At 72.6% G+C, this 113,721-nt stretch carries 99 protein-coding genes, 2 pseudogenes and 2 riboswitches (1 of these 103 only partly in view); of the genes and pseudogenes, 64 read left to right on the top strand and 37 right to left on the bottom strand.

The genetic code is table 11. The features are described 5' to 3' along the window. From cydC to ACLQ22_RS28725, 7 genes are all read right to left on the bottom strand, one after another. On the bottom strand, window positions 1-1,037 hold the 5' portion of the coding sequence (gene cydC, locus ACLQ22_RS28755) for a thiol reductant ABC exporter subunit CydC (RefSeq protein WP_425695058.1). It extends 808 nt beyond the left edge of the window; the window shows 1,037 of its 1,845 coding nt (coding positions 1-1,037); the start codon lies at window positions 1,035-1,037; its stop codon lies off the left edge, out of view. Next, window positions 1,037-2,758, bottom strand: a complete 1,722-nt coding sequence (locus ACLQ22_RS28750) for an ABC transporter ATP-binding protein/permease (RefSeq protein WP_425695057.1) — start codon at window positions 2,756-2,758, stop codon at window positions 1,037-1,039. The genes cydC and ACLQ22_RS28750 overlap by 1 nt, the downstream gene beginning before the upstream one ends. Further along, entirely contained in the window at window positions 2,755-3,552 is a 798-nt protein-coding gene (locus ACLQ22_RS28745; RefSeq protein ID WP_425695056.1) for an ABC transporter ATP-binding protein, read from the bottom strand. Before ACLQ22_RS28745 ends, ACLQ22_RS28750 begins: the two co-directional genes overlap by 4 nt. Beyond that, complete coding sequence (locus tag ACLQ22_RS28740; RefSeq protein ID WP_425695055.1) at window positions 3,549-4,523, bottom strand: FecCD family ABC transporter permease; 975 nt, start codon at window positions 4,521-4,523, stop codon at window positions 3,549-3,551. Before ACLQ22_RS28740 ends, ACLQ22_RS28745 begins: the two co-directional genes overlap by 4 nt. Beyond that, window positions 4,520-5,494 carry a FecCD family ABC transporter permease gene (locus tag ACLQ22_RS28735; protein WP_425695054.1) on the bottom strand — a complete coding sequence of 325 codons (975 nt, stop codon included), beginning with the start codon at window positions 5,492-5,494 and terminating at the stop codon, window positions 4,520-4,522. The genes ACLQ22_RS28740 and ACLQ22_RS28735 overlap by 4 nt, the downstream gene beginning before the upstream one ends. Continuing rightward, the gene (locus ACLQ22_RS28730; RefSeq protein ID WP_425695053.1) at window positions 5,491-6,474 is read right to left on the bottom strand and encodes an ABC transporter substrate-binding protein; all 984 of its coding nucleotides are present in this window, start codon (window positions 6,472-6,474) and stop codon (window positions 5,491-5,493) included. Before ACLQ22_RS28730 ends, ACLQ22_RS28735 begins: the two co-directional genes overlap by 4 nt. 254 nt (window positions 6,475-6,728) lie before the next feature. Next, complete coding sequence (locus ACLQ22_RS28725) at window positions 6,729-7,991, bottom strand: Gfo/Idh/MocA family protein (protein WP_425695052.1); 1,263 nt, start codon at window positions 7,989-7,991, stop codon at window positions 6,729-6,731. Window positions 7,992-8,140: 149 nt separating this feature from the next. On the opposite strand from ACLQ22_RS28725, the gene ACLQ22_RS28720 reads away from it, so the two are divergent. From ACLQ22_RS28720 to ACLQ22_RS28690, 7 genes are all read left to right on the top strand, one after another. Further along, a complete protein-coding gene (locus ACLQ22_RS28720) occupies window positions 8,141-9,382 on the top strand; it encodes an ABC transporter substrate-binding protein (protein ID WP_425695051.1) in 1,242 nt (413 codons plus the stop codon). Between the two features lie 62 nt (window positions 9,383-9,444). Beyond that, window positions 9,445-10,350 carry a carbohydrate ABC transporter permease gene (locus tag ACLQ22_RS28715; RefSeq protein ID WP_425695050.1) on the top strand — a complete coding sequence of 302 codons (906 nt, stop codon included), beginning with the start codon at window positions 9,445-9,447 and terminating at the stop codon, window positions 10,348-10,350. Next, a complete protein-coding gene (locus ACLQ22_RS28710; protein WP_425695049.1) occupies window positions 10,347-11,249 on the top strand; it encodes a carbohydrate ABC transporter permease in 903 nt (300 codons plus the stop codon). The genes ACLQ22_RS28715 and ACLQ22_RS28710 overlap by 4 nt, the downstream gene beginning before the upstream one ends. Next, window positions 11,246-12,250, top strand: coding sequence for a hydroxyacid dehydrogenase (locus ACLQ22_RS28705; RefSeq protein ID WP_425695048.1), 1,005 nt, complete (start codon window positions 11,246-11,248; stop codon window positions 12,248-12,250). Before ACLQ22_RS28710 ends, ACLQ22_RS28705 begins: the two co-directional genes overlap by 4 nt. A 56-nt stretch (window positions 12,251-12,306) precedes the next feature. After that, window positions 12,307-13,188: a Gfo/Idh/MocA family protein gene (locus tag ACLQ22_RS28700; RefSeq protein WP_425695047.1), complete on the top strand. Its 882-nt coding sequence runs from the start codon at window positions 12,307-12,309 to the stop codon at window positions 13,186-13,188. A gap of 95 nt (window positions 13,189-13,283) precedes the next feature. Beyond that, window positions 13,284-14,300 (top strand): NAD-dependent epimerase/dehydratase family protein, encoded by a 1,017-nt coding sequence (locus tag ACLQ22_RS28695; protein WP_425695046.1) that lies wholly within the window; start codon window positions 13,284-13,286, stop codon window positions 14,298-14,300. 8 nt (window positions 14,301-14,308) lie between these two features. Beyond that, a complete protein-coding gene (locus tag ACLQ22_RS28690) occupies window positions 14,309-15,364 on the top strand; it encodes a dihydrodipicolinate synthase family protein (protein WP_425695045.1) in 1,056 nt (351 codons plus the stop codon). Window positions 15,365-15,497: 133 nt separating this feature from the next. On the opposite strand, the gene ACLQ22_RS28685 is transcribed toward ACLQ22_RS28690, so the two are convergent. After that, complete coding sequence (locus ACLQ22_RS28685; RefSeq protein WP_357875960.1) at window positions 15,498-16,718, bottom strand: hypothetical protein; 1,221 nt, start codon at window positions 16,716-16,718, stop codon at window positions 15,498-15,500. A gap of 81 nt (window positions 16,719-16,799) precedes the next feature. Between ACLQ22_RS28685 and ACLQ22_RS28680 the strand changes: the two genes are divergently transcribed. The 4 genes from ACLQ22_RS28680 to ACLQ22_RS28665 are packed head-to-tail and all read left to right on the top strand — an operon-like array spanning window position 16,800 to window position 20,330. Further along, window positions 16,800-17,972 (top strand): DegT/DnrJ/EryC1/StrS family aminotransferase, encoded by a 1,173-nt coding sequence (locus tag ACLQ22_RS28680; RefSeq protein WP_425695044.1) that lies wholly within the window; start codon window positions 16,800-16,802, stop codon window positions 17,970-17,972. Then, window positions 17,969-18,865 carry a dihydrodipicolinate synthase family protein gene (locus ACLQ22_RS28675; protein ID WP_425695043.1) on the top strand — a complete coding sequence of 299 codons (897 nt, stop codon included), beginning with the start codon at window positions 17,969-17,971 and terminating at the stop codon, window positions 18,863-18,865. Before ACLQ22_RS28680 ends, ACLQ22_RS28675 begins: the two co-directional genes overlap by 4 nt. Beyond that, complete coding sequence (locus ACLQ22_RS28670) at window positions 18,862-19,602, top strand: amidohydrolase family protein (RefSeq protein WP_425695042.1); 741 nt, start codon at window positions 18,862-18,864, stop codon at window positions 19,600-19,602. The genes ACLQ22_RS28675 and ACLQ22_RS28670 overlap by 4 nt, the downstream gene beginning before the upstream one ends. Continuing rightward, on the top strand, window positions 19,599-20,330 hold the full coding sequence (locus ACLQ22_RS28665) for an amidohydrolase family protein (protein ID WP_425695041.1): 732 nt from the start codon (window positions 19,599-19,601) through the stop codon (window positions 20,328-20,330). The genes ACLQ22_RS28670 and ACLQ22_RS28665 overlap by 4 nt, the downstream gene beginning before the upstream one ends. A gap of 38 nt (window positions 20,331-20,368) precedes the next feature. Here ACLQ22_RS28665 and ACLQ22_RS28660 read toward each other — a convergent pair whose 3' ends face one another. The 3 genes from ACLQ22_RS28660 to ACLQ22_RS28650 form a co-directional block, all read right to left on the bottom strand. Further along, on the bottom strand, window positions 20,369-21,439 hold the full coding sequence (locus tag ACLQ22_RS28660) for a CapA family protein (protein WP_425695040.1): 1,071 nt from the start codon (window positions 21,437-21,439) through the stop codon (window positions 20,369-20,371). A 283-nt stretch (window positions 21,440-21,722) separates the two neighbouring features. After that, window positions 21,723-23,543, bottom strand: a complete 1,821-nt coding sequence (locus ACLQ22_RS28655) for a hypothetical protein (protein ID WP_425695039.1) — start codon at window positions 23,541-23,543, stop codon at window positions 21,723-21,725. 398 nt (window positions 23,544-23,941) lie between these two features. Further along, window positions 23,942-27,583 (bottom strand): S8 family serine peptidase, encoded by a 3,642-nt coding sequence (locus tag ACLQ22_RS28650; RefSeq protein WP_425695038.1) that lies wholly within the window; start codon window positions 27,581-27,583, stop codon window positions 23,942-23,944. 354 nt (window positions 27,584-27,937) lie between these two features. On the opposite strand from ACLQ22_RS28650, the gene ACLQ22_RS28645 reads away from it, so the two are divergent. Beyond that, the gene (locus ACLQ22_RS28645; RefSeq protein WP_425695037.1) at window positions 27,938-28,891 is read left to right on the top strand and encodes a helix-turn-helix domain-containing protein; all 954 of its coding nucleotides are present in this window, start codon (window positions 27,938-27,940) and stop codon (window positions 28,889-28,891) included. 687 nt (window positions 28,892-29,578) lie between these two features. Here ACLQ22_RS28645 and ACLQ22_RS28640 read toward each other — a convergent pair. After that, on the bottom strand, window positions 29,579-30,220 hold the full coding sequence (locus ACLQ22_RS28640) for a hypothetical protein (protein ID WP_425695036.1): 642 nt from the start codon (window positions 30,218-30,220) through the stop codon (window positions 29,579-29,581). A gap of 419 nt (window positions 30,221-30,639) precedes the next feature. On the opposite strand from ACLQ22_RS28640, the gene ACLQ22_RS28635 reads away from it, so the two are divergent. Next, window positions 30,640-31,149 carry a hypothetical protein gene (locus ACLQ22_RS28635; RefSeq protein WP_425695035.1) on the top strand — a complete coding sequence of 170 codons (510 nt, stop codon included), beginning with the start codon at window positions 30,640-30,642 and terminating at the stop codon, window positions 31,147-31,149. Window positions 31,150-31,274: 125 nt separating this feature from the next. Here the strand turns inward: ACLQ22_RS28635 and ACLQ22_RS28630 are convergent, their stop codons facing one another. From ACLQ22_RS28630 to ACLQ22_RS28620, 3 genes and pseudogenes are all read right to left on the bottom strand, one after another. Beyond that, window positions 31,275-31,877 (bottom strand): hypothetical protein, encoded by a 603-nt coding sequence (locus ACLQ22_RS28630; protein WP_425695034.1) that lies wholly within the window; start codon window positions 31,875-31,877, stop codon window positions 31,275-31,277. 216 nt (window positions 31,878-32,093) lie between these two features. Beyond that, window positions 32,094-32,369 (bottom strand): annotated as a pseudogene (locus ACLQ22_RS28625) (hypothetical protein); the annotation flags it as partial. A gap of 156 nt (window positions 32,370-32,525) precedes the next feature. Further along, window positions 32,526-33,284, bottom strand: coding sequence for an SDR family NAD(P)-dependent oxidoreductase (locus ACLQ22_RS28620; protein ID WP_425695033.1), 759 nt, complete (start codon window positions 33,282-33,284; stop codon window positions 32,526-32,528). A 56-nt stretch (window positions 33,285-33,340) separates the two neighbouring features. Between ACLQ22_RS28620 and ACLQ22_RS28615 the strand changes: the two genes are divergently transcribed. Together ACLQ22_RS28615 and ACLQ22_RS28610 are read left to right on the top strand one after the other, a co-directional pair. Continuing rightward, window positions 33,341-33,937 (top strand): TetR/AcrR family transcriptional regulator, encoded by a 597-nt coding sequence (locus tag ACLQ22_RS28615; RefSeq protein WP_425695032.1) that lies wholly within the window; start codon window positions 33,341-33,343, stop codon window positions 33,935-33,937. Window positions 33,938-34,027: 90 nt separating this feature from the next. Next, window positions 34,028-34,477 carry a hypothetical protein gene (locus tag ACLQ22_RS28610; protein WP_425695031.1) on the top strand — a complete coding sequence of 150 codons (450 nt, stop codon included), beginning with the start codon at window positions 34,028-34,030 and terminating at the stop codon, window positions 34,475-34,477. Between the two features lie 36 nt (window positions 34,478-34,513). Here ACLQ22_RS28610 and ACLQ22_RS28605 read toward each other — a convergent pair whose 3' ends face one another. Further along, a complete protein-coding gene (locus ACLQ22_RS28605; RefSeq protein WP_425695071.1) occupies window positions 34,514-35,296 on the bottom strand; it encodes a TioE family transcriptional regulator in 783 nt (260 codons plus the stop codon). A gap of 55 nt (window positions 35,297-35,351) precedes the next feature. On the opposite strand from ACLQ22_RS28605, the gene ACLQ22_RS28600 reads away from it, so the two are divergent. After that, window positions 35,352-36,584 carry an erythromycin esterase family protein gene (locus ACLQ22_RS28600; protein WP_425695030.1) on the top strand — a complete coding sequence of 411 codons (1,233 nt, stop codon included), beginning with the start codon at window positions 35,352-35,354 and terminating at the stop codon, window positions 36,582-36,584. Window positions 36,585-36,599: 15 nt separating this feature from the next. On the opposite strand, the gene ACLQ22_RS28595 is transcribed toward ACLQ22_RS28600, so the two are convergent. From ACLQ22_RS28595 to ACLQ22_RS28570, 6 genes are all read right to left on the bottom strand, one after another. Continuing rightward, the gene (locus tag ACLQ22_RS28595; RefSeq protein WP_425695029.1) at window positions 36,600-37,115 is read right to left on the bottom strand and encodes a hypothetical protein; all 516 of its coding nucleotides are present in this window, start codon (window positions 37,113-37,115) and stop codon (window positions 36,600-36,602) included. A 93-nt stretch (window positions 37,116-37,208) separates the two neighbouring features. Then, on the bottom strand, window positions 37,209-37,334 hold the full coding sequence (locus tag ACLQ22_RS28590; protein ID WP_425695028.1) for a hypothetical protein: 126 nt from the start codon (window positions 37,332-37,334) through the stop codon (window positions 37,209-37,211). 98 nt (window positions 37,335-37,432) lie between these two features. Beyond that, window positions 37,433-38,761 carry an extracellular catalytic domain type 1 short-chain-length polyhydroxyalkanoate depolymerase gene (locus ACLQ22_RS28585; RefSeq protein WP_425695027.1) on the bottom strand — a complete coding sequence of 443 codons (1,329 nt, stop codon included), beginning with the start codon at window positions 38,759-38,761 and terminating at the stop codon, window positions 37,433-37,435. Window positions 38,762-38,921: 160 nt separating this feature from the next. Next, on the bottom strand, window positions 38,922-39,818 hold the full coding sequence (locus tag ACLQ22_RS28580; RefSeq protein WP_425695026.1) for a GNAT family N-acetyltransferase: 897 nt from the start codon (window positions 39,816-39,818) through the stop codon (window positions 38,922-38,924). 165 nt (window positions 39,819-39,983) lie between these two features. After that, window positions 39,984-41,348, bottom strand: a complete 1,365-nt coding sequence (locus ACLQ22_RS28575) for an endo-1,4-beta-xylanase (protein ID WP_425695025.1) — start codon at window positions 41,346-41,348, stop codon at window positions 39,984-39,986. A 644-nt stretch (window positions 41,349-41,992) separates the two neighbouring features. Continuing rightward, window positions 41,993-42,433 carry a hemerythrin domain-containing protein gene (locus tag ACLQ22_RS28570; protein WP_425695070.1) on the bottom strand — a complete coding sequence of 147 codons (441 nt, stop codon included), beginning with the start codon at window positions 42,431-42,433 and terminating at the stop codon, window positions 41,993-41,995. Window positions 42,434-42,771: 338 nt separating this feature from the next. Here ACLQ22_RS28570 and ACLQ22_RS28565 point away from each other — a divergent pair, with 338 nt between their 5' ends. The 6 genes from ACLQ22_RS28565 to ACLQ22_RS28540 all read left to right on the top strand — a co-directional run bounded on the left by ACLQ22_RS28565 (window position 42,772) and on the right by ACLQ22_RS28540 (window position 47,041). After that, on the top strand, window positions 42,772-42,978 hold the full coding sequence (locus ACLQ22_RS28565) for a hypothetical protein (RefSeq protein ID WP_121398103.1): 207 nt from the start codon (window positions 42,772-42,774) through the stop codon (window positions 42,976-42,978). 146 nt (window positions 42,979-43,124) lie between these two features. Beyond that, window positions 43,125-43,889: a rod shape-determining protein gene (locus tag ACLQ22_RS28560; RefSeq protein ID WP_121398104.1), complete on the top strand. Its 765-nt coding sequence runs from the start codon at window positions 43,125-43,127 to the stop codon at window positions 43,887-43,889. Between the two features lie 102 nt (window positions 43,890-43,991). Then, window positions 43,992-44,258 carry a potassium transporter TrkA gene (locus ACLQ22_RS28555; RefSeq protein ID WP_121398105.1) on the top strand — a complete coding sequence of 89 codons (267 nt, stop codon included), beginning with the start codon at window positions 43,992-43,994 and terminating at the stop codon, window positions 44,256-44,258. A gap of 29 nt (window positions 44,259-44,287) precedes the next feature. Then, window positions 44,288-45,505, top strand: coding sequence for a D-arabinono-1,4-lactone oxidase (locus ACLQ22_RS28550; protein ID WP_425695024.1), 1,218 nt, complete (start codon window positions 44,288-44,290; stop codon window positions 45,503-45,505). Continuing rightward, window positions 45,505-45,879, top strand: coding sequence for a sensory rhodopsin transducer (locus tag ACLQ22_RS28545; protein WP_425695023.1), 375 nt, complete (start codon window positions 45,505-45,507; stop codon window positions 45,877-45,879). The genes ACLQ22_RS28550 and ACLQ22_RS28545 overlap by 1 nt, the downstream gene beginning before the upstream one ends. Window positions 45,880-45,913: 34 nt before the next feature. Next, on the top strand, window positions 45,914-47,041 hold the full coding sequence (locus tag ACLQ22_RS28540) for an FUSC family protein (RefSeq protein ID WP_425695022.1): 1,128 nt from the start codon (window positions 45,914-45,916) through the stop codon (window positions 47,039-47,041). Between the two features lie 11 nt (window positions 47,042-47,052). Here ACLQ22_RS28540 and ACLQ22_RS28535 read toward each other — a convergent pair whose 3' ends face one another. After that, the gene (locus ACLQ22_RS28535; protein WP_425695069.1) at window positions 47,053-48,168 is read right to left on the bottom strand and encodes a DUF4185 domain-containing protein; all 1,116 of its coding nucleotides are present in this window, start codon (window positions 48,166-48,168) and stop codon (window positions 47,053-47,055) included. Window positions 48,169-48,443: 275 nt separating this feature from the next. Between ACLQ22_RS28535 and ACLQ22_RS28530 the strand changes: the two genes are divergently transcribed. The 3 genes from ACLQ22_RS28530 (at window position 48,444) to ACLQ22_RS28520 (ending at window position 52,162) form a co-directional block, all read left to right on the top strand. Beyond that, window positions 48,444-50,390, top strand: a complete 1,947-nt coding sequence (locus ACLQ22_RS28530; protein WP_425695021.1) for a SpoIIE family protein phosphatase — start codon at window positions 48,444-48,446, stop codon at window positions 50,388-50,390. Between the two features lie 132 nt (window positions 50,391-50,522). Next, the gene (locus ACLQ22_RS28525; RefSeq protein WP_425695068.1) at window positions 50,523-50,864 is read left to right on the top strand and encodes a YciI family protein; all 342 of its coding nucleotides are present in this window, start codon (window positions 50,523-50,525) and stop codon (window positions 50,862-50,864) included. A gap of 5 nt (window positions 50,865-50,869) precedes the next feature. Further along, window positions 50,870-52,162 (top strand): RNA polymerase sigma factor, encoded by a 1,293-nt coding sequence (locus tag ACLQ22_RS28520; protein WP_425695020.1) that lies wholly within the window; start codon window positions 50,870-50,872, stop codon window positions 52,160-52,162. 112 nt (window positions 52,163-52,274) lie between these two features. On the opposite strand, the gene ACLQ22_RS28515 is transcribed toward ACLQ22_RS28520, so the two are convergent. Then, a complete protein-coding gene (locus tag ACLQ22_RS28515; protein WP_425695019.1) occupies window positions 52,275-53,174 on the bottom strand; it encodes a MaoC/PaaZ C-terminal domain-containing protein in 900 nt (299 codons plus the stop codon). A gap of 170 nt (window positions 53,175-53,344) precedes the next feature. On the opposite strand from ACLQ22_RS28515, the gene ACLQ22_RS28510 reads away from it, so the two are divergent. From ACLQ22_RS28510 to ACLQ22_RS28475, 8 genes are read left to right on the top strand one after another with little or no spacing between them, the layout of a single operon-like run. Next, a complete protein-coding gene (locus ACLQ22_RS28510; RefSeq protein WP_425695067.1) occupies window positions 53,345-54,304 on the top strand; it encodes an ABC transporter substrate-binding protein in 960 nt (319 codons plus the stop codon). After that, the gene (locus ACLQ22_RS28505; RefSeq protein ID WP_425695018.1) at window positions 54,301-55,194 is read left to right on the top strand and encodes an ABC transporter ATP-binding protein; all 894 of its coding nucleotides are present in this window, start codon (window positions 54,301-54,303) and stop codon (window positions 55,192-55,194) included. The genes ACLQ22_RS28510 and ACLQ22_RS28505 overlap by 4 nt, the downstream gene beginning before the upstream one ends. Then, window positions 55,191-56,018 (top strand): ABC transporter permease, encoded by an 828-nt coding sequence (locus ACLQ22_RS28500; RefSeq protein WP_121398114.1) that lies wholly within the window; start codon window positions 55,191-55,193, stop codon window positions 56,016-56,018. The genes ACLQ22_RS28505 and ACLQ22_RS28500 overlap by 4 nt, the downstream gene beginning before the upstream one ends. A 49-nt stretch (window positions 56,019-56,067) precedes the next feature. Next, on the top strand, window positions 56,068-58,077 hold the full coding sequence (locus tag ACLQ22_RS28495) for a hydantoinase/oxoprolinase family protein (protein WP_425695017.1): 2,010 nt from the start codon (window positions 56,068-56,070) through the stop codon (window positions 58,075-58,077). Between the two features lie 3 nt (window positions 58,078-58,080). Continuing rightward, entirely contained in the window at window positions 58,081-59,658 is a 1,578-nt protein-coding gene (locus ACLQ22_RS28490; RefSeq protein ID WP_425695016.1) for a class I adenylate-forming enzyme family protein, read from the top strand. Then, on the top strand, window positions 59,658-61,016 hold the full coding sequence (gene purB, locus ACLQ22_RS28485; RefSeq protein ID WP_425695015.1) for an adenylosuccinate lyase: 1,359 nt from the start codon (window positions 59,658-59,660) through the stop codon (window positions 61,014-61,016). Before ACLQ22_RS28490 ends, purB begins: the two co-directional genes overlap by 1 nt. Further along, the gene (locus ACLQ22_RS28480) at window positions 61,013-61,774 is read left to right on the top strand and encodes an enoyl-CoA hydratase/isomerase family protein (protein ID WP_425695014.1); all 762 of its coding nucleotides are present in this window, start codon (window positions 61,013-61,015) and stop codon (window positions 61,772-61,774) included. Before purB ends, ACLQ22_RS28480 begins: the two co-directional genes overlap by 4 nt. Then, on the top strand, window positions 61,771-63,393 hold the full coding sequence (locus tag ACLQ22_RS28475; RefSeq protein ID WP_425695013.1) for a thiamine pyrophosphate-binding protein: 1,623 nt from the start codon (window positions 61,771-61,773) through the stop codon (window positions 63,391-63,393). The genes ACLQ22_RS28480 and ACLQ22_RS28475 overlap by 4 nt, the downstream gene beginning before the upstream one ends. A 133-nt stretch (window positions 63,394-63,526) precedes the next feature. Here the strand turns inward: ACLQ22_RS28475 and ACLQ22_RS28470 are convergent, their stop codons facing one another. Next, entirely contained in the window at window positions 63,527-64,351 is an 825-nt protein-coding gene (locus ACLQ22_RS28470; RefSeq protein ID WP_416608163.1) for an IclR family transcriptional regulator, read from the bottom strand. 151 nt (window positions 64,352-64,502) lie between these two features. Between ACLQ22_RS28470 and ACLQ22_RS28465 the strand changes: the two genes are divergently transcribed. From ACLQ22_RS28465 to ACLQ22_RS28410, 12 genes and pseudogenes are all read left to right on the top strand, one after another. Further along, the gene (locus tag ACLQ22_RS28465) at window positions 64,503-66,521 is read left to right on the top strand and encodes a hydantoinase B/oxoprolinase family protein (RefSeq protein WP_425695012.1); all 2,019 of its coding nucleotides are present in this window, start codon (window positions 64,503-64,505) and stop codon (window positions 66,519-66,521) included. Beyond that, the gene (locus ACLQ22_RS28460) at window positions 66,518-67,501 is read left to right on the top strand and encodes a tRNA U-34 5-methylaminomethyl-2-thiouridine biosynthesis protein (protein WP_425695011.1); all 984 of its coding nucleotides are present in this window, start codon (window positions 66,518-66,520) and stop codon (window positions 67,499-67,501) included. The genes ACLQ22_RS28465 and ACLQ22_RS28460 overlap by 4 nt, the downstream gene beginning before the upstream one ends. Beyond that, complete coding sequence (locus ACLQ22_RS28455) at window positions 67,494-68,333, top strand: 2-amino-5-chlorophenol 1,6-dioxygenase subunit alpha (protein WP_425695010.1); 840 nt, start codon at window positions 67,494-67,496, stop codon at window positions 68,331-68,333. Before ACLQ22_RS28460 ends, ACLQ22_RS28455 begins: the two co-directional genes overlap by 8 nt. Window positions 68,334-68,368: 35 nt before the next feature. Continuing rightward, a complete protein-coding gene (locus tag ACLQ22_RS28450) occupies window positions 68,369-68,659 on the top strand; it encodes a BMC domain-containing protein (RefSeq protein WP_089000518.1) in 291 nt (96 codons plus the stop codon). Between the two features lie 23 nt (window positions 68,660-68,682). Further along, on the top strand, window positions 68,683-69,021 hold the full coding sequence (locus ACLQ22_RS28445) for a BMC domain-containing protein (protein WP_089000517.1): 339 nt from the start codon (window positions 68,683-68,685) through the stop codon (window positions 69,019-69,021). After that, entirely contained in the window at window positions 69,008-69,271 is a 264-nt protein-coding gene (locus ACLQ22_RS28440) for a EutN/CcmL family microcompartment protein (protein ID WP_334605301.1), read from the top strand. Before ACLQ22_RS28445 ends, ACLQ22_RS28440 begins: the two co-directional genes overlap by 14 nt. A 20-nt stretch (window positions 69,272-69,291) precedes the next feature. After that, a complete protein-coding gene (locus ACLQ22_RS28435) occupies window positions 69,292-70,803 on the top strand; it encodes a 2-hydroxymuconic semialdehyde dehydrogenase (RefSeq protein ID WP_425695009.1) in 1,512 nt (503 codons plus the stop codon). Between the two features lie 108 nt (window positions 70,804-70,911). Continuing rightward, window positions 70,912-71,706 (top strand): 2-keto-4-pentenoate hydratase, encoded by a 795-nt coding sequence (locus ACLQ22_RS28430; protein WP_425695008.1) that lies wholly within the window; start codon window positions 70,912-70,914, stop codon window positions 71,704-71,706. Window positions 71,707-71,749: 43 nt separating this feature from the next. Continuing rightward, window positions 71,750-72,664: pseudogene (locus ACLQ22_RS28425) on the top strand (acetaldehyde dehydrogenase (acetylating)); the annotation flags it as partial. An 80-nt stretch (window positions 72,665-72,744) separates the two neighbouring features. Continuing rightward, window positions 72,745-73,815: a 4-hydroxy-2-oxovalerate aldolase gene (gene dmpG / locus ACLQ22_RS28420; protein ID WP_425695007.1), complete on the top strand. Its 1,071-nt coding sequence runs from the start codon at window positions 72,745-72,747 to the stop codon at window positions 73,813-73,815. A gap of 55 nt (window positions 73,816-73,870) precedes the next feature. Next, complete coding sequence (locus tag ACLQ22_RS28415) at window positions 73,871-74,644, top strand: 2-keto-4-pentenoate hydratase (RefSeq protein ID WP_425695006.1); 774 nt, start codon at window positions 73,871-73,873, stop codon at window positions 74,642-74,644. Further along, a complete protein-coding gene (locus tag ACLQ22_RS28410; protein ID WP_425695005.1) occupies window positions 74,641-75,054 on the top strand; it encodes a RidA family protein in 414 nt (137 codons plus the stop codon). Before ACLQ22_RS28415 ends, ACLQ22_RS28410 begins: the two co-directional genes overlap by 4 nt. Window positions 75,055-75,094: 40 nt before the next feature. On the opposite strand, the gene ACLQ22_RS28405 is transcribed toward ACLQ22_RS28410, so the two are convergent. The 6 genes from ACLQ22_RS28405 to ACLQ22_RS28380 all read right to left on the bottom strand — a co-directional run bounded on the left by ACLQ22_RS28405 (window position 75,095) and on the right by ACLQ22_RS28380 (window position 80,536). Further along, window positions 75,095-76,918, bottom strand: coding sequence for a DNA/RNA helicase domain-containing protein (locus ACLQ22_RS28405; RefSeq protein WP_425695004.1), 1,824 nt, complete (start codon window positions 76,916-76,918; stop codon window positions 75,095-75,097). 218 nt (window positions 76,919-77,136) lie between these two features. After that, the gene (locus ACLQ22_RS28400; protein ID WP_425695003.1) at window positions 77,137-77,478 is read right to left on the bottom strand and encodes a nucleotide pyrophosphohydrolase; all 342 of its coding nucleotides are present in this window, start codon (window positions 77,476-77,478) and stop codon (window positions 77,137-77,139) included. A gap of 136 nt (window positions 77,479-77,614) precedes the next feature. Then, window positions 77,615-78,379, bottom strand: a complete 765-nt coding sequence (locus ACLQ22_RS28395) for a DUF4352 domain-containing protein (RefSeq protein WP_425695002.1) — start codon at window positions 78,377-78,379, stop codon at window positions 77,615-77,617. A 394-nt stretch (window positions 78,380-78,773) separates the two neighbouring features. After that, a complete protein-coding gene (locus ACLQ22_RS28390) occupies window positions 78,774-79,526 on the bottom strand; it encodes a formylglycine-generating enzyme family protein (RefSeq protein ID WP_425695001.1) in 753 nt (250 codons plus the stop codon). 161 nt (window positions 79,527-79,687) lie between these two features. Then, the gene (locus tag ACLQ22_RS28385) at window positions 79,688-79,927 is read right to left on the bottom strand and encodes an SUKH-3 domain-containing protein (protein WP_425695000.1); all 240 of its coding nucleotides are present in this window, start codon (window positions 79,925-79,927) and stop codon (window positions 79,688-79,690) included. Window positions 79,928-80,077: 150 nt separating this feature from the next. Beyond that, window positions 80,078-80,536, bottom strand: coding sequence for a SitI3 family protein (locus ACLQ22_RS28380; protein ID WP_425694999.1), 459 nt, complete (start codon window positions 80,534-80,536; stop codon window positions 80,078-80,080). A 209-nt stretch (window positions 80,537-80,745) separates the two neighbouring features. On the opposite strand from ACLQ22_RS28380, the gene ACLQ22_RS28375 reads away from it, so the two are divergent. The 4 genes from ACLQ22_RS28375 to ACLQ22_RS28360 all read left to right on the top strand — a co-directional run bounded on the left by ACLQ22_RS28375 (window position 80,746) and on the right by ACLQ22_RS28360 (window position 85,518). Then, window positions 80,746-81,711, top strand: coding sequence for a carbohydrate ABC transporter permease (locus tag ACLQ22_RS28375; protein ID WP_416613066.1), 966 nt, complete (start codon window positions 80,746-80,748; stop codon window positions 81,709-81,711). After that, a complete protein-coding gene (locus tag ACLQ22_RS28370; RefSeq protein WP_151454906.1) occupies window positions 81,708-82,538 on the top strand; it encodes a carbohydrate ABC transporter permease in 831 nt (276 codons plus the stop codon). The genes ACLQ22_RS28375 and ACLQ22_RS28370 overlap by 4 nt, the downstream gene beginning before the upstream one ends. 20 nt (window positions 82,539-82,558) lie before the next feature. Beyond that, window positions 82,559-83,968, top strand: coding sequence for an ABC transporter substrate-binding protein (locus tag ACLQ22_RS28365; RefSeq protein WP_425694998.1), 1,410 nt, complete (start codon window positions 82,559-82,561; stop codon window positions 83,966-83,968). Between the two features lie 239 nt (window positions 83,969-84,207). Continuing rightward, window positions 84,208-85,518 (top strand): PQQ-binding-like beta-propeller repeat protein, encoded by a 1,311-nt coding sequence (locus ACLQ22_RS28360; protein WP_425694997.1) that lies wholly within the window; start codon window positions 84,208-84,210, stop codon window positions 85,516-85,518. Between the two features lie 82 nt (window positions 85,519-85,600). Here ACLQ22_RS28360 and ACLQ22_RS28355 read toward each other — a convergent pair whose 3' ends face one another. The 4 genes from ACLQ22_RS28355 to ACLQ22_RS28340 form a co-directional block, all read right to left on the bottom strand. Continuing rightward, the gene (locus ACLQ22_RS28355; RefSeq protein WP_425694996.1) at window positions 85,601-86,194 is read right to left on the bottom strand and encodes a hypothetical protein; all 594 of its coding nucleotides are present in this window, start codon (window positions 86,192-86,194) and stop codon (window positions 85,601-85,603) included. A 152-nt stretch (window positions 86,195-86,346) separates the two neighbouring features. After that, a complete protein-coding gene (locus ACLQ22_RS28350; RefSeq protein ID WP_425694995.1) occupies window positions 86,347-87,384 on the bottom strand; it encodes a hypothetical protein in 1,038 nt (345 codons plus the stop codon). 269 nt (window positions 87,385-87,653) lie between these two features. After that, window positions 87,654-93,116, bottom strand: coding sequence for a carboxyl transferase domain-containing protein (locus ACLQ22_RS28345; RefSeq protein WP_425694994.1), 5,463 nt, complete (start codon window positions 93,114-93,116; stop codon window positions 87,654-87,656). 276 nt (window positions 93,117-93,392) lie between these two features. Continuing rightward, window positions 93,393-93,773 carry an MmcQ/YjbR family DNA-binding protein gene (locus tag ACLQ22_RS28340; RefSeq protein ID WP_425694993.1) on the bottom strand — a complete coding sequence of 127 codons (381 nt, stop codon included), beginning with the start codon at window positions 93,771-93,773 and terminating at the stop codon, window positions 93,393-93,395. A 481-nt stretch (window positions 93,774-94,254) separates the two neighbouring features. Here ACLQ22_RS28340 and ACLQ22_RS28335 point away from each other — a divergent pair, with 481 nt between their 5' ends. Beyond that, window positions 94,255-95,478 (top strand): multidrug effflux MFS transporter, encoded by a 1,224-nt coding sequence (locus ACLQ22_RS28335; protein WP_425695066.1) that lies wholly within the window; start codon window positions 94,255-94,257, stop codon window positions 95,476-95,478. A gap of 110 nt (window positions 95,479-95,588) precedes the next feature. On the opposite strand, the gene ACLQ22_RS28330 is transcribed toward ACLQ22_RS28335, so the two are convergent. After that, complete coding sequence (locus tag ACLQ22_RS28330; RefSeq protein WP_425694992.1) at window positions 95,589-96,119, bottom strand: SRPBCC family protein; 531 nt, start codon at window positions 96,117-96,119, stop codon at window positions 95,589-95,591. A gap of 272 nt (window positions 96,120-96,391) precedes the next feature. Here ACLQ22_RS28330 and ACLQ22_RS28325 point away from each other — a divergent pair, with 272 nt between their 5' ends. The 9 genes from ACLQ22_RS28325 (at window position 96,392) to ACLQ22_RS28285 (ending at window position 106,309) form a co-directional block, all read left to right on the top strand. Beyond that, window positions 96,392-97,717 (top strand): flavin monoamine oxidase family protein, encoded by a 1,326-nt coding sequence (locus ACLQ22_RS28325; RefSeq protein WP_425694991.1) that lies wholly within the window; start codon window positions 96,392-96,394, stop codon window positions 97,715-97,717. Between the two features lie 204 nt (window positions 97,718-97,921). Further along, window positions 97,922-98,629 (top strand): GntR family transcriptional regulator, encoded by a 708-nt coding sequence (locus ACLQ22_RS28320; RefSeq protein ID WP_425694990.1) that lies wholly within the window; start codon window positions 97,922-97,924, stop codon window positions 98,627-98,629. A 157-nt stretch (window positions 98,630-98,786) separates the two neighbouring features. Beyond that, window positions 98,787-99,680 carry a dihydrodipicolinate synthase family protein gene (locus ACLQ22_RS28315; protein WP_425694989.1) on the top strand — a complete coding sequence of 298 codons (894 nt, stop codon included), beginning with the start codon at window positions 98,787-98,789 and terminating at the stop codon, window positions 99,678-99,680. After that, entirely contained in the window at window positions 99,680-100,681 is a 1,002-nt protein-coding gene (locus ACLQ22_RS28310; RefSeq protein ID WP_425694988.1) for a proline racemase family protein, read from the top strand. Before ACLQ22_RS28315 ends, ACLQ22_RS28310 begins: the two co-directional genes overlap by 1 nt. Then, complete coding sequence (locus ACLQ22_RS28305) at window positions 100,678-102,084, top strand: aldehyde dehydrogenase family protein (RefSeq protein ID WP_425694987.1); 1,407 nt, start codon at window positions 100,678-100,680, stop codon at window positions 102,082-102,084. Before ACLQ22_RS28310 ends, ACLQ22_RS28305 begins: the two co-directional genes overlap by 4 nt. A gap of 35 nt (window positions 102,085-102,119) precedes the next feature. Continuing rightward, window positions 102,120-103,535: an aminopeptidase P family protein gene (locus ACLQ22_RS28300; protein ID WP_425694986.1), complete on the top strand. Its 1,416-nt coding sequence runs from the start codon at window positions 102,120-102,122 to the stop codon at window positions 103,533-103,535. Beyond that, the gene (locus ACLQ22_RS28295; RefSeq protein WP_425694985.1) at window positions 103,532-104,680 is read left to right on the top strand and encodes an NAD(P)/FAD-dependent oxidoreductase; all 1,149 of its coding nucleotides are present in this window, start codon (window positions 103,532-103,534) and stop codon (window positions 104,678-104,680) included. Before ACLQ22_RS28300 ends, ACLQ22_RS28295 begins: the two co-directional genes overlap by 4 nt. Beyond that, window positions 104,667-104,918: a (2Fe-2S)-binding protein gene (locus ACLQ22_RS28290; RefSeq protein WP_425694984.1), complete on the top strand. Its 252-nt coding sequence runs from the start codon at window positions 104,667-104,669 to the stop codon at window positions 104,916-104,918. Before ACLQ22_RS28295 ends, ACLQ22_RS28290 begins: the two co-directional genes overlap by 14 nt. Beyond that, on the top strand, window positions 104,915-106,309 hold the full coding sequence (locus tag ACLQ22_RS28285) for an NAD(P)/FAD-dependent oxidoreductase (protein WP_425694983.1): 1,395 nt from the start codon (window positions 104,915-104,917) through the stop codon (window positions 106,307-106,309). Before ACLQ22_RS28290 ends, ACLQ22_RS28285 begins: the two co-directional genes overlap by 4 nt. 135 nt (window positions 106,310-106,444) lie before the next feature. On the opposite strand, the gene ACLQ22_RS28280 is transcribed toward ACLQ22_RS28285, so the two are convergent. Further along, complete coding sequence (locus tag ACLQ22_RS28280) at window positions 106,445-108,991, bottom strand: collagenase (RefSeq protein ID WP_425694982.1); 2,547 nt, start codon at window positions 108,989-108,991, stop codon at window positions 106,445-106,447. A gap of 259 nt (window positions 108,992-109,250) precedes the next feature. Continuing rightward, a riboswitch (glycine riboswitch) is annotated at window positions 109,251-109,343 on the top strand. A gap of 5 nt (window positions 109,344-109,348) precedes the next feature. Then, window positions 109,349-109,429: riboswitch (glycine riboswitch) on the top strand. Between the two features lie 52 nt (window positions 109,430-109,481). On the opposite strand from ACLQ22_RS28280, the gene gcvT reads away from it, so the two are divergent. The 5 genes from gcvT to ACLQ22_RS28255 form a co-directional block, all read left to right on the top strand. Continuing rightward, entirely contained in the window at window positions 109,482-110,609 is a 1,128-nt protein-coding gene (gene gcvT, locus ACLQ22_RS28275; protein WP_425694981.1) for a glycine cleavage system aminomethyltransferase GcvT, read from the top strand. Window positions 110,610-110,642: 33 nt separating this feature from the next. After that, the gene (gcvH, locus tag ACLQ22_RS28270; RefSeq protein WP_425694980.1) at window positions 110,643-111,035 is read left to right on the top strand and encodes a glycine cleavage system protein GcvH; all 393 of its coding nucleotides are present in this window, start codon (window positions 110,643-110,645) and stop codon (window positions 111,033-111,035) included. Next, on the top strand, window positions 111,032-112,306 hold the full coding sequence (gene glyA, locus ACLQ22_RS28265) for a serine hydroxymethyltransferase (RefSeq protein WP_425694979.1): 1,275 nt from the start codon (window positions 111,032-111,034) through the stop codon (window positions 112,304-112,306). The genes gcvH and glyA overlap by 4 nt, the downstream gene beginning before the upstream one ends. 105 nt (window positions 112,307-112,411) lie before the next feature. After that, entirely contained in the window at window positions 112,412-113,347 is a 936-nt protein-coding gene (locus ACLQ22_RS28260) for a proline dehydrogenase family protein (RefSeq protein ID WP_425694978.1), read from the top strand. A 43-nt stretch (window positions 113,348-113,390) separates the two neighbouring features. Then, window positions 113,391-113,721, top strand: a 331-nt coding sequence (locus ACLQ22_RS28255; protein ID WP_425694977.1) for a serine dehydratase beta chain, incomplete at its 3' end; no start/stop codon positions are given.

The following is a 113,721-nucleotide window of genomic DNA, read 5'->3' as shown; positions in this document are numbered from 1 at the left end:
GTGACCGGTGCCGGGGCGCGCAGCAAGGTGTCGATGCGGTCACCTGCGGCGCGGAGGACGCCGGCCTGTTTGAGTAGCAGCGCGACCTGGGCCGCCGGGCCGAGCACGGTTCCGGCGAGGACCACCGCGACCGGTGCGAGTGCGGGGTCCAGACGGCCCGTACCCACACCGTCGGCCACGACCAGCAGCCCGCCGACGCCGGCCACGGCCAGCAGCGCGTCGATGAGCGCCGTCTCCAGGCCCGCCCGGGCGGCGTTGGCCCGCTGCGCCCGGCCGAGCTGCCGGGTCCGCGCGGCCAGGTGGGCGCGCTGCCGGTCCATCGCCCCGAAGACGGTCAGCTCCCGCAGGCCCTGCACGGTGTCGACGATGTCAGCCGTCATGCTGGCGGTCGCCGCCCGGACGCGCGTGCCGTGCCGGTCGGCGTGGCGACGCAGCAGCCACGGCACCACCGTGATCAGGCTGGCCAGCGGCAGCACCACGGCGGGCAACCACGGGTCGATCGACGCGGCGAGCAGCGTGCCGGCGGTCAGGACGACGGTGGCGGTCAGCAGCTGCGCGATCGTGTGCGCGAAGAGCCATTCCAGGGTCTCCACGTCGGACAGCGCGACGGTGGTGAGGTCACCGGAGCGCTTGCCGGCCAGTCCGCCGGGTGCGATCCGGGTGATCGCGTCGTAGACCCGCAGTCGCAGGTCGGCCAGGACCCGGTAGGCCAGGTCGTGCGAGACGAGCATCTCCCACCAGGTGGCCGCGGCGATGACCGCCACCAGCCCGCCGAGCACCGCGGCGACCACGTCGACCGGTGTGGGGTCCCCGGTGACCGCCCGTCCGAGCAGCCACGCGCCGAGGACCGCCGCGCCGGCGGTGGCGAGCTGTCCGACGAGGTTCGCCGCCAGGGTCGCCCAGAAGGCCTCGGAGTGCCCCGCGATCGCGGGCAGCAGCCGCCGCAGCGCGCCGGGCTGCCGGCCGCCGGGTCCGGGCTGCGCGGCACGGCCGGTCGACAGGCCGGCCGGGTCGGATGCGAGGTCCGTCGTGACCATCAGGGCACCTCCTGCGCGGTGACGAGCTCTGTGTAGGCGGGGGTGGTGCGCAGCAGGTCGTCGTGGCTGCCGGTAGCGGTGATCCGGCCGTCGCGCATCAGCGCGATCCGGTCGGCGTGCCGGACGCTGGCGAGCCGATGGGCGATGACCAGGCAGGTGCGCCCGCGTGTGGCGTCGGCCAGCGCCGTCACGATCTCGGCTTCCTGTCGTCTGTCCAGGTGGGAGGTGGCCTCGTCGAGGACGAGCACCGGGGTGTCGGCAAGCAGCGCGCGGGCGATGGCCAGTCGCTGCCGCTGCCCGCCGGAGAAGGTGGTGCCGCGCTCGCCCACGGCTGTCGCGTACCCGTCGGGCAGGGCCGTGATGAAGTCGTGTGCGCCGGCGGCGCGGGCCGCGGCCCGCAGGTCGGCGTCGGTGGCGTCCGGGCGGGCCAGGCGCAGGTTCTCCGCCACCGTGCCATGGAACAGGTATGTCTCCTGCGCGACCACGGTCACCGTCCGGCGCAGCGCGTCCCGCGTGAGGTCGCGCAGGTCGACGCCGTCCACGGTGATCCGGCCGGTGTGCGGGTCGAGGTGCCGCAGCAGCAGGCTGGCCAGGGTCGACTTGCCCGCGCCGGACGGGCCGACCACCGCGACGGTCTCGCCGGGGGACAGCCGCAGCGTCACGTCCCGCACCGCCGGCGACTCCCGGTCGGGGTAGCGGTAGCTGACCGCCTCGACGGCGACCGCCGGACCCTCGGCGAAGCGGGGGGCGACGCGGCCGGTGTGTGTCACCGGGGCCGGCGCGGTGAGCAGGTCGGTGAGGCCGTCGACGGCGGTGATGCCGAGGTAGCCGGCGTGCCAGTGCGCGCCCAGGTCGCGCACCGGCCGGAAGCACTCCACCGAGACCAGCAGCACCAGGAACGCGGTGCTCACGTCGGCCCGGCCGCCGCTCGCGGCCACGGCGGCGGCGACGGTCGCCGCGGCGAGCCCGGCCTGGATGAGCAGGGCGCTGATCCCGCTCTCGATCAACGACAGCCGCAGCTGCGTCATGGTGGTGGCGTGCAGGTCGTGGTTGCGCGCCTCGATGCGGTCGCGCATTCGGCCGACCGCGCCGAAGGCCCGCAGGGTCGCGGCGCCCTGGAGGGTGTCGAGGAAGTCGGCGGCGAGCGCGGTGAAGGCCGCCCACCGTCCCCGGCCCCGCCGCAGGAGGGTGGCGTCCCACACCCGTGGGACGGTCAGCACCAGCAGCACGGCGGTGCCGAGCAGCGTCGCGGCGACGGGCGCGACGGTGGCCAGCCACCCCACCAGCGCCGTCGGGACGGCCACCGTGACGAGCACCTGCGGGACGTAGCGGCTGTAGTAGGCGTCGAGCCCTTCCACGCCGTCGACCAGCGTGGCCTGGGTGCGCCCGGTGCGCGCCCCGGTCAGCCAGGCCGGGCCCAGCTCGGCCAGCCGCGCCACCAACCGGTCGCGCAGCCGGGCCCGGATCCGGGCGCCCGCCGTGGCGGTCGCGGCCTCCCGCCAGTACAGCAGCAGGGCCCGGGTCACGATCACCGCGAGCACTCCGGCCAACAGCGGGGGAGTGGCGTCGAGGTCACGGCGCGACACCGCCGCCAGCGCCGCGGCGAGCAGCAGGGCCTGACCGACGTACGCGGCCGAGACCGCCACGCCGAGCGCCGCGCACCCGGCCACCGGTCCGGCGACGGCGCCGCCGAGCCGCACCAACTCCCGATGGACGATCACGCCGCCTCCAGCGGGGTGTCCGCCAGCGCCCGGACGGTGCCGGTGTGCGCGTCGGTGACCACCCGGCCGCGTACGCCGAACACCGTGGCGAGCAGCTCCGGGGTGACCACCTCGGTGGGCGGCCCGTCGGCGGCGACCCTGCCCTCGGCCAGCGCCACGACCCGGTCGGTGAACCGGGCGGCGTGGTCCAGTTCGTGCAGCACAGCCACCACGGTCAGGCCCCGCTCGGCGTGTAGGCGGCGCACCAGCGACAGCACCTCCAACTGGTGCCGTACGTCGAGGAAGGTGGTTGGCTCGTCCAGCAGCAGCACCGGGGTCTGCTGCGCGAGCGCGAGCGCGAGGCGGACCCGCTGGCGTTCCCCGCCGCTGAGCGTGTCCACCTCCCGCGCGGCGAGCCCCGCCACGTCCGCCGCGTCGAGTGCGGCGACCGATTCGGCGTCCTCCGGGCGCCACAGCATTCCCAACGGTCCCCGGTGCGGGTAGCGGCCCTGCGCGACGAGTTGCCGCACGGTCATCCCCGGCATCGGCGGTAGCTGTTGGTGCAGCACGGCCACCTGCCGCGCCACGTCCCGCCGGCGCATCGCGTGTGCCGGACGGCCGCGCAGCAGGACCCGCCCGCTCTGCGGCGGGTCGATGCCGGCGAGCAGCCGCAGCAGGGTCGACTTGCCGCAGCCGTTGCGGCCCACGAGCGCCACGCACTCACCGGGACGGATGACCAGGGACACCCCGTCGAGCACCGGCCGGTCCCGGTACCGGTACCGGACCTCCTCCGCCGCGAACACCGGTTGCGTCATGACACCTCCACGTGAGACGACCTGCGCGCCACGACGACCAGGGCCACCGCCCCGAGCAGCGCGGTCACCGCGCCCGCCGGCACGCCCAGCCGCTGTGCGGCCGATCCGGACTGCACCATCACCGTCAACACCTGCGCGAGCGCGTCCGCACCCGCGACCGCGCTCGCCCCGACCAGCGCGCCGGCCGGCAACGCCCGGCGCAGGTCTGCCCCGCACATCGCCCGGGCCACGTGTGGCACGACCAGCCCGACGAAGGCCAGCGCGCCGGCCAGCGCGACGGCCCCGGCAGCCAGCGCCACGGCCAACGCCAGGCCGATCGCGCGGGCCGTGCGGGGCGGCACACCGAGCGCGACGGCGTGCCCGTCACCGGCGGCCAGCACGCCCAGCGGGGCCGAGCACAGCCAGGCCAGCACCAGCGACGCGACCAGCCACGGCCAAGCGGTCTGCACGTGCGCCCAGACCCGGCCGTCGGTCGAGCCGACGAGCCAGCGCATCGCGTTGCCGAACCGACCCGGCTGGTACGCCAGCAACAGCGTGGTGACCCCGGCCAGCGCTGCCGACCCGAGCAACCCGTACGCCGCCACCTCCGTCGTCGAGCCGTGCCGCGCCAGCAGCCACATCAGCGCGCCACCGAGGGTGCCGCCGGCCAGCGCGGCGAAGAGCGCGCCGGAGGCCGAGTCCGCGGGCACCAGCCCGATCTGGATGCCGGTGAGCACGCCGAGCACCGCGCCCGGGCTCACCCCCGTCAGCTCCGGCGCGGCCAGCGGGTTGCGCAGCACGGCCTGCAACAGCAGCCCGGCCGCACCCAGCCCGGCACCGGCGAGCAGCGCGGTTACCAGGCGAGGCAGCCGCAGCTCGACGAGTATCCGCTGCTCCAGGGGGTCCAGCTGCGGCCAGTCCACGCCATTGCCCACGGCCAGTTCCGCGACGGCCGCCGCGAGCAGCGCCCCGACCGCCCACCACCACCTCACGACGTGCTCCGTCGCGCCAGCATGAGCAACCCGGCGACGATGCCGACGGCCGCCGTCCACGCGCCGAGCGGAGTCTCCGCCGGAGCGAAGACGTGTCGAGCGGCGAGGTCGGCGACCGTGGTGAACAGCGCGCCGATCGCCGCCGCCCAGGGCAGCAGGAGGCGCGCGTCGGCGGCCGGGCGCAGCCGGCGGGCAGCGTGGGGCGCGACGAATCCGATCCACGCGATCGGTCCGCACGGTCCCACCACCACGGCGACCAGGACGGCGGCGAGCCCCAGCACGGCGATCCGAGCCCGGCCCACGTGCAGCCCGACGGCCGCCGCCGCCTTGTCACCGAGGCGCAACACCCCGAGCGCGGGCAACGCCAGCACAGCCAGCGGCACGCACGCCAGCAACCACGGCAGCGTCAGCCGGGCGTGGTCCCAGGTGATGCCCGTGAGGCTGCCGACCAGGTACCGGAACAGCGTGTCGTACTGCAGCCGGTCGGCAGCCGCCAGCACGGCCAGCAGTACCGCCTGCAACGCGGTGGAGACCGCCGCGCCGATCAGCAGCACCGCGCCCGGGCCGCGACCCGTGCCGGCAGCAGCCAGACACACCGCACCCCCACACACCGCCCCGACCAGCGCCACCACCGGCTGTAGCGCCACCGGTACCGGCAGCGCCCAGACCACCGTCACCGCCGCTGCCAGGGCACCGCCGGTGGACACCCCCATCAGTTCCGGCACGGCCAGCGGATTGCGCAGTGCCGCCTGCATCAGCAGTCCCGCCGCCCCGACCGCCGCGCCGCCCAGGAGGGCGAGCAGCAGCCGTGGCATCCGCAGCTCCCACAGCACCACCCGCGCGACGTCCGCCTCTGCGGGCAGGCTCACGCCCAGGGTCAACCCGACCACCACGGCGAGGGCAGCCACCAGCGTCAACGCCGCCGACCAGCGCAGCACCGGCCGGGGCACGGCGACGCCGAGCGCCGTCATGCGGTCGCCTTGGCGACCGCCTCGTCGAGAATCAACCCCAACGCGCGGGTGCCCCGGCCCGAGGCCCACAGCTCCGCCGGCACCTCGTGCGCCCGGCCCTCCCGCACTGCCGTGATCCGCTTCCACACGGGGTTGGCGGCGTACTGGGCCGACACCGTCCTGGCGTCCGGGCCGAAGGTGAACGACTGGATGAACACGATGTCCGGGTCACGCGCGAGGATCTCCTCCACGTTGTACGCCTGCGCGGTGTCGAAGCCGCCGCCCTTGCTCGGCCACGGGTAGTCGAACACCTGCGACAGCAGGTGGCCGAGCAGGTCGTCGGAGGTGTTGACCCCGATCGACGTGCCGCCGTACATCGCCAGCGCGGTCGTCTTGTTCAGCCCACGCTCGGTCGAGGTGGCGCGGGCGGCGGCGAGCCGGTCGCGGAACGCGCGCTCGGCCAGCACCTGCTGGGCGCCGCGGTCGGTGAGCGCCGCCACGTCGCGCAGGTAGCGCACCGAGTCCTCGTACGTCTTCACCTCGACCAGCCACAGCGGCGCGAACTTCTCGATCGCCGGGCGAAGCTGGTCGTGCGCTCCAGCGAGACCCATGACGAGGTCCGGCTTCGTGGCGGCGATCGCCGCCACGTCCTCGTTGCCGAACATGCCCGGCAGGGTGGGCACTGCCTTGCCGGCCTCCCCGAGGTAGTCGGGACGGGCGACGAGCTTCGGTGTCGTGGTCGCCGCCGGCGTCAGACCCAGTTCCACCAGCGCGTCGTCGCACAGCCCGGTCAGGCAGACGATCCGGTCCGGCTTCGACTTCAGGCTCACCGTCTGCCCTCGTGCGTCGGTCAGGCTCAACCTGTGGGTCACCGCCTCCACCGGCGGCGCGGAGGGCGCGACGGCGGCAGCGGGCTGCGACGGTGCGGAGGAGCCACCGCAGCCGGTCAGCGTGACACCAGCGGCGAGCAGGGCGGACAGGGCGAGACGTAGTCGTGTCACAACCATGAACTTTCGTTGGGAAGCAGAGGCAATCCGGTAACGATAACGGTTGTCATAAGCGATTACGTCGTGGGGTGGGGGAGCAGGAGGAGCCGGGCGCCGCTGCCCTCGCCGGCTGGTCCCTCCTGCTCCAGCGGGCGGTGGCTCGACGAACTGCGATCGCGCTGCCCTCCCGGACCCCGGCCCGATACGTCGCACCGTCGGCTGACCGGACGCCGACGGGACGGGACAGCCGGAGCAGGGGAGCGACCGGGTCAGCGTGAGATGGGCTCGAGTGCCACCGGGACGCCGCCCGCGAGCCGGCTGCGTTCCGCGGCAAACGCCATGCGGTGGCTGTCCAGGGACTCCCGCGGGCCTGAGCGCACCCGCGACCGGTCGCCGGTGGCCACCGCCTCGACGAAGGCCGCCATCAGTGCCATGTCGCCTCCGCCGTGGCCGGAGCCGGCGTCCGCCCCGCCGCCCCGGGTGTCCGTGGTGACGCTGTTGCCGGTCACGAAGTCGGTCACGGTGACCTGCTCGCCGTCGCCCTCCAGGTAGCCGTGGGTACCCATGATCCGGGTTCGGCGGTGCCCGCCGGGGGTGAAGGCGCTCATGGTGAGGGTGGCGGTCGCGCCGCCGGCGAACGACACGGTGACGCTCTGGTGGTCGGCGACGTCGTTGCCGCCGGCGTAGACGCACCGCCCGTAGGGCCCGTCGCGCAGCGCGGCGTCCACGCCGTCGCCGGTCAGGTCGCGGGTCACCACCGACAGCGGCCACTCGTGCCGGGCGGGGTCGGCGAGGCAGGCGCGGTAGAAGCGGGCGGCCGAGTAGGGACAGGTCGACTCGACCCGGCAGTCGAGGCAGCGGTCGGCGGCGCCGGCCGGTCGGTTGCCGGGGTGGAAGTGGTGCAGCGCGCCGACGCTGCTGACCTGTGCCGGGGTGTCGTCGACGATGTAGCGGAGCCAGTCCAGGTCGTGGCAGCACTTGGCGAGCAGGCTGCTGGAGGAGTCGTCGGCGCGGCGCCAGTTGCCGCGGACGTAGGAGTGGGCGAAGTGCCACCAGCCGACCGGCTCCAAGTGTTCCACGCCGATTATCCGGCCCAGCGTCCCAGCGTCGACGTGCCGCTTCACCGCGTCGGTGTAGCGGGTGTAGCGCAGCACGTGGCAGACGGCGAGCAGCACGCCGGTGCGCTCGGCCGCTGCGGCGACCGCCTCGCACTCGGCCTCGGTCGGCGCGATCGGCTTCTCCAGCAGGATGTGGTAGCCGAGGTCGGCGAGGCGGGCGGCCGGTTCCGCGTGTTCCCGGTCGGGGGTGGCGAGGACGACGGCGTCGGCCAGTCGGGGGTGCGCGCTGAGGGCCCGCCAGGATTCGAACGAGGCGGACGCCGCGATGCCGTGGGCATCGGCGAGCGCGGCCCGGTGGGCGGGCCGGGGGTCGGCGACTGCGACGATGTGGGCCCGCTCAGGATGGCGCAGTGCGTATCCGGCGTAGGTGCTGCCGCGGTTGCCGGCGCCGACGACGGCGAGGGTGACGGTCATCGGAGTCCTTCGCTATTACGGTTCTGGATCGATCTGTCCAGGCATTCGCACGAACAGTAACGATGTGACCTCGGTACATACGGGCTCTAGTATCGGCCCGGACCGTAAGTTAATGTACTGCGAACTTGACTCCCCCGGAAGGATGCGAGATGCGTGTTCGGAAGAGCCTTTCGGCCGTGGCGGTGGCGCTCGTCGCCGCGCTCGCGGCCACGGGCTGTGGCGGTTCCGGCTCCGGTGACTCCGGCAAGGCGACCGTGACAATGTGGAAATATCCGGTGATCTTCGAAGAGGCGAAGCACCGCGCGCACTGGGACGAGACCATCAAGGCGTTCCAGGCGGCCAACCCCGACATCGAGGTCAAGGTCGAGATCTTCCCCTGGGCCAACCGCGACCAGGCGCTCGCCACCGCGATCGCGGGCAACAAGGGGCCGGACGTCGTCTACCTGATCCCCGACCAGCTGCCGAAGTACGCCCGCAACATCGAGCCCGTCGACAAGTACCTCGACGAGGCGACCAGGAGCGACTACCACGAGAACGTGGTGCAGTCGGTGAGCATCGACGGCAAGATGATGGGCGCCCCGATCCTCACCAGCGCCTCCACGCCAATCTGCAACAAGAAGGTCTTCGCGGCCGTCGGCGAGACGACCTACCCGACCAGCTGGAACGACCTGCTCACCCTGGCCCCGAAGTTCAAGGCCAAGGGCTACGACGTCGCCGCGTACGCCGGTGACGCCAAGCAGACCCTGAACCAGACCTTCTACCCGCTGCTCTGGCAGGCCGGCGGCGACGTGTTCAGCCCGGACGGCAAGTCGGTCGCCTTCAACAGCGACGCCGGCAAGAAGGCGCTGAACTTCCTCAAGCAGCTCGTCGACGGCGGCTACGTCGACAAGTCCCTTGTCACCGCCGTCCCGCCGATCGAGCAGACCCGCATCGCGCAGAACAAGGTCGGCTGCGTGTGGAGCGTGCCGGTGACCGAGATCGAGAAGTTCTGGGGCAAGGACAACATCCAGGTCGTCCCGCACTTCACCGAGACCAAGCAGATCGGCTACGGCACCGTCGGCTCGCTGTCGATGCTGAAGACCTCCAAGAACAAGGAGGCGGCCGGCAAGTGGCTCGCCTTCGCCACCAACGCCGAGAACACCAAGAAGTACGACCTGGCCTCCGGCTTCTTCTCCCCGCGCAAGTCCACCGGCCCGCTGTACACCGGCGACCCGGTTCTCGGTGAGCAGGAGAAGCAGGTGGGCGCCAGCACGGTCGGCCCGCTGCACGAGAAGGCCCGCGACGTCCAGGGCGTCCTTTCCCCGGAGATCCAGGCCGCCCTGCTCGGCAAGAAGTCGGTGGAGCAGGCGCTCGACGACGCGGCGAAGGCCGCCACCCCGCTGCTCGGATAGCGCCGGCGCGGCTCGCGGTGGGCCCACCCCGCCCACCGCGGGTCGCCGAGAAAGGTTGTCAGATGGTTGCACTACCGGGGAGCCGCCGCCAGCGCGTACGCGTGCGCCGCCCCTCCGCCCGCGAGGCCGGCACGGCGCTGCTGTTCGTCCTGCCGTTTCTGCTGCTCTTCGCCGTGTTCCGGTTCGGGCCCGCGATCGCCGGGGTGATCCTTGGCTTCACCGACTACACGATCGGTGGCGAAACCGGCTTCGTCGGGCTGGAGAACTTCCGTCGGCTCGTCGACGACCCCACGTTCTGGTCGGCGCTGCGCGTGACGGTCCTGTTCACCGTGCTGTCCGTGCCTCTGTCGATGCTGGCTTCCCTCGGCATGGCGCTGCTGACCCGCCGTGCGTTCCGCGGCGCGAAGCTCTTCCGGTCCATCTTCTTCCTGCCGGTGGTGACCAGCCTGGTCCTCGCCGGTGTGGTCTTCACCTGGGTCTTCGCCGAGAACGGGCCGTGGTCGCGGGCCATGGGCGCGGTCGGCCTGCCGGCCGGCTCCTGGCTCGCCGACAGCGCGCTGGTGGTCCCCGCGCTGGTCCTGGTCTCCGTCTGGTCCCGCTTCGGCTACGGCATGCTCATCCTGCTCGCCCGGATGCAGGACATCCCGGCGGAGCTGGAGGAGGCGGCGCTGACCGACGGCGCGTCGGCGTGGCAGCGCTTCCGGTACGTGACGCTGCCCCAACTGCGGCCCGCACTGTTCTTCGTCGCCATCATCGAGACCACGGTGTCGTTCCAGGTCTTCGACATGATCTATGTGATGACCGCCGGCGGCCCCGTGCGGTCCAGCTACAGCCTCGTCTACCTGCTCTACGACCAAGGCTTCAAGTACTTCGACCTGGGCTACGCCAGCGCCGTCGGGGTCGCCCTGTTCGTGCTGACGATCATCGTGGCGCTGATCCAGCGGCTGACCCTCGGGAGGGAAGAATGACGGACACGATCACGCCACCAGCCACCGTCATGCCTGTCCCGCCGGCGCCGCCCACGCGCGCCCGGCGACCGTACCGGCCCGGCAGGCCCGGCAAGGGCTGGATGATCGGCCGTACCGCCCTGCTGGTGGTCGGCGCGGCGATCACCCTGTTCCCCTTCTATGCGATGGTCGTGCTGTCGTTGAAACCGACCGGGCCGGTCACGTTCCCGGACAGCCTGCTGCCCTGGCCGTTCTCCACCGAGGCGTACGACCAGGTGATCGGTGCCAAGAGCGTGCTGCGCTGGATGTGGAACACCGTCGTCTACTCGGTGGTGTCGGTGGTCGGCGTGCTGCTGTTCGCCTCGATGGCCGGTTACGCCTTCGCCAAGAAGCGGTTCCCGGGCAAGGAGACCATGTTCTGGTCGTTCCTGGCGATGCTGATGGTGCCGTACCACGTCACGATGATCCCGACGTTCATCATCATCTCCGAGCTCAACGGCGTGGACACGTACTGGGGCATGATCGTGCCGACCCTGGCCAACGCCCAGGCGGTGTTCCTGATGCGGCAGTTCATCGCCTCGCTGCCCGACTCGCTGTTCGAGGCGGCCCGCCTCGACGGCTGCTCCGAGTGGCGGGTGTACGTCTCGATCGTGCTGCCGCTGATCAAGCCGATCCTCGCCACGCTCGGCGTCTTCGTCTTCCTGTGGCACTGGAACGATTTCCTGTGGCCCCTCATCGTCGGGCAGAGCCTGGACATGCGTACCCTCACCACCGGCATCGCCTCGCTGCAGCAGGAGAACGTGGCGTTGAACATGCTCCTCGCCGGGTCGGTCGTCGCGTTCGTGCCGATCTTCATGGCGTACCTGATCGGACAGCGCCACTTCCAGGAGGGCGTCGCCACCACGGGTATCAAAGGGTGAGCGTCATCGCGGTGGCGGCCTCGCCGGAGGTCCGCGAGCTGTTCTTCGACGCCGAAGGCTGGGCGGCGCTGCGCCGACTGGGGGAGGTGCGGCTGCCGGCCGACGACGCCGACGTCGGCGACAAGCGCGCCCTGGCCCGGCTGCTGGGCGACGCCGACGTCGTCGTCACCGGCTGGGGCACCGCCCCGCTGACCGCCGAGGTGCTCGCCGCCGCGCCCCGGCTGCGGCTGCTCGCGCACACCGGGGCCAGCGTCAAACCGTTCGTCACCCCCGCCAGCTTCGCCCGGGGCGTCCGCGTCACCCAGGCCGGCGAGGCGATGGCGTACGCGGTGGGGGAGCAGGCGCTGGCGCTGACCCTCGCCCTGCTGCACCAGCTGCACCGCTTCGATCACGCCCTGCGGACCGGGGTGGACTGGGGGGCCGCGAAGGTGGCGCCGCCCCGGCGGGAGCTGCGCGGGGCGACGGTCGGGGTGGTCGGGGCGTCCCGCACCGGCCGGGCGTACCTCGGCCTGGTGCGGGCGCTCGGGGCGCGGGTGCTGGTCGCCGACCCGTACCTGTCCGACGCCGACGCCGGAGTGCTCGGCGTCGAGCGGGTCGACCTGGACCACCTGCTCGCCCGCAGCCTCGTGGTGTCCCTGCATGCGCCGGTGCTGCCGGAGACCGTCAAGATGATCGGGGGGCGCGAGCTGGCCCTGATGCCCGACGGCGCGCTGCTGGTCAACACCGCCCGCTCGGCGCTGGTCGACGAGACCGCGCTGCTGGCCGTGCTGCGCTCAGGGCGGATCGACGCCGCGCTGGACGTCTTCGACGCCGAGCCGCTGCCGATGGACCATCCGTTCCGGCGGCTGCCGAACGTGCTGCTGACCCCGCACGAGGCGGCGGGGACGGTCGAGTCGCGGCGGCGGGCCGCCGACATCGTCATCGCCGAGATCGACCGGTTCCTACGCGGGGAGCAGCTGCGCCATGAGGTGCGACCGGAGCACCTCGATCGCACGGGCTGAGCAGGGCTGACCTGCCCCTGGCGCGGCGGCAGCCCGGATGAGTAGCCTCTGCGCTCATGCGCATCGCCCTCGCCGGACTGGCCACCAGTCACCCCTACACCGACGCCCGCACCCTGCGCGACGACGCGGAGCTCGTGGTGTGGGAGCCCGACCCGCAGCGGCTGGCGCGGTTCCGGGCCGAGCAGCCGGACGCGGCGGTCGCGCCGGACCTCGCGGCGCTGCTGGCGACCGGCCCGGACGGCGTGGTCCTCACCGTCCCCACCTCGGACGTGCCGGAGGCGTTGTCGCAGGTGCTGGAGCGCAAGCTGCCGTGCTTCGTCAACAAGCCGGCCGCCGCGACCGTCGGGCAGCTCGACCGCTTGGAACGCGTCGTGGCGCGGGCCCCGGAGCTGGTGCTCTCCTCCTCGGTGCTGCGCTTCGCGCCGGAGTTCGTCGCGTTCGACGTGCCGCGCGAGGAGGTGCTGTCGGTGCGCGCCACGGTCCGGCACGACGTCGGGCTCTGGGCCACCGGCTACAACCCGTGGCAGGACGACCCGGCGGTCGGCGGGGGCACCTTGGTCATGATGGGTCTGCACGGGGTGGAGCTGCTGGTCGCGCTGCTCGGGCCAGCGGTGCGGCTGGTCGGGGCCGCCGGCACCGTGCGCCGGCACCGGGGCCTGCGCTCCGAGGACACCGGGCTGCTGGCCGTGCAGTGGAACGACGGGGTGCCCGGCACGGTGGAGGTGCTCGGGGTCAGCGAGGGCGAGGCGTACGAGGTCACCGTGCACACCGCCGCGGGGGAGCGCCGGGTGGTGCTGCGCGGCGGGGCCGACGAGCTGGGCTACCGGGCCACCATCGACGCGTTCGTGGGTATGGTCCGGGGCGCGCCGAGCCCGGTGCCGTGGGCGCAGACCCGGGCCGTCCTGGACGTTCTCACCTCGGCGCGCGCCGTGGCCTGACCCCCGCCGACCCGATCCATGCGTCGGGTGCCTTGACGCCCCTCCGACCGGAGGTTTACGGTCATGACCGTTACTTCGGAAGGGGCGTGGCTGGCATGCGTACGGTGGCGGAACTGGAGGAGCGGCTCTCGCGCCCGCGGGACGTCCTGGTGGACGACCTGCGCAAGCTCGACGGGGACATCCTGATCCTCGGGGCGGGCGGCAAGCTGGGGCCCAGCCTCGTCCGGCTGGCGCTGCGCGGCGTCGCGGCGGCGGGCACCGACGCCCGGGTGATCGCGGTGTCCCGCTTCTCCGAGGCGGGGCTCGCCGACGCGCTGCGCGACGAGGGCGCAGTAGTGGTCGAGGCCGACGTCACCGACGACGCCGCCCTCGCCGCGCTGCCCGACGCGGCGAACGTGGTCTTCCTGGTCGGGGCGAAGTTCGGCACCTCCGGCCGGGAACACGCCACCTGGGCCACCAACACCTACCTGCCCGGGCGGGTCGCGCAGCGCTTCGCCGGCTCGCGCCTCGTGGCCCTGAGCACCGGCAACGTCTACCCGCTGGTCCCGGTGACCTCCGGCGGCTGCGTCGAGCAGACCCCGGTCCAGCCGGTCGGCGAGTACGCCATGTCCTGCCTGGGCCGCGAGCGCATCCTCACCCACTTCGCGCTGCGCGACGACACCCCGCTGGCCCTGATCCGGCTCAACTACGCCGTCGAGATGCGCTACGGCGTCCTCGTCGACATTGCCCGTACCCTGCACGCCGGCGAGCCCGTGGACCTCACCATGGGCCACGCCAACATCGTCTGGCAGGGCTACGCCAACGAGGTAACCCTGCGCGCCCTGCACCACACGCGGACACCGCCGTTCGTGTTGAACCTGACCGGGCCGGAGCTGGTCTCGGTCCGTCAGGTCGCCACCGCGCTCGCCGCCCGGCTGGGCCGTGAGCCGGTCTTCACCGGCACCGAGGCGCCGACCGCGCTGCTGTCCAACGCCCAGCTCTGCCACCGGCTCTTCGGCTACCCCGACGTGCCGGTCGCCGACCTGATCGACCTGACGGCGGACTGGGTCGCCAACGGCCAACCCCTGCTCGGCAAGCCGACCGGATTCCAGCGCCGCGACGGCAACTTCTAGGAGAGACCGTGTTGACCGCATCGAGCACCCGACAGACCTCGGCCCTGGCCCGGTTCCGGCGCGGCTGCGTCATCCCGGCGCACCCGCTCGCCCTGGACGCCGACCGCCAGCTCGACGAGCGCCGGCAGCGGGCTCTGACCCGCTACTACCTGGCCTCCGGCGCGGGAGGCATCGCCGTCGGCGTGCACACCACCCAGTTCGCCATCCACGACCCGAAGGTCGGCCTGCTCGCCCCGGTGCTGGAGCTGGCCGCCGAGACCGCGGCCGGCTCGGACGCCATCCTGGTCGCCGGCGCGTGCGGGGACACCGCCCAGGCGGTCGCCGAGGCCGAGCTGGCCGCCTCGCTCGGCTACCACATGGTGCTGCTGCCGCCGTACGCGCCGCTGGACGAGGACGCCCTCGTCCAGCGGGCCCGGGCGGTCGGCGAGGTGCTGCCGGTGATCGGCTTCTACCTGCAGCCGGCCGTCGGCGGCCGGGAGTTGTCCCGGGGCTTCTGGGCCCGACTGGCCGCCCTCGAATCGGTGGTCGGGATCAAGGTGGCGCCCTTCGACCGCTACCGCACCCTCGACGTGCTGCACGGCGTGTGCGCGGTCGGCCGCAACGGCGACCTGGCCCTCTACACCGGCAACGACGACCACATCCTCGCCGACCTCGTGGCCCCGCACCGGGTCATGGTGGACGGCCGGGCCGTCGAGGTCGAGTTCGTCGGTGGGCTGCTCGGCCAGTGGGCGGTCTGGGCGAACACCGCGGTGACGCTGCTCGACGACGCCCGCCGGGCCCGGGCCGGCGACGACGCCGCGCTGCGCCGGCTGCTCACCCTCGACGGTCACCTGACCGACGCCAACGCCGCCATCTTCGACGCCGCCAACGGCTACCACGGCTGCATTCCCGGCATCCACGAGGTGCTGCGCCGGCAGGGCCTGCTGGCCGGCCGGTGGTGCCTGGATCCGGCCGAGGAGCTGTCGCCGGGGCAGATGGCCGAGCTGGACCGGGTGCACCGGGCGTACCCGCACCTGCGCGACGACGACTTCGTCGCCGAGCACCTCGACACCTGGCTGTCCTGACCGCGTCCGACGCGGTCAGCCGGTCGGGCGTCCTCGCCGCCGCCCTCGTGGCCGCCCGCCTGGGACAGGGGCGGGCGGCACTGTCAGAGGGTGAGTCAGACCGGCCGGGTGACCCGCTCCCACATCATCACTGTCATAGGGTCAGGCGGTAGAGCGTCAGCGGGCGGCCGCTGGTGCCGGAGGCGAGGTTGCCGGTCCGCTCGGCCAGGCCGGCCAGCTCGAGGCGGTGCAGCATGCGCCGGGCGGTGCGCTGCTGCACCCGCAGCTGGTCGGCGACCTCCCGGCTGGTCAGCGGCTCGTCGCCGACCGCCGTGCGCACCTCGCGCAACCGCAGCAGGGTCGGCACGGACAGGCCGACCCGTTGGGCGATGACCGCCAGGTTCACCTCCGCCGGCGGCGGGGTCGGCGTGGTGGACTCCAGCACGATGTCGGTCTCGCCGCGCAGCGACAGCACGGCCGTGGTGGGGCCCACCCGGCGGGCGCGGCTCAGGGCGCGGCGCGCCAGGTTCTCCGCCTCGGCGGCGCTGCGTCCCAGCCCGAACCCGATCTGGACGGTCTCGTGCCGGTCGGCCAGGCGGCGCAGCATCGGCAGCGCGGTGAAGCCGCCGGTGGCGTCGTGCAGCGGCCCTCGGGTGGTGACGATGAGGTACGTGTCGGGGGCGAAGCGCGCGACGGTGCCGCCGAGCCCGGCCACCTCCTTGAGCAGCCCGTCGTCGCCGTCGGACAGGTTCGCCAGCCCGAGCGCGATCTGGGCGTCCTCCTGGGCCTGGCTGCCGACCTGCAGCAGGAGCTGGCGCAGCGCGGTGCGTACCGAGTGGTTCGACGGGGCGAGGCGGAACGCCGGCATCTCGTGGCGCAGCGTCTCGTAGACCGAGCTGAGGCAGGTGACGGCGACGTCCGCGCCGGCCTTGCGCTGGCGGCGGTGGAAGGCGATCACGTCGTCCGAGCTCAAGCCGCTGCGGTAGGGCAGCGACCGGACCCGGTCCACCGGCAGGTCGGCCTCGCCGAAGGTGCCGGCGAGGTCGGCGCCGGTGACGGTGTCGATCGACATGCGGGTGACGTCGCGGCCGTCGCGCAGCAGCCGCACGGCGGCCTGGAGCAGGGTCGCGCCGGTGTAGTCGACGAAGACCGCTGGCCGGTTCAGCAGGTTCGCCTCCCGGGCGAGGGTGTACGGCACGACGCCGGTGAACAGCCACGCCTCGACCTGGCCGGCGTGTGCCTCCACGATCGCCGGTGCCTGCGACTCGTGGTCGTAGTGCAGCCGCCTGGCGGTGACGCCGGGCTGCTCCTCGCAGGTGGCGGCCACGTCGTCGACCAGGTCGTGCGGACCGACGACCCCGATCTCAATGGTCACCGCTGCCTCCTGTCAGGGTTGCATTGTTCGCAGCACAAGATTACGGTCAGGCCCGGTATTACTGTAGCCCTGGGAGGGTGCGTGTCGTTCCCCAGCATGGCCGATGCCGGCGGCCGGACGATCGGCGCGGAGGAATTGGCCGCTGTCAGCCGGGTGCTCCAGTCGGGCATGCTCAGCGCGGTCTGGGGCACCGAGGTCCGCGCTCTCGAGCGCGAGATGGCCGAGCTCCACGGAGCGTCGCACGCCGTGGCCGCCAGCTCGGGGACCGCTGCCCTGCACCTGGCCGTCGCGGCCGTCGCGCCGAACCCGGGCGACGAGATCATCACGTCTCCGATCAGCGACTTCGGCACGGTCGCGCCCATTCTTGCGCAGAACGCCGTTCCTGTGTTCGCCGACGTCGATCCGTACACCGGCAACCTCGACCCGGCGGCGGTCGCCGCCGCGATCGGGCCGCGCACCCGGGCGATCCTCGGGGTGCACCTGTTCGGCGCGGCCGCCGACCTGCGCACGGTCGCCGACTTCGCCGGCGTGCCGCTGATCGAGGACTGCGCCCAGGCATGGCTCACCCGCTACCCGGACGGAACCCTCGCCGGCACGGCCGGCGTGATCGGCTGCTTCAGCCTGCAGCAGTGGAAGCACATCACCTGCGGCGACGGCGGCCTGACCGTGACCGACGACGCCGTGCTGGCCCGCCGGATGCGGCTCTTCGCCGACAAGGGGTGGCCGCGTGACGAGGCGCGCCGGCACGTCGGCCTCGGCCTGAACTACCGGATGACCGAGCTGGCCGGCGCCGTCGCCCGCGCCCAACTGGCGAAGCTGCCCGGCGTGCTGGCCGACCGGCGGCGCACCGCCCGGCGGCTGGCCGCCGCGCTGGCCGACCTGCCCGGCGTGCACCTGCCGGCGGACCTCGACGCGCACGCCTGGTGGCTCTTCCCCATCGTGCTCGACCCACCGCTGACCAACCGCGAGGTGGCCGGCACGCTCGCCGCCGCCGGCATCCCCGCCCGCGCCGGCTACCTCGACCAGCCGCTGCACTGCGCCCCGGCGCTGACCGAGGCCCCCGTCTACGGCACCTCCCGCTTCCCGCTCACCGTGCCGCCGGCCGACCGGCTGCCGGCGTACGGGCCCGGCGCGTTCCCGGTCGCCGAGCGGCTCATCGCGCAGACCCTGCTGGTGATCGACTGGAACGAGCGGTACACCGACGCGCACGTCGACGAGATCGCCCGGGCCGTCCGCACGGCGGTGGCCTTGTGATCGCGCCGGCCGCCGCGGCCCTGCGCGACCGGCTGCGCTGGCGGCTGGTCGCCGCCACGGCCACCCCGATGGACGCCGACCAGGTCGTCGACGCCGCGGTGCTCGACCGGTACCTGCGTGGCCTGGTCGCCGACGGTGCGGACGCCCTCGCCGTGTGCGCCCACACCGGCCGCGGCCCCTTCCTCGACCCGGCGACCCGCGACCTGGTCGTGCGCCACGCCGTCGACACCGGTGTGCCGGTGGTCGTCGGGGTGGGCGGCCGGCCGGGGGAGCGCACCGACGAGGTCGCCGCGCAGGCCGCCCGGGCGGCCGACCTCGGCGCGGCCGGTGTCCTGGTCTTCCCCGTCGACGGCGACGCGGTCGCCCACCACGACGCCGTCTGGCAGGCCGCCGGCCTGCCAATGCTCGCCTTCGACCTCTACACCCGGCCGTACGCCCCGGCGCGGCTGGCCGCCCTGCTGGAGCACCCCGGCGTCGCCGGGGTGAAGGTGGCCCGGCTGCACGACGCGCTCGCCTGCCAGGCCGCCCTGGCCGCCGCGCACCGGGCCGACCGGCTGGCCGTCACCGGCGAGGACCGGATGTTCGGGCCGTCGCTGATGTGGGGCGCGCAGGCAGCCCTGGTCGGCCTCGCCGCCGCCGCCGTGCCGATCACCGCCGCCGTGCTGCGGGCGTACGCCGACGGCAAGCACCACGACTTCGTCGCCGCCTCCGCCCGGCTAGACCGGCTCGCCGAGGTCACCTTCACCGACCCGATGGAGGGGTACGTGCTCCGCATGCTCCAGATCGCCGCCGACGAGGGACGGATCCCCGCCACCCACGCCGTCGACCCGTACGCCCCGGCGCTGCCGGACGGCGACCGGGACCGCGTGCTCGCGGTGGCGAGGCAGCGGTGAGCGACAACCCGTTCGTCGCGGCCGACCTGCCGCCGGTCACCTTCGACGTCGACGTCCTCGTCGGCCGGTACGCCGACCGGCCGGGCCCCACCGGCGATCCCCGAGACGTCGCGGCCACCCTCGGCGCGAACGGCATCGCACGGGCGGCCGTGGCCAGCCTCCGCGCGGCGCTGTTCGACGTGTTCAGCGGCAACGACGAGGCCGCCGCCCTGGCCGGGCCCACCGTGCTGCCGGTCGGCGCGCTCGACCTGCGCGATCCACTCGGCGCGGAGCGGGAGGTCGTCCGGCTCGCCGAGCGCGGCTTCCGGGCGGTGCGGCTCTTCCCCGACGAGCAGCGCGTCGAGCCGGACTTCCCCTCCGTGCGGCACGTCGCCCGCCGGGCCACCGAGGCCGGCCTGGTCATCCTGACCGGCGGGGACGTCCGCCGGTTCTGGCGGCCGCTGCGCGGCGCGACCGTGGTCTTCCTGGACACGCACTTCTACCACCTGGGCGACTTCGTGGTGGCGGCCCGCGACGAGCCCGGCTTCCACACCTCCACCCGGCTGCTCAACTCGCCCGACGCGCTGGAGACCGTCGCGGCCCACGTCGGCGTCGGGCGGCTGCTCTACGGCTCCCGCACCCCGTTCTACGAGCCGGCCGTGCCGCGTCTGCGGCTCGCCCGCGGCGGCCTCGGGCCGGACGAGGTGGCCGCCGTGGCGGGCGGCAACGCCCGCCGGATCCTGGAGGGCCAGGAATGATCATCGACGTGCACGCCCACTGGGGACCCTGGTTCTTCAGCATGGACGTCGGGGCGGTCGCCACCAACCTCGCGGTGATGGACCGCTACGGCATCGACCTCGCCGTCGTCTCCGCCACCGAGGCGGTCATCTACGACGTCGCCGCCGGCAACCGGGCGATGGCCCGGGTCCTGGAGACCAGCGAACGCCTGCTCGGGTACCTGACGATCAACCCGCGCCGCCTCGACGACGCCGAACGGGACCTGCGCGAACTGCTCCCCACCGGCCGGTTCGTCGGAGTGAAGATCCACACCGACTACACCGCCTCCCCGGCGGAGTCCCCGCAGACCCGCGCGGCGCTGGAACTGGTCGCCGCGCACGACCTGCCCGCCCTTGTGCACACCTGGGACGCGACGCCGCTCGACCTGGCTCAGGCCGTCGCGGACATCCCGGGGCTGCGCGCCATCGCCGGGCACATGGGCGCGAACGGCTGGCGGCATGCCATCGAGGCGGCCAACTCGGTCGACCGGCTCTGGCTGGAGCCGTGCTTCTCGCACACCGAGGCGGGCCGGTTCGCCGCCGTGGCCGCGGCAGTGGACCCGGGGCGGCTGCTCTTCGGCACCGACGCCACGCTCATCGACCCGGCTGCGGCCTTCGGGGCGGTGCTCGCCGCCGACCTCGACCCGGAACTGGCCGCGCGGGTCGCCTGGCGCAACGCGGCCGAGCTGTTCCGCCTCGATGTGTCCTGACCCCACCCGTCCCTGGCCGTTCGGTGCTCGCGCCTGAACTATCCCGTGGGGGAGGGGGCGAGCCCGGTGCAGCCGCGCAGATCCGCGTACTCCCGGAGGATCCGGGCCGCGTCCGCACCGCCCGCGAGCTCGGGCTGGCCGGTGCGCCGGGAGATCAACGCCGGCACCAGCTCCGTCTCCACTATCGTCGCGCCGCGCAGGGTCACCCGCAGCACGCCCGTGTCGTTGCGGTACGCGTCGTCACGCCACCACAGGAAGTTGCCCAGTCCGTACTGGACGAAGGTCCTGCCGATCCAGCCGTCACCGAGCAGCAGGTGGGCGTGGGTGCCGACCACGATGTCGGCGCCCGCCCGGGCCATCTCGCCGGCGAACGCGCGCGCCTCGCTGGGCGGGCACGCGTCGCCCTCCGTGCCCCAGTGGACGTATGCGACGACCACGTCGGCCCGCTGCCGCGCGGCGCGCACCGCAGCGACCGCGCGGGGTAGGTCTCTCGTCATAGCGATGCCGGCCCTGCTCTCCGTGGCCTTCCATTCGGACCACAGCTCGTCGACCTGGCTGAAGGCGAGGAACGCGATCCTCGTAGCGCCGACCCGGGTGATCCACGGCGCGTACGCCGCCGCCGCGTCGGCACCCGCTCCGACGGCCGGCACCCCGGCGGCCTCCGCCGCGGCCAGGGTGTCGGCGAGTCCCTCACGTCCGTAGTCCAGCGTGTGGTTGTTCGCGATCGACACGACATCGACGCCGGCCGCCTTCACCGCGTCGTAGGTGCTCGCCGGTGCCCGGAACAGGAACTGCTTGGGCTCCGGGCTGCCGCCCGTGGTGACCGCGGTCTCCAGGTTGACCATCGCGAGGTCCGCGCCGGACAGCGCCGACGAAATCCTCCCGAACGCGGTCGCCGGGTCCTTCAGCAAGCCGGCCGTTCGGCCGGCGAAGTGCACGTCACCCGCGAAGGCCAGCGTGATCTCGGCGGGCACGGCCTGCGACGGGGTGGCCGCCACGCTGGCGGAGCGGCCGGGCGCACCGGCCGGCGATTTTGGCCCGGCCGTGCATGCGGCCAGCGCCAGGGTCAGGGTCGCCGCCAGCGCGACGAGGGATCGTGCCCACCTCATCCCCGGCAGCGTACGGCGTATCGCCTGGTCCCGGGCCTGTTCCGCCGGGTTGGTCGGCCGCCGTCGTCCCGGGCCGGCGCCCCGACCACCGCGCCGCGCGGCCGCAAGCCCCGCCGCACCTAGCCCCGCCGCCGGCCATCGCTCCGTCGGCGGAGCCTCCCGTGGTCGATCTCTGCGTGGACGGCCTGTCGCCGCCACTGGTGCAGCGGCTTCTCCGTCCACGCGCCGAGCGGGACCAGTTCGGGTGATCCGGGCCGGTCCCGCCGTTCATCGGCGTGCCGGTCTATTTTCCGGGCAGCGGGAAGAGGGCCAGGTCCATGCCGTGCATGCCCCAGGTCGCCTTGCCGTTCGGGGTGAAGTGGAACGACGGGTTGTTGTACCAGCCGCGCGGCACGTTGTCGTACAGCGTGGTCACCTCGCCGCCCGGCACGGTTGGCAGCTCGCTGATGTCGTTGGTCCAGTGGACCCAGGAGAACACCCGGCCGTCGACCCCGTTGAACTGGCCGTACCCGCCGAGGTCGCCCTCCATCACGATGGTGCGGGTGTGCAGGTCGTAGGCGAACCAGGCGCCGCGCGGGCGCCGGCCCATCGCGTAGAGCAGGTTGCCCACCACGTGCAGGCTTTCATACGACTGCCAGTCCGGCATGATCTCCTCGCGCCACAGCAGCTTGCGGGTGACGATGTCGACGGCCGCCACCTGCGCGACCTTGCGGATCGGGCCGGTGGTGCCCTCGCCGTAGGTGTCGCCGGCGATGTAGGCGGTGGTGCCCTGCACCACCACGTCCATGACGCTCTGCTCGGGCAGGAACTCGCGGTGCGAGTCGAAGGCGTTGGTGGCCAGGTCGATGAAGGTCAGCGCGCCGGTGTGCTTGGTGGTCTGTGGGCTGGACGCCACGACGAGCTGGTTGCGCGGCTGGTCCACGAAAATCCGCTTGGTGCGCAGCTGCTCGTTGCCGAGCAGGCCCAGCACACTGATCTCGTAGTCGTCCGGGTCGATGGCCACGATCTGGGTGCTCGGGTAGAGACCCGCGTAGACCACGCCGGCCCTGCCCTCGGCCATCGTCTTGACCTCGCCATTGATGTCGAACCGATCGCTGGTGCCGGCCTCGGTGCGGTGCACCGTCATCGCGTAGTGGCCGCCGACCCAGATCTTGCCCCGGGTGTGCCGCATCATTGACTGGATGGTCTCCGGGTAGCCGAAACCCCGGGTGGCGGTCTGCCACACGCTGGCCGTGCCGCCTGGTGTCGTCCTCCACACGTGCCCCAGCCCGCTGACGCCGAGCAGCGCGCCGCCGGGCAGCGGGGTGAGGAGCTGGTTCTCCACGTCGGCGAGGGGCTGGCCGACCTTCACCAGTCCGTCGGCGGTGACCTCGTACAGGTTGGTGGTGAGCCGGGTCAGCGCGTACACCTTGCCGTCGCTGCCGACGGTCACCTGGTCGATGTAGCGGTCCTCGGCCGGGATGTCCCGGGAGACCCGGTCGGAGCCGTCGCGGCGGAACGAGATCAGCTGCCGGCCGCTGGCCACGTAGATGACGCCGTTGGAGACGGTCATGTCCAGGATGCCGACCGGCGAGGAGCTGAGGTGCGGGGTCAGGTTGGTGGGCGCGCCGCCGGCCTTCGGCCAGGCCAGCAGCGTGCCGGGCGCGGCCGACCCGCCGTAGACGTACTCGTCGTCGACCGCCACGGCCGCCGCGTACTGCGAGGTGGAGATGCGGCCGTACGTCTCGATGGTCGCGTCGGCCAGGCGGATCCGCTTGACCGTGCAGTCCGGGTACGTGCCGATGTAGAGGTGCTCGCCGTGCACGACCATGTCGTAGTACCAGGTGGTGCTGCCTCCGGCGCGGGCCCAGGCCACCAGCTCCTTGGATCGTGGGTCGAACCGGTAGACATAGGCGCTGCCGGCGGGGCCGATGTAGACGTACCGGCCGTCGGCGGCGAGTTTCTGCCCGCCGTTGCTCGGGATGGTGAGGTCGTCGATGCTGCGCATCTCGCCGGTGTTGACGTCGAACTCGCCCAGCCGCATCTTCCCCTCGGGGGTGTTGAACCGGGAGGTGACGAAGACGCTGTCGCCGATGACGGCGGCACCCCGGATAGCGGCGGTCAAAGAGGCAGGACCGAAACTCGTCGGCATGAGCTTCTGATCGTCCTGTGCGAACGCCGGGCCGGCCGCCGCTCCATGGCCTACTACCAGTGCGGCGCCGGTGAGGCAACTGCTCCCGAGGAGTGAACGACGGCTGAGCGGCATGGTGGACTCCGTTCGTCTAAGTCATTACGGACCGGACCCTAATCGGGGTGCTGTGGGCCGTCAAGGATCCGTCCGCGCCGTCGGGCGGCAGGGAGTCGGCCGGGGGCGGCAACCCGGCCCCAACCAGCCCGAATCGATGCGACCGGCCGGAAGCCGCCGCACGATCGGGTCGCCCACTGTCGCGCCAGCGAGGTGTACGCGCATTGGACGCTCCCACCCGGAAGGCCGGGTGGGAGCGTCCAAGGGAGCGCTGTCTGTTACCGGAGCTGGTAGGCGCGGGTCACGGTCTGCTCGACGGTGTTGCCGTCAGCGTCGGTGGCCTGCACCCGCAGCGACACGAACCCGTTGGTCGCGGCCAACTTCGGGTGTCGGATGGTGGCCTCGAACTGCCCCGTCCGCTTGCGGTTGACCTCGGCGAACTGCCAGCTCGCGCCGTCGTCGTAGGAGACCCACAGCTTTGCGTTCCGTACCGCCGGCCCGGACAGCCCTTTCGGGTGCCGGACGGTCAGGTCGATGTCGAACCGGGAGTCGGCCTTGGCCCGGTTGTTGAGGTCGACATCCACGCCGTAGTCGACCGACAGCATCGGCATGATCTGCCGGGCGTCCGCGCGCTGCGAGTGGAACGTCCAGGCAGTGTTGACCTTGGTGGAGGTCGTCCACCAGGAGTCTTTCCTCGCCACGTCGAGCGTCACCCGGTACTCGGCCCGCTGCGGCACGGCCGGGAAGGCGAACACTGCCCAGTTCGCAGCGCCGACAAGCTCGCCGTCGCGGTGGACGGTGGTGCGGACCTTGTCGGTCTGGATGACGTGCGGCTGCTGCGTGTGGTCGGCTCCGACGTCGAGCAATGCCGCCGACTGGACCACGACCAGGTCGTCGTCGCGGTAGGCGGCCCCCGCGAGATCCGGCGGCAGCGCCGTACGGACCACGGCCTGGTTCCAGGTGCGGGACAGCCGCTGGCCGGGCCGCAGCACCGCGACCGCCTCGGTTTGCTCCGACCCGCCCAACTGCCACACCGGGCCAAGCTGCGTGACCTGCCTGGTCCGCAGTCCGGCGCTGACGTACTCGGTCCGGGTCGCCGGCATGATCAGCCGGTCCGGAGCGCCGTACGCCACCTGCTGTCGCGGTGCCCAGATGTAGCGGATCTGGCCGCCCTCAGTGCCGTTGGCGGAGGCATGGTAGGCGGTCCGCAGGGTAGCCAGGTCCTTGTCCCGGACCCGGTACCGCTGGTTCGCCGGCAGGCCACCCTTCTCCACCTGGAGCAGTTCATAGGCGTACGGGCTGACCGCCACCCCCTTGAACTCGACCGTGACCCGGTCGCGACGCAGCAGGTCGAGCAGGTGCACACCCTGGGCGCCGGAGAGGGTCATCGCCGGGATCGCGGTGGGGGTGCGGGTCCAGAAGTCGACCCCCCAACGCTCGGGGACGTTGTTGTAGATGATCACCGCTGACGCGCCCGCGGCGACCGCGTTGGCGAGTTGCTGCTGGGGGGAGACGGCGGCACTGCGCTTGACCAGCGCGGTCCTGCCCTCCACGGCGAGCCCGGCGTACTCCTCGGGGGTGCCGGTTCCGGCCGACACCACCTCGAGTCGCCTGGTGCCGTCGAACCGCACTGAGCCGCCGTTGCCGCCGAAGTAGGCGGCGTCCAACGACGTCGCGTTCCGGCCGACGATCCGCGCGGCCAGGTCGGGCGCGGTCAGCGTCAACCCGGTGTACGCCTCCAGGTTGTCGTTGCTCTGTTCCGTGGGGATCGAGTAGTGCGCGGTCTCACCACCCGTCCACATCTCGAGGCCGTACCGCTTCTGCTGGTCGGAGCTGAAGTTGTTGAAACCGACCCGGGTACGGTCGGTCTTCGTCGGCTTCGGCGTCCGCATGCTCACCGGGGAGGCCTTGCGCCCGTCGAAGGTGATCGTCCGGTCGGCCTTGATCGACACGTTCGGCAGGATGCCCTGGGTGTACTCCCAGACCCGGTTGTATTCCGCGCTCGGGTCGGAGATTCCCGCGTGGAGGGTGTACTCACCAGCCGGCAGGGACAGCGTGATCGTCCCGTCCAGATCCGGGTACAACACCTCGGGCATGGCGAGTCGCCCGAAATCGAAAAGTCGCACCTCGGCCTTGGCGAGCGCGGGTGCCTTGCCGTCCCGGCCGATGACCTTGACGTCGACCTTGAACCGCTCCACGTCCTTGACCAGGCCGACAGCCGTGGAGACCACCGTCTTACCGTCGGCGGAGACACCGGACAGGTGGGCGCCGTAGGTGCCCGTCGGCACCCTCGCGGGGTTCATGGTCACCGGCACCGTGGCGGTGCCCTTCGCCGGCACGGTCACCGTCTCGGCACCGAGGCTCAGCAGCCCGGCGGGCAGTGCGGCACCCCGCAGGGACAGGGCCAGGGTGACCGGCTGGTCGCCGTCGTTGGTGTACGTCACCTGCTTGGCCACCGGTGCGGTGGCGTCCCACCGCACGATGCCGTAGTTGACCACGCCGGTGCCGAACACGTCCTGCTGGACGGCCCGGGACACGTCCACCCGGCCCGCGCCCTGGCTGAACACCAGGTCACTGGCGTGCGCCTTCGCCGTGCTGACCAGTTGGGCCTTGAGCCGCTCGGCGGTCCAGTCCGGATGCCGCTGGGCGAGGATCGCGGCGGCGCCGGCGACGTGGGGAGTGGCCATCGACGTGCCACTGGCCGAGGTGTAGTGCTGGTCGACCACCGTGCCCATCTCGGTGCCGGCGGCCCGGGCGGCGACAATGGCCACCCCGGGCGCGGTGATCTCGGGCTTGATCGCACCGTCGCCGATCCGTGGGCCACGGCTGGAGAAGTCGGCGATGTCGTCCGCGTCGTCGACCGCGCCCACGGTCAGCGCCGCATCGGCCGTACCCGGGGAGCCGAGGGTGCTGGCCCCGTTGCGGCCGTCGTTGCCGGCGGCGATGGTGAACAGGGCACCGGTCTCGGCGGTCAGCTCGTTGACGGCCAGCGCCATCGGGTCGGTGCCGTCGGTTCCCGGGCCGCCGAGGCTCATCGAGACGACCTTGGCACCGGAGCGGGCCGCCCACTCCATCCCGGCGATGATCCCGGAGTCCGAGCCCGAACCGCCGTCACCGAGCACCTTGCCGATGAGCAGTTGCGCGCCGGGGGCCACCCCCTTGTGCTTCCCGCCCGAGGCCGAGCCGGAGCCGGCGATCGTCGAAGCGACGTGGGTGCCGTGGCCGTGTCCGTCCGTGACCTGCTCGCCAGGGACGAAGCTCCGACTTTCGACGATCTTTCCGGAGAAGTCCGGGTGGTTCGGGTCGATCCCGGTGTCCAGCACCGCCACCTTCACCCCGGTGCCGTCGTAGCCCGCCGCCCAGGCACCGGGCGCGCCGATCTGGGGCACGCTCACGTCGAGCAGCGCCGTGGCCTTGGCATCCAACCAGATCCGGTCAATTCCACCGGCCAGCTGGGTCCGCGCCGTACCCGCCTGTGGGCCGTCGTCGTCAATGGCTTCCCAGAACGCCTCCGCCTGCTTCTTGTCCGCTGCCACCGCCGCACCGTTGATGCTGGTCAGCGGCCGGAGCACCTGGCCGCCCGAGGGGACCGCCGAACGTGCCGCGACGCCGTTGCCCCGGTACCGCACGATCAGCGGGATCGACCCGCTGCGGGCGTCGTCGTACCCCTGCTCGATCAGACCGGTCACGTTGAACAACCGCCGGTCCAACCGTCCGGCGGTGATCAGCGACTGGGCCTCCTGGGGCAGGACGTAGATGTCCTCGCCGACGGTGGTGATGGTGGTTCTTCCGTTCGAACCCTCGTGCCCGTTCACCGCCACCGCGGTCGGCTGGTTCGCGCCGCTCGTCACCGTGACGACATCACCGGTGAGCAGGGTGACCTGGCTGGTCGTCTGCGCCGACCGGGGGACCGTGGTCACACCGCCGTGAGTCGCCGACGGCTGTCCATGGGCTGCCGCACCGCCGCCCGTCGCGACGAGCGCGGCAGCGACGGTTACGCCGAGCAGCGTCCGTCTACGCCATACCCGCATCTCAATGACTCCCCTCTACCGGCGCCGTAGAGCGCCTGGTGATCGAACAGCCTGGTCAACGTTCCGCCGGCGGCGCTACGGTGCAGCCTGGCGAGCACCAGACATGTCGGGTCCTCGCCACGCGCCGACGTCTTCGGGGAGGGGCCGCCCGGCTGCCCGATCCCACATGCCGAGTACCTGGTCAGCGGCCGATGGCGGTATCCGAGACTGATGCGGCGCACAGCGGCACGTGGAAGGGGCGAGATGCTCAGTGGGTTCGGCATCGACGAGCGCGAGGAGGCGGTCTACGCCGAGATCCTCCGCCGCCGGCAGACCACCGTCACCGAGGTGTCGGACAGTCTCGGCATCGCTCCCGCGACCGTCGCCGACTGCCTGGCCAAGCTCGTCTCACTCGGTCTGGTCACCGGCCACGACAGCGGGCTGCACACGGCGGTGGCCCCGGACGTCGGACTCGGCGCACTGATCGTGCAGCGTCAGGCCGAGCTGCAACAGGTCCACGGCAGGCTGGCGGAGTTGGTCGCGGTGTACCGCACCGGATCGTCCTGGCTGGCCGGTCAGGTGGAGGCGATCACCACGCCCGAGCAACTCGCCACGTGGGTCGACACCATGGAACGGGGTGCGCAGACGGAGATCGTGGCGTTCTTCCGGCCGCCATACATCCTGAATCCCGATCTCGAAACCTTCAGCAGGTTCGCGCCGACGTACCGCTACGTCTACGAACGCAGCGCCTTCGACGACTCCCGCGTTCCCGAAGAGATCAGCGGATTCCTGAAGAACGGCTACGAGGTCAGGATTGCGGACGCCCTGCCGAACAAGATGATAATCATCGACCGGCAGGCCGTCCTTCTGCCGATGCGGTCGGACCAGACGCGTATGGCCCCCGGTTTCCTGCTGATACGTGGCGAGTCTCTGGTTCGGTTGCTGGTTGACCTGTTCGAGCGGGTCTGGGCGGCGGCGACACCGCTCCGGGTCACGGCTGCCGGCCTTGCCGACGGCGTACAGGCCATGGACGAGGTCGACATCCTCCTGCTCACGCTGCTGCTGTCCGGGCTGCCGGACAAGACCGTCGCCGGCCGGCTCGGCACCAGCGAACGCACGGTGCAGCGCCGGCTCCGTCGCCTGATGGAACTGACGGGAGCCAACAGCCGAATGCAACTCGGCTGGTACGCCGCCCGCTCCGGCCTCATTCCGCTATAACAGCGACCCGCCCGGCTCGGGTGTTCGGAAGAGCCCCTGCTGCAGCGATCGAAACGACAGGATATTTGCAGCCAGCCGGTGTCGGATTCGAGGGTCGTGCCGGTCTGGGCGAGGAAGCCGACGTTCGAGTCGGGGCGACGTCGAATCTGTTGTGGTCGCTGACCTGCCCCGGTGATCGGGCTTGAGACAGACCGGGAAGGGAGCGCGCACGGGCACGGCGCCGGCATCGCCCGAAAGGGCCACGGTGGTGAGTTCGGCCTTCAATGCCGTGGTCGAGCAGGGGGTCGTCGACGGACCAGCGCAGCGTATGCGGCATCGGGTCTGGTTTACGACGGCGAACGGTACCCCCTCATCTGCTGACGAGGAGAGCCCCGCATGACCGACGCCACCGCGGGGACGAACCAGCCCGTGCTGCCGTGGAACCGGCCCAAGCCGCCCGTCCTGGTCGGCCAGATCAACCCGAAGGAACAGGTCGACCGGACGGGGAGGTTGACGTCGGCAGGGACGCGATCAGTGAGGCGACCCTCTGGAGCCCGAGTTGGCTGGCTGGTCACGTAGATCGGCCCGGTCAGGTCAGCGGCCGCCAGGCCCCAGACCTGCCCAGACATCCGTGCGATCTCCGGTCATCGCCGTGGCGACCCGTTCACCTACGTATATAGATCTATGTTCCGGCTTGGCGCTGCGTCGTCAGTCGCCCGGCAGGACGTACCACCAGCCGTCGCCGAGGTGCTGTCCGCCGGCGACCCGGACGGGCTCGCCGAAAAGGTCGACAACCAGGTCCGGTCGGGGTGGTGCGTCGAGGTAGATGTATCCGCCGGCGTCATCCGGGATGCCGATCCACTGCGGCAGGAACACCACCGGCTTGTCGTCCTGGCGGCCGACGACCGCTGCCCGGCCGTTGGTGGACAGGTCCCGAAGGTGCAGCGGGAGAGGCTGGCCGTAGTACTCGCGGGAACTCCCGATTCGCCCCTCCTTGACACCGTCGGCCACGGCGTTGAACGCCCAGCGGTGCGAGGCCCAGTACGACGCGGGGTGGAACAGCCCCCAGTTGGTGAACCACGCGCAGGCACCGACGAGCAACACGGCAGTGGCGAGCGCCGCCGAAGCGCCTGCGGGGACGGCACGGAACGCCAGTCGCACCGTCAGCGTCAGGGCGATGAGCCACACTGCGAGCTCGAACGGGGGAATGACGAACAGCAGCAGTGAGGCGTTGGGCAGGTCTCTCATTTCGACCAACGCCACCCCGAGCCAGGCCGCCAGTAGGCCGATCCATCCGTACCGCCGCACCGCCTGCACTGTTGCGGCCGTGGCCACCCCCGCGTCCGACACGACGACATCATGCCCGACGGCGTGGCGCTCCCGCGCGAGAGCCGAGGTGTACGCACCCTGAACCCGACGCCCGCGACCCGATCTGGGAGATCGCACGGTCGGCGGCAGAGGCGGTTGCCCGTAGACGTCACCGGCCCGATGCTGCGTCGGCGCCGTACCGCATGACGTGCAAGTCCTCGGCGGGCAGATCGCTCGCGTGACTGAGATCCCCTCGACTCATGTCGCTTGACCGTCCTGACAGGATTTGTGAGAGTCGGCTGATGATCGTGGTCCAACGGGTGCTGACGGCCTGGACGAAGCGGTCGCGAGGCGCGCCCGGGGCGGTACGACGTAACGCCATAGCGGAGGTGTTCCGGCTGCCTCCTGGTGACCTGGCCGCCCCTGAGGAACGGGTGAAGCGGAAGGGAGGTGTGCGAAGGGTGGCGCGACGCGATGCGTCCGTCAAGGCACTCCAGCTGCCACCACCCGGGGGGCGGGCCGAGGTGCTTGTCCACCAGGTCGTTGCCCGTGAGGAGGACGGCTTCGCGGTGCGACAGACGGCGACCAGGCTCACTTGGCCGGAGGCCCGGCCGTTCAGCTCGGCTGGGGTGCGGTTGGAGATGGTGGCTGGGCAGCTTGTGGTCACCAGCGACACCCAGGTCTGGTGTCAGTGCTTCACTGTCTTTCCGCAGCGCCCGAATGACACGGTGCTCCGCCTGCTGGTCGGCCAGTGGGGGCGTTGGCGCCTCAACTTTCGGCTCTGGGAGCACTGGGGCAACTGCGAGTGGCAGTACCAGAAATGGGCGATCAACGTTGCCTATCTGGCCGGCCTGCCACCGGTCGACCTGTTCCAGGTGACGGAGCCGGTCGAAATTGTCGACGATATGGTCCAGCTCTCGCGCCCGACACGATCGGAGGACCGACGGATCTTCCGGTCCGGGCACCGGTGAAGGTATCCGATCAGCGACACCAAGAGGCGTCGGGAGGCGGACGGCACCCGGATCTCCCGCGAAGCGCGCTCATGCCGATATCTATGCCGTCGGCGCAGCGCTGGGGCCTGCCACATCCTCGTGGATTACGATTCGGCACCCGACCACGCCAGGTACTCCGCCCAGAACTCTGCGCTTGCCGACATCTCCCAGTCCTCGTATGAGTACCTTTTGCCGGCACCGCCCTCGCCAAACTCCTGCAGTACATAGTCGACCAGGTCCGGCGCCCAGCAGATGATGTCGGCCCCGTACACGGACAACACCGGATGTCCGTAGGTTCCCCGACCGGCGGGCAGGTACCGACCGCCGAAGATCGGAACCAACCCAGGTGCCGCGGCGAGGTGGTCGGCCGCAGCGGCTTCGGCATCGGTCGCACCGTCCGGGCGATCGCCCCAACTCGAAGCCCAGTAGCCCCTGAACCTGACCGCCTCCAACACGCCCTTCCCTGGCAGCGCGAGCCAGTGCCGCAAGCCGTCCGGATTGCCGTAGCGCCAGTCCGGCCAGCCGCCGCCCGCCGGCAGTCCCGCCGCAAGGAACGCGCGGTGATCATCAGCGAACTCGAACCCGAACTGCTCCTCGACCCGGGTCAACTCCTCACCGGTCAGGCCCGGGCCGATCCGGACCGAGCCCAGCCTCGCCAACCGCCTCGCGGCCTTCCGACCCCAACGCATTCCCGGCGTCTCGACCACGAACACAGACTAGCGACAATATCGCCGCCGGGCTTGTGGCAGAAACGCGCACCCCCATGCCGCGTACAGCTGTCCTGCCGGTGAGTGAGGATTCCGGGATCCGCATTACGAGGCGATTAGAGCTGGGTCGAACATCCAGGATCGGCCTACGAAGTCGAAATGACTTTCCGCTGGACGGACCCCGTAGTGAAGAGGTTCTCTCGATCGTTGGCCTGGTCATCGGTCGCTATTTCGTCGTACGCACCACCATCCGCTGGGCTTGCCGCCTGGGCGGCCGTGGACGCCAGCGTCGCCGATGAGGATGCCGCCAAGGGCGCCTGCCATCGCCCAGCCGCAGGCACGGCGCATGGTGGCGGTGTCCGGGGTCGGCTGGTAGGCCGCGTAGAAGTGGTCGGTGGTGTCGTCCGGTAGCAGGAGCCACACGGCGGCGAGGTCGTATGCCGGGTTGGCCGGGTGCAGGTCGGCGTGGAGCCACAGCGGCGGGCCTGTCCAGTGCCACCCATGTGCGCCTGGTCGCCCGCCGCCCGGCCAACACCTGACGCCCGGTAGCCCGGTCGGGGGAGGACCACGATGTCGGCGGTCGGCCCAGTGCCGACCCACCTTCGCGTGCCGTCGGCTCGCGGAGACCGTCAGCCGCTTCGCCGAGGCTCACAGGTGGGTTCCGCCGGTGGCGTCGATGGTCTGGCCCGTGATCCATTTGCCGGCGTCGCTTGCGAGGAAGCGGACCACGTCGGCGATGTCCTCAGCGGTTCCGATGCGGCCGAAGGCGGACAGCGCCGCGGCTTGCTCGCGCGCGCCGGGCGCGTCGATCCAGTCGGCATTGATGTCGGTGTCCACGACGCCGGGCGCGACCGCGTTGACGGTGATGCCGCGGGTCGCCAGCTCAGGCGCGATGGCTCGTAGCGCCCCCTCCAAGCCGGCCTTCGAGGCGGTGTACGCCACGTGGGTGGGCGCAGCGATCCGCGTGTACCCGGTCGAGATCGCGACAACGCGCCCCTGGTCGTTGAGGTGGTCGCCGAGGGCGTGTAGGAGGAAGAGAGGCGCAGTCAGGTTCACGGCCAGCACGCGGGCGTAGGTTTCGGAATCCAGCTGCGAGAGTGTCTGGGCGCCGTTGATCCCGGCGTTGCTGACCAAGACGTCCGTGCCCGAGTGCCCATGATCGGCGACGGCAGCTTTCCACTCGTCGGCGATCGTCTGCGCGGCCCGTTCACCCTCGGAGAGGTCCGCTCTGATGATCACGGGAGTGACGCCGTGTGTGCGGATGCGGTCGGCGGTCGCCTCCGCGGCGCCGCGGTCGTGGCCGTAGTGGATGCCGATGAGTGCGGCCCCGTCGCGGGCTAGGCCTTCGGCGACGGCAGCGCCGATGCCGCGCGAGGCGCCGGTGATGAGAGCGGTCGGTCGGGTCACGGATTCCTCCGTAGCGATCGTTACGAAACGGTTGGTGCGATATCGTAGCACTCACTATGGAATCTGTGACGCGTCGCGCGGGACGGCCGCGCTCCTTCGATCCCGATGTTGCGCTGGACACGGCGCTGGCCCAGTTCTGGGAGCACGGATACGAGGGCGCGAGCCTGGCGAGGTTGCAGGAGGCCACAGGGCTGACCGCGCCCGCCCTGTACCGGGCGTTCGGATCGAAGGAGCAGTTGTTCGAACGGGCTGTGAAGCGATACCAGGACAAGCAGGGGTTCGCCCTGAATGATCAACTCCCGTTCCGCCGAGCCGTCGCCGAGTACCTGAGCCGCGCCGCCCGCGAGTTCGCCACCGGTCCCGGGCGCGGCTGCATGATCTCGACGGGCATGCTGGCCACGAGCCCGGATGCACGCGTCGCGGCCGAGGCCGTCCGCATCGAGCGCGAACGCGCGCTGGACATGATCCGCAACCGCTGCGACGACGCCCTGGAGCAGGGGGAGCTTCCCGAGGGAACCGACACCGAGAGCCTGGCCAGGGCGCTCGCCGCGGTGATTCAAGGCATGTCCGTCCAGGCGCGCGACGGCGCCGACACCCGGCAGCTTCAAGGCCTCGCCGAGGCCGCCCTGGCAGTCATCCCGAGTCGCGGATAGCGACGGGCCGTGCGCAATCCACGATTCGCTGTGCGTGGCACCCCGTCGACTCGACCAGGCCAGCACTACGGGGGTGGTTAGCATCTGCCCATGACGTTCTGGGTTCACTACGTGGTGCCACCCGGGGCGGCCGGCGAGGGCATGCTCGTGCCCCCGGACGACGACGCCCTCGTCTTCGCGCAGACAATCGAGGTGGGACCGGGGGACCGGACCGTCGAGTTCTGCGTCCTCGCCGTCGGCGGCGGGCTCCAGATCGCCACGGACATCGACTGCACCGCGTTGCTCCGGGGACGGGCTGAGGAAGTGGCCGTCGTCCGGGCCGTGGACGGCTGGGTGCTCGAGTACGCCGCGCAGGCTGTCCGGATACACGAGCTGCTGCTCCACAGGTGGTACGAGGTCAGCTCGGCCTCGCACCGGTCGTCGATCGAGGCGCTCCGGCGGTGGCTCACGGCGCACGACCGCCCGGGCGACTACTGGCAACTGCTCGTACGGCGACCGGGTGACCGAGCGGCGGATGATCGGGCCCGAGAGGAACGGTGAGGCGGGCGGCGACCGCCCGACCGACGACGGCGACGATCAGCGGGAGCCATCTGGCGGCGGGATTGGATCCGTGGCCGGCAAGGCGCTCGGCTCGTCGCCGGACGGGGCCGGCCGGCAGTTGAGGTAGGCGTCGAGCGCGGCAGCGCCGGTCAGCATGGCGCGACTCCTGGCGGAAAGGCGGGCGTGCCAGTCGCGCAGCATCGACTCGAGCGGCGCGACGCCCCCGGCGGAGCGGACCTGGGCGATCAGCGGGGCGATCTGCGCCAGCAGGTAGCCGCCCCGTCTGAGCTGGTGGACCAGCCGCGCGTCGCGCACGTCGGCGGCGTGATAGACCCGGTAGCCCGTCTGCGGGTCGCGGCGCGGTTGGACCAGGCCGGCGCGTTCCCACTTGCGGAGGGTGGCCGGGCGGACGCCGAGCCTTCTCGACAGGGGGCCGACGAACGTGGTGCTCCGTTCCTGCGGCACCGGATCGAGGTCGCCGACAGCGGCTTCGGCGGCCTGGAGGGTGCGGCGGTCGTCGAGAAGCTGGGCGTGGCTCTCGTCGATGAGCCGGAGCGCGTCCTCGGTCGCGTCCCGGTTGACCGCCTGCATGATCGCCGTGGCCGTCGCATGCCCGTGTCCGGGCACGAGGGCGAGGAACGCGTGCAGTGCCTGCGCGTGCAGCGGCGTGTAGGTGCGGTAGCCGTGCGGGGTGCGTCCGGCGGCCGGAAGGATGCCGGCCGCCTCGTAGTTCCTGACCGCCTGTGTAGACAGGCCGTGTGCGCGCGCCAGGTCGACCGGCCTGAGCCTGCCGCTGCTTTGAAGGTTCGGCCCCATCATCCTGCTGACGTCGACGAGAAGTTTGCACCGTTGGTTCAACGATACCGTTTAGGGCATGACTGCTGGTATCGCAGAGGCCGCCCATGTCGTCGACGCCGCTGCCGTCATGGGGTTGCTCCCGACCAGGCCGCGGCTGCTCGCCCTGGGCGAGCCCACCCACGGCGAGGACGTCCTGCTCGACCTGCGCAACGATCTCTTCCGGCAACTCGTCGAGCAGGAGCGTTACCGGACGATCGCCATCGAGAGCGACTGCCTGATGGGCCTGGTCGTGGACGACCACGTCACCTCGGGCGCCGGCCTCCTCGACGACGTCATGGAGCGCGGGTTCAGCCACGGGTGGGGCGCCTTCGCGGCCAACCGTGAGCTGGTGCGGTGGATGCGCGCGTACAACGACGGCCGGCCCCCGTCGGAGCAACTCCGGTTCGCCGGATTCGACGGCCCGCTGGAGATCACCGGTGCCGCGAGCCCACGGCGGGCCCTCACCGCGCTCCACGCCTACCTCGCCGCCCGGGTCGACGCCGACCTGCTTCCCTGCGCCGCGGAGACGCTTGACCGCCTGCTCGGCGCCGACGACCGGTGGACCGATCCCGCCGCGATGATGGACCCGTCCCGGTCCGTGGGGCGGACGCCCGACGCCGGACGGCTGCGGCTGCTCGCCGACGAGCTGGTGGCCCTGCTCGACGCGCAGACGCCACACCTGCTTGCCGTGTCCGCACGGGAGGACTGGCACCGGGCACGCCTGTACGGGCGTACCGCCATCGGCCTGCTGCGCTACCACCACGCGATGGCCGACACGTCACCGAGCCGCATGGCGCGGCTGCTCGGCGTGCGGGACTCGATGATGGCCGCCAACCTGCTCGCCATCGCCGCACGAGGGCCGGCACTGGTGCACGCCCACAACGGCCACCTCCAGCGGAACAGGAGCAGGATGCGGATGGGCGGCGTGCCGGTGCAGTGGTGGAGCGCCGGCGCGATCGTCGACGCGCACCTGGGCGAGGAGTACGCCTTCCTCGCCACCGCCATCGGCACGATCCGCCACCAGGGAGTCGACACCCCGCCGCCGGACACCGTCGAGGGGCTGCTGTACGCGCTGCCCGGGGAGCGTCACCTCGTCGACGCCCGCCGACTGGCCACCGCCATCGCCGACATGGCACCCGCTGCCCGGGTGTCGCCCTGGTTCGGTTACTCCCCGCTCGACCCGGCCCACGTGGCCGGCACCGACGGGATCCTGTTCGTCAGGGACGCCCGGCGGGGCCAGGCTCCTCGCAACGGTGCCCCGGGCGGGTGACGACGGCCATCGGCCTCACCCGGACATCGCAAGCATGTCGAGAGCGGCGAAGAAGGCCATCGGTCGGCCGGGGCGGACGACCTGTTCGAGGAGCACGACCCCGATCCGGTCCGCAACGTCGCACTCCGCTTCGAGGGTGGTGCGGACGGGGCCGTACCGGCGGGAGGAGGAACGCGCCGAGGCGAGGAGCACCCCGTCCCGGCGGAGCTGCGCCCGGCGTGAGCTCGTGTGGACGACCTCGTACCGGCGTCCCCGGAGCGTCCACGTGGTGCCGGCATTGCGTCGGCGGCAGGGCGCGCTCCTGCCGTTGACGAACTCGAACCGTTCACCGGTGGCCAGCGTGACCACGACGGTGTCGGCCTGGAAGGCCGGCGTCCGTGACCGGGGCGGCCACGCCGCCTTCTCCGCGCCGCGGCGAGGCTCCACGATCGTGAGCTCGGCACCGCGCTCATCGAGCAACCGCAGCCGGCGCGCGTCCCCCACGTCGAACGAGTATCCAAAGCTCAGGGGCTGCACCAGCGAGTCAGTCATCCACTCATTCAAGCAGCCGGGTGGGAGGTCACGTCCGCGCTGGTGCGCGCACGCCGAGCCCCTTCGCGCTGGGCCGCCCGGAGCCGGCACTTGTCAGCGGTACAGGAGGCCGCAGGCCAGTAGTGCGCAGCCGAGCCAGCCCGTGACCGTCGCCAGCACGGCGAACGCGTGCCAGCCGGCCAGCACGGCAAGGCTCCGTCGGGCCACGGTCCACCGCATCGCGGGAGGACAACAACGAGGACCTTCCATTCGCGTACGTCAACCGCCGGCTCCCGCGGCCCGGGGCGGCGCCGGCTCCGGCGCCGCCCCGGGCCGGTTCAGGCAATCGTGCAGGTGGCGCCGTTGAGGGTGAACGAGGAGGGTCGTCCCGTGTCGCCGGTGTGGGTGGCCTGGAAGCCGACGCTGACCGACGCGCCGGGCGCGATGGTGGCGTTGTAGGAGACGTTGCGGGCGGTCACCGCGCCGCTGGTCGGGGCGTACGTCGCGTTCCAACCGCCGGTGATGCTCTGGCCGGCGGGCAGCGTGAAGGCCAGCGACCAGCCGTTCACCGTCGTGGTGCCGGTGTTGGTGACGGTGACCGAGGCGGTCAGGCCGGCGTTCCACGCGTTGACGCTGTAGCCCACGCGGCAGGCGCCCGGCGAGGGCGGGGGAGTGGACGGCGGCGGGGTCGTCGGCGGCGCCGTCGTGGGAGGCGCGGTGGTCGGAGGCGGGGTGGTAGGAGGCGCGGTGGTGTCGAGCCCGAAGAAGCGGATCGCCTGCGCGGCATCGACCGGCAGGTTGTGCGACACCCCCTGCATGCTGATCGCCTCGACCGGCGCCCGGTCGCCGCTGCCGCCGTAGCGGGTGCGGGTGTAGCCGGCCTGCGGGCTGTCGGTGTACGTCGGCGTCTGACTCAACCCGTGCACGTTGGTCCACTGCTTGATCTGCTCGCCGAAGTTCGGGTAGCGCAGCACCTCGTCGTTCGTCCCGTGCCACGTCTGCATCCGGGGCCGTCGCCCGGTGTAGCCCGGATAGGCGTTGCGGACCAGGTCCCCCCACTCCTGCGCGGTCCTGGTGACCTGGCCGTTGGCGCACTCGCTGTTCCACTCGGAGCCGTTCGTGGTGGCGAAGCAGCCGAAGGGGACCCCGGAGAACGCCGCCCCGGCGCTGAACACGTCGGGGTAGAGCCCGAGCAGGACGTTGGTCATCATGGCGCCGGACGAGATGCCGGTGGCGAAGATCCGGTCGGGGTCGACGGCGTACCGCTGCCGGACGTGGTCGACCATCGACTTGATGCCCACCGGGTCGCTGCCGCCGTCACGGCGCAGGGCCTGTGGTGAGGAGACGTCGAAGCACTGGCTGCTGCGGGTCACCGACGGGTAGACGACGATGTAGCCGTACCGGTCGGCGAGCGCCGCGTACTGGGTGTTGGCGTACATCGCGGGGCCTGTGCCGGTGCAGTAGTGCACCGCGACCAGCAGCCCCGGCCGGGGCGCGACGGAGTCCGGCACGTACAGGTACATGCGCAGGTTGCTCGGGTTGGGGCCGAAGTTCGTCACCTCGGTCAGGGTCGCGGCGGCGGCCGGCGGGGCGAGCGCCACCGCCGCCAGCGCGGTCAGCGCGGCGGCGGCCAGGGCGGCGCCCAGCAGTCGGAGTCTGGCTCTCATGGATGGTTCCTCTCCTCGGACGGTGGACAGGGCGGGGTTCCGATCGAGGGCTGCCCGGCTGCCCGATCACGTCCGGCTCAGGAACATCGACAAGTATCTATGAATGCGGGAGGTCCCGCAAGCGTCGGCCCCACGACCGGTCGCCCCGCCGCTCGCGCCGTCACGGCGTCAGGCGCTTCTCGAACCAGTGGTGGGCGTACGGCTCGGCGTTGTACGCCTCGACCTCGCGGTAGCCGGCCGCCTGGTACATCGCGATCGCCTCGGTGAGGTTGCGGTTGGTGTCCAGCCGGACGGCGGTCCAGCCCCGCCCGGCGGCGTGGCGTTCCAGCTCGCTCAGCATCCGCCGCCCAATCCCGAGCCCGCGTACGGAGTCCGCCACCCAGACCCGCTTGATCTCGGCGGGCGCGTCGCGGTGGAGTTTCACCGCGCCGCAGCCGACCGGCTCGGCGTTGAGGGTGGCGAGCAGGAACACGCCGGCCGGGGGGACGAGTTCCTCGTCGTGGACCGGGTTGCTCCGGGCCGGGTCGAACCCGCCGTCGAAGCGCCGCGCCACCTCCCGGGCGTAGGCCCGTACGCAGGCACGCGCCCGCGGGTCGCCCGGCGGACAGGGCTCGATCAGAACCATCGACGCGACGAGCAGCCGCTCCACCTCGGCCATCGCCGCGACGAGCCGCTCGCGGCGTCGCCCGGTCAGCGGCGCGAGGATCGACCGGGCGAACTCGTCGGAGCGCTCGTCGAGTTCGGTCCACTCGGCGCGGCCGGCGTCGGTGAGCGTGGCGACCCGGACCCGCCCGTCCCCGCCCACCTGGTCGGACGGCCCGACGGTGACGAGCCCGTCGCCCTCCAGGGCGCGCAGGAGGCGGCTGAGGTGTCCCGAGTCCAGCCCGAGTCGGGACCGCAGCGCCGCGACCTCGGCGCCGCCGGGGCCGATCTCCCACAGCAGGCGGGCCTGGGCGAGGGGGCGGGCGCGCGCCATGTACTCGTCGTCGAGCGCCCCCACCCGTTGGGTCACCGTCCGGTTGAACCGCCGCACGGCGGCGATGAGCTCCGCTTCCATGAAGCCTGACTTTAGTCAGCGATATATGGTCCGCGCCAGCGACGCCCCGGAGGTGGGTGCGGTGGTGTCCGCGTACCGCCGGCATCTCTGCCCGGGGCCCCCGAACCCGGCGGCCCCGGGACGGCGCGGTGGGCGCCGTCCCGGGGCCGTCCGGTCACCCGACGGTCAGGAGGCGGTGCAGGAGCGCACCAGCGGGCGCGTCCAGGTGCCGTTGGCCATCGTGGTGAACCCGAAGACGTTGCCGCTGCCGTTGGACCGCATGGTCATGACGTTTCCGCTGCCGTCCCAGCTCGGGGTGCCGTTCCAGGTGGCGGAGACCTTCTGCGGGGGCGTCACCTCGACGACCACGGTCCAGTTGGTGGCGCCGCTGACCGTGACGTCGCTGTTGAACCGGTCGCCCCACCGGGTGCCGTCGCGCAGGGTGGCGGTGCAGCTTCCGCCCGGCGGCGGGGTGGTCGGGCCGGTCGTCGGCGGCGGGGTGGTCGGCGGGGGAGTGCCGTTGTTGAGGGCGGCGAGGACCGCGTCGTACGCGGGCTTGCGGTTGCCGCCGTTGTCGAACAGCAGCGGTGTGTCGGAGGCCCGCCAGGAGTCGCTGTCCCGGATGCCCCACACGGTGATGCCGGTGCACCGGGAGACCGCGAGGCAGTCGTTGACCACGTTGCGGTACGTGGTGGGCGAGGCCCCGGCGATGTCCAGCTCGGTGATCTGCACGTCGACGCCGAGCGCCGCGAAGCTGGACAGCGTGGTGCGGTAGTTGCCCGGGTAGGGCGAGCCGCTGTTGAAGTGCGACTGGAGGCCCACGCAGTCGATCGGCACGCCGCGCTGCTTGAAGTCGCGGACCATCGCGTAGACGGCCTGGGTCTTGGCGTGGCTCCAGTCGTCGGTGTTGTAGTCGTTGTAGCAGAGCTTCGCGCCGGGGTCGGCGGCCCGGGCCGCCCGGAACGCCGCCTCGATCCAGTCGTTGCCGGTGCGCTGGAGGTTCGAGTCGCGCCGGGCCCCGCTGCCGCCGTCGGCGAACGCCTCGTTCACCACGTCCCAGGCCACCACCTGACCACGGAAGTGGGTGGCCACCTGCGTGACGTGGTTGAGCATCGCCTGGCGCAGCGCGCTGCCGCTCATGTTCTGCATCCAGCCGGGCTGCTGCGAGTGCCAGGCCAGGGTGTGGCCCCGCACGCTCATGCCCCGGCTGCGGGCGTGGCTGACGATCCGGTCGGCGTTGGCGAAGGTGAACTGCCCCTGCTGAGGCTCGGTGGCGTCGATCTTCATTTCGTTCTCGGGCGTCACCGAGTTGAACTCGCGGTTGAGGATCGTGACGTAGGTGTTGTCGCTGAGCTTGTTTGCGGCGACGGCGGCGCCGAAGTAGCGGCCGCGCTCCGCCGCCGACGCGCCCAGGGTGGTCCCGGCGTTCGCCGCGCCGGGCAGGACCGTGGCGCCGGTCGCCGCGAGCAGTCCCACGGCGGCGACGGCGAGGGCCGCGCGTGTGCGCGAGCGCGATCTCGGCCGGGTGTCCCGATGGCACCTCTCGATCATTCCTGCTCCTTCCGGGGGCCGTTCCGCACCGTCGGGGGCGGACCGGTGTGGTGGGGGTGTGCCGGACCGGGGCCGCTCGGCGGGCTGCGCCGGAGAGCCTGCGAGCCCGTTGTCATCGACCCTGGTGGATGTGGAGTATGGCAGCGCGACTCAGTGGCGAGCAAGAATTTCCGGAAAACTAACGATAGCTAAGGAGCATGCTGACGGGTCGGGTGTGTGCGCCCATGCCAGGTCATCAGGGCCTGACAGGTTTTCTCCGGGATGGAGCGTGACGTGTGTGTCCTGACTGCGGGATACAGGCGACCGGATTTTCCGGAGCGATTCCGTAACGCTCAGGGAGGGCGACGCCCGGGGTGCCGGCGGTTGCGGCCACTACGACGCCGGCTGGCCGTGAGCGACCAGGCCGGTAACAGCGACGACGGCCGGCGGGGATGTCGTCCAGTGACAGGTCTCGTGCCTGGACGCGCCCCCATCTCCTCGTAGGCGCTGCCCGGATCCGGGGGCAGGTGCGGCCGAAGGCCACGAACCCGCCGCGGCTGCGTAGTGGAAACGCTTCCCGGCCCGTGGCAGCGGCGATCGACGGAAGGCGCCGCAGGTGCGCCTCCACCAGCGCGACCCGCGCGCGTACCGGGCTTCGGCGCGACCTACCGCGCGGCGCCGGCCGCCGGCGTGATCCGGTCCCAGGCGGGGATGGGCAGCGCGATCACCGCGGCCGGGAAGAGCCCGTGCTCCTCGTTGTCGATGTGCCGGTGCAGCCGGTCCAGGGCGGCCAGCACCGCCGGCCAGTCCGGCGCCGTGCGGTCGACGGTGCCGAGCACGCCGTGGATGTCGTCGTGTTCGGCGCAGAGCTTCTCCACGGCGTCGGCCAGGCTGCCCTCCGCCCGCAGCTCGACGAAGAGACCCTCCTCCTCGGTGGCGGTGTGCGGGCCCAGCAGGGCCAGCAGCGCGTCGAGGGCCGCCGGTGCGTCGGCGCCGCCGGCCCGGACCGCGTCACGCACCCGGCCGGCCGCGTTGGCGATCGCCTCGTGCTCGGCGGAGAGCCGACCGATCAGGGGGAACTCCCGGCAGCCGCAGTAGTTGCACATGCTGATCATCTCCAGGATCACGACGACGTCCGGTCCCATCCTCGGCCCCGAGCCGGCACGGGCGGCAGGGCCGACCGGCCCGGTGCGCCGGGACGACGGGCCCGGACCCTCGGAGCCTGCGCTCAGCACCGCGCACCGCCCAGGGACGCGAAGCACCGCGCGCCTCCCGTCGGGAAGCGCCGCGCGCCGACGGACGCGAAGCGCCGCGCGACGGCGACTACCTCCCCGGAGCACTGCGCCGGCTCATCGACGCGCCGAGCGGCGGGCGCATCCCGGGGACGGCCGTCCACCCGGCGACGGCGTGGTCGATCGGCGGGCCGCCCGGCTATGGTGTCGGCATGCAGGATCGGCACGGCCTCCGCCGCGCCGGCAAGCGGGTGTCGCTGCCGGCGCTGCTGATGCTGACCGTGCTGCTCATGGTGCTCGCCGCGGCCCGGTCCGTCGGGTTGTGCATCGTGTTCCGGTGCGCGCGGCGGGCCGTCCCCGGCTGCGTGCCCGCCTGGTCGGCCGACCGCGCTCCGCCCGGGCTGACGTTCGCCGTCTGAAGCCCGTCCGCCTCCCGCGTCGTACCACGCGGGCCCGTGGCTTGGAGCACCATGCCGACCCTGCATCACGATCGATCCATCCTGCCCCGGTCCGTCGGCGACGGACCGCGACCCGTGGCGTACGCCGCGCCGTGGGGGCGGTGACCATGTTGAGCCCCGGCGCGTACGCCCGCCTCGGCCTGCGGCATCCCGTCGCCCTGGACCTGGGCACTTCCACGGTGCGGCTGTGGACGCCGACGTCCGGCGCGGTCGTCGCCGAGCCCGCCGTCGTCGCGTGCACGTCGGCCGGCGCCCGGGCCGTCGGGCGTGCCGCCATCGCCCTGCGCGACACCGGTGACGCGAAGCTGCTCTGGCCGGTGCGGCACGGCGTGGTGGCCGACTTCTTCGCCTGCGTACACCTGCTGCGGGTGGTGGCCGCGGCGAGCGGACGGCCGGGCGACGACGTCTCCCCGGTCGTGGTCGGTGTGCCGGCCACGGCCACGCTGCGGCAGAAGGACCTTCTCGTCACGGCGGTACGCCACGCGTTCGGCGGGCGGGTCGCCACGGTGGAGGAGCCGCTGGCCGCCGCCCTGGCCTGCCGGGCCGATTTCGACGGCGACGACGTGGTCGCCGTCGACATCGGACAGGGGCGCACCGAGATCGCCCACATCGCCGACCGCGCGGTCGAGGCGGCCGAGCGCGTCGACGTGCCCAACGTCCTCGACCAGGTGCCGCTGATCGCCGCCGCGGTCCGACGCCTGGGCGCCCGGCCGGTGTGGCCGGGGCGACGTCGGCTGCTGATCACCGGCGGCGGGGCGACGCACCCCGAACTCGGGGCCCGGCTGGCCGCCCTGACCGGCCGGGTCGTCACGATGCCCGCCGATCCGCACCTGGCCACGCTCGCCGGCCTGCGCCTGCTGCTGACCGGCTGACACCGGCGGTGCCGCACGGCGTCGTGACGACGGTGCCGTGCGGCCGTCCGCCGCCGCCCACCGGCCGCCCGCCGGGCCGGGACCGACCACCTGGAGTTTTCGATGGACGTCGAGCTGACCCCCCTGCCCGGTATCGGGCTCCGCCGCATGTTCACCACCGACGCGGGACTGCGCATCGGGGTGGTGACCCACCACGTCGGCGGCCGGCGTGAGCTGGTCTACCCCGACGGCGACGACCCCGACGCCACCCGCAGCATCACCCTCACCCACGACGAGGCCGTCGTGCTCGCCGGACTGCTGGGCCTGCTCGACGTCCTCGACGTCACCGGGCCCGGCGTCCTCGCGACTACCCCACCCGCGGGCGGGTAAGCCGCCGTCCGGCGGGAGGAGGAGGGGACGTGGGACGAGAGTTCGTGAACTGGTCCGGCAGCCTGTCGTTCACCCCCGCCGAGTACGCCGAGCCCGCGGACGAGGACGAGGTGCGGGCGCTGGTGCGGCGGGCCCGCGAAACCGGCACGACGCTGCGGCCGGTCGGCTCCGGGCACTCGTCGAGCCCGCTGGTGCGCACCGACGGGATCCTCGCCAGCCTCGACCGGCTCGCCGGGGTGATCGCCGACGACGGCGAGCGCGCCACGGTCCACGCCGGCACCAAGCTCAGGACGCTCGGTGAGGGCCTGTACGACGCGGGGCTGGCGATGGAGAACCTCGGGGACGTGGACTACCAGTCGATCGCCGGCGCGACCGCCACCGGCACCCACGGCACCGGCCTCGGCTTCGGCAACCTCTCCACCCAGGTGGCCGGCGTCCGGCTGGTCACCGGCACCGGCGAGACGCTGGACGTCAGCGCCGACCGCAACCCGGACCTCCTGCCGGCGGCCCGGCTCTCGCTGGGCGCCCTCGGCGTCCTCACCCGGGTCACGCTGGCCGTGCAGCCCCGCTACCAACTGCACCGCCGGTCCTGGTGCGCGCCCGTCGCCTGGACCCTGGACCACCTGGCGGAGTTGCAGCACACCAACCGCAACATGGACTTCTACTGGTATCCCCGCAGCGACCTGACCCAGGTCCGGGTCATGAACCGCGTCGACGAGACGCCGGACGAGCGGGTGTGGCACGCGCCGCGGGTACCGGGCTCGGCGGCCGTGGACGAGCCCCGCGAGGTCCACGTGGCCCCCACCCACCGGGCCATCCCCCGCCACCGGGAGCTGCGGTTCGAGGAGATCGAGTACATGCTGCCGGTGGAGGCCTTGCCGGCCTGCTTCGCGGAGGTGCGGCGGCGCGTCAGGCAACGGCACCGCCGGGTCGCCGGCTGGCGGGTGCTGGTGCGCAGCGTCGCCGCCGACGACATCTGGCTCAGCAACGCCTACGGCCGGCCGACCGCGACCATCGCCTGCCTGCAGAACACCTCCCTGCCGTACGAGGAGTACTTCCGGGACATGGAGGCGGTCTTCCGGCAGTACGGCGGCCGGCCGCACTGGGGAAAGAAGCACTGGTTGACCGCTCGCGAGCTGCGTCCGCTCTATCCCCGCTGGGACGACTTCCAGGCGTTGCGCCGCCGACTGGACCCGGACGGGGTGTTCCTCACCCCCGACCTGACCCGGCTGCTCGAGGAGGCGTGATGCCACCCGTCGGCGCGCGGACGTGGGTCGTCCCGGGCGGGCACGTGCCGTTCCCCGGTCACGGCCCCGAACCGGAGTTCACCAGCTTCGACCAGCTGTGCGTGCTCAACGCCACCGACCAGGACACCGAGATCAGCCTGGACGTCTACTACGAGGACGCCGAGCCCGTCGGGCCGTACCGGATCCTGGTCGGGGCGCGCCGGATCCGGCACGTGCGGGTCAACGACCTGATCGACCCGGAGGCGGTCCGCCTCGACCGTCCCTACGGCTGCCTGCTGCGCTCGTCGGTGCCGGTGGTGGTGCAGTTCCTGCGCCAGGACACCCGGCTGCCCGGTGTCGTCGCGCTGACTGGAGTCATGGCCCATCCCGCCTGACGTTCGGCGCAGGGCGAACCGGGTACCCCCGCCCATGCGGCTCGCGGGGGACGGACAGGCGGCGGAGCCGGACTCCCGGCTGCGCCGGACCGGCCGGGAGACCTACCGGCGGTTGCAGACGTACCTCCTGCTCGCGGTGCAGGCCGGCCTCGCCGCGGCCCTGGCGTGGGTGGTGGCCCGCGAGCTGCTGGGCAACCAGGACCCGACCTTCGCCCCGGCCGCCGCGGTGGGTGTGATCGCCGCGTCCATCGGCAACCGCACCCGCCGCACCGTCGAGCTGATCGCCGGGGTGGTGCTCGGCATCGCCGTGGGTGACGTGCTGATCGGCCTGCTGGGCACCGGGCCGTGGCAGACCGGCGTCATCGTCTTCCTGGCGATCGCCGTGGCGGTGCTGGTCCGCGGCGGCGGCGCCCTGATGACCCAGGCCGGCGGTACGGGCGTGCTGGTGGCCACCCTCACCCCGAACAACCCCGACCTGGAACTGCCCCGGACCATCAACGCGCTGGTCGGCGGAGTGATCGGCCTGCTGGTCGTGCTCGTCATCGTGCCCCTGCACCCGTTACGGACCGTGCGGCGGGTGGCCGACTCCGCGCTGGATCTCTTCGCCCGCCACCTGACCGCGTCGGCGGAGGCGTTGGCCCGCGGCGACGCCCGCGCGGCCGAAGAGGTGCTCGACCGGATGCGCGCCGCCGAGCCGGAACTCGACCGGCTCAGCGAGGCCGTCGAGGCCGCCGACGAGGTGGCCCGGTTCTCGCCGCTGCGCTGGCGGCGCCGCCGGGCGCTGCGGGCCTACCGGCACGGCGTGGAGCACATGGAGCGGGCCTTCCGCAACAGCCGCACCCTCGTGCGCCGGATCGGCACCGCCCTGCGTGACGACGAGCCGGTGCCGCCCGGCCTGCCCGCCGCCGTCGAGCGCTACGGCGAGGCGGTCCGGATGCTGCACCGCGAGTTCCTGGCGGCCCGGGAGCCCGTCGGCGCCCGGGAGCGGGTGCTGGTGGCAGTGCGGGAGGCCGGCGAGGCGTGCCGTCAGGACATGGGCTTCTCCGGCACCATCGTCGTGTCCCAGCTGCGGACCATCGCCAACGACCTGCTGCGTGCCACGGGCGTGCCCCGCGACGAGGCGCGCCGAATGGTGCGCCGGGCCGCCGCCGGACACCGGTGACGGCAGCGGGATCACGCCGAGCCGACGAACTGGCTGACGTGGTAGGCGGTGCTGCGGTTGTCGGGCGTCCTGGTCCATTTCGACACCATCAGGTGCAGGTCGTTGGCCCGCCGGCTGGACCACGGGTGGATGAAGCCGCCGTAGAGGCCCGGCTCCTGCCAGGAGGTGACCTGGATCCGCTCGGCCGTCCAGACCCGGTCCGGCCCGTCCGCCGTGCGCGTGACGATGCACCCGGTGGCGCAGTTGAGGTACGACATCACCCACGTGCCGTCGGCCAGCCGTCGCACCGAGGGCTCGCCGAAGCGGCCGGTCAGGATCGGCGTGCACGGGCGGCCCCAGCCCCAGTTGCTGCCGTTCCAACCCCAGCCCTCGTACGACTCCGGGAAGAACAGCCGGTCCCAGCGGACCCGGCGCAGCATCATCGGCCCGTGCTGGCGGCCGGCGCGCACCGAGAAGACGTACACCCAGTCCCCGTCGCGCTGCATCGTCCACATCTGGAACGGGTCGGTGTTGGTGCCGTCGTTCCACCACTTCAGCGGCGTACGGACGAAGTCGTTGCCGTTGTCGCTGTAGGCGAGCCCGGCGTAGCGCGACCGCCAGTGCGGCCCGGCCGGGCCGGCGGAGTTCCAGTTCTCGATGCTCATGTACGACACGAGCTGGCGGCCGGTCTCGGGAAAGGCGATGCCGTCGTTGGGGATGACGGTCACCTCCCAGAGGCCGTCGATGCCGATGCCGTGGTGGCCGTTGTGCATCAGTTCCGGGGCCCGGCCGTTGCCCGCGACGCGGGCGGCGCTGTCGAAGACGATCCCGCCGGCGGCGCCGGGGTGCACGGCGGAGCGCAGCATCACCGGCGAGCGCCAGTCGTTGGGCACCGGCGGGCCCTCGGGCCACGGGGTGTCGAACGTGTCGCCGAACAGGTAGCCGATCGAGCCGTTCTCCAGCATGTACGGGATGCCGAGGTCCGTGCCCGCGACCCGCCACCGGTGGTTGGTGTCCAGGTCGGCGCCGGTCAGGCGCTTCTTCCAGGAGGCGGCCCGGGCAGTGCCGGGGGCGAGGGCCGGCGCGACGGCCGTGGCCACGCCGGCGGCGGCAACCGTGCCGAGCAGGGAACGGCGTGTGATCATGATGACCGTCCTTGTCGCGAGGGGTCCCGGAAGGCCCCGGACGTGGGGACCGGACCGCAGGCCGGCCACATCGAGTTACCGATGTCGATGTAGGGCTGGAACCTACGGCCAACCGGCCGGCGAGGTCAAGGAGCCCGGACCCGTCGACCACGAAGCCGCACGTGGCGGATTGGACGGGCGGGCGCGGGCATGACAGGGTGCTGCTGGTGCGCACGGGTGAGAGGTAAGCGTCTGTGGCCGATCCGCATACCGCGTGGTCTTCCGGTGATCCGCAGGCGGTGCTCGACGGTTTCGAGCAGCTGCCCGGATTCGTGTGGATCTTCGAGGGGCCCGAGCTGCGGGTGGTGGCCGCGAACCCGGCCGTGCGCGCCGCCGTCGGCAACCGCAGCGGCCTGATCGGTGAGCCCTTCCGGCGGGCGGTGCCGGAACTCGCGGGCCAGCACATCTTCGAACTGCTCGACCAGGCCCTGCACGGTGTCCGCTCGCACGGCTACGAGCAGCGCGTCCTGACCGACCGCAACGGCGACGGCAGCCTGACGGAGGCCTTCTACACCTTCGACATGGCGCCGTGGCGCAACCCCGACGGCTCGGTGCGCGGGGTGATCGTGCAGGCCGTCGACGCCACTCCCGTGGTGGCCGCCCGGCAGGCCGCCGAGGCGGCCGCCGCCACCGCCGAGCACCGCTACCGCCAGGCCGCCGGCCTCGTCCTGGAACTGCAACGCAGCCTCCTGCCCGACCTGCTGCCCGTCCTGCCGCGCGTCCAGGTCGCCGCCCACTACCTCGTCGCGAGCAGCGACCTCGTCGCCGGCGGGGACTGGTTCGACGCGGTTCCCCTGCCGGACGGCCGGCTCGCGCTGACCGTCGGCGACGTCGTCGGGCACGGCGCGGCGGCCGCGGCGGCCATGGGGCAACTCCGTACGGTCGCCCGGCAGGCGTTGCAGTCGGGCGGTGACCTGCCGCAGGTGCTGGCCGTGCTGGACGACTTCGCGGGCCGCGCCGACGTGACCCGGGCGGCCACCACCTGCCTCGCGGTACTCGACCCGGACACGGGGACGCTCGAAGCGGCCAGCCACGGACACCCCGCGCCGCTGGTGATCGGCGCCACCGGCGAGGCCCGGTACCTGCCGCTGACGCCCACGGGACCACTGGGCACCGGAGCCGGCCCCGCCCCGGTGCAGGCCCACCAGCTACGGGCCGACGACGTTCTGCTGCTCTACACCGACGGCCTGATCGAACGCCCCCGGCAGAGCCTGCACGACGGCGCCCGCATCCTGGCCGACGCCGCGACGGCCGCCCGGCGGGCGATACTCGACGCGGCCACGACCGTCCCGCAGCGGCTGCCCGACCGGATCTGCACCCTGGTCACGGAACGGCTCGCCCTCGCCGGCGGCGGCTTCGGCGACGACACCACGCTCCTCGCCGCCCACCTCCTGCCGCAGCCCCTCGCACCGCTGCACGTGACCCTGCCCGCCGACAGGACGGCGCTGCGCCCGATGCGCCGGCACCTGAGCGACTGGCTCGTCCGGATCGGGGCCGGCGAACTCGACGCGAGCGACCTCGTCCACGCCGCGGGGGAGGCCGTCACCAACGCCGTCGACCACGCCTATCCGAGCGGTACGCCGGGGACGTTCACGCTGCACGGCACGCTGGACCACCAGGGCGTCGTGCACGTCACCTGCACCGACCAGGGGCGGTGGCGCCCACCGGTCGCCGACCCGGGCGGCCGCGGCCGTGGACTGACGATGATCCGCGGGCTCGTCGACCGCGCGGAGGTCCGGCACACCGAGGCCGGCACCACCGTCAGCATGCACCACCACATCGGCCAGGCCACCAACGTCACCACCGTGGCCGCCGCCCAGGCGGCCGGCCCCCACAAGCAGGCCGCCGTCGACGAGGAGTTCACGGCCGCCGTCATCGAAACCCCGACGGGCCGGGTGCTGCGGGTGCAGGGGCCGGTGGACCTGGTCACCGGCCCCCGGCTACGCGCCGCGATCATGCAGGCCAGCCGCGGCGGCAGCCTGCCGCTGACCATCGACCTCACCCCGGTCACGCACCTGAGCAGCACCGGCGTGCGGATCCTGCACGAGGTCGCCCGGATCGTCGCGCACCTGCGCGTCACCGCCACCCCGCAGAGCCCCGCCCACGCCGTACTGGAACTGACCGGGCTGCGGCACCTCCTGCCGGAGGCCGCCGCGAACGGAAGCGACGACGGGTTCCACCGGTAGCCCGGACCCCGGCGCGGAAGAATCTTCGAGCGGGGTGTCCAATCGGCCGTCTCCCGTCCGTAGTGATGTCGTACGGCGTCGCCCGGCACCCAAGAGGCGACGCGACACGGAGGGGAGACGATCGTGAAGTACATGCTGCTCATCAACGCCGGTGCGGTCGGCGAGGACGGCGGGGCCGCCGGCTGCGACGTCGGCGACTGGATGGCGTACGACAAGCAGGTGCGCGAGGCGGGGATCCTGGTCTCCGGCGAGTCGCTGGCGGACCTGGTCACCGCCACCACCGTGCGGGTCGGCCAGGACGGCAGGCGGACCGTCACGGACGGGCCGTTCGCCGAGACCCGCGAGATCCTCGGCGGCTTCTACGTGATCGACGTGCCGGACCTCGACGTCGCGCTCGACTGGGCGGCGCGCTGCCCCGGCGCGCGCGCGGGCGGCTCCGTCGTGGTCCGGCCGGTCGCCGAGTTCGGGGGCTGAGCGCGGTGGGCGGAGCGCCCGCCGACACCGGGGGGACGGGCGAGGCGCCGGCGGCGGTCGTGGAGGCGGTGTTCCGTGAGGAACGCGGCCGGCTGCTGGCGGCCCTCGTCCGCCGCTTCGGCGACCTCGACCTGGCCGAGGAGGTCACCTCCGAGGCCGTCGAGGCGGCGCTGACGCGGTGGCCGGTCGACGGCGTTCCGCCCAAACCCGGCGCCTGGCTGATGACCACGGCGCGCCGCCGGGCGGTCGACCGGCTGCGCCGGGACCAGGCCCTCGCCGCGCGGCTGGCCATCCTCCAGGCCGAGGCGGACCGGGCGGAGCCCGCCCCCGCCCCGGTGCCGGGCGGTGAGCTGCCGGACGAGCGGCTCCAGCTCTTCTTCACCTGCGCGCACCCGGCGCTCGCGGCCGAGGACCACGGGGCGCTGACCCTGCGCTACCTGGCGGGCCTGACCACGCCCGAGGTGGCCCGCGCCTTCCTGGTGCCGACGGCGACGATGGCCAAGCGGATCACCCGGGCGAAGAAGAAGATCCACGAGGCCAGGATCCCGTTCCGCGTGCCCGGCGCGCAGGAGCTGCCGCAGCGGCTGCCGGGAGTCCTCCAGGCGGTGTATTCGATCTTCACGGAGGGCTACGCCGCCAGCGGGGGCCCGCGCCTGCAACGGCTCGACCTCGCCGAGGAGGCCATCCGGCTGGCCCGGATCCTGCGCCGGCTGCTGCCCGCCGGCCGGGAGGTCGCCGGGCTGCTCGCGCTCATGCTGCTGATCCACGCCCGCCGCGACGCCCGCACCGGCCCGGACGACGAGCTGGTGCTGCTCGACGAGCAGGACCGTGGCCGCTGGGACCGCCGCATGATCGCCGAGGGCCTCGACCTGGTGCCCGTCGCGCTGACCGGCGGTCCGCCCGGCCCGTATGGCGTGCAGGCCGCGATCGCCGCCCTGCACGTCGAGGCGGCGGACCTCGCCACCACCGACTGGCCGCAGATCGTCGCGCTCTACGACGTGCTGCTCGCCCTCGCGCCGTCCCCGGTCGTCGCGCTGAACCGGGCCGCGGCGGTGGCGATGCGCGACGGCCCGGAGGCGGGCCTGGCGCTGCTGGACGAGCTGGCCGACGAGCCGCTGCTGCGGGGCCACCACCCCTACCCGGCCGCCCGGGCCGACCTGCTGCACCGCCTCGGCCGGCACGCCGACGCCGCCGAGGCGTACCGGGAGGCGCTCGGCCTGGCCGGCACCGAACCCGAGCGGGCCCTGCTGCGCCGCAGGCTGGACGCGATCGAGCGGCCCCCCGCGTCGGGGACGTGACGGCACGCCGCCGCGACGCCGTGGGCCCGCCGGGTGCCGAGCCCACCGCCGACAGGGAGCTCGCGCGGGCTGCGGCGACCCGCGTGCCGTCGGGTCGGCACACCAGGGGCGCTCACCGGGCGGCGACCGCCAGCACGCCCCGGTCCAGGACGACCCGTCCGGTCCCGTCGGTGGCGCGGAAGACCACGCCGTACGGGCGCCGCCAGGCGTGCACCGTCAGGGTGTCGCCGGGGTGCAGCGGGGCGTTGAAGCGGGCGCGGACGTGCCGCACGCGCGTCGGGTCGTCACCGACGAGGGGCAGCAGGAGCCGGCCGGCGAAGCCGAAGGTGCACAGGCCGTGCAGGATCGGGCGGGGCAGCCCGGCCCGACCGGCGACGGCCGGGTCGGAGTGCAGCGGGTTGCGGTCGCCGCTGAGTCGGTAGAACAGCGCCTGGTCCGGGCGGATGGTGGTGACGATCCGGTGCTCGGGCGGGTCGGCCGGCGGGTGCCAGAGGGCGGGCCGGGCGCGCCGCCCGCCGAATCCGCCGGCGCCGATGACGAACATCGCCCGGCGTACGGTGCCCAGGACCGTGCCCGCCGGGTCGTGGAGCCGGGAGACCTGCTCGACCAGTGCGCCGCTGCCCTGGTCGTGCAGCCCGGTCACGGCGGCGGTGGTGTGCACCTGCCCGGCCGGTGGCAGCGGGCGGAACAGGGTCAGCGCCTCCTCCGCGTGCCGGATCGCGGTCAGCTCGCCCAGGGGCGGCGGGTCGGCGGCGAGCACGCTGGCGAAGGTCGGCAGCACCCGCTGCGGGTGGCCGGTGGAGTTCTCGGTGGTGAGGTGGAGCTCCGCCGCCGGGTCGCGTTGTCCCGCCCCGACCCCGAGGGCGTAGAGGATCGTCTCGGTCGGGGTCCACGCCCGGCGTAGCGAGGTGCGCAGTCCGACGAGACTACTGAAAGTAGTCGGCGCGGTTCCCCGTCGGTTCGACGGCCGGCCCGGTCGGTCGGCATGCGCCCCTTTGTCCAGCGTGTTCATCGGGCTCCCGGTTTGTTCGACTCGTCGACTGGCGATGATCGACGGCTACTGTCTGTTGCAGGAAGGTGAGGCCGAATCTCTTGACTGCGCACGCCGTCCGGCAGTAGCGTCCCATATTAAGCAACGGTAACCATAATATGAGCCGCTAGGTATCTGGGGTAGCCATGAGAATGCGAGCATTGCGCGCTGCGGTAGCAGCCCTGCTGGTGACCGCCGCCGTTGCGGCATGCGCGGAGAACCAGAGCCCGACCGAGTCCGGCGGCGGCGGCGAGGCGGCCCCCTCGGTGGCGGTCAACTTCGGCGTCGGCGTCGACCCGGCGTACTCCCCGATCTACCTCGCCGACCAGGAGAAGCTGTTCCAGGCCAACGGCCTGAACGTCACCGTCACCCAGTTCCAGGAGGGCACCGGTGGCCTCGACGCGATCCTGGCCAAGCAGGGCCAGTTCACGGCCAGCACCGAGTCGAGCCTGCTGAACCGGGCCACCCGGGGCGACATCAAGGGCCTGGCCGTCTTCTCGCAGTCGCCCAGCTTCATCAAGCTCGTGGCACGCTCCGGCATCGCCGACGTGGCGGGCATCAAGAAGTACGGCGTCGTCCCCGGCACGGTCAACGAGTACGCCACCAACAAGGTCCTCGCGGCGCGCGGGATCAGCCGGGAGTCCGTCGAGTTCGTCAACGCCTCTCCCGCCGAGATGCCCGCCCTGCTGCAACGCGGCGACGTGGACGGCTACATCATGTGGGAACCGTGGCCGTCGCGCGGCGTCGCCAACGGCGGCAAGGTCCTGCTGACCAGCGGCGACATCGGCTACGTCTACAACCTGGTGATCGGCGTCGACGGCGCCTGGTACGAGGCCAACAAGGAGACCGCCAAGAAGGTCGTGCAGACCATCGGCCAGGCGTGCGAGCAGCTCACCCAGGACCCGGCCAAGGCGGGCACGGTCACCGAGAAGGCCATCAAGGTGCCGGCGAAGGAGGCCCAGACGCTGCTGGAGGGCGTCCAGTGCCAGGTCCGCGACTTCACCGACGACGACCTCAAGCGCTACGGCGAGATCGCCCAGTTCCAGCAGGACAGCAAGATCGTCACCCAGAAGGCGGACCCGGCGACCGTCATGGTCAAGGGGGTGGCGTGACAGTCAACGGCACCGCCCCCGCCACGACCCCCGCCGGCCGACCCGCCAGCCGCGCCGGCTCCCCGATCCGCATCAGCGACGTCGACATCCGCTTCGGCGAGTTCGTCGCCGTCCGCGGCGCCAGCCTCGACATCGCCGCCGGTGAGCTCGTCTGCCTGCTCGGTCCGAGTGGCTGCGGCAAGTCCACGCTGCTCAACGCGGTCGCCGGGTTCGTCCGCCCGGCGGCCGGCGAGGTGACCTGCGGCGGCGAGCCGGTGACCGGCCCCGACGTGTCGCGGGGCGTGGTCTTCCAGAGCGCCGAGGCGCTGTTCCCCTGGCTGACCGTACGCCAGAACGTCGCCTTCGGGCCGCAGATGCGCGGCGTGCCGAAGGCCCAGCGCGACGCCGTCGTCGAGCGGTACCTGGCGATGGTCGGCCTCACGCACAGCGCCGAGCGGTTCCCCGAGCAGCTCTCCGGCGGCATGCGCCAGCGGGCCCAGCTCGCCCGGGTCCTGGCCAACGACCCCTCGGTCGTGCTGATGGACGAGCCGTTCGGCGCGCTGGACGCCCAGACCCGGCTGGTGATGCAGGTCGAACTCGACCGGATCTGGCGCGAGACCGGCGCCACGATCGTCTTCGTCACCCATGACATCGGCGAGGCGATCCTGCTCGGCGACCGGATCGTCACGATGACCGCGGGACCGTCGGCGGCCATCAAGAAGGACTACCGCTGCGACCTGCCCCGGCCCCGCGACCTGACCGACCCGGCCTGCGCGGCGCTCTTCCGGGAGCTGCGCGAGGACATCGGCGCCGAGGTGGCCCGGACGCTGCGCGCCCAGGGACTCGACGACGGCCACGACGGCCGGCCCGGCGCCGACCACACGAACGACGACCGGACGGAGGGGCGATGACAGTCGAGGCACCCACCGTTCCCGACCGCACCAGGGCGTCGGCGACGACCGCCCCCCGCCGCAACCGCTGGCCCCGGCTGACCCGGATCGGGCTGTCGGTCCTGTCGGTGCTGCTCGGCGTGCTGATCTGGGACCTGGTCAGCCGCAACTACACGGCCTTCTTCCTGCCCTCGCCGCGGCTCACCCTCGACGGCGCGGTCGAACTGATCCGCGACGGCACCCTGTGGGACTCGGTCAGCGCCTCCTCGACCCGCATCCTCACCGGCTGGCTGCTCGGCGTGCTCGTCGGCGTACCGATGGGTCTGCTGATGGGCTGCATCCCCTGGCTGCGGCTGATGCTCGACCCCTACATCCAGTTCTTCCGCTTCGTGCCACCGATCGCCTTCGTCACCCTGGCCATCATCTGGCTCGGGCCGGGGGAGGCGTCGAAGGTGGCGCTGATCTTCTACACCACCGTCTTCATCGTCGCCCTCAACACCCTGGCCGGGGTGCTGTCGGTCAACGAGATCCGGATGCGGGCGGCCCGCGCGCTCGGCGCCGGTCCCGTACGCAGCCTCGTCTCGGTCGTGCTGCCGTCGACGGTGCCGCACGTGGTCACCGGGGCCCGGCTGGCGATGGGCAACTCGTTCCTGACGATCGTCTCCGCCGAGATCGTCGCCGCCCAGAGCGGCCTGGGATCGCTGATCTGGACGGCGCGCAACTACGCCAAGACGGAGTGGGTCTTCGTGGGCATCATCGCCCTGGGCCTGCTCGGCTACCTCTTCGACTGGATCCTGCGTCTGGTCACGGGACGGACCCTGCGCCGCTACGGCGTCACGTTCTAGCGGCCCGACCCGTCGCCGACGCCATCCACCCCTATCCGAAAGGCTCGCCATGCTCTGCATCGGCGTCGACATCGGTGGCACCTTCACCGACGTCATCGTCTACGAGCCGGCCACCGCCCGGCTCGCCGAGGCCAAGACCCTCTCCACGCCGCACGATCCGGCGGCGGCGATCTTCGAGGGTCTCGCCAAGCTCGGTGTCAGCCTGGACACGGTCGACCGGTTCGTGCACGGCACCACCCGGGTGACCAACGCGCTCCTCGAAGGCTCCGGCGAGCCGGTGTCCGTCCTGGCCACCGAGGGCTTCCGGGACGTGCTGGAGATGGGCCTCGGACACCGGCCCCGCCTCTACAGCGTCAAGGAGAGCGCCCGGCCGCCGCTCGTCGCGCGCCGGCACCGGCACGTGCTGCGCGAACGCATCGGCGCCGACGGCCGCGTCGTCCGGCCGCTGGACACCGACGACCTGGACGAGGCCCTCGACCGGGTGGCCGCCGCCGGTCCCCGCGCGGTGGCGGTCTGCCTGCTGCACTCGTACCGCAACCCCGCCCACGAGCGGGCCGCGGCGCGGCGGCTGGCGGAGCGGTACCCCGACCTGGTCTGCACCGTCTCCTCCGACGTGGTGCCGGAGCAGGGCGAGTACGAGCGGTTCGCCACCACCGTGCTCAACGCCAGTGTGCGGGCGACCGTCGCCGACTACCTGCGCGGCCTCGGCGACGCCCTCGCCGACGGCGGCTACGCCCACCCACTGTCGATCATGACGAGCAGCGGCGGCGTCGTCTCCACCGAGGAGGCCGGGCGGCTGCCGATCAACCTCGCCCTCTCGGGGCCCGCGGGCGGGGTCGCGGCCACCGTGCACCTGGCCTCGCTCGCCGGCTACCCGAACGTCATCACCTGCGACATCGGCGGCACCAGCACGGACGTCTGCCTGATCAAGAACGGTGCCCCGTTGATGACCAACGACGGGAAGATCGCCGGCTACCCGAACCGCACCTTCCAGGTCGAGATCAACACCATCGGCGCCGGCGGCGGCTCGATCGCCTGGCGCGACCGGGGCGGGGAACTGCGCGTCGGACCGCGCAGCGCCGGATCGACCCCCGGCCCGGCGGCGTACGGCCGCGGCGGCACCGAGCCGACCACCACCGACGCGCACCTGCTCGTCGGCCACCTCGACCCGCAGGAGAGCCTGGGTGGGGAGGTGCCGCTCGACCTCGACGCGGCCCGCGCCGCCCTGGCCGGGCTGGCCGGCACGTTCGGCCTCGACGAGCTGGACCTGGCGCACGGCATCCTCACCCTCGCCACGGTCAAGATGACCAGCGCGATCAAGGAGATCTCCGTCGCCTGCGGCCACGACCCGCGCGACTTCGTGCTGATGCCCTTCGGCGGCGCCGGCCCGATGCACGCCACCGACCTCGCCGACGAACTCGGCATCCGCCGGGTCCTGGTCCCGCCGGTGCCCGGCAACTTCTCCGCGCTCGGCTTCGTCACCGCCCAGGCCCGCCACGACTACGTGCGTACCGTGCTGGTGCCGGCCGACGACGACGGCCTGGCCGCCGTCCGGGCGGCCCAGGCCGACCTGCGCGACGCCGCCCTGGCCCAGCTCAAGGCCGAGGACGGCGTGGAGCCCGACCAGGTCAGCTTCGGCCTGTCGGTCGGCATGCGGTTCAAGGGCCAGAGCTTCGACCTCGCCGTCGCCCTGGCCGAGCTGCCGGCCGACGCCGACGACCTGGTGGCGGCCTTCCACGCCGCCTACGCCGAGCGGTACGCCTACACCCGCTCCGACCACCCCGCCGAGATCGTCAACTGCCGGCTCACCGCGTTCGGGCCACGCCCGGCGGTACGCTTCGCCGCCCCGGCCGGCGGCCCGGCGGAGCCCGGCCGGACCCGTCTCTACCGCCCGGGCGGCTGGGTCGAGGCGACCGTGTGGCGCCGCGCCGACCTGGGCCCCGACTCCGTCGTCGCCGGCCCCGCCGTCGTGCGGGAGAACGGCAGCACCACCGTCGTCGGCGGCGGATGGACCGCCACGGTCGACGACCACGGAAACCTGCTGCTGACCAAGGAGTGATCCGTGATCCCGCCAGCCCTCGACCTCACCGTGCTGGAGCGCGCCGCGCGGCAGCCGGACCGCGCCCTGTACGTCTTCGACGATCCGGCCCGGCCGGTCACCACGGGGGAGTTCGCCGACCTCGCCGGCCGGGCCGCCGCCGTCCTGGCGGCCCAGGGCGTCGGCCGTGGCGACCGGATCGCGGTCTGGGCCGAGAACGGGCTGGCCTGGCTGGTGCTGCTGGCCGCCGCGGCCTGGCGGGGCGCCGCCCTGACCACCCTGCACCCCGGCCTCACCGGTCCCGAGCTGACCTCGGCGCTGGCCCGCAGCCGACCCCGACGCCTCTACGCCGCCGAGCGGGTCCGCGACCGGCACGGCCCGTCCACCGTCACGCGGGCCCTGGCGGCACTGCCGCCCGGCGAGCGCCCGGACGGCTGGCACGTCCTCGGCGCGGACCTGGGACCGGGGGCCCTGGCGCAGCTGCCCGGCTGGGACGGCACCGTCCCGGCACCCGTCGGTGACCCGGACGCCGCCTGCAACATCCAGTTCACCTCGGGCTCCACCGGCCCGGCCAAGATGGTGTCGCTGAGCGCCGGCAACCTGCTGGCCAACGCGGCCTGGACGGCCGAGGCGGCGCGGCTGCGCGCGGACGACCGGATCGCCTCGCCGCTGCCCCTGGCCCACGCGGCGGGGCTCGGCAGCGGGGCGATGCTGGCGCTGGTGACGGGCGCGCTGTGGGTCTCCACCCGCCGGTTCCGCACCGAGCCGGTGCTCGACCAGATCGAGCGGCACGCGTGCACGGTGGTGCAGGCCGTACCCACCATGGCGTCGATGCTCACCGACCGCGTCGAGCGCGACCCCGGACGCTGGGACCTGTCGTCGCTGCGCGTCGGCTTCCTCGGCGGCGCCACGTGCACCCCGGCGCTGCTCACCCGCACCCGACGGGTGCTCGGCCTGGACCGGGTGGCGGTCGTCTACGGCCAGACCGAGGCCGGCCCCACGATCAGCCTGGACCCCGGAGACGGGACCTGCGGCGCGCCCGGTGACACCGTCGGGCGCGTCCTGCCGGCCCTGGAGGCCACGGTGGTGGATCCCGCCACCCGCGCCCCGGTGCCCACCGGACAGGTCGGGGAGCTGCTGGTACGCGGTAGTTCGGTCACCCGCGGCTACGCCGACGACCCGTTCACCACCGCCGCCACGATCACCAGCGACGGCTGGCTGCGCACCGGCGACCTGGGCGCGCTGACCGACGAACGGGTCCTCACCCTGGCCGGTCGGATCAAGGAGTTGATCATCCGCGGCGGCGAGAACGTCCACCCCGCCGAGGTCGAGGCCGTGCTCGCCGACGACCCGGCCGTGGCCCGGGTGTGCGTCGTCGGCGTGCCGTCACCCCGCTGGGGGGAGGAGGTCGCCGCCCTGGTCGTGACCGTCCCGGGTGGGCACTGCGACGTCGACCGGCTCGCCCGCGGCGCCACCGAACGGCTGGCCCGGCACAAGGTGCCGACCCTGATCCGTGCGGTCGCCGACCTGCCGCTGCTGCCGTCCGGGAAGGTCGACCGGCGGGCCGCCCGGGAACTGCTCGTCGCGGAGGGGGAACGCTGATGCAGCTCGGATCGTGCTTCCTGGACTCGCTGACCGTCACCAGCTTCTTCGGCAACGCCGAGATGCGCGGGGTCTTCAACGACCGGCAGCTCATGCAGTCCTGGCTCGACGTCGAGGCCGCCCTCGCCCGGGGCCAGGCGCGCCTGGGCATCATCCCGTCCGCCGCCGCGCAGGCGATCACCGAGGCCGCCCGCGTCGAGCGGCTCGACACGGCGGTGCTCGCCGCCGACGCCGCCGACACCGTGCACCCCCTGGTGCCGCTGGTGCGCGCGCTGACCGCCGCCTGCCCCGGCGACGCCGGTCGCTACGTCCACCTCGGCGCCACCACCCAGGACGTGATGGACACCGGCTTCGTCCTGCGCGCCCGCGACGGCCTGGACATCGTGCAACGGCAGGTCGACGAACTGGTCCGCGCGCTGCGGCGGCTCGCGCTGCGCCACCGCGCCACCCCGATGGCCGCCCGCACCCACGGGCAGCAGGCGCTGCCGACGACGTTCGGCCTGCGCTGCGCGGTGTGGCAGGACGAACTGCAACGGCACCGCGTCCGGCTGCGGCAACTGCGGCAGCGGCTGCTGGTGACCAGCATGGGCGGCGCGGCCGGCACGATGGCCGGCTACGGCGCCCAGGCGTTCGCGCTGGAGCACGCGGTCGCCGCCGACCTGGGGCTCGGCGTCGCCGACACCCCCTGGCACGCCACCCAGGACCGCTTCGCCGAGTGCCTGATGGTCTTCGGCCTCGTCGCGGCCAGCGCCGAGAAGTTGGCCAGGGAGGTCTACTTCCTCGGCCGCACCGAGGTCGGCGAGGCGTACGAGTCGCAGCGGGCCACCCAGGTCGGCAGCAGCACCATGCCCCACAAGCGCAACCCGATCCGCTGCGAGGCGGTGATCGCCGCCGCCGGCACCCTGCGGGCCCAGGTGCCCCTGGCGTTGCAGACCATGGTCGCCCAGGACGACCGGGACATGGGCGTCGGGATGACGCTGTGGAAGCTGCTGCCGGAGTGCTTCATCCTGCTGGGCGGCGCGTTGCAGCGCCTGGTCGACGTCTTCAGTGACCTCGGGGTCAACCCCGACCGGATGCGCGCCAACCTCGACCTGACCGGCGGGCTCGTGCTCTCCGAGGCGGTGATGCTGCGCCTGGCCGGTCCGCTCGGCCGGGAGCAGGCCCACCACCTGGTGATGCGGATCGTGCGCGACAGCCTGGAGCAGGGCCGCCCGTTCGCCGAGGCGCTGCGCGCCGACCCTGAGGTGGCCGCCGCCCTGCCCGCGGCGGAACTCGCCGGCCTGCTGGACCCGCTGTCGTACGTCGGCCACGCCGCCGCGCTGGTCGACCGCGCCCTACTGAACTCGGAGTCGCCATGACCGACGCACACCGCGCCGAGGAATCCGTGCTGCTGCACCGCGACGGGCGACTGGCCCGGGTGACGCTGAACCGGCCCGCCCGGCGCAACAGCTTCGACCTGGCGATGCTCGCCCGCTTCGAGGACGTGCTGCACGAGCTGGGCCGCGACGACCGGACCGAGGTGGTCGTGCTCACCGGCGCGGGCACCGCCTTCTGCGCCGGCACCGACCTGCACGAGCTGGCCACCCTCGACGCCCGGGCCACGATGTCCGTGCAGCGCCGCACCGCCGAGCTGGTGGAACGCTGGTACCGGCTGGAGCAGACCACCGTCGCGGCCTTCAACGGCCCGGCCATCGGCTCCGGCGCGGTGCTCGGACTGGCCAGCGACCTGCGGGTGGCCGCCGACACCTGCTTCGCGACCTTCCCGGAGGTGGGCTTCGGCATCCCGCTGACCTGGAGCGGCATGGCGATCCTCGCCGACCTCGTCGGCGCCGACCTGGCCAAGCGCTGGCTGCTGCTCGGCGACCGGATCCCCGCCGACGAGCTGCGCGACCTGCGGCTGGTGACCGAGGTGGTGGACCCGGGGCGGCTCGCCGACGCCGCGACCGGGCTCGCCGAGCGGTTGCTCGCCACCTCCGCGGTCGGCCGGTCGATGACCAAGCGGGCCGCCCGCCTGGCCGGCCCCCGGTTCGAGGCCGCCGCCAACGACTCCTACCTCGGCGCGCTGAGCGTGGCGCTGCGCCCCGCCGGCGACTACCTCGCCCGGGACCCCCGGTGAGGGCCGGCGAGGCGATCGCCGACGCCGTCGTGGCGCAGGGGGTCGACACGATCTTCGGGCTGCTCGGCGACGCCAACATGTTCCTGGTCGCGGACCTGGTGCAGCGGCACGGCGTCCGGTTCGTGGCCGCCCGCAACGAGAACGCCGCGGTGATGATGGCCGACGGCTGGGCCCGCGCCACCGGCCGGTGCGGGGTCGTCACCGTGACCCAGGGCCCCGGCCTGGCGGTCGCCGGCGCCGCGCTGACCATCGCCCGGCAGGCCGGCACGCCGCTGGTCCTGATCGCCGGCGACACCCCGCCCGGCGACCCGCTGCACGTGCAGAGCTTCCCGCAACAGCCCTTCGCGCTGGCCACCGCCGGGGCGTTCGTGCCGGTGACGGCGCCGGCCACGGCGGCCCGCGACGTCGGCCTGGCGTTCCGCGCCGCCGCCGAACGGCCCGGCCCGGTCGTCCTCGACGTCCCCATCGACCTGCAGGACGAGCCGGTGCCGGCCGGTGCCGTGCCCGCGCCCGTCGCCGTCGTGACGCACCGGCCCGCACCGTCGGTGCCCACCGCCGCGGCGGTCGCCGAGCTGGCCGGCCGGCTGGCCGCCGCCCGCCGCCCGGTGCTGCTGGCCGGGCGGGGCGCCGAGGCGGCAGCGGACGACGTACGCCGGCTCGCCGACCGGTGCGGCGCGGTGCTCGCCACCACCGTGCTGGCCGCCGGGCTCTTCGCCGGCCACCCGTACCACCTGGGGGTGGCCGGGGGACTGGCCCGCCCGCTGACCCGGCGGGTGCTGGCCGACGCGGACCTGGTGGTCACGTTCGGCGCCGGACTCAACCGGTGGACGGCCGACCACGGCGCGCTCTTCCCCGCGGCCCAGGTGGTCGCGGTCGACGTCGACGCGCGGGCACTGGGGGCGCGGTGGCCCGTCGACGCGGGGATCGTCGGGGACGCGGCGGTCACCGCGCGGGCCGTGGCGGCCCTGCTCGACCCGGTCGAACGCCCGGACTGGCGCAGCCCCGCCCTGGCCGCGGAGATCGCCGCGGCCGACCCGTTCGACGGCATCGAGTTCGTCGAGGGGGCGGCGGGGATCGACCCCCGGGCGTTCATCCGGGTCTGCGCCCGGCGGCTCCCGGCCCGGCGCACCACCGTGGTCGGGGTGGGGCAGTTCGGCGGCTGGCCCAACCTGCTGCTCGACTCCCCGGCCGTGGACCGCGCGTTCATCGCGCCCTGGGAGTTCGGCAGCATCGGGGTCGGCCTGCCGTACGCCGTCGGGGCCGGGGTGGGCCGCCCGGACCGGCCGGTGGTCGCCTTCGAGGGCGACGGCAGCCTGCTCACCGGCCTCGGGGAGCTGGACACCCTGGCCCGGGTCGGTGCGCCCGTGCTGCTGATGGTCCTCGACGACGGCGGCTACGGCGCGGAGGTGCGCAAGTTCGCCCCGCGCGGGGTCGACCCGGCGTTGGCCCGGTTCCCGGCCCGGGACCTGGCCGCCGTGGCGCGGTCCCTGGGCGTGCCGGCCTGGACGGTCACCGACCAGGCGAGCGCCGAGGCGGCGTTCGACGAGGTGCTGCCGGTGACCGGGCCGGCGGTGCTGCACGTCCGGGTCCTGCCCGAGGTCACCCAGGAGCGGTTCTGACGGCGTACGTCCCGCCGCGCCGCCGCCGGTCGCCGCGCCGGCACCTGATGCCGTGCCGGCGCCGGACGCTGCGCCCGGCGCGGCGCCGGCGCGACGGCGGGGAGCCGCGGTGACCGGCCCGTGGGCGACGCGGTCAGTCGCCCCAGCGGTCGCCGAAGCCGTGGCCGAGCTGCCGGGACAGCTCGGCGGCGGTACGGCAGGCGGCGTCGGCCAGTTCGCGGGTGCGGGTGTCGTCCAGCCGGAAGATCGGCCCGGAGATGCTGATCGCGGCGGTCACCCGTCCGCGCCGGTCGCGCACCGGGGCGGCCACCACCCGCAGCCCGTGCTCGCTCTCCTGGTCGTTCAGGGCCCAGCCCTGCCGCCGCACGGTGTCCATGTGCGCCACGAAGGTGTCCAGGTCGGTGATGGTGTTGCTGGTCATCGCCGTGAACGGCACGGTGGCGAGCAGGGCGCGCAGGGCGTCGTCGTCGTGGTCGACGAGCAGCGCCTTGCCGGCCGCGCTGCACCACAGCGGGATGCGCCGGCCGAGGCGGGAGACGAGCTGCACGTTGCGGGTGCCCTGCACGACGTAGAGCGAGATGGCGTCGGAGCCCTCCAGGACGGCGAGGTTGACGCTCTCGCCCTCCCGCTCGGCGAGCTGGTGCAGCAGCGGACGGGCCAGCGCGTGCAGGTCGATGCCGGCGAGGAAGCGGGCGCCCAGCTCGAAGACGGCCACGCCGAGGCGGTAGGTGCCGTTCTCCTCGTTGCGTTGCAGGAATCCGGCGTCGGCCAGCGCGCGGAACAGCCGGCTGGCCGTGGACTTGTGCAGGCCCAGTTCCCGGCTCACGTCGCTGACCTTGCGCTCGACGGCGTCACCCCGGAAGGCCAGCAGGACGCCCAGGGCGCGGTCCAGCGCCTGGGTGCCCGACTCGCGGGGGGCGACGCCCTCGTCGGGCGTCGGGTCAGTGGCGTACGACATCTTGCTTCCCTGCCTTTCCGGCTGCTAGGTTTCATAATATAACTCTAGGACCACATGATGGTCCAATGCACGGTGGTCCACTCGCCCCGACCAGTCCAGGTCCCCTCCGGCGGAAGACACGGACCGACACCGGAATCAGTGAGGCATCCGCATGACCGTGAATCCGATCGACCTGGAAGTCGTCACCGAAAGTCTCATCTCGATCGTCCGCGAGATGCGACAGACGATCTTCCGTACCGCGCACTCGCCGGTGATCGCCGACGCCCAGGACTTCTCCTGCGCACTCTTCGACCCCTCCGGGCAGATGGTCGCCCAGGGCCGGGACATGCCGGGACACGTCATCGCCATGCCGGCCTCGGTGGCCGAGATCTTCGCCGACTTCGCCGCCGAGATGCGCCCCGGAGACCTCTACATCGTCAACGACCCGTACCGGGGCGGCAGCCACCTCAACGACGTCACCCTGATCAGCCCGGTCTTCGTCGACGGGCAGATGTTCCTCTTCCCCTGCGTCCGGATGCACTGGGCCGACATCGGCGGCATGACCCCGGGCAGCGTGTCCGGCCAGGCCACCGAGATCCTCCAGGAGGGGCTGCGGATCCCGCCGATCAGGCTGATCGAGGAGGGCCGTCCCAACCGGGCCGCCTTCGACATCCTCTTCGCCAACGTCCGGATGGCCGAGGAGCGCCGCGGCGACCTCGAATCCAGCATCGCCGCCTGCCACACCGCGCAACGACGGCTGCGGGAACTCGTCGACCGCTGGGGCACCGGCCTGATCCTCGACTGCGTCGCGGCCAACATGGACCGCACCGAGCAGCGGCTGCGCGACATGATCCGGTCGCTGCCCGACGGCACCTACCGGTACGAGGACTACCTCGACCTCTACACCGACGGCGACTACGACGCCGCGATCGTCCGCTGCCGGCTGACCGTCGACGGCGACGAGATCGAAGCCGACTTCCGGGGCTCCTCCACCCAGGTCGCCGCCGTGGTCAACTCGTCGCGGGCGATGACCGTCGCCGGGGTGTTCATCGCGGTCAAGTCCGCCCTCGACCCCGGTGGGCTGGTCAACCACGGGGCGTTCCGGCCCCTGCGGGTGCTCACCGAGCCCGGCACCGTGGTGCACGTCAGCTACCCCGCCCCGGCCAACGCCCACAGCGAGGTCCGCAAGCGGGTCATCTCCGCGGTGATGGCCGCACTGAGCCAGGTGGCACCCGACCTCATCGCAGCCGACCAGTTCGGCACCACCTTCCAGAACCTCATCGGCGGCGTGGACGAGCACACCGGTCAGCCCTACCTCTACTACGACTACCCGGCCGGCGGCAACGGCGGATTCCTCGAATCCGACGGCCCCAGCGCGATGAACCCGGTCGACCTCGGCGACATCTCCACCATCCAGTCCGTCGAGCGGCTGGAGACCGAGATCCCGATCCTGGTCGAGGCGTGCGAGCTGCGCGCCGGCTCCTGCGGAGACGGTACCCACCGAGGCGGCCTGGGCAGCCGGCGGGAGACCCGGCTGCTGGCCAGCGGCGGGTCGTACTCGGTGCAGACCGACCGCACCACCGTCCCCCCGTACGGGCTGCGCCACGGCGGCCCGGGCGCGCCGACGGTCACCCACCTGCGCCGCGCCGACGGCCGACGGGTCGACTTCGACACCCCCGGCAAGATCGCCGGCTTCCCCATGCGCGCCGGGGACGTGCTGGTCATGGAGTCCGCCGGTGGCGGCGGCTGGGGCGACCCGCTGGACCGCGCGCCCGAGGCCGTCGCCGAGGACGTCCGACAGGACTACCTGACCGGCGACGAGGCCCGCCGGCGCTACGGCGTGGTCCTCGACGGCGACGGCGAGGCCGACCGCACCGCCACCGCCGACCTGCGCCAGCGACTGCGGGACGAGCGGAGCTGGCTGCGCCTCACCACCACCGACCAGCCCGCCTACACCGGCCGGCGCGGCCAACGCCGGCTGGCCTACGTCGCGCCCGGCAGCGGCCTGGCCGAGGAGAGCCTCGTCGAACTGCACGGCGTGCACCCGGCACCGCTGCGGGCCTGGCTGCGCCACGACACCGCGCTCGCCGCCGACGAGATAGCCCTCGACGACGACGGGATGCAGATCCTCGGCGCCACCGCCGAGCACCGCGCGTACGTGCGCGTCCTCAGCGGGGAGGGGCGGTCATGAGCAGGGTCTTCCGGGTGCCGGTGGCCACCACCAGGCCCCGCACCGGTGGCGGCGCCGGCAGCGCCCCGGCCCCGCAGCCCGCGCCGGCCCGCGCCGGCATCGTCGCCGGCTGCCTCAGCCCGCACCCGCCGCACCTGATCTACGCGGAGAACCCGCCGCAGAACGAGCCCCGCTCCACCGGCGGCTGGGAGACGCTGCGCTGGGCCTACGAGCGGCTGCGCCGGCGCATCCAGGAGGTGCACCGACCCGACGTGCTGATCGTGCACGCCCCGCACTGGATCACGATGGTCGGCCACCACGTCAACTGCGTGCCGAACCCGCGCGGCATCTCCGTGGAGCCGATCTTCCCGCACCTCTTCCGGTACCGGTACGACTTCCGCACCGACGTCGAACTCGGCGAGGCCATCGTCGAGGAGGCCAGCGGCCTCGGCCTGGTCACCCGCGCGATGCGCGACCCCCGGGTACGCGTCGACTACGCCACCATCGGCGCCCTGCACCTGGTCAACCCCGCCTGGGACATCCCCGTGGTGTCCCTGTCGGCCAACAACAACCCGTACTTCTACTCCGACGCGTCGCTGGAGGAGATGGAGGTGCTCGGCGAGGCCACCCGCCGCGCCGTCGAGGCCACCGGCCGCCGCGCCGTGCTGCTCGCCTCCAACTCCCTGTCGCACCTGCACTGGCACGAGGAGCCGGAGCTGCCGGAGGACATGGAACGCGAACACCCCTACAACAACCACCAGTACCGGTGGGACATGAAGCTGCTCGAAGCGATCCGCCGGGGGCCGACCGCCCCGCTGCGGGAACTCATCACCGAACACATCGAGGCCACCGCGTCGGAGACGAAGGCCGGCAGCCTCACCTGGCTGCTCGCCGCGATGGGCTGGCCCAAGGTCGCCGGTGACGTGCTCGGCTACGGCACGATCATCGGCACCGGAAACGCCGTCGTCGAGTGGCTGCCCGAGGGGAGCCCTCATGGCTGACCGGACCGGAATCGTCGCCGGGGCGCTCCTGCCCGGCATGCCCCACCTGCTGGCGAAGGAACCCGCACCGAGCTGGGCCGCGCTGGCCTCGGCCGCCCGCGACGTGGGCGAACGGCTGCGCCGGCTGGAGCCCGACGTCGTCCTGCTGCTGTCCACGCAGTGGTTCACCGTCCTCGGCCACCAGTTCCAGTGCGACCCGAACCCGCGCGGCGAACACGTCGACGAGAACTGGTACGCCTACGACTACGGCCTGCTCCGCTACGACCTGCGCTTCGACGTGGAGTTCAGCGAGCGCTGGGCCGACCGGGTGCAGGCCGACGGGAAGCAGGCGCGCCGCACCCGCTACGAGGGATTCCCGATCGACACCGGGACCATCGTCACCTCGGCGCTGCTCGACCCGGAGCGCAAGCTGCGCTGGGCGCAGGTCTCCTGCAACCTGTACGCCGACGCCGACACCCTCGCCGACGTCGGCCGGGCCGGTGCCGCCGCCGCCCGCGACGCCGGGGTACGCGCCGCCGTCGTCGTGGTGAGCGGCCTGTCCTCCGGACTCATCCAGCAGTGGATCGAGCCCGTGCAGGACCACATCGGCGCACCCGCGCACGACCAGTGGAACACCCGCGTACTCGACCTGCTCACCGCCGGCAAGGTCGACGAGGCGCTCGCGATCCGCGAGGACTACGCCCGGCAGGCCCAGGCGGACAGCCAGTTCCGGGCCCTCGCATTCGCCGCCGGGACCGGCGCCGCGAGCGGACCGGCGCAGCTGCACTCGTACGGCCCCATCTGGGGCACCGGCGCCGCCGTCCTGTCCTGGAACCTGCCCGAGCGTCCCTGACCGAAGCCGACCCGCAACCAGAGCAAGGAGCAGACATGCGAAACGTGGCCGTGGGCTTCGTCGAAGCCGAGGGTTTCACCCCCATCTTCGACGCCGTCGACGCGATGGTGAAGGCCACCGAGGTCGAGGTGACCAAGGTCGTACGCCTCGGCGGCGGCATCGTCGCGGTCGCCGTGCGCGGTGACCTCGCCACCGTCGAGGAGGCGGTGGACATCGGCGAGGAGACCGCCCGGACGCGCAGCCGCTCGGTGCGCTCGATCGTCTTCGCCAGCCCCTGCGACGCGGTCAGCGCGCTGGCCGCCGAGCCTGACCTCGTCGGCAACTGACAACCGGGTAAGGAGAATCAGACATGTCCTCCGACATCGCGATCGGAATCGTCGAGACACGCGGCCTGGTGGCGCTCTCGGCGGGAATCGAAGCCATGATCAAGACCGCCGACGTCCGGTGCGTGGCCGTGGAACGGGTCACCAGCGGCTACCTCGCGGTCGCCGTCCGGGGCACCCTTGCCGCCGTACGCCAGGCCGTCTCCGCCGGAGAGGCCGCCATCCGCGCCCACGGCGAGCTGCGCAGCTCCCAGGTCTACCCGAAGCCCCATCCGACCACGGCGGCCCTGCTGGACGCGCCCGAACCGGCCCGCATCCGCGAGGTCATCGCCGGCCTGCGGGGAGAAACCGATGGTGCTCGGTGAGGTCGTCGGCAAGGTGTGGGCCGACCGCATCCTGCCGGCGTTGCAGGGCAGGCGGCTCGTCCTGGTCCGGCCGCGCGGCGACGGGCCCGACCTGGTCGCCGTCGACCCCCTGAACGTCGGCGTCGGCACCACCGTCCTGGTCGTCACCGACGAGGCCGCCGCGGCCGTGACCGGCCAACCCACCGTGGACGCCGCCGTGGTCGCGCTCGTCGCCGACCCCGGCAGCGAGCGGACCGAACCCACCACCTGAACCGGAAGGGACACCTGACCATGCCCGAGTCATCCTGGCCGGTGAGCCTGCGCGACGGCCACCCGAGCGCCGACCCGCCGACCCTGCGCAACTTCGTCGGTGGTGAGTTCGTCGAGGGTGGGCGGCGGTTCGTCAAGCGCAGTCCGGTGACGGGTGAGCCGGTGTTCGAGGTGGCCGAGGCGGACCGGGCGTGCGTGGACGACGCGGTCGCCGCCGCGCGGGCGGCGCTGCGGGGGCCGTGGGGTCGGATGGGGGAGCGGGAGCGGGCGGAGGTGCTGCGTCGGGTCGCCGACGAGTTGGAGCGCCGTTTCGACGATCTGGTGACTGCTGAGGTCGCGGACACCGGTAAGTCGATTTCGCAGGCTCGCACTCTGGATATCCCGCGTGGTGCGGCGAACTTCCGCGCGTTCGCGGAGATCGTGGCGACGGCGCCGACGGAGTCCTTCACGACGGTCACGCCGTCCGGTGGGCGGGCGTTGAACTATGCGGTGCGTAAGCCGGTGGGTGTGGTGGCGGTGATCGTGCCGTGGAACCTGCCGTTGCTGCTGTTGACGTGGAAGGTCGCTCCGGCGCTGGCGTGCGGTAACGCGGTGGTGGTGAAGCCGAGTGAGGAGACGCCGGCGTCGGCGACGTTGTTGGCGGAGGTGATGGCCGCGGCGGGGGTGCCCGAGGGGGTGTTCAACCTGGTGCACGGCTTCGGTCCGGACTCGGCGGGTGAGTTTTTGACCCGGCATCCGGGGGTGGACGCGATCACGTTCACGGGTGAGTCGTCGACGGGGGGTGCGATCATGCGGGCCGCCTCCGACGGGGTGAAGGCGGTCTCCTTCGAGTTGGGTGGCAAGAACGCCGGTCTGGTGTTCGCCGACGCGGATCTGGATGCGGCGGTGGCCGGCTCGGTGCGGTCGAGCTTCACCAACGGTGGCCAGGTGTGCCTCTGCACTGAGCGGATCTATGTGCAGCGGCCGGTGTTCGAGGAGTTCACAGCCCGGCTCGCGGAGCGGGCCGCCGAGCTGCCGTTCGGGTGGCCGGCGGACGAGGCGACGGTGAACATGCCGCTGATCTCGCATCAGCACCGGGACAAGGTGCTCGGCTACTACGACCTGGCCCGGCGTGAGGGCGCGCAGGTGTTGGCCGGGGGTGGTGTGCCGCGTTTCGGTGACGCCCGTGATGGTGGTGCGTTCGTGCTGCCGACGGTGTTGACCGGGTTGGGTGCGGGTGCGCGGACGAATACTGAGGAGATCTTCGGGCCGGTGGTGCATGTGGCGCCGTTCGATGATGAGGATGAGGCGTTCGCGTTGGCCAACGGTACGGAGTACGGGTTGGCGGGGACGGTGTGGACGCGGGATGTGGGTCGGGCGCATCGGGCGGGGGCGCGGTTGGATGCGGGGATCGTGTGGGTGAACACGTGGTTCCTGCGGGATTTGCGGACGCCGTTCGGTGGGGTGAAGGCGTCGGGTATCGGGCGCGAGGGTGGCGTGCACTCGTTGGGTTTCTATTCCGAACTCACCAATGTCTGCGTGGACCTGACATGAGCGGCGGCGTTCGCATCGGTGACGCGGGCTCAGTGGACGTGGCGAGCACATCGGTGTCGCGGAGTGTCGTGGCGGCGGCGGCGGCGGCGAGCGGAGCGGAAGGCTGACATGAGCGTTGATTACGAGGCGGCGGCCCGGGAACTGCTCGACGCGCGGGACAACGGCAAGCCATGCCCGCCGCTGCGCGGGCGCCTGCTGCCCGACGGCGACGTCGAGGCGGCGTACCAGGTGCAGCAGCTCCAGGTGCGGCAGTGGCTGGACGCCGGTCACCGGCGGGTGGGCGCGAAGATCGGGTTGACGTCGCGGGCGGTGCAGGAGAGCTTCGGGGTGTTCCAGGCGGATTTCGGGGTGCTGCTGGACGACATGGCGGTGCCCGACGGGGCCGAGGTGGCGATGGACCGGCTGTTGCAGCCCCGGGTGGAGGCGGAGGTCGCCTTCGTGCTGGGCGCGGACCTGCCCGATGAGCGGATCACCAGCGTGGACGTGATCCGGGCGGTGGATCACGTGTTGCCGGCGATCGAGATCGTGGATTCGCGGGTGGCGGGGTGGGACATCTCGATCGTGGACACGGTGGCGGACAACGCCTCCAGCGGTCTGTTCGTGCTCGGCACGACGCCGCGTCGGCTGGCCGACGTGGACCTGCGGCTTTGCGGCATGGTCCTCGAACAGGCCGGGGAGCCGGTGTCGGTCGGAGCGGGTGCGGCCTGCCTGGGTAACCCGCTGCATGCGCTGGAGTGGCTGGCCCGGACCATGGCTCGCTCCGGCGACCCGCTGCGCGCGGGCGACGTGGTGCTCTCCGGGGCGCTCGGTCCGATGGTGCCGGTGACGGCAGGCGCGGCGTACGAGGCACGGATCTCCGGGCTGGGCTCGGTGCGCCTCTGTTTCTCGGGGGAGGCGTCGTGAGCGGGATGGCGGTCTTCGCGGTGATGCGTGAGGGGGATGCGTCGTGAGCGTCGGGGTGGCGGTGATCGGGTCGGGCAACATCGGCACCGATTTGATGATCAAGGTGTTGCGGTTGTCGGAGTCGTTGCGGATGGTGGCGATGGTGGGCATCGACCCCGACTCCGACGGGTTGGCGCGGGCCCGCAGGTTGGGTGTGGCGACCACCGCCGAGGGTGTGGACGGTCTCGTCGGGATGCCGGAGTTCGCTGATGTGGAGTTGGTGTTCGATGCCACGTCGGCGGGGGCGCATCGGCGCAACGACGCGGTGTTGGCCGCGCACGGCCGGCTGGTGGTGGATCTGACGCCGGCGGCGATCGGCCCGTATGTGGTGCCGCCGGTGAACCTGGACGAGCATCTGGGTGAGCGCAACGTCAACATGGTGACGTGCGGTGGGCAGGCGACCGTGCCGATCGTCGCCGCTGTCGGTCGGGTGACGCCGGTGGCCTACGGGGAGATCGTGGCGTCGATCGCGTCGAGGTCGGCGGGTCCGGGGACGCGGGCGAACATCGACGAGTTCACCGAGACGACGGCGCGGGCGATCGAGGTCGTCGGCGGCGCGCAGCGGGGTAAGGCGATCATCGTGTTGAACCCGGCGGATCCGCCGTTGTTGATGCGCGACACCGTCTACTGCCTGTGCCCGGATGCCGACGCCGACCGGGCGGCGATCGCCGCCTCCGTAACGGAGATGGTGGCGTCGGTGCAGGAGTACGTGCCGGGGTACCGGTTGAAGCAGGACGTGCAGTTCGACCGGGTCGACACCTATGTGCCGTCGTTGGGTCGGCACCTGAGCGGTTTGCAGGTCTCGGTGTTCCTGGAGGTCTCCGGCGCGGGCCACTATCTGCCGGCGTACGCGGGCAACCTGGACATCATGACCTCAGCCGCGCTGCGCACCGCGGAGCGTCTGGTCGGACTGCGATCGGCAGCGACGCGCCAGGACGGTGCTGGTGGCGACGGCGCTGATGGGGACGGTGCGGGTCGGGACGTCGTGGAGGTGACCGGGTGACTGATCTGTACATCCAGGACGTGACGTTGCGCGACGGCATGCACGCCGTCGCCCACCGCTACACGGTGGAGCAGGTTCGCACGATCGCGGCGGCGTTGGATGCGGCCGGGGTGGCCGCGATCGAGGTCGCGCACGGTGACGGGCTTGCTGGTTCGAGTGTGAACTACGGTCATGGTGCGGCCAGTGACGCCGAGTGGATTTCGGCGGCGGCCGAGGTGATGACGTCGGCGAAGCTGACGACGTTGTTGCTGCCGGGGATCGGCACGATCGCGGATCTGAAGGCGGCGAAGGCCCTCGGCGTGACGAGTGTGCGCATCGCCACCCACTGCACGGAGGCGGACATCTCCGCGCAGCACATCGCGTGGGCGCGGGAGAACGGCATGGACGTCTCCGGCTTCCTGATGATGTCGCACATGAACGACCCCGCCGGCCTGGCCGCTCAGGCGAAGTTGATGGAGTCGTACGGGGCGCACTGCGTCTACGTCACCGACTCCGGCGGCCGACTACTCATGTCCGATGTCGCGCAGCGGGTCGACGCCTATCGGCAGGTGCTGGAGCCGACCACGCAGATCGGTATCCACGCGCATCACAACCTGTCCCTCGGCGTCGCCAACAGCGTGGTCGCGGTCGAGCACGGCCGCATCCTCGGCGACGGCCCGCTCGGCTCGCCGTCGGGGCGCACGGTGCGGGTGGACGCCTCCCTGGCTGGGCAGGGCGCCGGCGCGGGAAACGCGCCGCTGGAGGTGTTCGTGGCCGTCGCGGAGCTGCACGGCTGGCAGCACGGGTGTGACGTGTTCGCCCTGATGGACGCCGCCGACGACATCGTGCGGCCGTTGCAGGACCGGCCGGTGCAGGTCGACCGGGAAACCCTCTCCCTCGGCTACGCGGGGGTGTATTCCAGTTTCCTGCGGCATGCGGAGCGGGCCTCGGACAAGTACGGCGTGGACGTGCGCTCGATCCTGGTCGAGTTGGGTCGCCGCCGCATGGTCGGCGGGCAGGAGGACATGATCGTGGACGTGGCACTGGACCTCGCCGACGGTCGCGCACAGAACGGTGCGGCATCGTGAGCGCGAGCAGTGAGCCGGGCGTGCGAGCCGTGCAGTCGCGAACAGAGGAGACGCCATGATCGGGCCGGACACTGTCGGTATCGCCGAGCGCCTCGGCGTGGCGGCGGACACCGCCACCGCCATCCCGCAGTTGGCCGCCGAGACGGGCCTGGACGTGGATGCCGCGTACGCGGTGCAGACCGCGTTGATCCAGCGTCGCCTCGACCGGGGCGAGCGCCTGGTGGGGTTGAAGATGGGCCTGACCAGCAAGGCGAAGATGGCGCAGGTCGGCGTGGACGAGGTCATCTGGGGCCGCCTCACCGACACCATGCGCGTCCCCGAAGGCGGCACCCTCGACGTCAGTGCCTTCATCCACCCCCGCGTGGAGCCGGAGGTGGCGTTCCTGCTCGACCGCCTACCCGAACCCGGCGAACCCGTCGGCGACTTCACCGACGCCGTCCGGGCGGTCGCCCCCGCGATCGAGGTCATCGACTCCCGCTACGCGAACTTCACGTTCTCCCTGCCCGATGTGATCGCGGACAACACCTCCGCCGCCGCGTTCGTCATCGGCCCGTGGTCGCCGGTGCCGGACGGGCTCGACAACCTGGGTGTGTTGCTGGAGATCGACGGACGCGTCACGCAGGTCGGCTCGACCGCCGCGATCCTCGGCGACCCCCGCCGCGCCCTCGACGAAGGCATCCGCCTCGCCGGCCGCCACGGCGTACGCCTACGCGAAGGCTGGGTCTTCCTCGCCGGCGCCGCCACCGCCGCCGTCCCCCTGAAACCCGGCACCCACGTCCGCGCCGTGGTCGAGAACCTCGGCACCGCCTCGCTGCGGGCGTCGGCATGAGCGGGCTGGCACGCGTCGTCGCGGGCAAGGCCGTCCCCCGCGGCGCCTTCCCGCACGTCAAGGTCGCCGGCGGCTTCGTCTTCGTCTCCGGCACCTCGTCACGACGGCCCGACAACACCTTCGCCGGCGTGCAGGTCGACGAGTACGGCACCACCAACCTCGACATCCGCGCACAAACCCGCGCCGTCATCGACAACATCGCCGACCTGCTGCGATCCGTCGGCGCCGACCTGACCGACCTCGTCCAGGTCACCACCTACCTCGTCAACATGAACGACTTCGGCGGCTACAACCAGGTCTGGGCCGAATACTTCGACGCCACCGGACCCACCCGCACCACCGTCGCCGTGCACCAACTACCCCACCCGCACCTGCTCATCGAGATTCAGGCCGTGGCCGTACTACCCTGACCTGCCGGTGAGCAGGGGCTTCCGGTGCCGCTGGCGGGCCTCAAGATGAGCCGAGGCTCCTTGAGGACGACGAGCCTTCGTAGACCGTCTCCAGACCGCGCTCCACGCGGACCAGCGAGGCCAGCCATTCCCGCGTCTCCGGGTCGGTCGAGTAGAGCAACGTGCCGCGCATGCCCCGCGTCATCAGCACCTTGTATGTGTTACGGATCAGACGGTCCGCTTCGGCGTCGCTGAGCGCCTTACGGCTGCGGAACGCCGGATCCTTCGACTCGGAGCGCCGGGTGACCAGCCGGCCGTCGCGGGCGACCAGATCCGGGCCGATGATGACCCCCGACCACTCGTACTCGAAGCCCTGAGCGGTGTAGACGCAGCCCACCTGGCCGAATCCGTTGGGGTCGGTGGCCCAGAACGCGCTGCCCGGCGCGTCGCCGACGCTGCGGTCGCTCCTGACGTTCCAGGGCCGGGACCAGTCGCCGACCTGTACGTCAGGAACCAGGGTGTCATCCGGGCGCGGTTCGCTCCACGGCCAGCAGTACCCCGCCGACATCCGTGCCGTCTCGCCGGCCGCCTGCTTCGTGGCGAGAAACGACTCCAATTGCGCCGGTGAGTCGGCGAGTTGCAAGTCGAAGCGGCCGTCGCCCGTCCAGACCGCCGGCTCGCCGTCGTCGAGACCGAGTAGGTCGAGGACCCATTGTTCGTACGCCTCGCTGCCGCCGCAACGGAACTGGTCGTGCAGCGACACCACCTCGACCTCCAGGCCGAGTTTCTCGGCGTAGCGGGAGATGACGTCGACGCTGCCGAGCTCGCCGGGCTTGACCACCTGGTGCTCGTCGAGCAGGAACACCGGCACCCGCGCGGCGGCGATCAGCTCGTCTATCTGCGGGCGGGCCTTCTCCCGCTTGGCCTTCGGCGTGAACCTGTTGACCGAGGTCTCCCGGATCCGGTGCGCCTCGTCGCAGATCAGCACGTCGAACCCGTTGCGTTCCGCCGTCATGAAGCTGTTGAAGTAGGCGAACAGGCTCTTGATGCGGGTGGAGCCCTTGCCGGCGTACCGGCGCAGAGTCTGGGTGAACGACCGCGAGCCGGTAGCGTGCATCACCGCCCGGTTCTGCCGGGCCAGTTCGCCGAGCACCGACAGGGCGATCACACTCTTGCCGCTGCCCGGCCCGCCCGCCACGACCACGACCGACTTGCGGTCCGCCGACCGGGCCCGCTCCACCGAGTGCAGAACCAGCTCGTACGCCAGGCGCTGTTCGTCCAACAGCGTGAAGTGCGAGCGTTCCTTCAGTTCCTGAGCCGCGTACGACAAAAGGTGCTTGCTGGGCCGGACGGAGCTGGTAAGGAAGCGGTCCGCGGCGGGCGCGCCCGGCGCGGGTGCCAGGTGCGTGCGGAGGTAGTCGAGGAACTGGCCGCGTCGCTGCTTGGTGAAGATCCGGCTCTGCTCGGTGGGACGTCGCGCGAACAGGTCGTTGACGTCCCGGTCGACGGCGTTGTGCAGGTACGCGGCACCACGCACCGGACTGCGCCGGTCGGCGAGGACACCGAGGAAGTCCGTGAGGTACTCGCAGTAGTCTCCGACCTGCACGCCGGGGTGCAGCCGCGGACCCCGGGCGTGTTCCACCAGGACGAGCCGGTCAGAGCCCTCGTACGACTCGGCCTGGGACCACTGCTTCAGTTCCACGACCACGTAGGAGTCCTCGGCGGTCCTCGGGTCCACGCCGGCCAGCACCACGTCGACCCGCTTGCTGGTCAGGGGAAGCTGGTACTCGACCAGAACCTCGACCTGCCCCAGCCCGGCATCGGCGAGGTCCTGCCCGAGCACCAGGAGGCTGCGGGACCAGGACCGGCGTTCACTCGCGCTCACGTTGTGACGGAGGTGTTCCGCGATCCGGTCGGCCAGAGTGCCGTTGGTAGCCAGCCGGAGCAGACCATTGGCGGAGGTACGGAATGCTGACAACACTTGCCCCCGGGCAGCACGAATTGATCGTGCGCATGGGGGGCGTGTCCGACCACAGCCGGAAGCCCGTCGTTACGCGCCTGTATGAGGGGGACTGTAGCGAAGAGATCAACTCAGCGCCACGATCAGGACCGCGGCTTCGCGGCTGAGCCCTTCACCCGATCCACCGGATAGCGGACCGCCACCTCGTCGAGTTTGGTCATGGCGGCTTCGGCGAGGTCGATGCCGAGCACGTCGGCGAGTCGCGTCAGATAGACCATGACGTCGCCGATCTCGGCCTTGACCCGGGCGCCGGCCTCCGGGTCGGACATCACCTCGGCGGCCTGTTCGGGCGTGAGCCACTGAAACTCGGCAAGCAGTTCACCCACCTCGCCGGCTAGCGCCATGGCCAGGTTCTTGGGTGTGTGGAACTGTTGCCAGTCGCGCTCGTCCGCGAACGCGCGTAGGCGTGCCGTCAAGGGATCCATTCGCGCGATCTTCTCACGCGAATCGTGACCCGTCCTGCACAAGAGGTCAGGCCGTGCCTACGGGGGCTGGTCTGGTCGGCCGCGAGGACGACCGTGGAACGGTCAGGCCCGCGAACCACCGAGCCCGACCGTTCTGTCACAGGTTGACGACCGCGTCCTCGGCGAACGTGAAGAGTCCCGCATCCAAGGTGATCGTCTTCAACTTCGTACCCTTGGGGACGTCGAAGAAGACGTTGGCGCGAACGGAATTGCCAGGGTTGATCTCGTCGAGGAAACCGCTGGCATCGTTGTTGCCGTACATCCCAGCCGTGCCGTCGGCATCGTACTCGCGACCGGCTGCGTCCTGAGCGGTCACGGTGCCGTCGGCGTGGAACAGGTGAGCCGACTTGGTGACGTTCTTGACGGAGATGTTGACCCTGCAGAACACGCCCTGCGCCTTGCGGTTGAGGAACGAGTCGCCTACCTGCGAGATACCGCACTTGACGCTGTTGACGGTGAACTCGAAGTCACCGCCGCGGACCTTGTCACCAACGCGGTACACCTTCGGGCCGGTTGGCTTCGACGAACTCGGCTTGACCGGGGCGGCGGCCGGCGGGGTCGCGGCGGCCGACGGTGCGGGCGACGAGTTGGCCGGGGCTGAATCCGCTGCGTTGCTCGGCCCTGCGCTCGACGACACGCCTGCCGGCTCGGGATCGCCGAGGATCGCGCCAACCATGCCGACGCCGCAGCACAGCGCAACCATGGCGCCGAAACCGATCAGCGTGGGAATCAGCCAGGCCGGCCGCTTTCGTGGAACGGGTGCGGCGGGATACGCCGCAGTTGGCGGGCCGTAGGGCAGGCCGCCGTTGTCGGGCGGGCCTGCGTACGGCTGGTTCTGGCTCGGCTGGCCAGGATCGGTCATGCTTCTGTCCCCACAGGTAGTCCGCGCGGCACCCACCGCGCAAGTCCTGTGAACGGTACTGAGGATGCCATGGCGAACTCGATCACTGTCAGGTCGACGACAACGTCGTGGGCCCAAAGTGGCTGACCGGCCCACTGGTGACCGGTCGCGGTGGGCGGGCGGCTACCGAATAGGGGAACTCGTTCTCTGTTAGGGGGAGGACCGTCGCGACGAATGCGGCACGCTGCCGCCCAAGTGGTGAGGAACGACCGTACGTGGCCCCGCGTCTGATCAGACTGGTTGCTCCTTGTTCGCGCTCCTCGTCAACCAGACGACCTGCCCCTCTCGCGCCTACCTCAGCCTGTTGCCGTGGCGGTACGCGAGCACCCCTCCGGTCAACCAGCCAGGAGTCGGCCTACCGTGGCAGTGGTGCGACCGGGCGGACCGCGGTGAACTGGGAGTGCTCGTACCGGGTGGCAGAGAGAAGCAGCAGCCACTCGTCGCAGCCCTGCCACGGGTAGAGGTCGGCGGCGCCGCCGCGTACGGTCCGGGGTCCGTCGCCGGTGCGCGGCCGGACGTCCGCCGGCGCGTCCGCGAAACCGGGGATCCACACGTCGGCGCAGATCTCACCAGCCGAGCCCATCGCCGCCAGGCCGAAGGCGTTCTCCCCGGCGGCGGTTCTCTCCTCGTCGCCGAAGTCGTCGAGGAGCAGATCCTCGCCGGGTTTGCCGTCGCCGCGGAACGTCAGCGTGGTGGTGCCGGCGCGGGCCGCGTACTCCCACTCGGCCTCGCTGGGCAGCCGGAACGGCAGGGCGTCGAGCAGGTCGTCCAGGTCGTCCTCGAGCCGGGCCGTGCCGGAGTCCTCGTCGGCGTAGCCGTCTTCGTAGTCGGGCAGCCAGTGCTGAACCTGCGCGACCGTCAGTGGGTGCCGGGCGATCAGGAACGGTTCGACCCGCACCTCGCGTACGGGCTGGGCGTCCCCGGCGCCGGCGAAGAAGGGTTCGAGGGTGTCCTCGACTCCTCCACTACGCTCGACGGCGCGTACGGCCTCCAGTTCCGCGTCGGACAGACCCATCCGGAAGGTCCCGCCCGGCACCTCCCGGAAGACCACGCCGGACGCGGTGTGCCGCAGGGCCCGACGCCCGGCCACGATCTCCTCGGTCCACATGGCGCCGAACGCTAGCAGTCGAGACTTTGTGCCCGGGTCGGTGCCAAGCAGTCAGGCGAGACGATCTAGCCCAGCCCAGCACGTTTCGCAACACGGTGCGGCCCAGCCTGCAATTCCTCAGCGGTGCGCAAGAGCGCGAGCAGGATCGACGACGTGCCCGGCTATTGGTACCGACCCGGCCCGCCGCTGTGGCACCTGTCGGCTGCGGCCCGCTCACCAGGTGCCGTCGTCGCGTACGCGGGTCGGCGCCCGGCCGAGCAGCAGGGTGTCAGCGCGGCGTCGATGTCCTCGCCGAGAAACCACTCGCCGGCCTGGTCCAACGCGAAGACCCGCCCCCGCTCGTCGACGGCGAAGATGCTGTTGATCCAGACCTGCTCGCCGGGGCCCCGGCGACTGCTCACGATCGCGGGAGAGACGGCACGTACGCCATCGGGTCCTCTGCGATCTGCTGCTGCGCGCTGGACCGCCGCTGTCGACGCTTGGGGCTGACCTGCGTTCAGTCGTCGCAGCCGACGCCGTCGCCGTCACGGTCGAGGTCGTAGCGGCACTGTCTACGCTCGTTCGGTCAGGATGTCGGCTACGTCGTAGTGCTCCCACCACGATGGCCTGTGCTTGCGGAGAATCCCTCCGGCCCGCGTCAGTAGCAGCCAGTTCCCGTCGAGCATCAGCGCCGCGTCCTCGCTCCGGCCGGCGAGAACTCGTGCCACGGCCGTCACCATGTTCCGAACCCCCGCCTCTGACGGCTGGTTCTTGCGCATGCGGAAACTGATGTTGACGTACTGGTAGGGCTCCCATTCCCACTGGGATCCGTCGTCGTCCTCCGCGTCGTAGTAGCCGTTGCTGCCCGAGTAGACGGCGACCGCGTATCCGTGCCGCTCGTCGAGGTCGGCGCGGAACAGTCGCGGACGACCGGGTTCGGTCGGCTGCTCGGTGGCTTCGGGCGCGGCGAGGTTGGCTACCCGCTCGATCGGGACATTGCCCGCCAGGGTCAGCTGATACTCGATGGCCAAAGGTTGCCGCCCTCCTCAGTTCCGCCGACGACGGTGCGGTACCCGAAGCCGAAACCTAGCAACACGCGCCCCGGCCAGCCACCGCAAGGAACAGCGACGTGACTGCATGTGTACGGCGCGGGCCACGGCGATCGCCCTGCACACAGGAGGCCTCGGACCCGGGTCTTGAAATGATGTCGATCCCTCGATGCCGTTGGTAGGGTGCTGCGGTGCCTCCCCCTTCCACCGTCGGCGCGCCACCGGGCGACCGCTCCCTGACCTCCGAATCCACGCCCTCCACCGCCCGACAGGTGCGGCGCGCACGCTTCAGCGAGTCCGGTCTCGCGTGGCTGATGCTGCTGCCCTCGGTGGGGGTCTTCGCCCTGTTCGTGTTCTGGCCGCTCGGGCGGACGCTGTACCTGTCGGTGCACGGCAACGACATCTTCGGCGCCGCGTCGGAGTACGTCGGCGCGGCGCACTACCGGGACATGCTGTCCGGCGAGTTCGGCAAGGTGCTGGCCACGACGGCGCTGTTCACGCTCTTCTCGGTGGTGCCGGCCGTGCTGGGCGCGCTGTTCGTGGTGCTGCTGCTGGAGGCGCGCATCCGCGGCGTACGGGCGCTGCGCACCGCGTTCGCGCTGCCGTTCGCGTTCTCGGTGGCGACCGCCTCGGTCATCTTCGCCGTCATCTACAACCCGGCGATCGGGGTGGCGAACGGCCTGCTCGGCTCCCTCGGCTTCGACCGGGTCAACTGGCTCACCGACCCGTCGATCGCGCTGCCCGCCGTCTGCGCCGCGACGGTGTGGATGAACTTCGGCTACAACATCCTCGTGCTCTCCGCCGGGGTCTCGGCGATCTCGCCGGAGGTGGTCGAGGCGGCGCGGCTGGACGGCGCGACCGGCTGGCGGCTGGCGTCGCGGATCACCGTGCCGCTGCTCTCCCCGCAGTTGTTCTTCCTCGTCGTGGTGTCCACGATCCACGCCCTGCAGAGCTTCGGCCAGATCCACATCCTGACCAAGGGCGGGCCGGACCAGGCCACCACCACGCTGGTCTACTCGATCTACGAGAAGGCGTTCGCCTTCGGCTCCTCCGACTTCGGCGCGGCCAGCGCGCAGGCCGTCGTGCTGCTGGTCATCATGCTCGGCTGCACGGCCGTCCAATTCGGCGTCCTCGAACGGCGGGTCCACTACCGATGAAAAAGCTCAACCTCGGCCGGGTCGCCGTCTACGTCGTACTTGGCCTGGCCGCGATCCCCGTGCTGTTCCCGGTCTACTACGGGTTCGTCGGCGCCGTGATGGGCCCCGGCGACCTGGCGACCTATCCGCCCGCGCTGGTGCCGAGCGCGCTGCACTGGCAGAACATCACCGACGTGTTCCGGTCGGTGCCGCTCGGCCGCTTCTACGCGAACTCCGCCGTGCAGGCCGGGATCATCACCGTGGCGCAGGTCGTCACCAGCATCTTCGCCGCGTACGCCTTCGCGTTCCTGCGCCTGCCGGCGAAGGCGGCGACGTTCAGCCTCTTCCTCGCCACCCTCATGGTGCCGTGGGAAGCGATCATCATCCCCAACTACCTAGCCATCTCCGACTGGGGCCTGACGCGCGGCGGGCTGACGTACCTCGGTCTGGTGCTGCCCTTCCTCGCCTCGGCGTTCGGCACGTTCCTGCTGCGGCAGGCGTTCCTGCAGTTCCCGACCGAGCTGCGCGACGCCGCGGTGATCGACGGGTGCGGCCACTGGCGGCTGCTGTGGCGGGTCATCGTGCCGCTGTCCAAGCCCTCCATCGCGGCGGTCGGGGTCTACGTCTTCCTGTCGGCGTGGAACCAGTACTTCTGGCCGCTGATCCTGATCCGCGACACCGAGTTCCAGACGCTGCAGATCGGCATCTCCCAGCTCAACGACGCCGAGGCGGCGCAACCGGGTCTCGTCCTCGCCGGCGTCGCGTTGTCGCTGCTACCCACGCTGGCCGTCGTGATCTTCGGCCAGCGCTACATCGTCCGCGGGCTGACCGCCGGGGCGCTGCGTTGAACCATCGAGAAGGAGAACCAATGAGAAGACCTCGGCTCCGCCGTACGGCGGCGGCGTTCGTCGCCGTCGTGGCCGCCGCCGCGCTCACGGCCTGCGGCGACTCCGGGTCCGGCTCCGACGGCGGCAGCGGCGCGCTCGACGCGCCCGGCGCCGAGGTGCTGGAGAAGGCCACGGACAAGACCACGATCGAGTTCTGGCACGCGATGAAGGGGGCCAACGCCACCGCCGTCGACAAGCTCGTGGCGGACTTCAACGCCCAGAGCGGGGGCAAGGTCGAGGTCAAGGCGGTCTTCCAGGGAAGCTACGACGAGACGATCGCGAAGTACAAGGCGTCGGTGCAGCAGAAGAGCACGCCGGCCCTGGTGCAGATCTACGACATTGGCAGCCGCTTCATGGTCGACTCGAAGCAGGTCGTGCCGATGCACAAGTTCATCGAGAAGGACGGCTTCAACGCCGGCGACATCGAGCCGAACATCGCCAGCTACTACTCGGTCGACGGCAAGCTCTGGTCGATGCCGTTCAACTCCTCGACGCCCCTGCTCTACATCAACAAGGAGGCGTTCGAGCGGGCCGGCCTCGACCCGACGAAGCCGCCGAAGGACCTCACCGAGATCGGCGAGCTGGCGAAGAAGCTCACGGTCAAGGACGCCAGCGGCAAGACCGTCCAGTACGGCTTCAACGCCGCCATCTACGGCTGGCTGGTGGAGCAGCTGCTCGCCACCGACGGCAAGGAGTACTGCGACAAGGGCAACGGGCGCAGCGGCCTGGCCACCAAGGTGCAGTTCGACCAGGAGACGGCCGTGCGGGTCGCGCAGTGGTGGACGGACCTGGTGAAGGGCGGCTACGCGACGAACACCGGCCGCAAGACCGACGACGCCCAGGCCGCGTTCAAGTCGGGCACGGTCGCCATGCACCTGGAGTCCACCAGCGTGCTGCGCGGCTACGTCGACGCCGCGAAGGGCAAGTTCACCGTGCTCACCGCCCCGTACCCGAAGGTGAGCGCCTCCTCCACGGGCGGACCGATCATCGGTGGCGCCTCGCTGTGGATCAACGGCGTCAACCACAGCGACAAGGAGAAGCGGGCCGCCTGGGAGTTCGTGAAGTTCGCCTCCGGCCCGGTCGAGCAGGCCAAGTGGCACACCAGCACGGGGTACGTGCCGATCAACGCCAAGGCGCTCGACGAGCAGATCGACAAGGACTGGATGGCGAAGTTCCCCCAGTTCCGCACCGCCGTCGACCAGCTGCACGCGCTGCCGCCGTCGGTCGCGTCGGCCGGCTGCCTGCTGGGCGTGATGCCGCAGGCCCGCAAGGCGTCCGAGGACGGCCTCGAGGCGGCGATCGTCGGCAGCAAGCCCGCCGAGCAGGCCATGAAGGACGCCGCAGCGAGCGTGCAGGGCGCCATCGACAGCTACAACAAGTCGGTCAGCTGACCACCGCACCAAGCTAATCGCCGAGAAGGGCCGGTTCCGCCAGAACCGGCCCTTCTCCGCTGCCGGCCGCCGAACACCGGCGGAGTCGGCGGGAGGACCTCCGCGCGAGCGTCGGCGCATCGCGTACGGCGTGGGGTGCGGGCGGTTCGTAAGGTGGGCCGTGCCGCCGATCGAGGGAGAGACCGTTGTCGCCGTCGTACCGCCCACCCCGTTGGAGCCTGGCAGGGGCAGCCCTGAGTGTGATTCTCGGGCTTACCGCCTGCACCGGGCCACGGGCGGAGCCGCCGGAGCGGCCGGCGCCGCGGGTCGAGGTGACCCAGGAGAGCCTGCGCGGCAGCGAGACCGGAGCGGAGCAGGAGGGCCCGGAGCCGACCTGGTCGGTGACGGCCGACCGGCTCGACCAGCCGTTGACGCAGCTCGGCCAGGTCATCGTCGTGCCGGACGGACGGGAACTGCGGGCGGTGGACCGCTCCACGGGGCAGGACCGCTGGCGTCACCCGTTCCCGGTGAGCTACCAGTACGCGGTCGCCGGCAGTGTGATCGTCGTCAGCGCCAGCAATGGCGGGCCGCTGGAGGTGCTCGACGCCGCCACCGGCGCCACCCGCTGGCGGGCGGAGGACACCCAGGACGTCGTCGTCCAGCAACAGGTCGTGTACGACCGGGAGTGCGTCGGCACCGGACAGTCCGCGAAGTGTGTCGTCATCGCCCGGGACGTCCGCGACGGTCGCCAATTGTGGAAACTGCCCGCCGACCGGTTCGCCCGGGTGAGCGACGAGGCGCTCGGCGTCCGCGCGCCGTATGCCGCGCCGACCCAGCGGTACGTGGCGGCGCGGCTGAACGGGCGTACCTACACGACCGTCGCACCCACCACCGGCAAGGTCGGCGCCGGACGCCTGCCGAGCCGGGCCTGGTACGGCTTTGTCGCCGACGGCCTGCTGGTGACCACCGACAACGATCCGCCCCGGGGCGACCGGCGGTGCACGGTCAGCATCGCCACCGTCGCCGCGGCCACCGGCGCCGGAGGCTGGTCCGGCGAGGTCTTCAGCGGGCGTCGCGAGGACGGAGAGTGTGCCAAGCGACTGGCGCACGACCACAGTGGGCTGTCCCTGATCGGGGCCGGCACCCGGCTCGTCGCGGTCACCGCCGCCGGCCGGCCCCAGGCGGTCGACCTGCGGACCGGCAGGAAGCAGTGGGAGGGCGTCACCTCCGGCGTGCCGATCGACGGGGACGACCGGTCGGTGCTGGTGCGGCGCACCGCCGACGAGGGCGAGCTGGCCCTGCTCGACATGGCCACGGGCGCGATGCGGTGGACCGCGCCGGATCCGGGTTTGTCCGGCACCTCGGCGAGCTGGCGGTCGAGCGTGACGAAACGCCTCGTGGCGGTCAGCGGCGCGGCAGGTGAGCGACCGGTCGTGCTCGTTTACGACGTGTCGACCGGTCGCCAACTCGGCCGGTACCCCGGTTGGCTCGCCGGGGCCGGGGACGACTGGGTCGCGGTCAGCCACTCCGGAGGACCGGACGGGATCGCCCTGGACCTGTACGCCTTCTGAACCGGCCCGCCGGACCGGTCGCGGGCGACGGCCGTGTCCACCACCGGCCCGCGCGCACGGCCGGACCGCCGCGCGCCCGGAGTCAGCCGGCGAACGGCGGCAGCGCCGCGTAGCCGGGGTGCACCTGGACCTGCTGTGCGAGCTGGGCCATCACCTGGCGTACCCGGGTCAGCGGGTGCTGCGGGAACCCGGCGTCGTACGCCGGGTCGTCGGCGACGTGCGACGGCAGGCCGCCCTCGCCCTCGGACCCGTACGGGTGGGGCCTGAAGTAGTTCGCGGGGCCGACCTGGCCCATGACCACCGCCTCCCGCTGGCCGAACCCCGCGCTCTCGGCGGCCTGCACCCGCAGCACCGCGCTGCACGCGGCCTTCGGCACGATGTAGCTGCCCAGGAACGCCTGGCCGTGGGCCTGGTTGGGCAGCTTGACCTTGATGAGCTGGCGAAGTGCCGGCTGGCCGCCGACCGGCATGACGTCGGCCTCGATCAGCGCACCGCCCTGGGCGGCGGCCATCTTCGCCATCCCCCCGCGCAGCGCGGGCGGGTCCGTCAGCGGGGCGGGCAGGTCGGGAACCAGGTTGAAGAAGGACGCCTGGATCACGATCCGCTCGTCGTTGGCCCAGGTGTCCGCGGCCACCTGCTGGAAGCCGGGGAGGAGGAAGTGCGCGAAGGGATGCATGGGCTCCGATCGTGCCAGATGCCGTGGCGCGTGGTCCCCGGCCCACCCGGGCCGGGGACCACGGCGAAACGCGTACTACTTGGCGGCGGCCGACGGCCGCGGCTTGACGCGGAACGAACCCAGGATGATGTGACGCATCCGTACACCTCCTCTCAACTGGTGGTGGTCAGAGACCGGGCGTGGTCGAGGGCGTCCGTCAGTTCGTCCTCGTTCACGACCAGCCGTTCTGTCAGCAGGCAGGTGCCGACCGGCGTCGTCACCAGGCTGCTGCCGGCCCTACGGTGGATGTCCACCCGCGAGCCGGCGCCGGGCCGCTCGTCGAGCGGAAATCCGAAGCTCAGCCTGTGTACGCCCGCCCGGCCCGGGCGGCGCATGTCCTTTTCCCGGCGCGCCAGCGGCCGCAGCGCCTCGGCGGTGCGGCGCCACCGCTCGGACACGCTCACCCACTCGTCCGTGCGGACGATGAGCTGACGCAGCTCGGGTGCGAGCGCCAGGCGCGCGGCGTGCTCGCAGACCACCTCGGTCAGGCCGTCGCCCAGCCGTTGCTCCAGCGCCTCGGCCAGCACCAGCAGATCCAGCAGGTCCTTGATCCGGTACTTGCGCTGGAAGCGCTCCTCGGCCACGGCGAAGAGCCCGCACAGGTCGTCCTGTTCCACCGGCGCGACCCGCACCGGGACCCCACGAAGGTCGCCGGCAAAGGTGAAGGTGGTGACGTCGGCGCCCATCGGCTTGTCCAGGTGCGCCTCGGCCGCGGGCCACTTCATCGCCACGCCGACGTGCACCTCGTCGGGCCCTTCCAGGATGCTGACCGCCTGGGGTACGGCCCCGCAGCGGTCGACCAGATCCCGTACGCAGGACCACAGGACATCCTGGTTCGGGGCGAACAGGTCGACGTCTCCCGACTGCCGCAGCAGGCCACCGGGATAGCGTCGGGCGATGCACGGGCCCTTGAGGACCGTCGCACCGTAGCGGCCGGCCAGCTCGGCGCCGGTCGCGTGGAGGGTCTCGACGCGCCGCTCCCAGCGGCGCAGGTACGCGCCCTCCGCCTCGTTGAGCTCGAGACCCCGGGCCACGGCGGACGAGAGCCAGGTGGCCAGAATTCCCTTGCGGTTGGCCATGTCGGCGACCCGCCAGGTCGGCAGATCCGGCGGTGCTCCGAGCAGGCGGTCCACGACGTCGAGCTCGACCATGGGTTTCAGCAGCCTTACCGCGAGAACGGATCGATCTGCCGCAGGGTCCCGTCGACGGCCATATTTTCTCGATATCCGGAGGCCGGGCCGGGCGCGGGAGGGCTCCTGAGGACCGGCCGTACCGCAGCCCGCCGTCGGCGAGGCCTGCGACGCAGCGGGCGCCCGCACCGGCACGGACGCGGAACGCGTCCGCACCGGTACGGGCGCCCGGTGGACGAGCGGGCCGGCGCGACGCGCCACGGCGAGGTCCTCGCCGTGGCGCGCCTCCGTCAGCGCACGTGGGCCTCGATGGCCTCGATGATGCGCGGTCGCAGTTCCGCCGCGCGGATGACGGCGTCGACGGAGCCGACCTCGACCGCCCGCTGGATGTTGTGCACCCGGTCGAACTCGGCGGCCACCTCGCCCAGCTTCTCCACGCGCACCGTCGAGCGCAGCTCGTCGAGCTCCGCGGTCAGCGCCGCGCGGTCGGTGCCGGAGGCGGCCGCGACGCGGGCCTCCAGCTCCCGCACGCGCAGGTCGGCCGCGGTACGGGCGTTGACGTCGCCGGAGAACACCACGGCGGCGGCGGGGGCGCCGCCGAGCACCGAGGCGAACGAGCCTTCCAGCGCGAGCACGGTCATGTTCGGGTTCAGCGCCTTCGAGAACACCACGAACGCGCCCCCGTGGTACCGCGAGATCACGCAGAACACGATGGGCCCGCGGAAGTTCACGATCGCGCGGCCGATCTCGGCGCCGTACTCCAGCTGGAGGTTGCGCATCGACTCGGGCGAGCCGTCGAAGCCCGACAGGTTCGCCAGCACCACCAGCGGCCGGTTGCCGCTGGCCGCGTTGATCGCCCGCGCGGCCTTCTTCGACGACCGCGGGAACAACGTGCCCGCGGTGTAGGTGTCCGGACCGTCGGTGGGCGGGAAACCGCGCCGCGGCACCGACCGTGACTCGATGCCGATCAGGCACACCGGCATGCCACCCAGGTGTACGTCCTGCACCGCCACGGTCTCCGCGTCGGCCATGCCCGCCCACCGTTCCAGCACCGGGTGGTCCTGGTCGGAGAGCGCCCGCATCACCGTCCGGATGTCGAACGGCTTCTTGCGGTCCGGGTTGGCCTCGGCGGAGAAGATCTCGCCGACGGTGGTGAAGTCGCTGCCCGTCACGACGTGCGGGAAGTCGGAGATGTCGCGGTCGACGGGGTCGGTCGTCCGCGCCCGCCGCGGCCCCTGCTCGCCGGGTGCGACGTACGTGTGCTGGTAGTGCGCCATCAGCACGTCCCGCGCGGCGGCCAGGTTCGGCGCCCAGTACTGCGCCTGCCCGTTCGGGCCCATCACCCGGTCGTAGCCGCCGATGCCGAAGTTGTCCTCGGCCGAGACCCCGCCGGAGAAGTCGAGCGACTGCTTGCCGGTGAGCACCATCGCCGAGTCGGGCGTCATCACCAGGATGCCCTTGGTGTGCATCAGCATCGTCGCCTCGGCGTTCCAGTACGGCTGCGCGCCGACGGTGATGCCCGCGACCACGATGTTGATCTCGCCGCCGTCCTGGGTGAACTCGACGATCCGCTTGAGCGCCGCGGCCACCCAGTCCATGTTCTCCGTGCCCGACTGCATGGAGATCCGGGCGCCCGCGGACAACGCGTACCACTCCAGCGGCACCTGCATCCGCTCGGCCAGGTCCAGCGCGGCGATCACGCGGCGGCACTCCGGCTCCGACAGCGCGCCGAGCGCCTTCGTCGGGTCGCCGAGCAGCACGACCCGGGTGACGCCCTGTGGGTGCCGCCGGGTCGGCGTGGTCACCACGCCCGCCACGATCGCCGCGCTGTTGCGCCCCTTCGGCCGGTCGACCGGCACCAGCGCGTGGTTCTCGTCGAGGTCGTGCTCGACGAACGTGCCGAGCAGGCCGGTCAGCTCGTACGGGTAGACCGCGTTGCGGCTGCTCGCACGCAGCACCTTCTGCCGGTAGTCGTCGAGCGGCTCGACCGGCTCGTCCGACGGCTCGCCGACGGTCAGCGCGGTGCCGCCGGTGGCGTCGAACGAGACGCGTACGGCGATCTTGGTCAGCTCGCCGGTCCTGCGGTCGCGCTGCCGGGCGATGAACAGGATCTCCTCCAGCCCGGCGCCCGCGGTCGTGGGCAGCACCCGCCGGGCGATCATCTCCAGCTCCGCGCGGGTGAGGTCGCTCGGCGGCCAGACGTAGACCACGATCCGGTTGGTGCTGAAGCGCTTCCTCGACGGCCGCCGCGACTGGGCGCGGCGGATCGAGTCGAGACAGGTGGCGAGCACGTCCTCGGCCGTGGGCAGTGCCACCAGCCTGCCGTCGTGCTCGCGCAGCTCGGTCAGGTCGCGCACCTGCGCGAACGCGACGAGGCGGTCGTCCGACGGGTTCTCCCGCGCCACGCACTGGAAGAGGTAGACCTCCTCGTCCGACGACGGCAGCCGGGTGAGGTCGAACTTGCTCAGCCGCTCCATCTGCATCCGCTGCGCGATGTACGGGTGCAGCCCGCGGATCAGCCGCTCCTCGACCATCCCGAGGGTCGACGGGCGGAACGTGAAGTGGTGGTGCATCACCGCGCCGCTGCGACCCGCGACGGTGGTGGTGAGCCTGCGGACCTGGTTCGGCAGCGGGTGCGCGCTGACGACCTCGTGCAGCGCGGCCGCCATCGCGTCGAAGTCCGCCGGCTGGTTCTCCCAGGCCAGGTAGATGTCGACGTCGATCGCGTCGTGGCCGCCGGCCAGCTCCGCGAGGCCACGCAGTGCGCTGCCCAGCGCGTCGAAGCCCACGGCGGCGGAGACCACGCACGAGCCCGTCCGCTCGGCGACGACGAACGTGCAGCCCTCGCCCTCGCTGGTGCGTACGCCGGTGAGGTCCTTGTTGCCGTAGTACCGCCGGGTCAGCACCTCCAGCATGACCGCGTTGTCGAGGTCGTCGCGCACGAGCCGCTGACCGAGCAGCCGCACCAGCGGCTCGGTGGAGCGCACCATCTCGGCGATGCGCTCGGCGCGGTCCGGCGCGTCCGGGTGCGCGTCCAGGTGGCGCAGGTGCCGGCGTACGTCGGCGTAGACGCGGGCGCGGTTGCGGCGCAGCAGCGGCTGGGCGAACCAGGCGAACACCACGCCGCGCGCGAGGTCGCAGACCACGGGGAAGCGGACCTGCGTCGCGGCCACCAGCCGCTCCAGCGCGAGACCGGCGGGCTCGCGCAGCGACTCGTCCGGCGGCGGCTCCCGCAGCCAGGCGCGCAGCAGCGTCGCGACGACCGTGGCGTCGGCGGAGGCGCGTTGCAGGGCGAGGAAGATCCGGAACACGGCGGCTTCGAGCGCGGGGGAGCGCTCCAGCTCGGTGACGCCGTAGTGCGCGAGCGCCTTGGCGAGCTTGGCCTGGAAGGCCTCCGGCAGCCCGGCCCGGTCGACGTCGAGGTACTGCAGGTAGGTGTGGAAGTACTCGCGGGCGCTCGGCACGTGGCCGGCGCCGCCGCCGTCCTCGCCCGTCGGCCGGTTGCGGCTGAGCTCGGTGAGGTCGGCGAACACGTCGATGAGGCCGAGTTCCTCGGCCAGCGGCCGGTGGCCGTCCTCGGTGGCCGCCCGGCGGGCGGCGAGGTAGTCGTCGAGCAGCCGGCGCTCGTCGTGCGGGTCGACGTCGAAGCCGAGCAACAGGCTGCGCAGGTCCTCCTGACCGCGCGTGGCGCGTTCCCGCGCCGGGATGCTCGCGGGCGCGGCGGGCAGGTCCAGCTCGACGGACTCGGTCGCCGCGGCCTCCCCGGCCTCGGCGTCGTCGGCGAGCGGCTCCAGCCGCAGCAGCGGCGCGCCGGTCTCCACCTGGGTGCCGACGGACACGACGCATTCCTTCAGCCGCGCCTTGAACGGCGCCCGCAGCACCGTCTCCATCTTCATGCTCTCCAGCACCAGCACCGGCGCGCCCGCCTCGACCTCGGCGCCGACCTTGAGCGGCGTGGCGACGACCAGCGCGGGCATGGGCGAACGCAGGACACCGCCCTCGTCGCGGGTGACCCGGTGCGCCACGCCGTCCACCTCGACCAGGTGGATCGGCCCGTGCGTGCCGATGAGCAGGCGGTACCGGGTGCCGTTGACGACGATCTGCCCGGTGTGCCGGTCGAAGCGCTCCAGCTCGACGTCGGCGGTGCGCACTGCGCCGCCCGCTTCGACGCCGACGCGGAACCGGTGCGCGCCGACCCGCGCGACGCGCACGCGGTAGCCGACGCCGCGCAGCTTGAGGTCCAGCGGCCGGCCGCTCTCGTGCTGCACCTGCGGGCGTCCGCCGAACGCCGTCGACAGCAGCCGCTGCCGCTCGACGCGTTCCTCCTCCTCGTACGCCTCGATGGCGGCGGCCGCCAGCGCGACGGCGGAGTGCCGGTGCGTGACGAGCCTGCCCTCGCCCCGGACGCGGTCGATCCAGCCGGTGTCCGCGCTGGCGTCGATCACCTCGGGCTGGTCGAGCAGGTCGAGCACGAAGCTCTTGTTCGTCGCGCCGCCCTCGATGATCACCGTGGTCTGCGCCATCGCGCGGCGCAGCCGGCCGAGCGCCTCGTCGCGGTCGCGGCCGTACGCGATGATCTTCGCGATCATGGAGTCGAAGTCGGCGGGGATGGTGTCGCCCTCGCTGACGCCGGTGTCCACGCGGATGCCGGGCCCGGCCGGCAGGTCCAGCCGCGCGATGCGGCCGGGGGAGGGCGCGAAGTCGCGGTCGGGGTCCTCGGCGTTCAGCCGGGCCTCGATGGCGTGCCCGCGCTCCACCGGCGGCTCGCCCTCGAGCCGCCCGCCCGAGGCCACGTGCAGCTGCGCCCGGACCAGGTCGAACCCGGTGGTGGACTCGGTGATCGGGTGCTCGACCTGCAGGCGGGTGTTGACCTCCAGGAACGCGAACAGCCGGTCGCCGGGGTGGTAGAGGAACTCGACGGTCGCCGCGCCGCGGTAGCCGACCGCGACGGCGAGCCGTTCGGCCGACGCCTTGAGCTCGGCGGTCTGCTCAGGACCGAGCACCGGCGACGCCGACTCCTCGATGACCTTCTGGTTGCGCCGCTGCACGGAGCAGTCGCGGACCCCGAGCGCCCACGCGGTGCCCTGGCCGTCGGCGATCACCTGGACCTCGACGTGCCGGGCGCCGGTGACCAGGCGTTCCAGGAACACGACGCCGCTGCCGAACGCCCGCGCGGCCTCCTGGCTGGTGCGCTCGTAGGCGTCGGCCAGCTCCGCCTCGTTGGTGATCACGCGGATGCCGCGTCCGCCGCCACCCGCGGTCGCCTTGAGCATCAGCGGGTAGCCGATCTCGGCCGCCGCCGCCAGGGCGGCGTCCAGGGTCTCGACCGCGCCGCGGCTCCACGGCGCGACGGGCACGCCGACCTCCTCGGCGATGAGCTTCGCGCCGATCTTGTCGCCGAGCTTGCGCATGGCGTCCGGGCTCGGTCCGACGAAGGTGACGCCGACCCTCTCGCACAGCTCCGCGAACGCCGGGTCCTCGGCGACGAAGCCCCAGCCGACCCACGCGGCGTCGGCCCCGGTCTCCACCAGTGCGCGCTCCAGCACCTTCAGGTCGAGGTACGGGCGCGCGGACGCGGGACCGAGGTCGTAGGACAGGTCCGCCTCGCGGACGAAGGTGGCCGTACGGTCGACGTCGGTGTGCAGGGCGACGGTCTCGATCCGTGTCCCGGTCTCCGCGGCGATGTCCCGTACGGCGTGGATGAGCCGCATGGCGGCCTCACCACGGTTGACGATGGCGACACGACTGAACACCGATCGAGCCCTCCTTTTAGACAAATGATGCGGGGCGCCGCAACGCGGCGGCACCTTCGGCAGTGTCCACCCTTCCGCCTGTGGATCAAAAGGTCAGGGGTCCGGATCCGTTCGGCGGACGGGCGGGACTATGGCCGTGAACAGCCAAAACTCCGTCCGCAGCCGTGATCGTTTCCCGGCATGTGTTGCGGCCGTCCACTTCGTGGGAGGGTGGTGCGCCCGGGGCGCGCATATGTTACTGACGGGTTCGTGTCGACAGGTGTCGCGACGGGTGCCTCAGCGGGGACCGGGGCCGCCGTCGGGGTCGCCGACGAGCGAATCCGGAACACGCATGCGCCACGCGTCGGTGACGAGTTCCGTCAGGCGGTCGACGTCCACCTTCGCCAGCCGCAGCATGACCAGGGGCAGCCCCTCGTACGCGGGCGTGGTGAAGAAGACCTCGGGCTCGCCGAGGAGCAACGCCTGCTTCTCCGCCTCGTCGCCGACGTACAGCACCGCGACGTCGGTCCGGATCAGACGCGACGTGCCGGGTCTGCGCTCGGGATAGGACCAGACGAACCCCTTGTCGGCGACCCGGAAGTCGAAGCCCTCGCTGTCGATCTCGACCACGTGGGGCAGCGCCAGCGCCACGTGACGGACGTCGTCGGCGTCAGCCATCGGGGTTGCTCCGCAACATCGTCTCCCGCACCCGGGCAGACTAGCCGCTGCGCGGCGCGCGACCGCCGCGGCACCGAGCGTGGTGACGCCGGCGATCACGAAGGTCGCCGCAGGCAGGCCGGGCGGCCGGCCCGCCGGTCGCACGAACGGACCTGTCTTCCCGGAGACCAGGGCGCGCGGGGTCAGGTTGCGGCGGGTCCTCCGCCGCGGATGAGAGCATGGTGCTGGCGCGCGGGCCCGACCGGCGGGAACCGGCTGCGCGCAGCGGCTCCGGTCGCCGTCCGACCGCCGCCGCCCGACTGTGAACTCCGTTACCTCCCCGCCGAGCGGGAATGAGATCACCGGATCCGGATTTGGAGCCAGATGTGACTCCTGCACTCTTCCCAGCCCGGCTGCGTACCGACCGGTCGGAGGCGAGCCGATGACGGCCGCCGTCGACGCCCCGCAGGGGCCGGCAGCCCCGCTGACGCCCGGTGACCTGATGAGCCCCCGGCAACGCCTGCGGCTCGTCCTCGTCCTCGGGTCGCTGATCGCGGTGGGTCCGCTGACCATCGACATGTACCTGCCCGCGCTTCCCGCGATCGTCGACGACTTCCGGACCACGTCGGCGGCGGTCCAGCTGACCCTCACCGGCACGCTGGCGGGCCTCGCCCTCGGCCAGTTGCTGATCGGCCCGCTGTCCGACGCCGTCGGCCGGCGCGCGCCGCTGATCGCGGGCATCGCGCTGCACGTTGTGGCGTCGTTGCTCTGCGTCGTCGCGCCGAGCATCGAGATTCTCGGCGCGTTGCGGGTGGTGCAGGGCCTCGGCGTCGCCGCGGCCTCGGTGGTCGCGATGGCCGTGGTCCGTGATTTGTTCGACGGCGCGGCCTTCGCGAAGCTGCTCTCCCGGCTGCTGCTGGTCATGGGGGCGGCGCCGATCCTCGCGCCGACCCTCGGCGGCGGGCTGCTGCGCTGGACGGACTGGCGCGGCGTGTTCGTGGCGCTGGCCGCCTTCGGTGTGCTGCTCGTGGTGGTCGCCGCGCTCGGCCTCCGCGAGACGCTGCCCGCCGAACGGCGCCGGCGCGGCGGGGTGGTCGCGACGGTGGGCGTGTACGGCTCGCTGCTGCGCGACCGTACGTTCGTGGGCCTGGTCCTGGTCGCCGGACTGGCCATGGCGGCGTTGTTCGCGTACGTCGCCGGGTCGTCGTTCGTCTTCCAGGAGCAGTACGGCCTGGACGAGCAGGAGTTCGGGTTGGCCTTCGGAGCGGGCGCGGTCGGCCTGATCGCGGCGACCCAGTTCAACGTGCGGCTGCTGCGCCGCCACTCGCCGCAGCGGATCCTCGTCGTCGCCCTGGCCGCGGGGAGCGTGGCCGGACTGGCACTGCTGGCCTTCGCCGTGACCGGGCTCGGCGGGCTGCCGAGCCTGCTGGTGTCGTTGTGGCTGGTGCTCGCGGCGGCGGGCCTCGCAATGCCCAACGCGCCGGCCCTGGCCCTGTCCCGCCACGGGGAGGCGGCCGGCACGGCCTCCGCCCTGCTCGGCGCCGTGCAGTTCGGCGTCGGTGCCCTGGCCGCGCCCCTGGTGGGCGTCCTGGGCACCGGCGCGGTCGCCATGTCCGTCGTCGTCGCGGGAGGCATGCTGGCGGCGACGGCGGTCCTGCTCGTCGTCGTGCGGCCGTCCCGGCTCGCCGACCTCGAACCGGACGCGGTGGTCCTGGCCGCGCACTGAGCGGGGGTGAGGGGCCCGGCCCGGCGTCGCGCCGAGGCCCGACCCGGCGGCGGCCGCGCGGCCGCCACCGCCGCGCGGCCGCCACCGCGGGGCGGTCGCCACCGTCGTGGTCAGCGCGGCTGTTCGGCGAGGTTCCGGATGCCCTGCAACGTGCCGGTCATGGCGTCGCGCAGGGCGTCCAGCCGGCGTGCGATGACCTGCTCCTCGTTCTCGGGGGCCTGGTCGATGACCAGGCTGAGCCCGGTGCGGGTGGGGCCGATCCGCACGGAGTGGGACAGCCGGCACCCGCCGTTCTCGGCGGTGAGGCGGTACTGCCAGGTGGCACCCGGTCGCGCGGGGTCGGTGGGGCCGCCGCCGAAGCGGTTGTCCGGGTCGAGCACGACCCAGCCGAAGACCCGCGGCGCGTCGAACCGCACGATGTGCGAGATGGTGCGCCACTCGCCCAGCGCCGGATGGTGGTTGTGCCCCTCGAACCGGGCGCCGAGCGTCGGCTCCCGGCTGCCGTCCAACCATCGCACCCGGCGCAGTTCCGGACTGAACCGCGGGGGCAGCTCGATGTCCGTGACCAGCTCCCAAACCCGGTCGGGATCGGCTGCCACGTGCAGGTCGCACTCGACCGCCGGGCCGTCGACGTAGCGCACGGCATCCTCCTTCGTGTCCTTCACTGTCTTCCGGTCCGCGCACCGCACCCACCGTCGTCGGACGGGCGACAGCCGCACCGGACAAGGATGGCCCGTCCGGGGCCGACCGCGCAGCCCCGCACGCTCATGTGTCTCGATGCCGACTGTCGGCGCGCGCATCGACGGCCGGCGTTTGACCCGCCCGATCGCCGGGGCTGCACGCGGCCTCCGCCGCCGGCTGCCGCGATCCGGCGTCGGGGTCATGGCGGCGGCGGGAACGGGTATGCCGCCGCATGGGAACCGAGGTCGTCGTGGTCGGCGCCGGCTTCTCCGGGCTGGCCGCCGCGCTCGCGCTCGCCCGCGCCGGCGTGCGGACGCGGGTGCTGGAGGCGCGGGACCGGGTGGGCGGGCGGGTGCTCACCCGGTGGCTGGCCGACGGCACCCAGCTCGATCTCGGGGCCCAGTGGGTCGGCCCCACCCAGGACCGGGTCAACGGGCTGCTTGCGCGGTACGGGATCGCCACCTTCCCGTCCGCCGCGTACGGCGCGTCGGGCGTGCTGTTCCCCGACGGCCGGCACGCCGGGGCGCCCGAGGCCGCCGCGCGGGTCCTCGACCTGCTCGACGCGTACGCCGAGCGGGTCGACCCGGCCGCGCCGTGGGCGGGAGCCGAGGCCGCCGAGTGGGACCGTACGACGCTGGCCGGCTGGCTGCGCACGGCCGCGCCGGACCCGGCCACCGCCCGGTACCTCGGGCGGCTGCTCGCGGGCGGGCTGCTGGCCGCCGGCCCGGACGAGATCTCCGTGCTCCAACTGGCGTTCTACCTGCGCTCCGGCGGCGGCAGCCGGGCGTTGCTCGCCATGGCCGGCGGCGCGCAGCAGGACCGGATCGTCGGCGGACCGCCGGTGCTGGCCGAGGCGCTGGCCGCCGCCCTCGGCCCGGACGCGGTACGGCTGTCCGCGCCCGTGCGGGCCATCGCGCAGGACCGCGCCGGCGTGGTCGTGCACACCGACACCGGCCGCGTCGAGGCGGACGCGGTGGTGGTCGCCGTGCCGCCGACGCTGGCCGGGCGCATCCGGTACGACCCGCCGCTGCCGCCCCTGCGCGACGCGCTCACCCAGCGGATGCCGATGGGCTCGGCGATCAAGGTCCACGCGATCTACCCGGAGCCGTTCTGGCGCGCCGACGGCCGTTCCGGCGTCGCGTTCTGCCTCGCCGGGCCGGTCACCGAGACGGTGGACAACAGCACCCCGGCCTCCCCACGCGGGGTGCTCACCGCGTTCAGCTACGGCCCGGAGGCGAACGCGCTGCGACGGATGCCGCCGCCGGAGCGCAGGGCGAGCCTGCTCGACGCCCTCGCCGCCGTCGCCGGACCGGCCGCCCGGCGGCCCGAGGAGTTCGTCGAGTACGACTGGTCGGCCGACGAGTGGACGCGCGGTTGCTTCTGCGGGGCGCCTACCCCCGGCTCCTGGTGCGGCTACGGCCCGGAGCTGCGCCAGCCGGTGGGGCGGGTGCACTGGGCCGGCACGGAGACCGCCACCCGGTGGGCGGGTTACCTGGACGGGGCGATCGAGGCCGGCGAGCGGGCGGCCGCGGAGATCCTGGCGCAGCCGGGCGGTTGACGCGGCGGGGCCGGCTGCTCGGCGGCTCAGCCGCTCGGCGGTGGCGGTCGCCGTTGGCACCGACCGGAGGCCGGGCGAGGAGGTGCCCGGCCGGTGCCGCGTCGACCGGTAAGCTCCAACCTCGGCGTACGTGCGTCGACCGGTGTTCGTCGGGACGAGGGGTCACCTCACCGCCCCCGGTGAGCTGAGCAGGGTGGAGTGGTTGTGACGGCCGACTGGCAGGCGGGCGGTGCCGGCGCCGCCGGGTCAGGGCTGGCGCTGGCGGCCATCCAGGGGCGGCAGAGCCTGCGCGAGGAGGTGGCGCACGCGCTGCGCGCCGCGATCGTGGCGGGCCAGATCAGGCCCGGCACCATCTATTCGGCGCCCACCCTGGCGACGCAGTTCGGGGTCTCCCCGACGCCCGTGCGCGAGGCGATCCTCGATCTGGCCAAGGAGGGCCTGATCACGATCGTCAAGAACAAGGGCTTCCGGATCCGTTCCCTGTCCGAGCGGGAACTCGACGAGATCACGCAGATCCGGGAACTGCTGGAGATCCCGGTCGTGGCCGAGCAGGTGGGCCGGCTCTCGGCGGAGCAGTTGCGCGAGCTCCGGGGGCTCGCGGAGGCCATCGTCAGGGCCGCGAGCCGGGGCGACGTCGTGGCGTACATCGAGGCGGACAGCGAGTTCCACCTGACCCTGCTGCGCGCGGGCGGCAACCTGCGGCTGGTGGAGACGGTGGCCGACCTGCGTAACCGCACCCGCCTGTACGGGCTCGACGCACTGGTCAGGGACGGCCGGCTGGTCGACTCGGCGGACGAGCACGTCCAGCTCATGGAGCTGTTCGCGGCGGGGGACCGGGACGGGGTCGTGGACCTGATGCGCAGCCACCTGCGGCACGTGCGCGGAATCTGGGCCGACCGACCCGAGCGTTAGCCGGGGCGCGTCGCCGCGGGCCGCCATCTCCCGGTCCGCTGCCGCACATCACCGCGCCGACGACGGGCGCCGGTGCCGGAAGAGGAACACCGTTCGCACCTGGTGACGTCCCCGACAGCCGTGCTACGGTGCCATGTAACATTTTACTGGAGGTGGCGTGGAACAGATTCCGTGGCGGGGCGTCCTGGCGGCCACCGCCCTGCCGTTCGACTCCCGTGACCTGAGTGTCGACCTCGGCGCGTACGCGGCGCACGTCGGCTGGCTCGCCGAGAACGGTTGCCGCGGCGTCGTCCCGAACGGCTCGCTGGGGGAGTACCAGGTCCTCAGCGCCGGGGAACGCGAGGCCGTCGTGCGGACCGCGGTGCAGGCGGCACCGGCCGGCTTCTCGGTGGTTCCCGGCGTGTCGGCGTACGGCGCGGACGAGGCGCGACGCTGGGCGGACCAGGCGGCCGAGGCGGGCTGCCAGGCCGTGATGCTGCTGCCGCCCACCGCCTACCGCGCCGACGACGCGGCCGTGCTGGCCCACTACCGGGAGGTGGCCAAGGCCGGCCTGCCGATCGTCGCCTACAACAATCCGCTCGACACCCGCGTCGACCTCACGCCGGCACTGCTGCGGCGGCTCTTCGACGAGGGCCTCGTGGTCGCGGTCAAGGAGTTCAGCGGCGACGTCCGCCGCGCGTACGAGATCGCCGAACTCGCTCCCGGCCTCGACCTGCTGGCCGGCGCCGACGACGTCGCCCTCGAACTGCTGATGGCCGGCGCGGTCGGCTGGATCGGCGGCTACCAGAACGCCATCCCGGACAGTTGCGCCCGCCTCTACCAGGCCGTCGTCGCCGGGGACCTGGCGACCGCCGTGCCGCTGTACCGGACGCTGCACCCGCTGCTGCGCTGGGACTCCCGGTCGGAGTTCGTCCAGGCGATCAAGCTCTCCATGGACGTGGCCGGCCGGCCGGGCGGACCCACCCGCCAGCCACGCCAGCCCCTGCCCCCGGCGGTCGTCACCGAGATCCGGGAGACCACCGAGCGGCTTCTCGCGGCGGGTCACCGCTGATGCGCACCAACCGCGTCATCCACGTGGTCGACTCGCACACGGAGGGGATGCCCACCCGGGTGGTCACCGGCGGAGTCCCGGTGATCCCCGGCGCCACCATGGCGCAGCGCCGGGAACACCTGATGGCCCACCTTGACCACCTGCGCACCTTCCTGATGTACGAGCCCCGGGGCCACTCGGCCATGTCCGGGGCGATCCTGCAACCCCCGACCCGGCCGGACGCCGACTTCGGCGTGATCTACATCGAGGTGTCCGGCTGCCTGCCGATGTGCGGCCACGGCACCATCGGCGTGGCCACCGTGCTGGTCGAGACCGGGATGGTCGAGGTCACCGAGCCGGTGACCACCGTACGCCTGGACACGCCCGCCGGACTGGTGGTGGCGTCGGTCGCGGTGACCGCCGGCCGCGCCACCGCCGTCACGATCCGCAACGTCCCGTCCTTCGCCGCCGCGCTGGACGCCGTGGTGGACGTTCCCGGCCTGGGACGGGTCCGCTACGACCTGGCCTACGGCGGAAACTTCTACGCAGTGGTGGACCTCGCCGAGTTGGGGCTCAGCCTCGACCGCGTCCACAGACAGCCGCTGCTGGAGGCCGGACTGGCCATCATGGCGGCGGTCGACGCCACCGACCGGCCGGTGCATCCGGAGCAGCCGGAGATCTCCGGCTGCCGCCACGTGTACCTGGCCGGCGAGGGCTCGGACGCCCGCCACTCCCGGCACGCCATGGTGATCCACCCGGGCTGGTTCGACCGGTCGCCCTGCGGCACCGGCACGTCGGCGCGGATGGCGCAGCTGCACGCCCGGGGCCTGCTCCCGTTCGACCGGGACTTCGTCAACGAGTCCCTGCTCGGCACCCGGTTCGTCGGGCGACTGGTCGGCACCACCACCGTCGCGGGTCGCCCGGCGGTGGTGCCGACCGTCACCGGGCGGGCCTGGCTGACCGGCACCGCCCAGTACTTCCTCGACCCTGACGACCCCTTCCCGGCGGGATTCCTGTGGTGAGTGAGCTGATTCGGAGTCGTTCCCCGCAGTGCCCGAGCGACGTGGTCGTCCAGCGGGCCGCGGCAACGCAGGAGGAGGTCCGGGCGCTGGCCGCGCGGGCGCGTACCGCACAGGCCGGGTGGTGCCGGGAGGGGCCGGCCGGCCGCGCCTCGGCCCTGCGCGCGGCGGCCGACCGGCTGCGCGACCGGGCCGACGCGGTCGCCGACCTCATCGTCCGCGAGGTCGGCAAGCCGGTGAGCGAGGCCCGCGCCGAGGTGGACCGCGGGGCGGCCATCCTGGACTACTACGCGCAGGCCTGCTACGCCGCGACCGGTGACGTGCTGGCACCCTCGCTCCCGGCGCACCAGCCCGGCCTGCTCTTCACCGAACGCCGCCCGCGCGGCGTCGCCGGGCTGGTCACGCCGTGGAACTTCCCGCTGGCCATCCCGCTGTGGAAGGCCGCACCGGCGCTCGCCACCGGCAACGCCGTGCTGCTCAAGCCCTCCCCGGACGCGCTCGCCTGCGGCGAGGCCGTCGAGGGGCTGTTCGACGGGCTGCTGCCGAACGGGCTGCTGCACGTCGTACCGGGCGGGACGGAGACCGGGCGGGCGGTCGTCGAGGCGAGCGACGTCGTCTCGTTCACCGGGTCCGCGACCGTCGGCGCTCAGGTCGCGGTCGCGGCCGCCCGCGCCGGGCTGCCGGTGCAGGCGGAGATGGGCGGCCAGAACGCAGCCCTGGTGCTGCCCGACGCGGACCTCGGGCAGACCGCCGCGCTGCTGGCCAACGCCGCGATGGGGTACGCCGGACAGAAGTGCACCGCGACCCGGCGGATCGTCGTGGTGGGAGACGCGCGGGAGTTCACCGAGGCGCTGGTGGCCGCGGTGGCGTCGTTGCGGTTCGGCGATCCGGCCGAGGCGACCGTGGTCGCCGGCCCGGTGATCGACGCGGCGGCCCGCGACCGGGTCCTCGACGCCGCCGAGGCCGCGCGGGCGAGCGGGGCGCGGCTGCTCACCGGCGGCACGGGCGGCCCGTCCACCGCCGACGACGGCTGGTACGTCGCGCCGGTGCTGATCGACGGGCTCGACCCGGCACACCCCGTGGCCCGGGAGGAGACGTTCGGGCCGCTGGCCACGATCCTGGCCGTGCCGGACCTGACCAGCGCCGTCGACCTGATCAACGACGTGCGGTACGGGCTCGTCACCTCCGTGCACGGCCGCGACGTCGGAGCGCTGCTCGACGTCGCCCGGCGGGTCGACACCGGCCTGATCCGGGTCAACGCGCCGACGACCGGAGTGGACTTCCACGCGCCGTTCGGCGGCGAGAAGGCCTCCAGCTACGGCCCGCGCGAGCAGGGCACCGCCGCCCTGCACTTCTACACCTCGGTTCGCACCGTCACCTTCGCGGCGCCGCCGCGACCCAACTGACCCACCCCACCAACCACCCCCGTCAAGGAGCCGCTGTGACCCGCGCCGACCTGCGTACCGGCAGCCACGACCTGCCGGTCAGCCCCGCGCTCGAGGAGTTCATGCTGTCCGGCTGGGCGGACACCGAGCAGTACGACCTGCCGGTCGACGAGGTCGCCGGCTGGGCCGCGACCCGGCGCGCGCGACTGCACGACCTGTTCCCCGGCCAGCGCCTGGTGGTCCCGGCCGGAGAATACAAGCAGCGCTCCAACGACCAGAACTTCCGCTTCCGGCCCCACTCGGCCTACACCTGGCTGACCGGCGATCAGTCCTCCGACGGCGTCCTGGTGATCGAACCCGACGGGGACACCACGCTGTTCCTGCGCCCACGCTCGGGGCGCAAGGACGGCGAGTTCTTCCGGGACCGGGTCTACGGCGAGCTGTGGGCCGGCCGGCGCCCCACGCTGGGGGAGAGCAGCCGGCGGCTCGCCCTGCCGACCCGCCACGTCGCCGAGCTGGCGCCGGCGCTGGCCGGGGCGCACACGCCGACCCGGGTGCTGCGCGGCGTCGACCGGGGCGTCGACGCGCTGCTCGGCGGCGGGGCCACCGCCGGCGATGCCGAGTTCGCCACGGTGCTGGCCGAACTCCGCCTGCTCAAGGACCCCTGGGAGATCGCCCAGTTGGAGCAGGCGGTGGCCACCACGACCCGGGGCTTCGAAGACGTGGTGCGGGCGCTGCCGATGGCGATGCGTACGTCCGAGCGGTATCTGGAGGGGGTGTTCTGGCAGCGCGCCCGGCTGGAGGGCAACGACGTCGGCTACCAGTCCATCGTGGCCGCCGGCGCGCACGCGGCGACCCTGCACTGGAACGACAACGACGGGCCGGTCCGCGACGGTGACCTGCTGCTGCTCGACGCCGGGGCGGAGACCCGGTCGCTGTACACCGCCGACATCACCCGGGTGCTGCCGGTCTCCGGCCGGTTCAGCCCCTTGCAGCGTGACCTGTACGAGCTGTGCCGGCGGGCCAACGACGCCGCGCTGGAGTGCCTGCGGCCGGGCGCGCGGTTCCGGGCTTTCCACGAGGCGGCGATGACCGTGCTGGTGCACGGGCTGGCGGATCTCGGGGTGCTGCCCTGCACGCCGGAGCAGTCGTTGGCGGAGGACTGCGGCCTGCACCGCCGGTGGACCCTCTGCGGCTCGGGCCACATGCTCGGGCTGGACGTGCACGACTGCGCCGCCGCCCGGTCCGACACCTACCTGGACGGCCGGCTCGCGGCCGGTCACGTGCTGACCGTGGAACCGGGACTGTACTTCCAGCCGGACGACGAACTCATCCCCGCCGAGCTGCGCGGGCTGGGCATGCGCATCGAGGAGGACGTGCTGATCACCGACGACGGATACCGCATGCTCTCCGACGACCTGCCCCGCCGCGCGGACGACGTCGAGGCGTGGATGCACCGCATCGCTTCATGACCACCGCCAGCCCGGACGTCGTCGTCATCGGGGCGGGCATGGTCGGCGTCGCCTGCGCCTACTACGCCGCCCGCGCCGGACTGACCGTCACCGTGGTCGACCGGGGCGGAGTGGCCGCCGGCACCACCGGCGCCGGCGAGGGCAACATCCTCGTCTCCGACAAGCCGCCCGGGCCGGAGCTGGCGCTGGCCCGCCACTCCGTCGCCCTGTGGCGGGAACTCGGGGAGACCCTGGGCGCGGAACGCATCGAGCTGGAACACAAGGGCGGCCTGGTGGTGGCCGCCTCGCCGGCCGAACACGCCGCGCTGCGGGCGTTCGCCGCGAGCCAGCGCGGGGCCGGGGTCGAGGCGTACGAGGTTGCCGCCGACGCGTTGCCCGACCACGAGCCGCACCTGGCCCGGGACCTCGCCGGCGGCGTGCACTATCCGCAGGACACGCAGGTGCAGCCGATGCTGGCCGCCGCCCACCTGCTGCGCGCCGCCCGGGTGCGGGTGCTGACCGGGACCACGGTCGTCGGTGTGCGCCGCGACCCCGCGGGAGCGGTCCGGGGCGTGGTGACCGACCGGGGAACGCTGCACACCACGACGGTGGTCAACGCCGCCGGCGTCTGGGCCGGCGAGGTCGCCGCCCTGGCCGGCGTCGAGCTGCCGATCCTGCCCCGGCGCGGCTTCATCCTCGTCACCGAGGCGCTGCCGCCACTGGTCCGGCACAAGGTGTACGCGGCCGGCTACGTCGCCAACGTCGGCCGCAGCACGGGCGACCTGGAGGTGTCGCCGGTGGTGGAGGGCACCAGGGCGGGCACGATCCTGATCGGCTCCACCCGGGAACGGGTGGGATTCGATCCGACCTTCCCGCTGCCGGCGCTGCGCCGGCTGGCGGCGGGAGCGGTCCGGCTCTTCCCGGTCCTCGGCCGGGTCTCGGCGATCCGCGCCTACCGGGGGTTCCGGCCCTACAGCCCCGACCACCTGCCGATGATCGGCGCCGATCCCCGGGTGCCGGGCCTTTACCACGCCGCCGGCCACGAGGGGGCCGGGATCGGTCTCGCCCCGGCCACCGGGCACGCCGTCGCGGCGCTGCTGACCGGGCGCCGCCCGGACGTGGACCTACGACCATTCGCCCCGGAGCGCCATGATGTTCACCTTTGACGGCCGTCCCGTCCCGACCGACGGGCGACGGACGATCGCCGCCGCGCTGCTCGCCGCCGGCGTCCGCTCGTGGCGCCGGACCCGGGTCGGTGACCGACCCCGGGGGATCTTCTGCGGGATCGGAATCTGCTTCGACTGCCTGGTCCGCGTCAACGGGGCCTCGTCGCAGCGCGCCTGCCTGGTCATCGCCCGCCCGGGCGACGTGGTCGAGACCCACGACGACGGGCCGCGGCCGTGACCGCGTACGACGTGGTGGTGATCGGCGCCGGACCGGCCGGGCTGGCCGCGGCGGCCTCGGCGGCGCGGACCGGCTGCAGGGTGGCGGTGCTGGACGCCGGGCTGCGGCCGGGCGGGCAGTTCTGGCGGCACCGGCCCGACGCGGACGGCAGCGGCCACCCCGACTGGTCGACGTTCGCCCGGCTGCGCGAGCAACTCGGCCGGGTCGACCACCGCGCCGACGCCGCCGTCTGGTTCGTCGAGTCCCGTCGGGCCACGTCGGGCTGCGCCGGTCCGGAGTTCACCGTGCAGACCCGATCGGGGGCGGTGCACGGGCGCCGGCTGGTCGTCGCCACCGGCGCCCACGACCGGGTCGTGCCGTTCCCGGGCTGGGACCTGCCCGGGGTGGTGACCGCCGGCGGCGCCCAGGCCCTGCTCAAGGGCCAGGGGGTGACCTTCGCGCGGCGGATCGTGGTGGCGGGGACGGGACCGTTCCTGCTGCCGGTCGCGACCGGCCTCGCCGAGGCGGGCGGCACCGTCGTCGGCGTCTACGAGGCGAACGACCCGGCGGGGTACGCCCGTCACCTCCGTGCGGTCGCCGGCGCGGCCGGCAAGCTCGCCGAGGCCGGCCGCTACGGCTGGCGGATGCTCCGGCACACGGTGCCCTACCACCGCCGGACGGCGGTGGTGGCCGCGCACGGCACCGACCACGTGACCGGGGTGACCGTCGCCCCGGTCGGTCCCGGCGGCACCGTGTCGGTCGGCACCGGCACCGAGGTGGAGTGCGACGGCCTCGCGGTGGGCTTCGGATTCACCCCGCAGGTGGAGTTGGCCGTGGCCCTGGGCTGCGCGACCCGGCTGGACTCCGACGGCAGCCTGGTGCTGGCCGTCGACGCGGCCCAGACGACCTCGGTGCCGGGGGTGTACGCCGCCGGTGAGGTCACCGGCGTCGGCGGCGCCGCCCTGGCGCTGGTGGAGGGACAGCTGGCCGGGGGCGCCGCCGCGCTGTCTCTCGGCCGTCCGCCGCCCTGGTCGGCCCGCCGGCACGACCGTCTGCTGCGTGCCCGGCGTCGGCTGCGCCGGTTCGCGGCGGCGCTGCACGCGGTCCATCCCGTGCCGGCCGGCTGGCCGGACTGGTGCGCCGACGACACGCTCGTCTGCCGGTGCGAGGAGGTGCCCGCCGGAGCGGTCCGGCGGGCGGTGCGTGAGCTGTCCGCCACCGATGCCCGTGGCGCGAAGCTGCTGACCCGGGCCGGGATGGGCTGGTGCCAGGGGCGGGTCTGCGGCTACGCCACCGCCTGCCTGGCGGCGCGGGAGGCGGGCCGGACGGCCGGTGCGGCCGACCTGGCCGGGTACGCGTCCCGTCCGCTGGCGCAGCCGGTCACGCTCGGCGAACTCGCCGCCGAAGAGTGAGAGTCACACGGCGTCGCCGGTCACGTGGTGCCCGGCGACGCTTCCTCGGAGCCGGGCCGGGCCCGGCCGGTCGCGCGACCTGCGGGTGTGGCCGCCGCGCGAGCGCTGGCGGCCACACCGGCGTGGCGCGGGTCCTCAGTACTGCGACCGCACGGTGACCCCGCTGAACGCCTGCTTGGCGTGCAGGCTCACGTAGTGGTAGCCGGGGGCCGGGTTGTCGATCGTGATCGTCTCACCGTTGCCGCTGGTGACCGACCGTTGGGTGTACGTGCTCGTGGTGGCCCAGCCGCTGCGGCTGTAGTACAGGTCCGCGTCGCCGGTGCCACCGGACGACGTGATGGTCAGGCTGGCGGTGCCGGCCGGAACCTGGAGGTAGAGATAGTACAGGTTCCCGGCGGTGGCCTGGAGGTTGCCGCGCTGACAGTTGCGGCCCAGCGTCCGTACGTCGCCGCCGGTGCACTCGGGCAGCGCGGCGGGGTCGCCGGTGACGGTGACGTTCCGGGAGGTCCTGGCGGTGGCGCCCTTGTCGTCGGTGACGGTGAGCGTGACCGGGTACGTGCCGGCGGCGCGGTAGGTCTTCGTGGGGTTGGTCGCCGTCGAGGTGGTGCCGTCACCGAAGGTCCAGGACCGGGCGGCGATGCTGCCGTCGCCGTCGGTGGACTGGTCGGTGAAGGTGGCGCTCAGCCCGGTGGTGGCAGACGTGAACGCCGCGACCGGGGCCTGGTTCGCGGGCGGGTTGGTGGCGCCGCCGCAGTTGCCGGCCGAGCAGGCGTCCAGCCAGGCGTACCAGTCGGCGTCGTAGCGGTTGCCGATGGTGCCGGTCAACAGCGTGCGGGCGGCGTTCCAGTTGCCCGTGCGGTAGTGCCCGAGCAGCGTGGTGACGTCGCCGCGGTGCGACTGGAGCATGTACCGCACCGCCAGGTAGCCCCACCGGTAGACGCGGGTGGTGTCGTGGCTGTACGTGGTGTCGAAGAGCGTACGCAGCGGGTATGTCTTCTTTCCGGCCTCGGTGATCGCGGTGCCGTAGGTCAGCTCCCGGTACGAGTACGACACGTACTCGGCGAAGCCCTCGATCCACCAGATGGTGGGGGTGGCGATGTTGTCGGTGAAGTCGCCGTACATGTTGAAGCGACCGTCGAGGTAGTGGGTGTACTCGTGGTTGAGGTTCCAGATCTCGAAGGTGGGGCGCAGCCACTCCGCCTCGTAGGCGATGAAGCGCGGCTGGTTCCCGGCGACCGCCGGGTCGCCTTCGAGGTACATGCCGCCGTTGTTCGTGTCGATGCCGAACATCGGCCCGCCGTACGTCTGGTAGTCGGCGCTGGAGTCGAAGACCACCACCTCGATGGTCGTGTTGCGGTCGTCGGCGACCGGACCCTTGTCCGCCGCCACCGAGTGGAAGTAGGCGTCCTGGTTGCGCATGCTCGCGCACGCCCAGTCGAGCTGGGCGGAGGTCATCTGCTGGGCGCGGACGCGGATGGTGCTGCCGCAGGTGAAGGTGACCGGCAGGATCGCCGCGGCCAGGCGCGCCTGGAGGTCGCAGGTGTCGTAGTAGGCGCAGTTCGCCTTGTCGTAGTAGTCGGTCATCTCCGCGACGCCGACCCAGAGGGTGGCGGTGGAGCCGGTCATCGCGCTCAGGTCGAGCAGGCCCCGGGCCAGCGGCCGCACCTTCGACCGCAGGGCGGTGTGCTGGAGGAAGCGGCCCAGTTCGCGGCCGGCGTTGGAGACCAGGTAGCCCCGGTCGGTGCCGAGCAGGGCCCGTTTGCCGGTGGCGAAGGCGTACAGCGTGTCCAGCACGCTCGGATCGGCGCTGACGGCGCTGACGAACTCGGGCACCTGGTGGCCCCGGAACAGCACGGTGTGGACGTTGTTGACGGCGTTGAGCATCCACCGCGACGAGTCGTACGAGCTGTTGTAGCCGGTCAGCAGCCGCTTCACCACGTACAGGTAGCGGGCGTTCTCCTCCGCGCTGTCGATGAGGGTGACCGCCTCGGCCAGCACCTCGCCGTTGACGTCGTTGACGTCGCCGGAGCGGCCGTTGGCGAAGAACGTGTCCAGCCCGGCGCGGATGGCGGTGCGCAGGCCGGGGCCGTACGAGCCCACGGTGGCGGGGTGGTTCCACTGCACGTAGTACCCGGCCCGCAGGTACAGCACGAGCTGGGCGGTACCCGTGCCGTTGGTGCCGTCGTAGGCGGCGGCGTTGTCCCGCAGCCCGTACGCCACGCTGGTCATCTGCGCCTCGCGGAAGGCCTGGGAGGCGTCGCTTCCGGAGAGGCTGAACAGGGTGTTCACGCAGTCGGTGGTGGACGCCCTGATCTGCTGCACCAGGGCGCTGCCGGTCCGGCTCGTGAAGTCGCCGACCGCGCAGGGCGCGGCGGCCGCCCCGCGCGTCGACGGGGCGTTGCGCCGCCCCCCGTCGTCGGGCCGGTCGTAGTCGCGGCGCAGCTCCGCACGGGACGAGGGGAGCGGGGCCCGCTCGCTCAGCGGCAGCGGCGCCCGCCGGACGTGGGCGTCACCGGCGCCGGAGCCGAGGCCGGCGTCGCTCGGGGCGGCGCCGGTCGGCCTGGGCGGTGGCGCCGCGTGCGCGGTGCCGGAGGAGGCCGTCGGGGTCAGCGCGAGCGCCAGCGCCAGCGCGAGCGGGACGGCGGGCCAGCCGCGTCGGTTTCGTGTTCTCGTGGTTCTCACGGGTCGCCTCCTGGCGTTCGTGGTCCGGCCCGGTGGCCGGCAGGTGGTGGCGGTGTGGAGTGGCGGCGGCGTCGATTCCCGTCGATCAGGTGGGGGTCCGCGCCGTAGGTGGCCAGTACAATGGCACACATCACACATCGTGTAAAGGATCGCCGATGATCGATATAGGCGACGATCCGACTACCGTGCGTTGTCGTTGACAGCCGCTCGGGCGGTCGCCTACGGTCTGCGGGCAATCCACAAGTACATAGACGCCGTTCGAACCCGCGCGGGAGAGATCCCGACCGTCCGTCGGGGCGCCGAAGGAGCAAACTCCCAAGAAACTCTCAGGCCCCGTTACCGCTCGGGTGAGGCGAACTCTGGAAAGCAGACGATCAGTCGTCTCACCCACGGTGCAAGCCGCCAACCGGCGGTGAAGCTCTCAGGTCGATGACAGAGCGGGAGGCAACCGACCGTACGACGCGACCGCGTCGGAACGAGGGAGGCCTCCGTGCATCAAAGTCCGACGACCCTGCTCCACCCACCCCTGCACACTGTGCACGCCGAACTCGGCGCCCGGTTCACCGGCTTCGCCGGCTGGTCGATGCCGCTGCGCTACGGCAGCGAGACCGCCGAGCACCGCGCGGTACGCGAACGTGCCGGCCTCTTCGACCTCAGCCACATGGGGCAGCTCGAGGTGTCCGGGCCGCACGCCGCGGCGGCGCTGGACCACGCGCTGGTCGGACACCTGTCGGCGGTGCCGGTCGGCGGCGCCCGCTACACCATGCTCTGCGACGAGACCGGCGGCGTGCTCGACGACCTGGTCGCCTACCGGCTCGCCGCCGACCGGTACCTGCTGGTGACCAACGCCGTCAACACCCGCACCGCGCTGGCCGCGTTGCACCTACGCTGCGCCGGACACGCGGCGACCGTCGCCGACCACACCGCCGAGCGGGCCATCATCGCCGTGCAGGGCCCACGTGCCGCCGACACGGTGCGGGCCGTGGTCGGCGCGGAGCCGACCCGACTGCGCTACTACACCGCCACCGCCGTGGACGTCGGTGGACGGCCGGCGATCGTCGCCCGTACCGGATACACCGGCGAGGACGGGTTCGAGTTCTTCCTCCGGGCCGCAGACGCGGAAGACGTCTGGCGCGCGCTGCTCGCCGCCGGCGCCGGGCACGGGCTGACGCCGGCCGGGCTGGCCTGCCGGGACACGCTGCGCATCGAGGCCGGGATGCCGCTGTACGGGTGCGAGCTGCACCAGGGCGTCACCCCCTTCGAGGCGGGCCTGGGACGGGTGGTGTCCTTCACCAAGCCGGGCGACTTCGTCGGCCGGGCCGCGTTGGCCGAGCGCCGGGACGCCGGGGCCGCCACCGTCCTCGTGGGATTGACCGGAACCGGGCGACGCGTGCCGAGGACCGGCCACCCGGTGGTCGCGCTGGCAGACGGCGTACCGGCGCGGCCCGTCGGCGTGGTCACCAGCGGTGCGCTGTCACCGGCGCTCGACCGGCCCGTCGCGATGGCCCACGTCCACGCCGACGCGATCGAGGCCCGGTCCCGGCTGGGCGTCGTCGTGCGAGGAACCACCGAGCCGGTGCGCACCACCCCGCTGCCGTTCTACCGCCGTCCGCGCTGACGCTAACCGACCCATCCCCCAGGAGTGACGACCATGGACGTACCCGCGCGTCTGCGCTACAGCCGCAACCACGAGTGGATCGACGACACGGCCGAACCGGCGGCCGTGGGCATCACCGCGTTCGCCGCCGCCGCCCTCGGCGACATCATCTACGCCGAACTGCCCGAGCCGGGCACCCACCTGAGCGTGGGCGAGGTCTGCGGCGAGGTGGAGTCCACCAAGTCGGTGGCCGAGCTGTACATGCCGGTGAGCGGCGAGATCGTCGCCACCAACGAGGCGGTCGTCGCCGACCCGGACCTGATCGGCACCGACCCGTACGGGGCGGGCTGGCTGGTGCGGGTGCGGCTGACCGACGCGCCGGCGCTGATGACCGCCGACGAGTACCGCGCCTACCTGGCCGACGCCGACGGGGCGGGTGCGGCATGACCCTCCTCGACCGTGAACTGATCGACGTCGACCCGGAGATCGCCGAGGCGGTCGCCGCCGAGCTGCACCGGCAGCGGCGGACCCTCGGCATGATCGCCTCGGAGAACCACGCGCCCCGGGCGGTCCTGGAGGCGCAGGGCTCGGTCCTCACCAACAAGTACGCCGAGGGCTACCCCGGCCGGCGGTACTACGGCGGCTGCGAGCACGTCGACACCGTCGAGCGCCTGGCGATCGAGCGGGCGAGGCGGCTCTTCGGCGCCGCGTACGCCAACGTGCAACCGCACTCCGGCAGCCAGGCCAACGCCGCGGTGATGGCGGCCCTACTCGACCCCGGGGACACCATCCTGGGCCTCGACCTCGCGCACGGCGGCCACCTGACCCACGGGATGCGGCTCAACTTCTCGGGCCGGCTGTACCGGGCGGTGGGCTACCGGGTGGACGCCGAGAGCTTCCTCGTCGACATGGACGCCGTCGAGCGGCTGGCGCACGAGCACCGGCCGAAGATGCTGGTGGCGGGCTGGTCGGCGTACCCGAGGACCCTGGACTTCGCGCGGTTCCGCCGCATCGCCGACGCCGCCGGCGCGTACCTGCTGGTCGACATGGCGCACTTCGCCGGGCTGGTCGCCGCCGGGCTGCATCCCAACCCGGTGCCGCACGCCCACGTGGTCACCCTGACCACCCACAAGACGCTCGGTGGCCCGCGTGGCGGCGCCATCCTCAGCGCGGACACCGACCTGGCCCGGCGTCTCGACTCGGCGGTCTTCCCCGGCCAGCAGGGCGGCCCGCTGGAACACACCATCGCAGGCAAGGCGGTGGCGTTCCGCATCGCCGCCGGCGAGGAGTTCCGCGACCAGCAACGGCGCGCCCTGCGCGGAGCGCGGATCGTCGCCGGGCGCCTGGGCGCCGCCGACGCCCACGACGCCGGCATCCGGGTGGTCGGCGGCGGCACCGACGTACACCTGGTGCTGGTCGACCTGCGCGCGGCGAAGCTGGACGGCCTCCAGGCGGAGCGGCTGCTCCAGAGCATCGACGTCACCGTCAACCGCAACGCCGTGCCGTTCGACCCCCGTCCGCCGATGGTGACCTCGGGACTGCGGATCGGCACGCCGGGGCTGGCCACCCGGGGCTTCGACGACGCCGACTTCGCCGAGGTCGCCGACATCGTCGCCACCGCGTTGACGACGGGCGAGGGCGGCGAGGAACTGCGGGCGCGGGTCCGCCGCCTCGCCGACCGGCACCCGCTCTACGCGGGCCCCACGGCCCGCCCGTGAACCAACCGCCGGGGCGCGTGCGGACACCGCGCTCCCGGCGGCACCCACCCCGCCCGCCGCCGTCAGGCGACGGAATCGGGATTCGGCTCTCCGGAAAGGCGTTCCATGCCGAACAAGCTCCTGCTCCTGGCCGCGGAGAACGACCGCATGCGCGCACTGGTCTCGCGATCGTCCCTGACCCGAGGAATCGTCCACCGGTTCGTCGCGGGCGAGGAGGAACGTGAAGTGGTCGGGGTGGCCCGCCGGCTCGCCGGGGTGGGCCTACAGGTCACGATCGACCACCTCGGCGAGGGGACGACGGCGCTCGCGCAGGCCGAGGCCACCCGCGACACGTACCTCGCGCTGCTGCGGTCGCTGCACGCGGCGGACCTGGCCACCGCCGCCGAGGTCTCACTGAAGGTCTCGGCGCTCGGTGGGTCGTTGCCGGGCGACGGGTACGGGCACGCCCTGCGGCTCACGCGCGACGTCTGTGCCGCCGCCGCGGCCGTCGGCTCAGGCGTCACGATCGACATGGAGGACCACACCACCGTCGACGCGACCCTCTCCCTGCTCGGCGACCTGCGGGCGGAGTTCCCGTGGGTCGGCGTCGCCCTCCAGGCGTGCCTGCGGCGCACGGCGGACGACTGCCGGCGGCTCGCCCACCCGGGCAGCCGGGTCCGCCTGGTGAAGGGCGCCTACGCCGAACCCGCCTCGGTGGCGTTCGTGAGGAAGCGCCAGGTCGACGACGAGTTCCGGCGGTGCCTTCGCATCCTGATGGAGGGGCAGGGGTATCCGATGGTCGCCACCCACGACCCGAAGCTCATCGAGCACACCCTGCACCTGGCGCGGCAGGGCGGGCGGAGCGTCGAGGACTTCGAGTTCCAGATGCTGTACGGGATCCGCGAGAACGAGCAGCTGCGACTGGCCTCGGGCGGGAACCGGATGCGGGTCTACCTGCCGTACGGCCGCGACTGGTACGCGTACTTCATGCGGCGACTCGCCGAGAAGCCGGCGAACCTGCTGCTGCTGGCCCGCTCGTTCACGCCCGGTTCCGCCAATTGAGCCACCGCCGCCGGGTGCGGCCGACGCGACAGGAAGTGCGGTCATGATCAGCGTTTTCGATCTCTTCAGTGTGGGCATCGGGCCGTCCAGTTCGCACACCGTCGGGCCGATGCGAGCGGCCCGGACGTTCGTGGCGGGCCTGAAGGCCGACGGGTTGCTGGCCGGCACCGCCCGGATCCGGGCCGAGCTGTTCGGTTCCCTGGGGGCGACCGGGCATGGCCACGGCAGCGACCGGGCGGTGCTGCTGGGGCTGGCTGGCGAGGCCCCGGAGACGGTCGACACCGACACGGTCGACGGGCGGGTCGCCCGGGTCCGTGTCGAGCGGCGGTTGGGCCTGCTCGACGCGCACGAGATCGACTTCGATCCGGACCGGG

This window comes from Micromonospora sp. DT178 (genome assembly GCF_049841695.1).
In the GTDB taxonomy this organism is placed as follows: domain Bacteria; phylum Actinomycetota; class Actinomycetes; order Mycobacteriales; family Micromonosporaceae; genus Micromonospora.
The sequence above is the reverse complement of the archived record's forward strand: the minus strand, read 5'-3'. Positions and strand labels throughout refer to the sequence as shown.

Excerpts from the sequence above, each read along its gene's own strand:
- ACLQ22_RS28445 (WP_089000517.1), top strand. The coding sequence starts at position 68,683 with ATGTCCTCCGACATCGCGATCGGAATCGTCGAGACACGCGGCCTGGTG.
- ACLQ22_RS28350 (WP_425694995.1), bottom strand. The coding sequence starts at position 87,384 with ATGGTCGAGCTCGACGTCGTGGACCGCCTGCTCGGAGCACCGCCGGAT.
- ACLQ22_RS28325 (WP_425694991.1), top strand. The coding sequence starts at position 96,392 with ATGGGAACCGAGGTCGTCGTGGTCGGCGCCGGCTTCTCCGGGCTGGCC.
- ACLQ22_RS28470 (WP_416608163.1), bottom strand. The coding sequence starts at position 64,351 with ATGTCGTACGCCACTGACCCGACGCCCGACGAGGGCGTCGCCCCCCGC.
- ACLQ22_RS28715 (WP_425695050.1), top strand. The coding sequence starts at position 9,445 with ATGGTTGCACTACCGGGGAGCCGCCGCCAGCGCGTACGCGTGCGCCGC.
- ACLQ22_RS28515 (WP_425695019.1), bottom strand. The coding sequence starts at position 53,174 with ATGAACACGCTGGACAAAGGGGCGCATGCCGACCGACCGGGCCGGCCG.
- ACLQ22_RS28565 (WP_121398103.1), top strand. The coding sequence starts at position 42,772 with ATGCAGGATCGGCACGGCCTCCGCCGCGCCGGCAAGCGGGTGTCGCTG.
- ACLQ22_RS28335 (WP_425695066.1), top strand. The coding sequence starts at position 94,255 with ATGAGCCCCCGGCAACGCCTGCGGCTCGTCCTCGTCCTCGGGTCGCTG.
- ACLQ22_RS28610 (WP_425695031.1), top strand. The coding sequence starts at position 34,028 with ATGACGTTCTGGGTTCACTACGTGGTGCCACCCGGGGCGGCCGGCGAG.
- ACLQ22_RS28700 (WP_425695047.1), top strand. The coding sequence starts at position 12,307 with ATGCGCATCGCCCTCGCCGGACTGGCCACCAGTCACCCCTACACCGAC.
- ACLQ22_RS28575 (WP_425695025.1), bottom strand. The coding sequence starts at position 41,348 with ATGATCGAGAGGTGCCATCGGGACACCCGGCCGAGATCGCGCTCGCGC.
- ACLQ22_RS28545 (WP_425695023.1), top strand. The coding sequence starts at position 45,505 with ATGCCACCCGTCGGCGCGCGGACGTGGGTCGTCCCGGGCGGGCACGTG.
- ACLQ22_RS28605 (WP_425695071.1), bottom strand. The coding sequence starts at position 35,296 with ATGATGGGGCCGAACCTTCAAAGCAGCGGCAGGCTCAGGCCGGTCGAC.
- ACLQ22_RS28665 (WP_425695041.1), top strand. The coding sequence starts at position 19,599 with ATGATCATCGACGTGCACGCCCACTGGGGACCCTGGTTCTTCAGCATG.
- ACLQ22_RS28720 (WP_425695051.1), top strand. The coding sequence starts at position 8,141 with ATGCGTGTTCGGAAGAGCCTTTCGGCCGTGGCGGTGGCGCTCGTCGCC.
- ACLQ22_RS28600 (WP_425695030.1), top strand. The coding sequence starts at position 35,352 with ATGACTGCTGGTATCGCAGAGGCCGCCCATGTCGTCGACGCCGCTGCC.
- ACLQ22_RS28430 (WP_425695008.1), top strand. The coding sequence starts at position 70,912 with ATGAGCGTTGATTACGAGGCGGCGGCCCGGGAACTGCTCGACGCGCGG.
- ACLQ22_RS28400 (WP_425695003.1), bottom strand. The coding sequence starts at position 77,478 with ATGGATCCCTTGACGGCACGCCTACGCGCGTTCGCGGACGAGCGCGAC.
- ACLQ22_RS28585 (WP_425695027.1), bottom strand. The coding sequence starts at position 38,761 with ATGAGAGCCAGACTCCGACTGCTGGGCGCCGCCCTGGCCGCCGCCGCG.
- ACLQ22_RS28525 (WP_425695068.1), top strand. The coding sequence starts at position 50,523 with ATGCTGCTCATCAACGCCGGTGCGGTCGGCGAGGACGGCGGGGCCGCC.
- ACLQ22_RS28355 (WP_425694996.1), bottom strand. The coding sequence starts at position 86,194 with ATGCATCCCTTCGCGCACTTCCTCCTCCCCGGCTTCCAGCAGGTGGCC.
- ACLQ22_RS28560 (WP_121398104.1), top strand. The coding sequence starts at position 43,125 with ATGTTGAGCCCCGGCGCGTACGCCCGCCTCGGCCTGCGGCATCCCGTC.
- ACLQ22_RS28735 (WP_425695054.1), bottom strand. The coding sequence starts at position 5,494 with ATGACGGCGCTCGGCGTCGCCGTGCCCCGGCCGGTGCTGCGCTGGTCG.
- ACLQ22_RS28460 (WP_425695011.1), top strand. The coding sequence starts at position 66,518 with ATGAGCAGGGTCTTCCGGGTGCCGGTGGCCACCACCAGGCCCCGCACC.
- ACLQ22_RS28595 (WP_425695029.1), bottom strand. The coding sequence starts at position 37,115 with ATGACTGACTCGCTGGTGCAGCCCCTGAGCTTTGGATACTCGTTCGAC.
- ACLQ22_RS28580 (WP_425695026.1), bottom strand. The coding sequence starts at position 39,818 with ATGGAAGCGGAGCTCATCGCCGCCGTGCGGCGGTTCAACCGGACGGTG.
- ACLQ22_RS28500 (WP_121398114.1), top strand. The coding sequence starts at position 55,191 with ATGACAGTCGAGGCACCCACCGTTCCCGACCGCACCAGGGCGTCGGCG.
- ACLQ22_RS28390 (WP_425695001.1), bottom strand. The coding sequence starts at position 79,526 with ATGTGGACCGAGGAGATCGTGGCCGGGCGTCGGGCCCTGCGGCACACC.
- ACLQ22_RS28645 (WP_425695037.1), top strand. The coding sequence starts at position 27,938 with ATGCTCAGTGGGTTCGGCATCGACGAGCGCGAGGAGGCGGTCTACGCC.
- ACLQ22_RS28480 (WP_425695014.1), top strand. The coding sequence starts at position 61,013 with ATGACCGACGCACACCGCGCCGAGGAATCCGTGCTGCTGCACCGCGAC.
- ACLQ22_RS28295 (WP_425694985.1), top strand. The coding sequence starts at position 103,532 with ATGACCACCGCCAGCCCGGACGTCGTCGTCATCGGGGCGGGCATGGTC.
- purB (WP_425695015.1), top strand. The coding sequence starts at position 59,658 with ATGCAGCTCGGATCGTGCTTCCTGGACTCGCTGACCGTCACCAGCTTC.
- ACLQ22_RS28695 (WP_425695046.1), top strand. The coding sequence starts at position 13,284 with ATGCGTACGGTGGCGGAACTGGAGGAGCGGCTCTCGCGCCCGCGGGAC.
- ACLQ22_RS28260 (WP_425694978.1), top strand. The coding sequence starts at position 112,412 with ATGCCGAACAAGCTCCTGCTCCTGGCCGCGGAGAACGACCGCATGCGC.
- ACLQ22_RS28455 (WP_425695010.1), top strand. The coding sequence starts at position 67,494 with ATGGCTGACCGGACCGGAATCGTCGCCGGGGCGCTCCTGCCCGGCATG.
- ACLQ22_RS28510 (WP_425695067.1), top strand. The coding sequence starts at position 53,345 with ATGCGAGCATTGCGCGCTGCGGTAGCAGCCCTGCTGGTGACCGCCGCC.
- ACLQ22_RS28590 (WP_425695028.1), bottom strand. The coding sequence starts at position 37,334 with ATGCGGTGGACCGTGGCCCGACGGAGCCTTGCCGTGCTGGCCGGCTGG.
- ACLQ22_RS28710 (WP_425695049.1), top strand. The coding sequence starts at position 10,347 with ATGACGGACACGATCACGCCACCAGCCACCGTCATGCCTGTCCCGCCG.
- ACLQ22_RS28440 (WP_334605301.1), top strand. The coding sequence starts at position 69,008 with ATGGTGCTCGGTGAGGTCGTCGGCAAGGTGTGGGCCGACCGCATCCTG.
- ACLQ22_RS28340 (WP_425694993.1), bottom strand. The coding sequence starts at position 93,773 with ATGGCTGACGCCGACGACGTCCGTCACGTGGCGCTGGCGCTGCCCCAC.
- ACLQ22_RS28410 (WP_425695005.1), top strand. The coding sequence starts at position 74,641 with ATGAGCGGGCTGGCACGCGTCGTCGCGGGCAAGGCCGTCCCCCGCGGC.
- ACLQ22_RS28495 (WP_425695017.1), top strand. The coding sequence starts at position 56,068 with ATGCTCTGCATCGGCGTCGACATCGGTGGCACCTTCACCGACGTCATC.
- ACLQ22_RS28745 (WP_425695056.1), bottom strand. The coding sequence starts at position 3,552 with ATGACGCAACCGGTGTTCGCGGCGGAGGAGGTCCGGTACCGGTACCGG.
- glyA (WP_425694979.1), top strand. The coding sequence starts at position 111,032 with ATGACCCTCCTCGACCGTGAACTGATCGACGTCGACCCGGAGATCGCC.
- ACLQ22_RS28435 (WP_425695009.1), top strand. The coding sequence starts at position 69,292 with ATGCCCGAGTCATCCTGGCCGGTGAGCCTGCGCGACGGCCACCCGAGC.
- ACLQ22_RS28725 (WP_425695052.1), bottom strand. The coding sequence starts at position 7,991 with ATGACCGTCACCCTCGCCGTCGTCGGCGCCGGCAACCGCGGCAGCACC.
- ACLQ22_RS28415 (WP_425695006.1), top strand. The coding sequence starts at position 73,871 with ATGATCGGGCCGGACACTGTCGGTATCGCCGAGCGCCTCGGCGTGGCG.
- ACLQ22_RS28370 (WP_151454906.1), top strand. The coding sequence starts at position 81,708 with ATGAAAAAGCTCAACCTCGGCCGGGTCGCCGTCTACGTCGTACTTGGC.
- ACLQ22_RS28290 (WP_425694984.1), top strand. The coding sequence starts at position 104,667 with ATGTTCACCTTTGACGGCCGTCCCGTCCCGACCGACGGGCGACGGACG.
- ACLQ22_RS28395 (WP_425695002.1), bottom strand. The coding sequence starts at position 78,379 with ATGACCGATCCTGGCCAGCCGAGCCAGAACCAGCCGTACGCAGGCCCG.
- gcvH (WP_425694980.1), top strand. The coding sequence starts at position 110,643 with ATGGACGTACCCGCGCGTCTGCGCTACAGCCGCAACCACGAGTGGATC.
- ACLQ22_RS28465 (WP_425695012.1), top strand. The coding sequence starts at position 64,503 with ATGACCGTGAATCCGATCGACCTGGAAGTCGTCACCGAAAGTCTCATC.
- ACLQ22_RS28450 (WP_089000518.1), top strand. The coding sequence starts at position 68,369 with ATGCGAAACGTGGCCGTGGGCTTCGTCGAAGCCGAGGGTTTCACCCCC.
- ACLQ22_RS28615 (WP_425695032.1), top strand. The coding sequence starts at position 33,341 with ATGGAATCTGTGACGCGTCGCGCGGGACGGCCGCGCTCCTTCGATCCC.
- ACLQ22_RS28660 (WP_425695040.1), bottom strand. The coding sequence starts at position 21,439 with ATGAGGTGGGCACGATCCCTCGTCGCGCTGGCGGCGACCCTGACCCTG.
- ACLQ22_RS28365 (WP_425694998.1), top strand. The coding sequence starts at position 82,559 with ATGAGAAGACCTCGGCTCCGCCGTACGGCGGCGGCGTTCGTCGCCGTC.
- ACLQ22_RS28540 (WP_425695022.1), top strand. The coding sequence starts at position 45,914 with ATGCGGCTCGCGGGGGACGGACAGGCGGCGGAGCCGGACTCCCGGCTG.
- ACLQ22_RS28555 (WP_121398105.1), top strand. The coding sequence starts at position 43,992 with ATGGACGTCGAGCTGACCCCCCTGCCCGGTATCGGGCTCCGCCGCATG.
- ACLQ22_RS28570 (WP_425695070.1), bottom strand. The coding sequence starts at position 42,433 with ATGTGCAACTACTGCGGCTGCCGGGAGTTCCCCCTGATCGGTCGGCTC.
- ACLQ22_RS28310 (WP_425694988.1), top strand. The coding sequence starts at position 99,680 with ATGCGCACCAACCGCGTCATCCACGTGGTCGACTCGCACACGGAGGGG.